This window comes from Alteromonas sp. 38 (assembly GCF_902506055.1).
Lineage (GTDB): Bacteria > Pseudomonadota > Gammaproteobacteria > Enterobacterales > Alteromonadaceae > Alteromonas > Alteromonas lipotrueae.
This window is the reverse complement of sequence record NZ_LR733300.1, coordinates 4151420-4266762: the sequence shown is the minus strand read 5'-3', so window position 1 is coordinate 4266762 and position 115343 is coordinate 4151420. Positions and strand designations below refer to the sequence as shown.

Sequence of the window (115343 nt, the reverse complement as noted above, 5' to 3'; positions counted from 1 at the left end):
AGTCATTATCAGCAACGTTTAGTCAAAGAGATTGCCTTATTAGCGGGTTATCAAACGCAGTTCGATTTACCTGAATCTTCAGTTATCGGTGCAACTACCGATTCAAAAGCCGCTGGTCATTTTGAGGGGCTCATGCCTTCGCCCCGTCTATATGCTGGAGTGCGAAGAACCCCAGAAAATGAGCATCAGTATTACTGGGTGACCGCCATTGCGGCATTTGCATGTGAAAAAGCGGTGTCAGTGTGTAGTAATAATACAGGGGCAGGTAACGGAAACGTTAGTCTAAGCTACGTAGCCTTAAAAAATAGCGAAGAAAATAAAACGTTAGCAGAATCTCTCTCCTTAGCGGCGAGTGAATATAAAGTGTCTGCTGACTATAAAGAACTACAACATAGCGTTGCTGAGAAACTCGGCACATCAAAGCATGTGTTTTCATTCGGTATTTTGAGCTTTGTTGGCGAGTTGAACGTTGATTCCAGCGATTTGTGGATCATTTCAGATTTGGTTCCGCTTTTCAGTGAAGTGGGTGAGCATAATGAGTTAGAAGGTATTGCTGCTGATTTCGTTAGAGATGTATTGGATGATGCGGGTATTGCTTCACCCATACTCTACGCCCCTTGGCAGCGCATCGCGAAAGAAGCGATTTCCAAGCCAAATGTACTGGTTTTTTCTATCGTTCTCACTGCGCAAAGAGAGCCTGTATTTCATTGGATTTCACCTATATCCCGTAATCTGCATGGTTTGTTTGGTATAGATCAACACTCATACCGCAATATCGATGACGTTCCTTCTACAATGCGGGTGGGTACGTTAAAGAATGATTACCGTTTCGAGGTGGCTAGTGCAAGGGGCTTCCACACGGTGGCGTACGGTAGCTGGAAGGAAATAGTGAATGCGCTTTTAAGCAATGAGGTGGATGTCATCTTTGCTTCTCAAGGTGCTATAGATTTCGGGTGTGTTGATAAGACACGGTGTAACGATATAAAACAAGTCGCACCATATAAAGTGTCTTCAGCCTACTTGGCATTATCTAAACTCGATACGTCGCTGGTGTTAGTAGAAATGCTTAAACTCACGTCAGCGAAAATTAAGAAAAGTAAGAAATTTAGGCAAACTTCTCAACAATGGAGTGAAGCCGTTCATAATAATCACAATGTTGCCCATCATATTGAAAATGGTGTTGTGCATCTTTGGAAAAAACAGAAATGACAATTGAAACAATAAAGCAGTTGGAAATAAATCCAGCGATTACAAAAGCGTTAGATGCACAAGGTATTTTTACCTTATCGCCTATTCAAGCACAGTCTTTACCTCATGCATTAGCGGGAAGCGATGTTATTGGGCAAGCGCAAACAGGCAGTGGTAAAACGCTTTGCTTCGTAATACCGGCGCTTGAAAAGATTGACCCTACATTATTTGCCACTCAAGTACTGGTATTGTGCCCCACGCGAGAGTTGGCAGATCAAGTTGCCGTGCAGTATAGAAATGCTGCAAAGCAAATTGGCAATATAAAAGTGATGACCATTTGTGGCGGCCAACCTATGGGTCCTCAAATTCAGTCGCTTAAGCACGGCGCTCATGTTGTAGTGGGCACGCCTGGTCGCGTGATGGAGCACGTAGAGAAGCGCAGGCTGATGCTAAAAGATGTACGTTTACGCGTGCTTGATGAAGCCGACCGCATGCTAGACATGGGCTTTGAAGATGACTTAAAAGTCATTTTTTCACCGATGAAGAAGGGCGTACAAACGTTACTGTTTTCTGCTACTTATACGGAAGAAATTGAGCGTATTGCCGATCAGTATTTAACCGAACCAGTGATTTGTAAGGTTGAAAGTGATGAGTCGAACAAACCGTCGATTACTCAAATTGGTTACAACGTACTTGCGCACACACGAATACAAACGCTCAAAGCAATTCTTACCGATTCTCAGCCTAAAACGGCTATCGTGTTTTGTAACCGTCGGGTACAAGTGACCGAAGTGGTCGCGTCGTTACTTGAAGATGGCTTTAGCGCAGCAGGTTTACAAGGCGAAATGGAGCAGTACGAGCGTACAGCAGTTCTTAATCAGTTCGCTAGTGACGCACTACAAGTGCTGGTTGCTACTGATGTAGCCGCACGTGGGCTTGATATTGATGATATTCCTTGTGTAATTAACTACACAGTGAGCGAAGAGCCGGAAACACATATTCACCGTATTGGGCGTACCGCTCGTGCGGGCGCTGAAGGTACAGCAATAACGTTAGTGGGCGACGAGGAAGAACATTTCTTGCGTAAAATTGAAGTGCTACAAGGTACTGATATTCCGCTAAAAGGTGCACAAGGCTTACGTTTCCATAAAAATCGAATCATCCAACCTGAATTTAGCTGCATTTCATTGAGTGCAGGTAAAAAGCAAAAGCTTCGTCCTGGCGACTTAGTTGGTGCGCTTACTAAAGATGCAGGCATACCAGGCGATGATGTAGGCAAAATTGCGGTGCAAAATAGCCAAAGCTTTATTGCGGTTAAGTTGCGTAGTGTAAAGCGTGCTATGAATCACTTCCGCGAAGGTAAAATTAAAGGCAAACGAGTAAGAGCGCGTAAGTTATAGGTGATATCAACTATAATAGCCTAAGCGTATAGAACAAATGCTATGCAAGTATATTTAACGAGTTCAATAGGCAGAGTAAAGGCGATTTCATGTCAGGCGAAACAGATTTAAATACCTTATTGCAAACACTTCAGCCAGTGTTAAGCATTGAAGCGTTTGTATTTGTAAGCGTGCCTTACGCTGTTTCGCCAACTCAACTGGCCAATGCCTTAATGGTGTATAAAGAAGATGAAGGTACAACCCTTATTCTTGAATCATCTTTTGCAAGTAACGAAGGCTTTGCTGTAGACATTACCTTTAAGCGCATCACGTGCAATGTCCATTCAAGTTTAGATGCGGTAGGTATGACCGCAGCAATGTCGGCTGCTCTTACGCGGGCTAATATTAGCGCGAATGTGGTAGCTGGCTATTATCACGACCATATTTTCGTTCCGGTTGGCCGAGCCGATGAAGCCATTGCAGTATTGCTTGAATTGGCCAATCCTTCATAAGCCATAAGCCTCACGCATTCCCCCTAAAGCGCAAACCCTTAATCCGTCAGATTCAGAACAAAAGCTAGCTAGCGCTCGAACCTTGATAACTAACCGCCCCTTTCACGATAAAAAATTGTGCAAGGTAGTATGTTGTCATTACTAGGAAGCTAGATAAGGGAAAGGGTTCTTTAAATAGGGAATGCGCCAGAATACTGTCAGAGCAAATAAAGCAAAAAGCGCCTAATACGATGGTGTTACTCATGTTAAATACTAGCGCAGTGATCCCCATTAAAGATATAGCCGCTAAGTACACGCACACAGGTACAAATAGCTGCCCAGTACTGGGCAATATATGGCGTCCAATAATGAGAGCAAAGACAATAACCCCGAGCACGCCTACTAAGCGCCATCGGTTTAACGAGTTGTTCATAGTCGACAAGCTCATAGTCCCCTGCGTGCAAAAACTCACGATGTAAATAATGTGGGCAACTAAAAAGCTAATTAGCCCAAATATAAACCCGTTTTCAAGCTGTATTGCTAGGAATACATCGCCACATCCACTGGCAATAATAGCCAACGAAATGAGCTGGCGAAAGCGACCTTGTAGCATCGTTATGCTAGTAACGAGCAATATGCAAATAGGCAATACCTTAGGCAAAAACTGAAAAGGGTAAGAAGCTAACGTGAGGGTGAGGAGATAAAAGCAACTTGTTATTAAAAATAGAAGATAAAGGTTTGCGCCGTTCAAGTAGTGGCGTAAATGCGAGGCAAACTTCATAGTATTAAGCTCCGAAAAACCATAGTAAATCTGCAGCTATCAGGCCAACGTGGCTAGCGAATCAATGCTATCGATTTTCGTACGATTTAGGCACGATTCAAACATTCAATGCAGATATAAAAAAGGCGACAATGAATGAATTGCCGCCTCTTCAATAACACTAACCAATACCTATTACCAAATTTTTACGCGCTCTTCTGGCGGTAAATACAAATCATTTTCCTCGGTAACATCAAACGCCTCGTAAAATTCAGGAACGTTGCGCAATGCACCGTTAGTACGGAATTTTGTTGGTGAGTGGGTGTCGGTTTGAATTTGGTTGCGTAAGGCTTCATCACGATACTTGCTTGCCCATACTTGGCCGTAACCAATAAATACGCGCTGATCGCCAGTGTAACCGTCAATAACAGGGGCTTCTTCACCCTCTAAGGTTAAGTGATAGGCTTTAAGCGCAATACTAATACCGCCCAAGTCGCCAATGTTTTCCCCAAGGGTGTATTCACCGTTAACGAAGAGTTCTGGCAGGGCTTCGAATTCGTTGAATTGCTCGACAAGTTTCGCCGTTCTCGCTTCAAATTCTTGTCGGTCTGTATCAGTCCACCAGTTTCGTAACGCGCCATCGCCATCAAACGTCGAACCTGAATCATCAAAACCATGACCAATTTCATGTCCGATAACGGCACCAATACCACCGTAGTTTACCGCGTCTTCTGCATTCATATCGAAAAATGGCGGCTGAAGTATGGCTGCTGGGAAAACAATTTCATTCGCCGTTGGGTTGTAGTAAGCATTAACGGTTTGAGGCGTCATACCCCACTCATGCTTCCATACTGGGCCGCCTTGTTTCTTGAGCATTTCTTCGTAGGCAACATCAGCCGAGCGCTTTAAGTTACCAAATAAATCACTGCCTTTAACGACCAGCTGAGAATAGTCTTTCCACGTATCCGGGTAACCAATCTTCACGGTAAATTTAGATAGTTTGTCTAACGCCTGCTCACGCGTTTCGTCTGTCATCCAATCTAGTTTTTCAATACTGTCTTTATATGCCAGTAAAAGATTGCTCACCATCTCGGTCATGCGCTCTTTTGCTTCAGGCGGGAAGTATTGTTTCACGTAAACTTTACCGATAACTTCACCTACATGGGCATTAGAAAGGCTAACAGCTCTGCGCCAGCGTGGCTCAGGCTCTTCAACTCCGCGTAATGTCTTGCTGTAAAAATTGAAATTAGCGGTGTCGAAATCTTCACTCAAACGGCTGGCTGAGGCATTAAGTAAGCCCCATTTTAAGAATACCTTCCAATCTTCCAATGAGGTTTCAGTAATGAAAGTATCCATTTGCTTCATGAAATCAGTTTGAAGAAATACAATACTGTCTACATCGTCTAATTCCATTTTTTTAAGAAATAATGACCACGGGAAGTTAGGCATAAGAGTGCTTAGTTCTGACACAGGCACTTTGTTGTAGTTAGCTGCCCAATTACGTACTTCCTCTTTCTTCATATGAAGCTCAGCAATACGGCTTTCCATATCAAACAACATTTGTGCGTTATCTGATGGCGCATCAAATTCAGCGAGGGTAAACATGGTTTCAATATGTTTAACGTAGGCATCGCGGATTTCTTGTGATTTGGTGTCGTCTTTAAAATAGTAATCGCGCTCAGGCAGGCCAAGGCCAGACTGCCATGTATAAATCATATAAGATTCTGGCGATTTGAAATCTGCATTTTGACCAACGTTGAAAGGGGTCACATAGCCGTACCGGATGGCATAGGCAAAGTATGCAGCTAATTCATCGTAATTAGTGATATCTTCAATTTTTTCAATGTCGGCATTAATTGGACTTATACCCAACTCATTAAGCGTATCCGTGTCCATGTAAGCACGGTAGAAGTCGCCCACTTTTTGCTCATCGGTACCATCTGCGAAGTCGCCTTCGGCAGAGCTTTTAATAATTTTCATCACATGGTCTTGAGATTCATCACGCAAAATCGTGAAAGCGCCATAACTTGATTTGTCGGCTGGGATCTCAAGGTTATCCACCCACGTGCCATTCACGTATTGGAAAAAGTCGTTGCCTGGATCGGCCGTTAAATCCATGTTTTCTTTGTTCACGCCAGACTTCAACTCTTGCTGTTGCGATACAGCGGTTGGCGCTTGGCTTTCTGGTTGTGTGTTTTGCGGACTACATGCGGTTAGTGCTAATGCAACACTTAAGCTAACTACGCTTTTCAACATGGATTGTTATTCCTATTTTATAAGCTTGTGTGTGAACCAAGTCGTTATTAATTTATGTCGTTAAGTTCATATCTCGTTGGCTGAATACTGACCCATGGCCTATCGAATAAGACATGAAAGACAGTATTCTCTTACGTTAATATTTATCACGCCCCTTCCATTAGAAAAAGCACTTATAGTGAAAATACATAGCTTGTAACAACTTCTGTGTGTAATTTCGATATATTGACCACATAGGGCAGGCAAATCCACCTTTACACTCCATTTAACGCTGAAGGAATTTACATGATTCAATTCGATACCGTGTCACCTTGCGAGTACGCCGATGCATTGCCACGGGAGCAGTTTATGGATTATAGAATTAAGCCGTTATGGCAGCCTATACCACGTATTGCTGGCCCTGCGTTTACAGTGAAATGTGAGGCAGGAGATCACCTTATGCTTCACGCAGCCATTTATCGCGCTAACGCCGGCGATATCATCGTGGTTGAAGCTGATGATAAATTCGCGGTGGCGGGCGGTAACGTGTGTGCAATTGCGCAGTCTAGAGGCATTAAAGGGTTTGTTATCGACGGTGTTATTAGAGACTTAGCAGAAACTAGAGAAAATCAATTCCCTGTCTTTGCCCGTGGTGTAGTGCCTAAGCCAGGTGCTAAAAAGTGTACATCGCCCCTTAATCAGCCCATTCAATGTGGTGGCGTGACAGTGAATGCCGGTGACATTATTGTGGCTGACGAAGAGGGTATTGCGGTAATTCCACAAGCGCAAGCACAAGAAGCTTTTGATATAGCCTTTGCCCGTGGTGAGAAAGATGCAGCCATGACACTTGAGCAGTGGCAAGCGCAGCATAGTGCAAAGGTAGAGAGCATTCTGACAAACTTAGGCTACAAAGAGGAGTAAGCCGATGTTTTAAACCCGAGCATTGAACATATCGTGTAGAATGATGTAATTAAACGCAGTTGATGTAGAACGACACGAGTTATGTTGCATGTTTTCATTTTTTGAACGATTAACACAGCCTTTCCCTAAAGCCCCACCAGGGCAACCTCCAACAGGTATTGTTGCCTTTTGTAAGTACTACACCCAAGGAATGTGGGGCGTTATCGCAACCGTCTCTATTTTAAGTGCCATTGTTGCGGTACTTGAAGTCGCGCTGTTCGGTTTCTTGGGCCAATTGGTCGATTGGTTTTCAGAACAAAATCGAGAAACTTTTTTAGCCGAGCAAAAATGGACCTTAATTGGCATGGCGGTTACCGTGCTGGTGCTGATTCCAGGCTTTATCCTGTTACGCTCACTGTTTTCACGCCAATCGCTTATGGGAAATTTCCCGATGCGTATTCGCTGGCAAGCCCACCGCTATTTATTAGGCCAAAGCTTAACTTTTTTTCACGATGAGTTTGCGGGTCGCGTGGCCACTAAAGTCATGCAAACCGCGCTATCGGTACGTGAAACCGTAACCAAAGTCCTCGATTTACTGGTATACATTAGCGTTTACTTTATTTCTATGGTGGTACTGGTGTTCAGTACCGATTGGCGCTTAGCGGTGCCGCTTGTGGTGTGGTTCTTTGTGTACATGTTCATCTTGCGCATGCTGGTACCCAAGCTTAAAGAAGTGTCACAAAAACAAGCCGATGCTCGCTCTATGATGACGGGTCGAATTGTTGACAGTTACACCAATATCACGACAGTAAAGTTATTTTCTCATAGCCGCCGCGAAGCTGACTACGCCAGAGAAAGCATGGATGGCTTTTTAAAAACGGTGTATCCACAAATGCGTTTGGTAACGGTATTAGAGTTTTGTGTAGAAATGTCGAATGCCATATTGGTATTTACCATTGGCGCACTGTCTGTGTATTTGTGGATGGAAAACTTGGCTACCCCTGGGGATATTGCCATTGCGATTAGTTTGTCTCTTCGCCTAAATGGTATGTCGCATTGGATCATGTGGGAAGTATCGGGCCTGTTTGAAAATCTAGGCACGGTGCAAGATGGTATGAATACCCTAGCCCAACCTATTGCAGTGAAAGATAATCCTAAAGCCACGGCGCTTAGTGTGCAGGGCGGTGGTATTAAGTTCGATAATGTGGACTTTAACTACGCAGGTGCAGATAACCAACCCATCGATGTATTTTCTAATCTAGAGCTTGCCATTCACCCGGGTGAGAAAGTGGGCTTGGTAGGGCGCTCAGGCTCAGGCAAGTCCACGTTAGTTAATTTGCTGATGCGATTTTACGATACCCAATCGGGGCGCATTGTTATTGATGGGCAAGATATAACCCAAGTTGGCCAAGAAACCTTGCGGGCTAAAATTAGCATGGTGACGCAAGATACGTCGCTTATGCACAGGTCAGTACGTGACAACATTCTTTATGGGCGCACCAATGCCAGCGAAGAAGAAATGATAAACGCCGCCAAGCTATCAGAAGCTCATGAGTTTATTCTTACGCTCACTGACAGCCAAGGAAGAACAGGCTACGACGCCCATGTTGGGGAGCGTGGCGTGAAGCTATCGGGCGGGCAACGACAACGTATTGCGATTGCTCGCGTGCTATTGAAAGACGCACCTGTACTAATCTTAGATGAAGCCACTTCTGCCTTAGACTCAGAAGCTGAAGCCGCTATTCAAGCAAGCCTAGATAAAGTGATGGAAGGTAAAACCGTATTGGCTATCGCGCATAGGCTTTCAACGATTGCGCAAATGGACCGATTATTAGTGTTAGAAAAAGGGCAGATAGTAGAGCAGGGTACACATGCCGAATTAATTGCGCATAATGGTATTTACGCCAAGTTATGGGCACATCAAACAGGCGGCTTTATTGGCGTGGAATAGTTTTTCACTGAGATAACGAGTTAAACGGCACAGTAAGTTGCAGAACAACTTGCACTGAGGGAATTACCACCAACATGGTTAACAAAAACCTTGTGCCGCTTGTTATCTTGAGTATAATACGCCTCCCTCCCTTGCGATACCGCACTTTCCATTGAAATGACGCTGAATTCCCAAGGGTAGTGTAAGTAAAATTTGTGAGTTAAACACCACAGGGGTGTAGTTCGAATTGGTAGAACAGCGGTCTCCAAAACCGATGGTTGGGGGTTCGAGTCCCTCCACCCCTGCCAAATTACAAGTTCGCGTATTAGCGCGAGCAAAACGACGCTGTAGTGCTAGGATCGTGACATGAGCGAAAAGACGGAAAATCAGTCCAATGCATTGGACATGTTTAAATGGGTAGTGGTATTTGCCCTACTTGCTGGATTGGTTACGGCCAACACAGTGTTCGGTGAAATTTCAGTATTATACCGTGCAGTTACCGCAGTAGTGGTAGTGGTTATTGCTGGCTTCATCGCAGCATCAACGGTGAAAGGCAGCACTTTCCTTAGCTTTGCTAAAGAGTCGCGCACTGAAGTTCGCAAAGTAGTATGGCCGACCCGTCAAGAAGCAAACCAAACTACTATCATCGTACTAGCGGCTACGTTGGTAATGGCATTAATCCTTTGGGGATTAGACGGCATTATCGTTCGTGTTGTTGGATACATTACTGGAATAGGAGCATAACGTATGTCTGAAGAAGAAATTAAAAAAAGATGGTACGTAGTACAAGCATATTCTCAGTACGAAGGTCGCGTTCAAAAAACGCTACTTGAATATATCAAGATGCACGGTATGGAAGAGCACTTCGGTCAGATTCTAGTTCCGACTGAAGAAGTTGTTGAAATGCGTGCTGGCCAAAAGCGTAAATCTGAGCGTAAGTTCTACCCAGGTTACGTATTGGTAGAAATGGCAATGAACGAAGAATCTTGGCACTTAGTGAAAAGCGTTCCTCGTGTACTTGGTTTCATCGGTGGTACTTCTGACCGCCCAATGCCAATTACCCAAAAAGAAGCAGACGCCATTCTTAACCGTCTTGAAGAGTCAGTTGATAAGCCTAAGCCGAAGACATTGTTCGAGCCAGGCGAAGTGGTTCGCGTTACAGACGGTCCATTTGCAGACTTCAACGGTGTGGTAGAAGAAGTAGACTACGAAAAGAGCCGCGTAAAAGTGTCGGTACTTATCTTCGGTCGTTCTACACCGGTAGATCTAGAATTCGGACAGGTAGAGAAAGGCTAGGTCTTTTTATCTACCTCCAAATTCATAAAAAAAGCCCCTTAATAGGGGCTTTTTTGTGCGAGGAGCTTTTGTGGGATTCAGATAGTAATGGGTGAAACATCATTACTTCTTTTTTTGTAAAAAATAGACGGTTAATTCACCCACAAAAACACGCTTAAAAAAGCAAAAAATGAAAATAAAAATTGCAGAATTAGGCTCGTGTTTTTGGATATTTGTTTGCTACTACTAAAAGAGTCCCAAAATCCGACATTTAAAGCGCGCTTTAAAATGAAGTTGACTATGATAAGGCAAATCATCCAGACTAGAAATTTAGTGACATGTTCCATTTTTTTTTATTCATCTGTTGTTGCTGCATCTTCGGCGTCTGAAAGTACGTTGACAATTGCACCTGAAGCCACACCCCCTCCAACGGATGTAGCAAGTGAGCGAAAACCTGTTAATGGACTGATTGCACCTACAACCATTCCGGAAATTGTTCCAGCGCATTTCCCCACAACGCTCCAAACACTTCTTCTTTGCTAAAATTAAGGCTTAGTGCAACTTACACAAAGCCGCGTTAATTTTGACAACCCTGAATATTTAATAAAACTGGCCATGAGAACGTTTTTTAGTCATATTTATGCTTGCATACCATTTGAACACCTTATATAATGCGCGCCCTTTTAAACGGAAACGGGAAGCCGATTGAGCAGGTAATCTCTGTACTTGCAAGGCGCTATACCCAAACAAGAGAGCATTTAAAATGGCTAAAAAAGTAAGCGGTATTATTAAGCTTCAGGTTGCAGCAGGCGCTGCTAACCCAAGTCCACCAGTTGGTCCTGCACTAGGTCAACACGGTGTGAACATCATGGAATTCTGTAAAGCGTTTAACGCAAAAACAGATAGCCTTGAGAAAGGTGCTCCGGTACCTGTAGAAATTACGGTTTATGAAGATCGTTCTTTCACATTCGAAACTAAGACTCCTCCTGCGTCTTACCTGCTTAAGAAAGCAGCGGGCATCAAGAGCGGTTCTGGCCGTCCTAACACTGAAAAAGTGGGTACTGTTACTCGCGCTCAGTTGGAAGAAATTGCCAAAAGTAAAGAACCAGACTTAACTGCAGCTGACTTAGATGCAGCGGTTCGTACTATCGCGGGTTCTGCTCGCTCAATGGGCTTGAACGTAGAGGACTAATCGAATGGCTAAATTATCTAAACGCGCTCGCATTATCCGCGAAAAAACAGACGCGACTAAAGAATACGAAATCAACGAAGCAGTTGCTTTGCTTAAAGAATTAGCGACAGCTAAATTCGCTGAAAGCATTGACGTTGCAGTAAACCTTGGTATCGACGCTAAGAAATCTGACCAAAACGTTCGTGGTGCTACTGTACTACCTAACGGTACTGGTAAAGACGTTCGCGTTGCAGTATTTACACAAGGTGCTAACGCTGAAGCCGCTAAAGAAGCTGGTGCTGACATCGTTGGTATGGAAGATCTTGCTGAGCAAGTGAAGAAAGGCGAAATGAACTTTGACGTTGTTGTTGCCAGCCCAGACGCGATGCGTGTTGTTGGTCAACTAGGTCAAATCTTAGGTCCACGTGGCCTAATGCCTAACCCTAAAACGGGTACAGTAACGCCAGACGTTGCTACTGCTGTTAAGAACGCTAAAGCTGGTCAGGTTCGCTACCGTAACGATAAGAACGGTATCATCCATGCTAGCATTGGTAAGATTGCGTTCGAAACAAACCAAATTCAAGAGAACCTTGAAGCATTACTAGAAGCATTGAAGAAAGCTAAGCCTTCTTCTGCTAAAGGTACTTATATCCAGAAGATCAGCCTAAGCACCACTATGGGCGCTGGCGTATCTCTAGATAAAGCTTCAGTAGGTCTTTAATAGCCTGCCGAGGCAACTCGGCTTCTCTGTAAAGGTAATGGGTTGGAGTCGTCAATACAGCAGTGCTGATTGGCAACTCCCGTCCAAGACCGCAGGTGCGATGTGGTGATAGAGGTAAGAGAACTATCACATTAAACATATCGCTTAATACAACAACCTGCGCAGACGGTGGTTTGACTCAGACTCTCTGGGGTAACAAACACCGTAGAGCGGTATCATCAATTATGTTGATATCAATCTGTGAACCCTGATGGCGTAAACAGGTAACTGTATACAAAGTCAGATACAAAGAGGTGAACTCAGTGGCACTAGGTTTAGCAGCAAAAAAAGAGATCGTAGCAGAAGTTTCTGAAGTTGCGTCTCGCGCTCTATCCGTTGCCGTCGCTGAATACCGTGGGATGGAAGTTGCAGAACTGACTGACCTTCGCGTAAAAGCTCGTGAGCAAGGCGTATACCTTAAGGTTATACGTAACACTCTAGCTAAGCGTGCATTGGCAGACAGTAAATTTGCAGACTTAGATAGCGCCCTTACTGGTCCTCTTATCTACGGCTTCTCAGTTGAGGCACCTGGTGGTGCAGCACGTCTTTTCAAAGACTTTGCGAAGCAAAACGATAAGTTGAACGTAACCGCTCTATCTATTGGTAGTGGTCTTCTTGGTCCAGATAAATTGGACGCAGTTGCTTCACTTCCTACTCGCGACGAAGCGCTTGCAAAACTTCTTGCAACCTTCAAAGCACCGGTTGGGAAATTCGTTCGTACTATCAACGAAGTACCTACCAAGTTTGTGCGCGTATTGGCGGCGATCAAAGACGAGAAGTAATTCCCGTTTTTGGCATATTGATTTTTTTAACATTTTAAAAACCCAGGAGTTTAGACCACATGGCTCTAACTAAAGAAGATATCTTAAACGCGATTGCTGAAATGCCAGTTATGGAATTGGTTGAGCTTATCGAAGCAGCTGAAGAAAAATTCGGTGTTGACGCATCTGCAGCAGTAGCTGTAGCTGGTCCAGCAGCGGGCGAAGCAGCAGCAGTTGAAGAAAAGACTGAGTTTGACGTTGTAATGACTTCATTCGGCGCAAACAAAGTTGCAGTAATCAAAGCAGTTCGCGCAGCGACTGGCCTAGGTCTTAAAGAAGCTAAAGAAGTAGTTGAATCTGCTCCTAAAGCTATCAAAGAAGGCGTAAGCAAAGAAGAAGCTGAAGAACTTAAAGCACAGCTAACTGAAGCTGGTGCTGAAGTTGAAGTTAAGTAATCTATTTGTTTAGATTATTTGCCTGAGACGGCAAGGCTGGTGGTTTTTTAAACCACCAGCCTTTTTGCGCTGTACAGTGTGTAGATTCTAACCCTTGACTACACTACTAAATGCGCACCTCGGAAATGACACATAAAAGCATAAAACCAACAAGTTAACTAATAATTGGTTGAATTTTGTTGTATGCTGTGGAATTGCCCCGAAAAAGGGTTGTGGAAGTTTGTTGCTTATGCGCAATTCAACACGAAGCTCATAGCTTGAAGCACTCGTCGCGATGCATAATGCAGCAGGTTGGGTCATAAATCAGCAGGCTGAGGAACCCATGGTTTACTCTTATAGCGAAAAGAAACGTATCCGTAAGGATTTTGGCAAACGCCCACAGGTATTGGAAATTCCATACCTTCTTTCAATTCAGCTTGATTCTTTCAAAAAGTTTATTGAGATCGACGCCGATGCTCAATACGGCTTGGAAGCAGCATTTCGTTCCGTTTTTCCGATAAAAAGCTACTCAGGTAACTCGGAGCTTCAATATGTTAGCTACCGTTTGGGAGAGCCAGTATTCGACGTTAAAGAATGTCAAATTCGTGGCGTCACATTCTCTGCTCCATTAAGAGTAAAACTACGGTTAGTATTGTTTGATAAAGACGCTGCACCAGGTACCGTAAAAGACATTAAAGAACAAGAAGTGTACATGGGCGAAATTCCATTGATGACTCAGAACGGTACGTTCGTTATCAATGGTACAGAGCGTGTTATCGTGTCACAACTACACCGTTCACCTGGTGTGTTCTTCGATCACGATAAAGGCAAAACTCACTCGTCAGGTAAAGTGCTTTATAATGCACGTGTAATTCCTTACCGTGGTTCATGGCTAGACTTCGAGTTCGATCCTAAAGACAACCTGTTTGTTCGTATTGACCGTCGTCGTAAGTTGCCAGCAACTATCATCTTACGCGCGCTTGAAATGACGTCAGAAGAAATCTTGGATACGTTCTTTGAGAAAGTCAGTGTACGTATCGATAAAGACAAGTTAATGATGGAAGTGGTGCCAGATCGTCTTCGTGGCGAAACAGCGGCATTTGATATCATTGATGGCGAAGGTAATGTTGTCGTTGAAACTGGTCGTCGTGTATCTGCACGTCATACTCGTGCGCTTGAAAAAGCGGGTTTAACTGAACTTGAAGTTCCAGCAGATTACCTAATTGGTCGCGTATTCGCGGCAACGTACGTAAATGAAGATACTGGCGAAGTTATCGTTAGCGCTAACGAAGAGTTAACGCTTGAGAACTTAGCGGCACTAAGCCAAGCTGGTATTAAAGAGTTCGAAACGCTGTACATTAATGAATTGGACCACGGCTCATACATTTCTGACACATTGCGTATCGACTCTTCAACAAACCGCCTAGAAGCGCTTGTTGAAATTTACCGCATGATGCGTCCTGGTGAGCCACCAACAAAAGACGCAGCAGAAACCTTATTCCAAAACCTTTTCTTCTCAGATGAGCGTTATGACCTATCTTCTGTAGGTCGTATGAAGTTCAACCGCCGTTTAGGCCGTGAAGAATTGATTGGTTCAGGCACCCTAGATAAAGACGATATTGTTTCAGTAATGAAGCAACTTATCGAGATTCGTGACGGTAAAGACGAAGTGGACGATATCGACCACTTGGGTAACCGCCGTATCCGTTCTGTGGGTGAAATGGCTGAAAACCAATTCCGTGTTGGTTTAGTACGTGTTGAGCGTGCTGTTAAAGAGCGTCTAAGCTTAGGCGACCTTGATAGCATTATGCCGCAAGACCTTATTAACGCTAAGCCTATTTCGGCTGCGGTTAAAGAGTTCTTCGGTTCATCACAGCTTTCTCAGTTCATGGACCAAAACAACCCGTTATCAGAAGTAACGCATAAGCGTCGTATTTCTGCATTAGGCCCGGGTGGTCTTACGCGTGAGCGTGCAGGCTTCGAAGTACGTGACGTACACCCTACGCACTACGGTCGTCTGTGTCCTATCGAGACGCCTGAAGGTCCAAACATCGGTTTGATCAACTCATTGGCAAGCTTCGCGCGTACCAATGACTTTGGTTTCCTTGAAACGCCGTTCCGTCGCATTGTTGATGGTGTGGTAAGTGAAGAAATCGATTACTTGTCTGCAATTGAAGAAGGTCAATTCGCCATTGCACAGGCAAACATTGTTTTAACCGCAAACGGTGAGCTAGTAGACGACCTTATTCCATGTCGTCACCGTGGTGAAACCACCTTGATGCCGAAAGAAGACATCAAGTACATGGACGTTTCTCCACAGCAAATCGTTTCAATCGCTGCGAGTATCATTCCGTTCCTAGAACACGATGATGCTAACCGCGCATTGATGGGTGCGAACATGCAACGTCAGGCTGTACCTACATTACGTGCTGATAAGCCGCTTGTTGGTACCGGTATGGAAAGAACCATTGCTGTTGACTCAGGTGTTACTGTAGTTGCTAAGCGTGGTGGTAGAGTTGACTATGTTGACGCTAGCCGTATCGTTATTAAGGTAGAAGAAGATGAAATGCTTCCAGGTGAAGCAGGTATTGACATCTACAACCTGACTAAATACACACGTTCTAACCAGAACACCTGTATCAATCAACGTCCTACTTGTAGCGTAGGCGACCCGATTGTTGCTGGCGATGTATTGGCTGACGGTCCATCTACTGACTTGGGCGACCTAGCTCTTGGTCAGAACATGCGTATCGCGTTCATGCCTTGGAATGGTTATAACTTCGAGGATTCAATCCTTATCTCTGAGCGTGTAGCTCAGGAAGACCGTTTCACCACTATCCACATTCAAGAACTAAGCTGTATTGCTCGTGATACTAAGCTTGGGCCAGAAGAGATTTCTTCTGATATTCCGAATGTTGGCGAATCTGCACTAAGCAAACTTGATGAATCAGGTGTTGTGTACATTGGTGCGGAAGTGAAAGGCGGCGACATTCTGGTAGGTAAAGTAACACCTAAAGGTGAAACTCAGCTTACGCCAGAAGAAAAACTATTAAGAGCTATTTTCGGTGAAAAAGCGTCTGACGTAAAAGACACGTCACTACGTGTGCCTAACTCTGTTCACGGTACGGTTATCGACGTTCAAGTCTTTACCCGTGACGGCGTAGAGAAAGACAAACGTGCGCTTGAAATTGAAGACATGCAACTTCGTCAGGTTAAGAAAGACCTAACTGACGAATTTGAAATTCTTGCAGACGGTATCTTTGCTCGTGCACAAAACGCATTACTACGCTCTGGTGTTGAACAAGCTAAGCTTGACAGCCTACCGCGTGAGAAGTGGTTTGAAATTGCATTAAACGACGAAGACGTACAGCTTGAGATCGACCAAATTGCTGATCAGCACGCAGAAATCAGAGAAGACTTCGATAAGAAGTTTGAAACTAAGCGTCGCAAGATCACACAAGGCGATGACCTAGCACCTGGTGTCCTTAAGATTGTTAAGGTTTACCTAGCTGTTAAGCGTCACATCCAGCCTGGTGATAAAATGGCCGGTCGTCACGGTAACAAAGGTGTAATTTCAACGATTCAGCCTGTGGAAGATATGCCATATGATGCTAACGGTACGCCGGTAGACATCGTATTGAACCCACTAGGTGTACCATCGCGGATGAACATCGGTCAGATCCTAGAAACACATATGGGTATGGCTGCTCACGGTCTTGGTGTGAAAATCGACCGCATGCTCAAAGAGCATGAAGAGATGCAAAAGCTTCGTAATTTCTTAAAAGAAATTTATGAGCTTGGCGAAAATCACCAAGAAGTGGACATCGATAACTTCACCGACCACGAAATTACACGTCTTGCAAACAACCTACGTAAGGGTGTTCCAATTGCAACACCTGTATTCGACGGTGCACGTGAATCTGAAATTAAGGAAATGTTGAAGTTAGCTGATATTCCTGAAAGCGGTCAGATTTCGTTGTTCGACGGTCGTACTGGTCGCGAGTTTGAGCGTCCTGTTACGGTTGGTTACATGTACATGCTGAAACTGAACCACTTGGTTGACGACAAAATGCACGCTCGTTCAACTGGTTCGTACAGCCTTGTTACACAACAGCCGCTGGGTGGTAAAGCTCAGTTCGGTGGTCAGCGCTTCGGAGAGATGGAAGTGTGGGCCCTTGAAGCTTACGGTGCAGCATATACCCTTCAGGAAATGCTTACTGTTAAGTCGGATGATGTTAACGGCCGTACTAAGATGTACAAGAACATCGTCGATGGTGACCACAGAATGGAACCTGGCATGCCAGAATCATTCAACGTATTACTTAAAGAAATCCGCTCGTTGGGTATTAACATCGAGTTGGAAGAGAAGTAACACGGCAATCGCCACGTTATGACAAGAGATGGCCCGGCGCTTGCGCCGGGTTCTAGAGACTGACTCCGCTGGGAGAGTAATGTGAAAGACTTATTAAAGTTTCTAAAGCAACAAAACAAGACTGAAGAATTCGATAATATTCGAATCGGTCTTGCTTCACCTGACATGATTCGTTCATGGTCTTTTGGTGAAGTTAAGAAGCCAGAAACAATTAACTACCGTACGTTCAAACCAGAACGTGACGGCCTGTTTTGTGCGCGTATTTTCGGACCAGTTAAAGACTACGAATGTCTTTGTGGTAAGTATAAGCGTCTGAAGCACCGTGGTGTTATATGTGAAAAATGTGGTGTTGAAGTAACCCTAACTAAAGTACGTCGTGAGCGTATGGGTCACATTGAACTGGCAAGCCCAGTTGCACACATCTGGTTCCTTAAATCACTTCCGTCTCGTATCGGCTTAATGCTTGATATGACACTTCGTGATATTGAACGTGTACTATATTTTGAATCTTACGTAGTAACCGAGCCGGGTATGACTACTCTTGAGCGCAGCCAACTTCTTAACGAAGAAGATTACTTGGATGCACTTGAAGAGCACGGTGACGAGTTTGACGCAAAAATGGGTGCTGAAGCCGTATTTGACCTTTTAAAAGTGTTAGATGTAGATGCTGACGTAGCTTCCATGCGTGAAGAGTTGCCTTCAATCAACTCTGAAACTAAGCGTAAGAAAATCACCAAGCGTCTTAAGTTGCTTGAATCATTCCAACAGTCTGGCAACAAGCCAGAGTGGATGATCTTGACTGTACTTCCAGTACTTCCGCCGGATCTTCGTCCGTTGGTACCTCTGGATGGTGGTCGATTTGCAACGTCTGACCTGAACGATTTATACCGTCGTGTTATCAACCGTAACAACCGTCTTAAGCGTCTTCTAGACCTTGCGGCGCCTGACATTATCGTACGTAACGAAAAACGTATGCTTCAGGAAGCGGTAGATGCACTACTAGATAACGGTCGTCGTGGCCGCGCTATCACAGGTTCTAACAAACGTCCTCTTAAATCACTTGCCGATATGATTAAAGGTAAGCAAGGTCGTTTCCGTCAGAACTTACTTGGTAAGCGTGTTGACTACTCTGGTCGTTCTGTAATTACCGTTGGTCCTACATTACGTCTTCACCAATGTGGTCTTCCTAAGAAAATGGCACTTGAGTTATTCAAGCCGTTTATCTACGGAAAACTTGAAGGTCGTGGTTTAGCAACAACTATCAAAGCAGCGAAGAAGCTTGTTGAACGTGAAGCACCAGAGGTATGGGACGTACTCGATGACGTTATCCGTGAACACCCTGTTATGCTTAACCGTGCACCAACACTTCACCGTTTGGGTATCCAGGCATTTGAACCAACCCTAATCGAAGGTAAAGCGATTCAGCTTCACCCACTAGTATGTGCGGCCTACAACGCCGATTTCGATGGTGACCAAATGGCTGTACACGTGCCGCTGACTATTGAAGCTCAGCTTGAAGCACGTGCGTTGATGATGTCGACCAACAACATTCTGTCACCTGCAAATGGTGAACCTATCATCGTTCCTTCACAGGACGTTGTATTGGGTCTTTATTACCTAACCCGTGACAAAGTTAACGGTTTGGGCGAGGCAATGGTATTTACCAGCCCGAATGAAGCAGAAAAAGCATACCGCACAGGTAACGCAGAACTTCACTCACGCGTTAAAGTACGTATCACTGAATACGACATTGACGAAGATGGCGTGAAGACTGAGAAAGTAACGCTAACAGATACTACTGTTGGTCGTGCGATTTTCTCACTAATGCTACCTAAAGGTTTGCCGTTTGAAATTATCAACCAGGCAATGGGCAAAAAGCAGATTTCACGTTTGCTAAACGCTTGTTACCGTACACTGGGTCTTAAAGACACAGTAATCGCTGCTGACCAAATCATGTATACCGGTTTCCACTACGCAATGATTGCGGGTGCATCTGTTGGTATCGATGACATGGTAATCCCAGCTGCGAAGAAAGATATTATCGACGCTGCAGAAGCGGAAGTTATCGAGATCCAGGAACAGTTCCAAAATGGTCTTGTAACCGCCGGTGAGCGCTACAACAAAGTTATCGATATCTGGTCAAATGCCAACGAAAAAGTTGCTAAGGCCATGATGGATAACCTTAAGACTGACATCGTAATTAACCGCGATGGCGAAGAAGAAGAGCAAACCTCATTTAACTCTGTTTATATGATGGCCGACTCTGGTGCTCGTGGTAGTGCCGCTCAGATTCGTCAGCTAGCGGGTATGCGTGGTCTGATGGCTAAGCCAGATGGCTCAATCATCGAAACGCCAATCACGGCTAACTTCCGTGAAGGTCTTAACGTACTTCAGTACTTCATCTCTACTCACGGTGCGCGTAAAGGTCTAGCCGATACAGCACTTAAGACTGCGAACTCGGGTTACCTAACTCGTCGTCTAGTAGATGTTGCACAAGATTTGGTTATTACTAACGACGACTGTGGCACCTTCGGTGGTGTTCAGATGACACCGCTAATTGAAGGTGGTGACGTTGTAGAACCACTTCGTGAGCGTGTACTAGGTCGTGTAGTTGCAGAAGATGTTGTTAAACCAGGTACTACAGAGGTATTGGTTGAGCGTAATGTGTTACTAGACGAAGCGCTAGTAGACATGCTTGAAGCTAACTCTGTTGACCAAATTCAAGTACGCTCGGTTATCACATGTGATAACGACTTCGGTGTGTGTGCAAACTGTTATGGTCGTGACCTTGCTCGCGGACATATGGTTGGAAGCGGTGAGTCTGTGGGTGTTATTGCCGCACAGTCAATCGGTGAACCAGGTACACAGCTTACCATGCGTACGTTCCACATCGGTGGTGCGGCATCACGAGCTTCTGCTGAGAACAGCGTTCAGGTTAAAACAGCGGGTAGCCTTAAGCTACACAATGAAAAATCTGTACGTAACTCAGACGGCAAAGTGGTTATTGTTTCTCGTTCAACAGAACTTACTGTTATCGATGAACAAGGTCGTGAGAAAGAGCGCTATAAAGTACCTTACGGTGCTGTACTTAGCGTGGATGACGGTGCAACTATTGCAGCTGGCGACGTTGTTGCTAACTGGGATCCGCATAGTCACCCAATCGTTACTGAACGTGCAGCTAAGATTAGCTTCGCCGACATCGACGACTCTAACACCGAGATGCAACAAGACGAACTAACTGGTCTTACGCGTATCGTAGTTAAAGATCTTGCGAAGAGTAACTCTAAAGAACCTAAACTTATCCTAGAAAGTGATGAGTTCGGTCTTCAAGAGATTCGCTTACCAAGCTTTACCACTATCGAAGCGAAAGAAGGTAAGGTTGCTAACGAAGGTGACGTGTTAGCACGTATACCTCAAGAAAGCTCGAAGACACGTGATATCACGGGTGGTCTACCTCGCGTAGCCGACTTGTTTGAAGCACGTAAGCCTAAAGAGCCAGCTATCCTTGCTGAAGTTTCAGGTACTATTGGTTTCGGTAAAGAAACCAAAGGTAAGAAACGCTTGGTTATCACGCCACCAGAGGGTGATGCATACGAAGAGATGATTCCAAAATGGCGTCAACTTAACGTGTTTGAAGGTGAAAAAGTGGAACGCGGTGAAGTTATTGCAGATGGCCCTGAGTCTCCGCATGACATCTTGCGTCTACGTGGTATCTCTGCTGTAGCAAACTACATCGTGAACGAAGTTCAGGAAGTTTACCGTCTACAGGGTGTAAAAATTAACGATAAGCACATCGAAGTTGTTATTCGTCAGATGTTGCGTAAGTGCGTTATTACCCATTCAGGTGATACTCAGTTCCTTGAAGGCGAACAAGTTGAAGTGTCTAACGTGAAAGTGACCAACCGTGAAGTTGAAAAACACGGTAAGATCCCAGCGCAGTATGAAACACAACTGCTTGGTATCACTAAGGCGTCACTATCTACTGAGTCATTCATCTCAGCTGCATCGTTCCAAGAGACAACACGTGTTCTTACCGAAGCTGCAGTTCAAGGTAAAGAAGATGACCTTCGCGGTCTGAAAGAAAACGTAATCGTGGGTCGATTGATTCCAGCGGGTACAGGTTTCGCTTACCATGAACGTCGTGCACAACGTCGTAAAGAAGAAATCGAAGAAATGTCAGTTTCTGCTGCTGATGCAGAACAGGCATTAACCGAAGCGCTTAACGCCGGTGACGACTCAGCCGAATAAGGCATGATCGTAGGAGTACGTTAACGTACTCCTAACAAATTGGCATGTTAAGCTGACAGATTGCAGTTAAATGGCTGCTTAACCTTTGTACAGCTTGACACGCCGAGCTATGATCATTAATATTCCGCGACCCGATTTTGGATGACCTCTAAAAGGCAGAAGAAAATGGGCGCGGTTTTTTGTATCAGAGCTCAGTTAATGCTGACAAGCACAGTATTAACATCAAATGAGTGACGTTAGAAAAGTCGCTTTAATGGACCCAATCAGAGTGATTGGGTTTTTGTAGTTTTTAATCAGGAGCTAGTTAATGGCAACAGTTAACCAGTTAGTCCGCAAGCCGCGCAAAAAGCCCGTTGAAAAAAGCAACGTAGCTGCATTGCAAGCTTGTCCTCAAAGACGCGGTGTATGTACTCGTGTATATACTACTACGCCTAAGAAACCAAACTCTGCACTACGTAAAGTATGTCGTGTACGTCTAACTAACGGTTTTGAAGTTTCTTCATACATCGGTGGTGAAGGTCACAACTTACAAGAGCACAGTGTAGTACTTATCCGTGGTGGTCGTGTTAAAGATCTACCAGGTGTTCGTTATCACACAGTTCGCGGTACATTAGACTGCGCAGGTGTAAACGATCGTAAGCAAGCCCGTTCTAAGTACGGTGCGAAGAAGCCTAAGTCTTAACGGTTCTCCGTTAGTAAGGCCAAACTGAAGTTTAAGAGTTTTGGGTAATTCCTGAATTCATACGGAGAATAGAAATGCCAAGAAGAAGAGTCGTAGGTCAACGTAAAATCCTACCAGAGCCAAAATTTAGCTCACAACTGCTTGCAAAATTCATGAATGTCGTAATGCTTGACGGCAAGAAGTCAGTCGCTGAAAAAATCGTTTACGGTGCGCTCGATATTGTTGCTGAAAAAACCAGCAAAGCTCACCTAGATGTATTCGAAGAAGCACTTGATAACATCCGTCCTACTGTAGAGGTTAAATCTCGTCGTGTAGGTGGTTCAACTTATCAAGTACCAGTAGAAGTTCGTCCAGTTCGTCGTAATGCCCTAGGTATGCGTTGGTTGGTAGATGCTGCTCGTAAACGTGGCGAGAAGTCAATGGCTCAACGCCTGGCTGCTGAAATGATTGATGCATCAGAAAATAAAGGTTCTGCGGTTAAGAAACGTGAAGACGTTCACCGTATGGCCGAAGCAAACAAAGCGTTTGCTCATTACCGTTGGTAATAAACGTAATATAACTGAGAGAGATGTATGCCTCGTAAGACCTCGATTGAGCGTTACCGCAATATTGGTATTGTGGCTCATGTGGACGCGGGTAAAACCACGACCACAGAGAGAGTCCTGTTTTATACAGGGTTGTCTCATAAAATCGGTGAAGTGCATGATGGTGCTGCAACCATGGACTGGATGGAACAAGAGCAGGAGCGTGGTATTACTATCACGTCTGCTGCAACCACTTGTTTCTGGTCAGGCATGGAAAAGCAGTTCGATCAGCATCGCATAAACATTATAGACACGCCAGGACACGTGGACTTTACCATTGAGGTAGAACGTTCACTACGGGTACTGGATGGGGCTGTAGTGGTTTTTTGCGGGTCTTCTGGGGTTGAACCTCAATCAGAGACAGTCTGGCGACAGGCTGACAAATATGAGGTGCCACGTCTCGTGTTCATCAATAAGATGGACCGAGCTGGCGCCGATTTTGAGCGTGTTGTGGGTCAAATCCGTAAACGCTTAGGCGCAAACTGTGTTCCTATTCAATTGAACATGGGCGCTGAAGAAGAATTCCATGGCGTTATCGATCTTATTAAGATGAAAGCCATAAACTGGAATGCCGCAGACATGGGTATGACGTTTACCTATGAAGATATTCCAGCGCAATATTTAGAAAACGCGGAAAAGTATCGTACAGAGATGATTGAAGCAGCCGCTGAAGCCTCTGACGAGCTAATGGATAAGTATTTAGAAGGCGAAGAGCTAACTGAAGCTGAAATCCGACTTGGTTTACGTACCCGTACACTGAACAACGAAATTGTTCTTGCCACCTGTGGCAGTGCCTTCAAAAACAAAGGTGTTCAGGCAGTACTAGACGCGGTAGTAGAATACTTACCGTCACCAAGTGAAGTAAAAGCTATTACGGGTGTTTTAGACGATAAAGATGAAACTGAAGCTGAGCGTCATGCAGACGACAGCGAGCCATTCTCGGCCCTTGCATTTAAAATCGCTACCGACCCATTCGTAGGAACGCTAACTTTCTTCCGTTGTTACTCTGGCGTTGTTAATACTGGTGATACGGTATACAACCCAGTGAAAGGTAAACGCGAGCGTTTTGGACGTATCGTTCAAATGCACGCTAAAGACCGTGAAGAAATTAAAGAAGTTCGTGCAGGCGATATCGCCGCGGCCATTGGTCTTAAAGATGTGACCACAGGTGATACGCTTTGCGATCCGAATAATGTCATTACACTAGAGCGTATGGAATTTCCTGACCCGGTAATTTCTATCGCAGTTGAGCCTCGCTCTCAGGCTGACCAAGAAAAGATGGGACTCGCGTTAGGTAAACTAGCCGCTGAAGACCCGTCATTCAAGGTTAAGACTGATGAAGAGTCGGGCCAAACGATTATCTCTGGTATGGGTGAGCTTCACCTTGATATCATTGTTGATCGTATGAAACGCGAATTTAAAGTTGAATGTAACGTGGGTAAACCTCAGGTTGCTTATCGTGAGACTATTCGCAAGAAAGTAGAAGTTGAAGGTAAATTCGTACGTCAGTCTGGCGGCCGTGGCCAATTTGGTCATGTTTGGCTTCGTATTGAGCCACAAGCAGAAGAAGGCGCAGGCTACGAATTTGTAAATGACATCGTCGGTGGTGTGGTACCAAAAGAGTTCATACCAGCGGTTGATAAAGGAATTCAGGAGCAGTTGCAAAGTGGTGTTGTAGCAGGGTATCCGGTACTAGATGTAAAGGTAACTTTGTTCGACGGTTCGTACCATGATGTTGACTCTTCTGAAATGGCGTTTAAGATCGCCGGCTCTATGGGTTTCAAAAAAGGTGCCGCAGAAGCAAATCCGGTGTTGCTTGAACCCATGATGAAAGTTGAAGTAACTACTCCAGAAGACTGGATGGGTGATGTGGTTGGTGACCTAAATCGTCGTCGCGGCATGATCGAAGGTATGGAAGAAGGCGTAGCAGGTATTAAAATAATACGTGCTAAGGTGCCGCTTTCAGAAATGTTCGGGTATGCTACCGACTTGCGTTCTCAAACGCAGGGTCGCGCATCATACTCTATGGAGTTCTTCAATTATTCTGAGGCGCCGAACAATGTGGCGCAGGCTATTATTGAATCTAGAATTTAATCTAAATGAAGGTTCGGTCCGGTCTATGTTTGGGTCGGACTTTTAACTTAGGAAACGAGAAAAATGGCAAAAGAAAAGTTTGAACGTACGAAACCCCATGTAAACGTGGGTACAATCGGCCACGTTGACCACGGTAAAACAACCCTTACTGCAGCTATCACTACTGTTCTTTCAAAGACATACGGTGGTTCAGCTCAGGCTTTCGATCAAATCGATAACGCGCCTGAAGAAAAAGCTCGTGGTATTACCATCTCTACATCTCACGTAGAGTATGACACTCCTACTCGTCACTACGCTCACGTAGACTGCCCAGGACACGCTGATTACGTTAAAAACATGATTACCGGTGCTGCTCAGATGGACGGCGCGATCCTAGTAGTAGCTGCGACTGATGGCCCTATGCCTCAGACTCGTGAGCACATCCTACTTGGTCGTCAGGTTGGTGTTCCTTACATCATCGTATTCATGAACAAATGTGACATGGTTGATGATGAAGAGCTTCTAGAGCTAGTAGAAATGGAAGTTCGTGAACTTCTTAGCGAATATGAATTCCCAGGCGATGACCTTCCAGTTATCCAAGGTTCTGCACTTAAAGCCCTTGAAGGCGATGCAGAATGGGAAAAGAAAATCATCGAACTTGGTGAAGCTCTAGATTCATACATCCCAGAGCCAGAGCGTGCTATCGATAAGCCGTTCATTCTTCCAATCGAAGACGTATTCTCAATCTCAGGCCGTGGTACAGTAGTAACGGGTCGTGTAGAGCAAGGTATTGTTAAAGTTGGTGAAGAAGTAGAAATCGTTGGTATCAAAGATACGACTAAGACGACTTGTACTGGTGTTGAAATGTTCCGTAAACTTCTAGACGAAGGTCGCGCTGGTGAGAACGTTGGTGTTCTTCTACGTGGTACTAAGCGTGAAGACGTTGAACGTGGTCAAGTACTAGCTAAGCCTGGTTCAATCAACCCACACACTAAATTCGAAGCTGAAGTATACGTACTAAGCAAAGACGAAGGTGGCCGTCATACTCCATTCTTCAAAGGCTATCGTCCACAGTTCTACTTCCGTACAACTGACGTAACTGGTGCTGTAGAGCTTCCAGAAGGCGTAGAGATGGTAATGCCTGGTGACAACCTTAAGTTCGTAGTAGAACTTATTGCACCAATCGCGATGGACGAAGGTTTACGCTTCGCTATCCGTGAAGGTGGCCGTACTGTAGGTGCTGGTGTTGTAGCTAAGATTCTTTAATCTAAGTAAACCAAAGCATAAAAAGAAGGCGCTCATTTGAGCGCCTTTTTTGTGTCTTGGGATTATGTTTTGAGAGGGAGTAGCCCCCATCAGAAACACGGCGTAAACCCATCCCTGGGGCCTCTGCCACAGCATCCATGCTGTGGAAGGTTTCTGATGGGGGCTACTCCCTCTCTTGTAAACACCAGCAACTACTATTGAAATAGTAGGGTATAAAGCCTGCTGAGGGTTTCACATGGGCTTCTACTGCCGCTTCTGTCAACACAGCAGACTGTTGTTGCTAGGGTAAAGGTAACGGCGTAAACCTATCCATGGGGCCTTCGCTACAGCATCCATGTTGTAGAGAGTTTTCGAGGCGCACAAAGCCCTTCCTTCTAAACGTGCCATCGTACTCAGATAGTGATTAATCCCATCAGAAATGCGGCGTGAATCCATCAAAAGACATACGGTGGTTCAGCTCAGGCTTTCGATCAAATCGATAACGCGCCTGAAGAAAAAGCTCGTGGTATTACCATCTCTACATCTCACGTAGAGTATGACACTCCTACTCGTCACTACGCTCACGTAGACTGCCCAGGACACGCTGATTACGTTAAAAACATGATTACCGGTGCTGCTCAGATGGACGGCGCGATCCTAGTAGTAGCTGCGACTGATGGCCCTATGCCTCAGACTCGTGAGCACATCCTACTTGGTCGTCAGGTTGGTGTTCCTTACATCATCGTATTCATGAACAAATGTGACATGGTTGATGATGAAGAGCTTCTAGAGCTAGTAGAAATGGAAGTTCGTGAACTTCTTAGCGAATATGAATTCCCAGGCGATGACCTTCCAGTTATCCAAGGTTCTGCACTTAAAGCCCTTGAAGGCGATGCAGAATGGGAAAAGAAAATCATCGAACTTGGTGAAGCTCTAGATTCATACATCCCAGAGCCAGAGCGTGCTATCGATAAGCCGTTCATTCTTCCAATCGAAGACGTATTCTCAATCTCAGGCCGTGGTACAGTAGTAACGGGTCGTGTAGAGCAAGGTATTGTTAAAGTTGGTGAAGAAGTAGAAATCGTTGGTATCAAAGATACGACTAAGACGACTTGTACTGGTGTTGAAATGTTCCGTAAACTTCTAGACGAAGGTCGCGCTGGTGAGAACGTTGGTGTTCTTCTACGTGGTACTAAGCGTGAAGACGTTGAACGTGGTCAAGTACTAGCTAAGCCTGGTTCAATCAACCCACACACTAAATTCGAAGCTGAAGTATACGTACTAAGCAAAGACGAAGGTGGCCGTCATACTCCATTCTTCAAAGGCTATCGTCCACAGTTCTACTTCCGTACAACTGACGTAACTGGTGCTGTAGAGCTTCCAGAAGGCGTAGAGATGGTAATGCCTGGTGACAACCTTAAGTTCGTAGTAGAACTTATTGCACCAATCGCGATGGACGAAGGTTTACGCTTCGCTATCCGTGAAGGTGGCCGTACTGTAGGTGCTGGTGTTGTAGCTAAGATTCTTTAATCTAAGTAAACCAAAGCATAAAAAGAAGGCGCTCATTTGAGCGCCTTTTTTGTGNACGTAACTGGTGCTGTAGAGCTTCCAGAAGGCGTAGAGATGGTAATGCCTGGTGACAACCTTAAGTTCGTAGTAGAACTTATTGCACCAATCGCGATGGACGAAGGTTTACGCTTCGCTATCCGTGAAGGTGGCCGTACTGTAGGTGCTGGTGTTGTAGCTAAGATTCTTTAATCTAAGTAAACCAAAGCATAAAAAGAAGGCGCTCATTTGAGCGCCTTTTTTGTGCGTGGAATTTAATGGACATGGTAGGGAAGGGCTTTGTACGCCTCGTAAACCCGGCGTAAACCCATCTATGGGGCCTTCGCTACAGCATCCATGTTGTAGAGAGTTTTCGAGGCGCACAAAGCCCTTCCTTCTAAACGTGCCATCGTACTCAGATAGTGATTAATCCCATCAGAAATGCGGCGTGAATCCATCAATGGAGCCTGTGCAGTCGCATCTATGCTGTGGAAGGTTGTAGATGGGGGATACTCCTTCCTTGTAAACGCTAGCATAAACTATTGGAATAGTAGGGATAACCCATCCATGGGGCCTTCGCTACAGCCCGCATGCTGTAAAGAGTTTCCGAAGTGCACAAAGCCTTCATTCTATGGTGCTACTCACCAGTTAACTCTTCAAGTTTTGTGCGGTTGCGGCGGGACAACGTGAGTGTATCGCCAGAATTTAAAATAACTGAATAATCCCCTTTTTCATTGGGGCGGAGTTCAGAAATAGCGTGGCGTTTAACTATAGTCGAGCGATGGATGCGAATAAAATCGTCTGGATTCAGTTGCTCTTCCAGAATGGTCAGCGTTTCACGGTGCAAAACGATATTACCGTCTTCGAGGTGAAGCTCTGCATAATTTCCGGCTCCATTAATATATAATATGCAGTCAACGTCAACTAGCCGAATTCTACCTGGATCACGAATGACTAATCGTTGCCGGTAGCTATTTTTATTATCAATAATCTCTTTGATTACTTCGCCAATCTGGCTGAAATTACTTCGGCTTCCTTCAAGGAACTTTTGCTTCACTTTACTCAGTGTTTTTTCGAAGCGTTCGTCATCAAAAGGCTTCAAAATATAATCGATGGCATTAAGTTCAAACGCGGTAACTGCATAATCGTTAAAGGCGGTAACAAAGACAATAATGCTATTGCTCGGAAGTTCTCGAGCCACTTCAATGCCGTTTGATATTGGCATTTCGACATCCAGAAACACCAAGTCGGGTGAATGCAGTTTTCCGAGCTCTATAGCTTGTCGGCCGTCACTCGCTTCCCAAATATTTCCCACACCTGGGGCATTAGCTAGCAGCAATTTAATCGTTTCTCTGGCTAGTCTTTCATCATCTGCAACGAGTACATTAAACATCCATTTCTCCCGTCGGTATTGCTAGTTGAGTTTCAAACATGCCATTTTCAAGCGTACGCTGTTCAAGGTTAAAGTTATCAAACATTTTGCTAAGGCGTTCTTTTGTTGTGGTTATGCCTATCCCGTATCCTTGATGCTTGTCTTGCTCACACACCGCATTTAATAGGTTTATTTGCAACATGCCTTTCAATTTCGTTATACGAAGTTGAAGCGGGTTTTTCTTTGTATCGGATTGCGCCCCGTGTTGCACCGCGTTTTCAACTAAAGGGTGTAATAACATGTTTGGAATTTTCAAATTCATACAGTCTTCTGAAACCTGTATGGAAATATCCAATTTATCTTCGAAACGTAGTTTTTGGAGTGCGAGGTAGTTTTCTATGAATACTATCTCGTCTTTAACCTTAATGTTTTTGTCACCTTTGTGTCCAAGTATGGAACGTAACATCACACTCAATGAAGACAGTGCTACGACTGCTTCTTGTTGATGTTGCAATCGCACTAAGCTAGAAATTGTGTTTAATGCGTTAAATAAAAAATGGGGGTTTAGTTGAGTGCGAAGTGACTTAAGTTGCTCCTCTACCAATTCAACTTCAAGTCTTCCAATTTCCATGGTGGCGTTGAGATTTCTTTGATAAAGGCGTGTGCCAAATGCAATGCAAAGAATACTACCGTAAATAAGTAAATCGATGTGCGCACTACCAGATAACACTTTTTGTAGCGAAGTAATATTGTCGTCCCAACTCCTTGATACCAATAATCCGCGTATAAAAGTAGATGCAGTGAAATAAGCGAGCAGGAGCAACGCTCCCCCAATGAGATGTCCGACAATTTGATGTAAGGGTTTTACATCGTCCTTATCTAGTGTTCTTGTCAGAATAAATACAGCAGCCGTCAACCAAATCCAATTTAAGTACCAAGGGCTTAACAGTACCCAAGTTTTGCCCCAACTTAAAGCATACTCTGTTCCCAAAGCACTATTGTACTGCACGTAGGTGACTACGCTTAGTAGCGCAAACCATGTACAAATACAAGCGATCCAAAAATACCTCCCTAATAGGGGAGCCTGGGTATTTTTTTGCATTCCAATTTGGCCTCTACAATTATTTCGCTTAGTAACGTATTTAGCAGAAATACGTTTTTGCTTTAATTGGCGCGAAGAGTAGTCAAGTTGCCCGGTTACGGAGTCAACCGCATCATTTTCTTGTGAGAAATTTGAATGTATTAGCTGTGCATTATAATCACTGCCTTAGGGATTCTTGCAATACGTTTGTTGTTAATTTTCATGTTTTTTGTAAAAGAATGTATCTTAGATAAGTTAGGGTGATGCTATGTAATTGATATATATCGCTTTATTGTCTTTTTAGCTCCTGTTTACAATCTAATTTCCATTTGTCCCTCTGTTTCCGCCTTTTGTCACACGATAGTGGCACTTTACGTATATCACGTAGCGCAAAACAGTATTTCTCCCTAGGTTCACTTCAGATAGCTGTGCTATCGAAAAAACACAAAAAATGAACTACCAAAGGTAGTCTCCCAGGGAGCTAAATATGTACACTAAAACCAAGTTGGCCAATACGATAAAGATGTCCCTAGCTATTGGAACCGCATGCACGTTAGCAATACCTATCAAAGTACTGGCGCAAGACACTGCTGAACAAGAGCAAGCCATCGAAAAAATCGCGGTTACAGGCTCAAGAATTAAGTCAGCGGAACTCGCCTCAGCCTCGCCATTGCAAATACTCGACGCAAGCGATATTCAAGCGTCGGGGGTGGCAAATATTCAAGATTTATTACTCGAAAATCCGGCGTTTGGTACACCTGCTATCAGTCGAACGAACTCGAACTTCTCAACGGCTAGTGCCGGGGTATCAACAATCGATCTACGTGATCTGGATACGGCGAGAACGCTTGTTCTGGTTAATGGTCGCCGCTTTGTATCAGGTGTGCCCGGTAGCTCAGCGGTTGATTTAAATACTATACCTGCCCAGTTTATCGAACGTATCGAAATACTCACTGGGGGGGCATCAGCGGTTTACGGTTCTGATGCTGTTGCAGGGGTTGTTAACCTTGTGATGAAAGATGAATTTGAAGGCTTAGAAATGAATGCCCAGTTTGGTCGTTCTGCAGAAGGTGATGCAGAAGAGCGTCAAATTGCACTGACCACGGGAACCGAGTCCTCGGACGGTCGCGCGAGTATAATGGCGCATATTTCTTATACTGATCAAGGCTCGGTATTCTCAAGAGATAGGGAGCGCTCTGCGATTGACCAATTATCTGGAATCTATTTTGAAGATGATCCTGTTGCTAACCCAGATTCTATTTTTGATGCGGTTCAGCCTTTCTTTTCTTCGTTCCCTCCACAAGGACGATTTGATGCCGGCGGCACCCGCTATACGTTTGATTCTGATAATAATCTTCAAGAAGGTTTTTCAACTAATGGAGATGGTACGATAGGACCAGATGGGTTTAATCGATCTGCGTTTAGAACAATTGCAATCCCAACTGAGCGCTATTTGATGGCAGTAAATGGGAAATACGAGCTCAATGATGAGCATACCTTATTTTTTGAGGGGACTTACTCGAACGGTTCTACCACCACCGAATTAGAACCTTTTCCTTTTGCGTCTGACAACATCTATTCAGATGGGCTTGTGCCTTTAGAGTTTCTGGTGAATGGTCAATTGGTGGCAAATCCATATGTTCCTGACGCCATACTTAATTCGGCTGTTGATGGTAACGGCGATGGTGTTAAGGACTTATTTTTTGCTAAACGTTTACAAGACGTTGGTAACCGTGGAAATACAGCCCAACGAGACACATTTAGAGTACTGGTGGGAATGGATGGCGAGCTTTTCGATGATTGGTACTACGATGTATTCTACTCGTACGGTCAAACGAAAGAAGCGCAAGTTTCGAATGGACTGGTTAATGTTCAAAACTTCCGATATGCATTGGAAGCAATAACAGATGTAGATGATTTTGATGGCGATGGTATTACCGATGAAGCCATTTGCTTAGATGAAACAGCACGGAGTTTTGGCTGTGTGCCGATTAATATCTATGGATTCGATTCTATTTCTGCAGAAGCAGCAGCCTATGTTTCGGCCCCAGCATTATTGTCTACAGAAGTTACGCAAGAAGTCATCGGAGGAAACTTATCTGGTGAAGCGTTCCAGCTTCCCGCAGGCCCCTTGGGAGTGGCGGTTGGTTTTGAGTATCGAGAAGAGTTCTCGCGCAGTGAGTTTGATGCATTGCAACAAGCGGGGCTGAATGCTGGGAATGCAATACCTGCTACTCAGGGTGAATTTGATGTGACAGAGTTTTATGTGGAAACACATATTCCTGTGTTCGAAGGGTTTAACATTAAAGCTGCCGTTCGGGCGTCTGACTATTCTACGGTGGGCAGCACGTCTAGCTGGAATGTAGGCTTCAATTATGCGCCAAACGATCAAATACGCTTTAGGGTTATTCAAGCTCAATCAACGCGAGCGCCTAACATCGACGAGCTTTTCCAACCTGATAGTCAAACATTTCCGACTGGCTTAATCGACCCGTGTGTGTCAAATACGTCATCGCGCTGTTTAGCCGATACGGGTGTGGCTGCTAATATTGCTGAAAATGGCAGTTTTACGTTGAACCAATCTGATATTCAAGGGATCAGTGGTTTCGATCGAGGTAATCAAAGTGTGACCGAAGAGGTTGGCACATCTACCACCGTAGGTGTTGTGTATACGCCCGAAAATATCTCAGTATTAGAAGATTTTGATTTCACAGTCGATTACTTCGATATCGAGATTGAAGACGCTATTGTATCGACACCTAGGCAATTCATTCTTGACCAGTGTTATGGCGGAGGCGATGAATCTTTTTGTGATTTTGTGACGCGTCGTCCAACTGCAGTGGGTAACAATAGTGCTGGATCTATCGAGTTCATAGATAGTGCGGTTTCAAACAGTGGTGGCGTTACCTTAGAAGGTGTGGATGTTACGGTGAACTACAGTACTGATGTGGGTGGCGGTGATTTATCAGCAAGACTCGCCTACACCTACTTAATAGATGGCGCAACCACGCCATTACCTGGCGCGGCAGAAGATCCGTTCGTGGGCGAAATAGGAACCTCAGAGCACAAAGCGTTCTTTAATTTAGGTTATCGTTACGACGATTTGAACGTGGTTGCTAGACTTACCTACATTGGCGCCGCGGATTTTGATGATCAGTTTTTGGCTGGATTTGACATCGCGCCTGGCGGTGTAGGCATCGATGCAGTCACGTACGTTGACCTGCAAGCAAGCTATCAACTGACTGATATTATAGAAATATACGGCGGTGTTGATAACTTATTCGACAAAGAGCCGCCTAAAATTTTATCTGGGGTAACCGGTAGCGATACGGGTACAGAAACCGACGCAGGTACTTACGACCCTATTGGGCAAGAGTTCTATTTAGGTGTGCGTGCTACGTTTTAATACTTTGTTTTAAAGGAAGTTAGTGTTTTTGACTAAGGTTAAATTCACTTTTAAAAGCCAGCACATGTTGCTGGCTTTTATGATTTTTATAAGTCGTAAAAGCAGGTTACCTCGCGAAAAATACCCTTTATCACACTAGATGGTAGGTTTATCACAACACACTGGTTAACTATTGCGATTCTTTTACACTGGTCAGCGTCGAAATGCAGTTTCGGCAAATACATTACCAAGTAGGTATGTATGTTAAACTGGACCTTCGGGCTGAAGTGAAAAACTTCAGCCCATTTTTTTGCCCGCCAATACATTCCCACCTTTGGGCATTTTCTAATGGGTCAGCCCCACTTATCGAATAAGTTTGAGAATAAATCTCATTTGCATTGAGTCGCTGTGTAAAATCTGTATTATCAACCACCTCGAACGATTGAATAGCCATGAATAAGGAATAGTAAAACATCTATGCGCTTCTCATTAGGCAGTATTAGACAATGGCATTGGATAAGTGGAGCGTGGTGTCTTGTCGGCATATTACTGTTTTCCTTAACGGGTATAACACTTAATCACGCTGCAGATATTCCTGCCAATAAAAAAGTGACTGAAATAGGAGCTACGTTGCCTGCATCTGTAATAGATGACTTTGTGGCGTTGCCAGAGGGTGACGCTGTTATTCCTTATGTCTTGGTGGATTTCGTATCTGATAAGTATGGTGTTGCTATCCCTGCTTCGGTGGTGGGTGAATGGGACGGTATTGAATATTATGCGTCGTGGCCCGGTCCGGGTACAGATAGTTGGGTGGCTGTAGATAGTGAACTTAAAATGGTCACTTTTGAGAGTGTGGATAGAGGATGGATTTCGTATTTCAACGATCTGCACAAAGGTAGAAATACAGGAGTAGTGTGGCCTTGGTTTATCGATATTTTTGCTGTTGCCTGCATTATTTTTAGTGTCACGGGTTTGCAGTTACTTATGCGTCATGCACCCAGTAGAGTATCAACTTGGCCTGTAACTGTTCTGGGCGTATTAATTCCATTTGTCATTTTGCTGTTATTTGTACATTAGCGGTTTTGGGACGTGAACTTGAAAAGGAGTGAAAAGATGAAAGTGCGAAATGGTCTTGCGATAGCGTCTGGTGCGCTAGGGCTTATGTTAGCCTCGCCAGTCTCTATGGCTGCGCAGTCAGTAACGCTTGATATAGCCTTACCTCAGCTAGATGTAGCTGAGTATCATAAACCGTACGTGGCTGTATGGATTGAAAACAGTAAGCGTAAATCGACTCAAGTCGCGGTGTGGTATGACGTCGATATGCGTGAGCACGAAGGTAAAGAATGGCTTAAAGATCTTAGGCAATGGTGGCGTCGTGGTGGTAGAAGTTTAGATTTACCTTTCGACGGTTTAACCAGCGCGACGAAAGGTCCTGGTGCGCACGTCATCGATACTCAACTTAATAGCGCCTTAGCGCAGTTGAGTGACGGAGATTATACCCTTCGTGTAGAAGCATCACGTGAAGTGGGTGGCAGAGAAGTATTGTCTATTCCATTTAGTCTCCCTTTATCAGTAGAAATACTCCCCGTTACGGTGGAAGGCAAATCAGAAATTGGGCGCGTTTCATTGCGTCTGGAAGATGAATAAACTCTCAGAGGACATTATGAAAAAATTATCAGTTACTACATCAATCGTGGCAATAACCGCAATATTAGCCGTGTCATTTTCTGCCAGCGCTCACCGCGCATGGATATTGCCAAGTTCAACAGTGCTATCAGGTGAAGATTCTTATGTAACGTTTGACGCCGCTATCTCAAATACTATCTTTCACCCAGATCATTTTGCAATGAATACTGACAACTTAGTCGTGACCGCGCCAAACGGGGAAACGATTGAGACTGAAAATAGAACCCGTGGAAAATATCGCACCACTTTCGACGTAAAGTTGGAAGAGGAAGGGACTTTTAAGATCACGTCTTTCAGTTCGGGTATACGTGCCTTTTGGAAAGATGACGAGGGTAAACGCAAAATGTGGCCTGGTCGTGGTGAGGCTTATGTAGCTGAAGAGTTTGCTTCATCAGTACCGAAAGAGGCATCAGAATTACGTATTACCCAAGGCTCTCGTCGAGTGGAAACCTTTGTAACCCTTGGTGAGCCTTCAGAAAAGGTATTTACACCAACTAACGAAGGCTTAGAACTTATTCCAGTAACTCACCCGAATGATTTGTTTGCTACAGAAGCCGCTACCTTTACTTTGCTTATCGACGGCGAACCTGCAGTGGGTGCAGAAGTTGAAGTTGTTCGTGGTGGTATGCGTTACAGAAATGACCAAGAAACGATTTCGGTAACCTCTAACGACGAAGGTCAGTTTGAAGTTATTTGGCCAAAAGCAGGCATGTATTTTGTCGAGATTGGTTATAAAGATGATAAAGCTGAAAAGCCAGCAACGGTAAGAACGGGAAGTTACTCAGGTACTTTCGAAGTGCTACCGCTATAAGCTTAAGCATTTACTGAGATACTTTAAAAGTACTATGACTGAAACTCACCGTTTACTTATTGCACTATCTAGCATCACGCTTTATGTGTTGTGGGTAGCGGTGATTTTTTATAGTAATAGGAAAAAGCGCTCCGTCACCGATCCCCTAACAGACAATACACATGTAAAGAGCCGCGATAGTAAAAATCAAACCCTTATTGTTTATGCCAGCCAAACCGGCACCGCCGAAAAGATTGCGCGGGCTAAAGCGGCAGCATTGGCTGAGCATGAAATGATTACTTTGGTTTCCATGGCATCGTTAAATCTTGCGATGCTCGGCAACGTATCGAAGGCGCTGTTTGTAGTTAGCACTTATGGTGAGGGTGAGCCGCCGGATGCAGGCACTCGCTTTTATCACGCTTTGCAGCGAGCCAAAAAGAGTGGGGCCACACCTTTATCGAACTTGTCATACGAAGTTATCGGTTTGGGAAGTCGGGAATACAAACAGTTTTGCCGTTTTGCAGTGGCTCTTTATGAGAACGTAAGCTTACTGGGCGGTACGCCATTAACATCACTCACCACATTAGATAGTGGAAAAGGTGAACATTTAGTCCATCTTGATTCTTTAACGACTGAACCATCTGAACAAATGCAACCTTGGGTATTAGAACACCGAAAACAGCTCAATCAAGACGATACCCGTGGCTTATATGCAATAACCTTAAAGCAGCCGCCATCAGCCCGTGAGGCTGGTAAAGTGCCAATAGCTTGGGAAGCGGGGGATATCATTGATATTTACCCTGCCATGGCGCATGGGTACCTTTCTATGAAAGAGCCTTCGAGCCGGAACTTAAAAGAGCCTTCGAGCGAGAACTTAAAAGAGCCCTCGAGCGAGCACTTAAAAGAACCCTCAAGCGGGCACCCAAGAAAACGAGTCGGACGTTCGTACACCATAGCCTCGGCACCGCAAGAAAATGACTTGAAGCTGATAGTAAGAGAAGTACGAAAAGAGCATGGTGAACTAGGCTATGGCTCTGGTTTTTTAACGAGCAAATTGGCGATGAACCAGCCCGTATATGCGCAAATACGTAAAAACACGAATGCGGTTATCACCGATACGCAGTGTCCATTAGTGCTTATAGCGGCCGGAAGCGGTATTGCAGGCGTTAGAGCGCAACTTGCTAAACGAGCCATGCTTAAAGATGGCGGGCCAGTGTGGATTTTTTACGGTGAACGAAGCCCAGAAAAAGATGACATTTTGCCCAAAGCGCTATCTCCTTTTCACAATGCATCGTGTATTCATAAACGCTCGGTGATTTTTTCAAAGCCTTCTTTAGAGCCAAATATTGCACCAAATCAATATGTACAACACTTGATAGTAGAACAAGCTGATGCTTTGAAGGTATTCCTAGGTGTTAATGATAGTAGCGGTGTCAATTCCGAGGCTAGTCGCAACGCGCAAATTTATGTGTGCGGTCATTTTGAAGGAATGGGTAAGGGGGTTGATGCTGCCTTACAGGATGTACTTGGTAAACAGTACTACAGTATGCTTGTCGATAAAGGTCGATATCACAGAGATCTTTATTAAACTAAAAATCCGCTTATCACCGTCAACATCTCCTATGCATTTATAACTATTAAAAGTTTACCTCCGAAATATGCCAGCCAATTGCGTCTTTAACAAACGCATTAGGAAGTTGTAGATAATACTATTGCGGATAGCTATGAGTAAAAATACACAGGGTTGATTGGTATGGAGGCTGAAGGCATAACATAATGAGTTAACATTAAATTAACAAGCAAGTGTTATGGCTAAGATCCCGCGAAGCAAATCCAATGACCAGAACTCCAGCGAGTACAGCACAGAGATGGCGGCAACTCGGCGTCAATTCGTGAAAGATAAGACTGGCGCTGAAATGAATCATGTCGGTACATTTTCAATCGAGCCAGATACTTTGCCGGGCAATATAGAACACTTCACCGGTGTCGCCCAAGTGCCTATTGGGTTAGCAGGCCCATTGGTCATCGAGGGCGTAGATGCTCACGGGGAGTTTTATGTTCCAATGGCAACTACTGAAGGGACGCTAGTTGCCAGTTATAACAGGGGTATGCGGTTAACTGCTGAATCGGGGGGCGTTAAAACTACCGTTATTGATGATGCCATGCAGCGGGCTCCCGTATTTGTGTTTGAAGATGCGCGCGCTGCACTAGCTTTCGGGAAGTGGGTAACTGACAACTTCGAATTAATCAAAGCCAAAGCAGAGGAAACGACTTCGGTTGGTAAGCTGCGTGATATCGAGCAGTATGCCGTATCAAAAATGCGTTGGTTACGTTTTAACTTTACCTGTGGCGATGCGGCAGGGCAGAACATGGTTAGCAAGGCCACGCGACATGCTTGCCAATGGATGCAAGCGCAACACATAGCTGGGCTTGAACACTTTGCCCTATCGGGTAATTTAGATACCGACAAGAAACACTCTTTTGTGAATTCCCTACATACCCGAGGTAAGCGTGTGGTTGCCGAGGCCACTATTCCTGCTGATTTAATGAAATCATTAATGCATTGCTCGCCTGAAGCGCTATTCAAGCAACGCCAGTTGTCTAACATGGGGGCATTTGTGGCAGGCAGCGTGAGCAATGGAGCCCACTTTGCCAATGGGATTACTGCACTGTTTATAGCCTGCGGCCAAGATGTCGCAAATGTAGCCGAATCATCAGCAGGGTATACCTACAGTGAAATTACCCCGAATGGCGATTATTATTTTTCTATTACTATCCCTTCACTCGTCGTAGCATCTTATGGCGGTGGTACTGGGTTAGCTACGCAGCGAGAGTGCTTAGAAACGCTAGGGTGTTATGGCAAAGGTGGCGTGAATAAGTTGGCTGAGATCATTGCTGCTACTGTATTATGCGGCGAGCTATCGTTAGGTGCGGCGGTAGTGGCAGATGAGTGGGTATCCAGTCATGATGAATATGGTCGCAATCGCCCATAGCTTTTTTCGTGCAAGCCACTCGCGTAACTATTAATAATAGTGATTATTGTTGAAAAGTAACAATATACGGGTGAGTCTATCGGTTATAACAATCTTGATAATATAAAAGCGTTTTACGCATGAACCTACTTACCTTTTCCTTCGCCTTTTTCATTTTGGTGGTATCAATGACCTTTTCGTCTTCTACATCTGGGGCTTCTGACCACAACACTGATACGGCCAGTGCGAGTAAACAAAAGGCCGATACAGTCAAAATGTCAAATGAATCTCCATTAACAGTGTCAGCTAAAACGGTACCGCTGCCAAGTGCCGCAAGCGATGAACTTAAAAGCGCTATTTCCCAATACCCGATGCCATCGGTTGATGAAGTCAGTAGGAATACTCCTGAATCTGTAGCGCAGTGGCGTGAAATGATTCAAACAAGAAATGGGGAGCAAAAAAAGAAAATCAAAAAAATGCGCAAGCAGTTTGATGTTGATGTGTCTTTGGAAAAAATTAATGGCGTACCGGTCAGGCGACTTACGCCAAAGACAATTGCCCCTGAATTTAAAAACAAGGTATTTATTGACGTACACGGTGGCGCTTACGTGTTTTTTTCCGGGCTGCCCAGCATAGAAGAAAGCTTGTTAATTGCCCATAGAGTGGGTATTACAGTGATTAGTATCGATTATAGCATGCCACCTCATGCGCCATTTCCAGCAGCACTTAACGATGTAGTGTCGGTTTATAGCAGCGTGGCTGCAGAACATGGCGCACAGAACCTTTTTATAGGTGGCACATCTGCAGGAGCAGGCTTAGTGCTTGCTGCCGTGCAAACGCTTATTGCTGACAAACAACCGTTGCCATCAGCAGTGTATGCCGGCACCCCATGGGCTGATTTGACGAAAACCGGCGATACCCTTTATACCAATGAAGGTGTTGATCGTATTTTGGTGACATACCAAGGATTTTTGGAAGCAGCGGCTAATCTATATGCTGGAAGCGAAAGCTTAACCCACTCCTCTATTTCCCCTCTTTATGGCAATTTTGATGGCTTCCCGCCTACGTTTTTAATATCAGGCACGCGAGATATGTTTCTAAGTGATACGGTGCGGGTGAATCGGAAGTTACGTGATGTGCAAGTACGCACTCAGTTAGAGGTTTTCGAAGGGTTATCCCATGCCGATTACGTTGTTGCTTATGAAACCCCAGAATCTCACTCTGTATACCAAGAGCTTAAGCAATTTCTACTAAGCGTGTGTACTAAAAGTAGCGACTAACCGCCGTTAATGACGGTTAACAACTTAAATGTACGACCTAGCCGGTTATTGAATAAGCATTACCGGTAAGGCGATACAAATACCAATAAGCACAACACACCAAGTAATGAGTGCCGCTATATTGGTTTTAGTGAGTACATCCTGGCGGGTGTTAATAAAGGGCTGTTTAACCTTTTTGTGACTAAGCCAATACACTCCCAGTGAAATACCAAGCGCGGTTGAAAAACCAATCACGTTCCACCAAAACCAAAATACATCTGGTTGGGCTAGCCACAGATAGATGTTTAAAAGCACGCCTGCAATAAGCCCAGTATTAACCTGCTTTGCTGAAAGATGTTTTGTGCACACGCCTAGAAAGAATGTCGCAAGAATAGGCCCGTAACATACAGAGCCAATCTTATTGATGGCCTCAATAATAGTAGGGGCAATATCGTCTACGACGAATGACAAGCTCAATGTGAGCAATCCCCAAAACATGCCTGCATACTTAGCAACCTGAAGGGTACTCTCTGGTGACAGTGTTTTGCCCGCAACTCGGCAATAATCTTCAACAGATACCGCCGCTAAGCTATTAATTGCTGAACTTAAAGAGGACATGGCCGCGGCTAAAATGGCTACTAACAACAAGCCTAAAATACCATTTGGTAGATAGTTAACAATGAAAATAGGCATCAGCCAATCAGGTTGGTCGGCAGGAATTTGTGCTAAAAATTCAGGGGTGGTCAGAGCCAATGTACCAATGATTAAGCCTGCAAAACAGTAAATAAGGGTGATAGGGAAACGTAAAAAGCTGGCGGTCATGATTATTTTCTTTAAATCACCTAGGCTTCTCGCTGACAGCGAACGCTGGGCTTCTGATTGGTCGCAGCCGTAATACGAAGCGTATAACACGATGCCACCAAAAATCATGGGCAGCAGGCCGAAACCTTCGCCATCAAACCCATAAGATGCGGTGTTTAGTGTAGTGAGTCGTTCAGGCTGCACTTGCTCAAGAAAGCTTGTCCACCCGCCTATGTGATATAGCCCAAAACCTAAACATACCAAGGCCCCTGCGACTATTAATACCATTTGCACAGCATCACCATACACTACGGCTTTCATGCCACCTTGAAGGGAATAAATGAGGGTTATAACCCCAATTAACAACACGCTTTGCCAGAACGCTAAGCCCATGGTGCTTTGCAGGATGATAGAAATCGCATAAATCATGACGGCGGTGGCAAAAGAACGGCTTATTTGAAACACCACGCTAATGAGCACCCGAGAAGAGCGGCCAAAGCGTTGCTCTAAAAAATCATAGACGCTGACTACGCCTGAGCGATACAAGGTAGGCAAGATAAAATAGAGTAGGGCTAGCATGGCAAGGGGAAGCGCAAGCTCGTATGACAACCAAATAAGACCGCCACCTTCTCTTAACCCCACAAAAGCAGGGGCCGAAATAAAGCTAACTGCAGATAGCTGCGTGGCCATAATGGAAAGGGAAAGTGGCTTCCAGCCCAGCTGTCGATTAGCAAGAAAGTAATCTTTTTTACTCACTTGCTTTCGAAACACAAACCCCATGATTAACAAACCCACGAGGTAGATAGCCACTACCGTGAAATCGACAAAGTTCATAGACGCTCACCGAGCAGATGCACAGCTATATTTGAAGTGTGTTGTAACTCGAGTAAAGCTGAAGTGAGAGCACCAAATACAAGCGTGCTTACGGTGAAAAGAAGGTTGTACTGGCGCGGCATAAATCTTCCCTGATAGTGAGCGTACGAGTTCGTTACTATTCAGATACGTTACCACAGGGTTCAAGCATGTGCTAAAAAGTGTTCGAACCACACCACGGCGGTTCGAACACGTGAAGTTATGAGCCGAATATCACCACAAGTACAGCCACTACTGCACCTAATCCCGCTATTCTAAGCCCATTTTTATACATAGGCAGCTTAGGCATAAACATCAAAAATGCAGAGATGACGAAAAACAAAAGCGCAACGCCAAAGCTAATGTTCAACCAGAATAATGGGCTGTTATTCGTCGCCTTGTGAAGCTTAACCATTTTTGCCAACACAAGAGGGTAGTCTTTACGAGTAATAGTAGCGACACCATCTGTTTTGTTATAGCTGCCCATATTTAACACAACTTGGCTGGCATTCTCTTCAACCACCTTTAAACCTTTCACCTTAATTTTTGATGCTACTTGTTTTCCGTTCAAGTCTAGAGACAACTGACGGACTTCAGTTTTATCGAATTTCAGGAAATCGGTGGGGCGAAAAATGAGTAACACGCCACTGATAGCATAAATTGCCATTATGCCTGCTAAGAAAAAGCCTAACCATCGGTGATATTTACGGACGGCCATATGAAATTTTGGTGATGCCATAACTGCTTATTAATAGAATTATTTATTGATGAGCCTTTATAAACGAGACTGAGCGGTATTTGAAGGGTGTAGGTAAGATTAACGCTATATTTAGCAGCTATTTTCTTTAAGCCTGCTACTTTTGTTGTAAATGATTGGTAGAAGCCACAAAGCTAGCATGGTACGAGCAGTGTAAAAAAGCTGCTACCACAATAGACTTTGGTCTAATATGGCGACGTCAAAAAGTAAATAATGTTTTAATGTTTAGATAAGCGTTTTTTAACGACAGAAAAGCGTTGTATATGCGTTTAAAAAAGAAATTGAATAATGCGGTGCAACATCGACACAGGACAATAATATGCAGTCAATAGCCATAGTATTACTCGGGATCGTGGGCATGCTCCTCGGGTGGTTCGTTTATTCGAAATTTATTGCCACGAAAATATTTAAACTAGACGATAACTTCACTACGCCTGCTCACGAGCTGCAGGATGGTAAAGATTTTGTACCTACCAATAAAGTGGTGCTCTGGGGGCATCACTTTACGTCAGTTGCTGGGGCTGCGCCAATTGTAGGGCCAGCTATCGCCGTGTACTGGGGCTGGGTGCCTGCCGTACTTTGGGTGATTTTCGGCACCATACTGTTTGCGGGTGTGCATGATATGGGGGCCTTGTGGGCCAGTGCTCGTCACAAGGGTAAATCGATGGGAGCCTTGTCTGAAAGTGTTATAGGCAAGCGTTCTCGTTCATTGTTTATGATTGTTATCTTTCTCGTACTATTAATGGTTAACGCCGTTTTTGGTGTGGTAATAGCAAACTCGTTTGTCTCTCAGCCCAATGCGGTTTTCCCTGCTTGGACGGCAATTGCCGTGGCCCTTGTTATTGGTCAGTTATTGAAACGCAACTTTGGGTTAGTGCCTCTTTGCCTTGTGGGTATCGTGGTGCTTTATGCCTCGGTTTATGCCGGTAGCTACATTCCTATTAGCTTGCCAGAAACCATGTTTGGTTTAGCTGACAAAGCGAACTGGATTATTATCTTATTTATTTACGCTGCCATCGCTTCGTTATTGCCAGTGTGGATGTTACTTCAACCCCGAGACTTTATTAACGGTATGCAGCTGTTGGTTGGCTTATTCCTACTTTATGGTGCGGTCTTCTTTGCTATGCCAGACATTACCGCGCCTGCCTTTAATACACAGACGGCCATGGACTCTCCCAGCTTAATTCCCTTATTGTTCGTTACGATTGCCTGCGGTGCAGTCTCAGGTTTCCACGGTATTGTGGCCTCAGGCACCAGCTCTAAGCAGTTAGATAAAGAAACTGATGCACGCTTTGTCGGTTATTTAGGGGCGATTGGCGAAGGTTCTTTGGCATTGATTACCATTGTTGCGGTTAGTGGTGTGGCATTTGCGGCCTCTCCAGAAGAATGGCATGAAGTCTACAGTCACTTAGGTGCAGGTAGCGTAGGTGCGTTTATTAGCGGCGGCGCGGCGCTTATCCATCAAGGATGGGGGCTGCCCGAAGCCTTTTCATCAACCATACTGGCGGTAATGGTTGTGCTGTTCGCGGGCACAACCATGGACTCTGGTGTTCGTCTTCAGCGTTACATTATTCAAGAGTGGGGCGATATTTATAAATTGTCAGCACTTAAAAATGGTGTGGTAGCCACTTTCTTAGCGGTTGCTTGTTGCTTACTGCTAGCGTTCGGCGCAGGTGGTTCATCAGGCGGTGGCGGTATGATCATTTGGCCGCTGTTTGGCTCTACAAACCAAATACTGGCTAGTCTTACCTTGTTGGTTATTTCAGTCATGCTGATTAAGATGGGAAGACCAGCCCGTTACACATTAATACCCATGGTATTCGTTTTGGTCATGGCTTTCTTTGCTGGGCTAATAAAGCTTAAAGAGTATTATCTTGCTGAAAATTACCTATTAGTTTTCCTAGATGCTGTGGTGCTAGTGGTGTCTGTGTTGGTGATGCTCGAAGCATGGTCTGTTGTGGCTAAACTTCGTAGCGGACATCAAGACGAAGTGGGCGAGAAGGAATAGCAACAGCGGTAAAAATAGTGGCTAGCGGCTATCACAACATTGTTGAGTGCTAGCTTTATACAAAGCCGACGTAGAGCGTTATTCTCTGCGTCGGCTTTTTTGTAGGCAATCGGGTTATTCGATGAGGTGGATTACTTATCGTTCATTCACGGTAGGCGCGTAAATTTGCTATCATACGCATTCGCCTGATTTGGTAAATTTACCGCCAAGTAAATTGGTACATTAAGCTGGAAGCTGGAAGTCGGAAGTCGGAAGTCGGATAGCAAGTCAGCAAAGCAAATCAGCAAGTGAAAAATATAAATGTTCAACGCGGTTCGTTTGGAGTGGTATGACTGACCTAATGCTATTAGTGCAAAATTTTATCAGCCTATTTATGGAGTCTGCTCCGTGGCTGTTACTTGGCCTGCTGGTGGCGGGGATTATGCACGAATTGGTGCCGGTTAGCTTTTTAGAACGTCATATGGGAAGCAGCTCTACAGCCTCTATCACCAAAGCCGCAGTAATAGGTGCTCCATTGCCTTTGTGTTCTTGCGGCGTTATCCCTGCGGCCATAGGGCTGCGTAGAAGTGGCGCGTCTAAACCATCGACAATTTCATTTTTAGTTTCTACGCCTGAAACAGGGGTAGACAGTGTCTCTGTTTCTTACGCATTACTAGGCCCCCTGTTCGCCATTGTTAGACCAATAGCCGCTATTGCTAGCGCAATCTATGCCGGTCTTATGGTGAGATGGTTTGATGACGCTAAGCGTCAGAAAGCAGAGCATTCAGATGCTCACTCTCTTAAGAGCTCTCATCAGTACCCTCATAAACACGCGGGCAGTGTATCTTGCTGTTCAAGTGAAGCCTCTATAGCTCCAGAGCAAGAAGAAGCCGCATCGCTGGATAAAGTACAAACTAGTTGTTGTGCCAGTGAAAAGCCAACCACAAGTTGTTGCGACGACACGCCAGCTATTCAGGGTAAATCAGTAAAACAAGCGAATAAACTCACCCAGGTGCTTCGTTATGCCTCGGGTAAGTTGCTAGAAGATATTGTGGTATGGCTACTTGTGGGCCTAGCTTTAGCCGCGGCCATTAAAACTTGGGTGCCAACGGATTTTCTCACTCAATGGGGCGATGGGGTTATCGCGATGTTAGTCATGGCCGTCATTGGTATTCCAATGTATATTTGTGCTACGGCATCTACGCCGCTCGCGGTGGGCTTTTTAGCTGCCGGATTATCACCCGGTGCGGTGTTGGTATTTCTCATGGCGGGGCCGGCTACTAATGTTTCTACCATGGGCATGATTAAGCAAGAAATGGGTTTTAGAACCCTTTGTTTATATTTGTTTAGCGTTATTTCTGCCAGTATTGGGTTTGGCTATTTGCTTAATTACGGAGTGTCAGCATTGTCGTTAGAAGGCCTAATTCACATGGAAAGCCAACTGCATAGTCATGGCGCTAACATTCAAGCGCTCTATGCGGCGTGCGCCATTCTACTTGCTGCACTAATGGCTCGATTAGGCGTTAAAAAAGTTAGCGCCAGAGTAGCGCAGCGTGAAGATAGCCACCAAGACTGTTGCGGCTAAGATAAAGCTCAAGATTATTGAGTAACTTCCGCTCATATTTACCTATATTTTAAGTAAATTGTTCGGTATTCGTAATTAATTCACTTGTGCCCTTGTAAGTCCCGTTAAGGCTTGCATAATGGTCGTTTGCTTCATACTCCGATTATCGGAAAGGACTCATGTTTTTACTCATCGTTTATGTACTGATTGCCTTGGGCTTTTCTTTTTTATGCTCAATTGCTGAAGCAGTCATTTTAAGTGTGTCCTCAGCCTACATCTCTGTTTTAGAAAAAGAGAATCGTCCTAGCGGTATCTTGCTACGAAAGCAAACCGATAATATTAATACGCCGTTATCGGCAATTTTAACGTTAAATACTATTGCGCATACCATGGGTGCTGCTGGCGCGGGTGCACAAGCGGCTAGTGTATTTGGCGAAGCATACTTAGGCGTGATTTCAGCGGTATTAACACTACTTATCTTAGTTTTTTCTGAAATTATTCCTAAAACCGTCGGTGCAACCTATTGGCGTGGATTGGCGCCAGTAACAGCCTATTTCCTTAAGTATCTTATTATAATTCTTAAACCCTTTGTGGTGATGTCTGAACTGCTCACCCGTGGATTTAAAGATGACAGTCCACTTCGAGGGTTAAGTCGCGGAGAACTTCACGCCATGGCCGAGTTATCAGGTCAAGAAGGGCAGTTGGCCAACCACGAGGCGGTATTTTTACAAAGCTTGTTAAGCTTGCACGAATTAAAAGTAAAAGATGCCATAACACACCGTACAGTGTTGTTTTCAGTGGCAGAGTCGATGACGGTAGAAGTGTTTTTCCACAAACACGCGCATATCGAGTATTCACGAATACCCATTTATGAAGACAAAGACTCGGAAAACATCACCGGTTATGTCATGCGTTCAGATTTATTAGTAGCGCAAGCTCGCGGGAATACTGATAAACCCTTATCTGAATATGCTAAAGACATGGTAACCATATTAGGCTCTATGCCTTTGTCGGTAACCTTCGACCATTTTATCGATAAACATGTTCATATGCTTTTAGTGGTAGATGAGTATGGTGGATTGGAAGGGGTGATTACTCTTGAAGATTTGCTAGAGCGCTTGCTAGGTGTGGATATTATTGATGAAAAAGACACAACGGTAAGTATGCGCAGGCTGGCGAAAATGATGACACGCCGCAAAGAGCGAATGATGGTCAAAAACGTACCCGATGAGTCACTCGATAAGTCTAAATCCAATGGTAACGCTGATTAGTTCTGTTCAGTCGATTCGGTAGGTAACCGCAAGCTGAAGCAGATTTTCGTGGAAGGCCTCGCTAGATACCGATGCAGCGTTTAAAAATCTCAAGTTTTCTTGGCGGCCTCGATTCACTTGCCACTCGGCAGATAATGCTATTTTCGAGCTCATTGCATAAGTGTAATTAACGGTAATGGCTTCCCCTCGGCTGTTATTGGGGTCATTTATGGTGTTGTCGTTATCTATCACTTGATACCAATCTAAACGTGTAGAAAGTTGATGTGCTTCATGGGTATACGTTGCAGCAATGTAGGCCGCGTAAAAGTCATTGTTGACAATATTTTCCCCCATCAAGGTATCACCTATCAGCGCTTGCCCGAAAAAGGTTACATTGCGGTTACGCATATGGCGAAGGGTTAACGCGTGAAATCGCGTGCGCCAAGCATATATCCTGTCAGGGTCGAAAATGAGTGGGTTGGCACGGTTATCGTAATAATAGTAACGTAGCTCTGAACGGCGCTTATGGGCTAAATGCACACCTGCGTAATAACCTATTTTAGTATCAATTTCACGAAAGGGATCTGTCCATGCCCAAGCGCCTATTCCTTCTTCAGATACCACGCCAGGAATGGGAGTGAATTTCACTCTATCATTGTTCAGCGACTGCCTGTCGTGTAGCGCAAAACCACGCCAAGATAACACGGTGCCTGTGGTGTCGTTACCCTTAAATAGGCTTCCTACCACTTTCCATGACCAGTCACGCCTTACTTGCCTGCCGTTTTGTCTTAAGCTTGCCTCTACACCGAACGTACGAAGTTCTTCGCCAAACCAGCTATTAATGGCTGAATTAGATAGAAAGTGTGGTGACAGCCACCCCATGTCGGTGTTTTCGGCAGAAATTGCAGGGTAGAAAAAGCCAAGCTTAACTTCTGGTTTAATCGTAGATGGAGTGAGTGGTCGGTATTGAGTATAGAGTTGGCTAACCCCGAGTTTTTGTTCTCCATCACTATACCCATTGGCCACAGCATGAAACTGCCAATCATCGCTGAGCACTTTATTGTACGCCAGGGCCGCTTGAGATAACGCGACTGCATTATTTTCAAAGCGCTGGTGGGAAGCGCCATTTTTTTGAAATGTACCAGCATTATCTGCTGAAAGAATGCTACCTCTAAGCAACAACCTTGTATCTGAAAAAGCGTGAAAACTGATGAAGCAAAAAATAGCGAGAATACAGCGGCTGAACATTAATAATCACCAAAACCATCGTCGAAATCATCATCGCTTGCTATCACTTTTGTTAAGGTTAGTGTGAAGCTTTTATCGCTGGTTAACTCAACTTCAGATTCAATAAAGGGCTTCTCGTTTGGCGCGTTAGGATGCCAAAACTCAACACTGTACTTGCCAGCGGGAAGTGAGATACCGGCGTTACCGTCATCTGCGGTTTTTACAAAATAAGGGCTATCGGCAATAACGATGTAACCTAGCATCCAATCGTGAATATTACAGCCAATATCCACAATTCCAGCTTGCTCAAAGAACAATGGTTCGGCGGTAAATTCTTTGTAGAGCTTTAGCTCAAACTGCTTAGTGGGTGAAAAAGAATAAACATGATGGAACACGTTATCGGCGTTAGGGAAGGTAACTTCTGTGTTCTTCTGTACTACAAGTACATGAGGGGCAAACTGCTTATTGATTTGATTCATAATTGCAGTTTTAGGTGTTGATTCTGCTTCTGAGTTTTTAGTTTCTGTGCTGGGTAAATCAAACAAAGGGGTGAAGATAACTACGCCGTCTTTTACGGGGGACTGTTCGGCGTCTAATAGGGTTATTGATGCGGTTACATTATCTGCAAGCGCATTAAATGGCGCAAGCATTACAATAAAGGCTAGCACAGCACGCTTATTGAAGTTTTGCGCCACGCGGTTAAACCAGCAAATGTTCGGTGTAAAAAAGCATAATCCACACATTAGTTCATTCATCTAAGAGTAACCCTATCTTTTGCTAAAAGCTGTTTTTTCAGTCATATAGAGACCGGAGGTAAAGCTGGTTTATTTCACAGTATTCTAAGCGTTTATATGAGCATCTATGTAAGTGTTTAAATAAGCGCATTGATTAATAATCTTTCTTTACGCTGCCTAACTTTATGGATGACGTTAGGCCAATCTTTAAGGTGCATTTACACATAAACGAGGAAAATACCTAGCAAGATATAATTATTAATAAAATAAGACTGTCAAAACATACCTACAAGAATAACCTTGCGTGACGGGTAAGGTTTTGTCCAGTTTAAACGATGGAGAATTTTCTAATGAGGTTGTGGTATACGTGATGAAGTTTATCGAGTTCTTCTCTATCGGCTTTACCGCCTTGCACCAAAGACTGAATGCTTTGGTCTAGCTCATATAAGCTTTCACGAATGTCTTGGTCAGCTATCATGCTTTGCATCCATGTAATCGCTGCAATTCTCTCGCCGCGAGTTACTGGTGTAACCTTATGCAAACTTGAGGAAGGGTAGAGTACAGCGCTACCTAGGTTACCTTTGACTTTCTGCTCGCCGAATCCGGTCTGAATAACTAACTCTCCACCTTCGTAATCGCTTGGGCTAGATAGAAACACCGTCATCGACATATCGCTACGCAAAACATCAGGGGTATTAGGAATACGCATAATAGCGGCATCTACATGATAGCCGTAAGTTTGCGATTCGCTGTAACGGTTGAAACAAGGAGGAAAAATGCGCTGAGGTAGCGCAGCAGAGACTACTTGCGGGTGGTTGCCTAGGCTTGCCAACAAGTTGTTGGCAAGCGCTTGAACCGTAGCGTGCTGCGCATCAGCTTGACCATTATTTTTAACCCCTGCTGCCATGCCCATTGCGGTCGCTTTTCCATCGTTAAATGGTACATCGGCTAAAGCAGCCCGATATTGCGCTACTTGGTCGGCGTCTAGTAGGTTATCAATAATGATCATCTTTTTGCGTTTCTCTTTAAACTAACTTAGAACTCGTAGTTTACCGTACCAGTTACGTTACGGCCGTCACCAATGTACATGAAGGCACCAGAGCGATAAGCGGCAGTCCAGTATTCTTCATCAAACAAGTTTCCAATGTTAACACGGAACGTTAGTTTTTCAGATGCGTAGTAGTTTGCAAACAAGTTAAATACTTGATAGTCAGGAACGACAATTGAGTATTCCCCAGTATCTGCGCTGTAACCTGCCGCAGTGTCAGGCTGACCACCGAACATTTCCGACTTGTACGTGTAGTCACCACCAAACGCGAATTTCTCATTGGGTTGATAACGCAACTGCAAGTAGAAACTTTCATCAGCGAAGTTACTTAATGCAAGACCAATATTAGACTCTGTGAATGAGTCTAGTACTTCTGAGTCCATGAAGGCGGCAGAGGCTTGAACACTAAACTTCTCAGTAATATCACCACTAACACCAAACTCAACACCTTCAACGCGGTTTTCACCCGTGTTTAATGTACCAATGGTTGAGTAGTCATCTTCACCGATACTTTCATGTACATCGCTTTTCGTAATGCGGAAGATTGATGCATTTGCCATCAATTTTTCATCAAATAGCATCCATTTTGTGCCAATTTCGATGTTTTCAACATGCTCTGGATCAGCTTGCGCAGCTTGTTCAGGCGTACCACATAGTCCACCGTAACCACAGTTCGCGCCAAGGTCAGACTCGCCGCCATTGATGTTCGTTGCAGTGCTGTAAGAGGCGTAAACATTACCGTGTTCAGTAATGTCATATACTAAACCTAAGTGCCCGTTAAACAACTCATCAGAAAACTCATAAAGGTCGCGACTTGTTTGGTTGCTATAGTCGTAGCTATCCATACGTAGGCCAAAGAACACGTCTAACTTATCGGTTAACGCAAAGGTATCCATGGCGTAAATGGCATAGGTTTCAATATCGAAAAGGGCATCTTCATCACCACGTTCAATGGTTCTGTCCATTAATGACCCGATGTTATCGATAAGGTTTCCATCACCATCAAGGATACAATAGCTTTGTGATACGCCACGACGACCACCAATTGCACAGTTAGTATTTAGGTTTTCAATATCAAAAACACCGTTATCAACCGATTCATCGCTGTACTCAAAACCAAATACTAAACGGTGATCTAAGCCTGCAAATGACGTGTCCCAGAAAAGGTTAAATTGAGTCGTGAAGTAATCTACTTCTTGCCAGCCTTGGTGAGTGCTAAGTCGAAGTGTATCTACACCTGGTGCGGTTTCATCAGAATCATCACGCGTTGTCGCGCTCATACCGGTCGTTACGTATTCGTTTTCAGTGTTACCTGCACGAGTCGCGTTATAAAAACGAACATTGTCGCTAATTTCATATTCGGTACGGAAGGTAAAAGTGGTGACTTCTGAGTTTTGGAAGTCGTCATCTTGTGCATAAACAGGAATATCTTCTAACGGATAACCCGCATCACGGTCGTAGTAACTCCCTAAGTCAGGCTTATCTTCTGCATTAAGGTAATAAACATCACCAATGAAAGACAACCTGTCGTTAGGGTTTAGTACGTAAGAAAGCTGAACACCATCACGTCCACGTTCAATGCCTTCGCGACCCGGCTTGTCTTCTTGAGACGTGAGTGCATTAACACGAATTGCACTGTTTTCCGTTAAGGTCTTGTTCAAATCTACCGTTAAGCGCGTGTGCTCATCGGTACCAACGGCAGCATCAACACGACCAAAGTTATAGCTAGTAGAGGCTTTTTTCGTAATGCTGTTTACCGCACCGCCTGAAGAGCCACGGCCAGCAAATGTTGAACTTGGGCCTTTAGTAATTTCAACACGCTCGGTGGCGAAACTTTCACGGGTAGTCATACCTGGGTCACGCAAACCATCAACAAACACATCGCTGCGTGCTTCGTGGCCACGTATTACATAGCGATCACCAAAAGCATTACCATTCTCACCTGTGCCAAGAGTTACACCGGCTTGCGCAGCAAGAATATCTTTAAGGTCAGTTTTACCACTTTCTTGAATTTGGTCTTGTGTAAGAACACTAATGGTTTGTGGTGTATCAACAAGGTCGGCTAAACGACGAGGATCGCCAGACTTGTCATAGCGATAGATAGACTGCTGAACACCATGGATGCGAATTAGCTCAATTTCGTCTTGTTGCGCTTTACATTCCGCTTCGGTTTTATCTTTACAGATTTCAGTTTCTTGAGTTTGTGCAATTGCAGCGCCGTGTCCGAAAGCTAAGGCCGCAGCAATGGTTTGTGCACCCATCGTTAACGTTTTATTTATCATTGTGTGTGTTTTCCCTATGTGTGTTGAGGCACAGAAGTGTATTCAAGTAGTAAATGAATGTAAATACTAATGAGAATAATTCTCATGCGTTATTTATTGGAGGGTTTTTAGAAAAACTTAAAGGGCTGCTTTAAAGGGGATATAACAGAAAATGGAAGGTGGTTTGCAAACCACCTCAAATAGCGTAGCGCATCATATCTTTGGGAAGTTAACGGAGACAATCACTCCGCGTTTGTCATCTCGATTGGCCAGGGCGAGCGTACCTTGATGAAAAGCGACAATAATGTCAGCGATATAGAGCCCCAAACCTAGATGCGGTGAACCTGCTGATTGCGCCGCCTCAGAATCAGGGCGAACCGATACCATTGATTGTACGAGTTGTTTTTTCATGCCTTCGGGCAATAGGGGGCCAGGGTTGTTCACAGTGAGGATAATTCTTTTATCTTTGGTATAAACTGCCACATCTATGATGTCGTCGGGTTGACTAAAATCGACCGCGTTAGAAATAATTTTATCAAACATTTGCGCGATAAGGTCGGGGGCGCCCTCGAGAACGGCAGCGTCTGATGCACAAGACAGTGCAAATTGCCTATCGGTGTAAGCATGTTGATACCCACCCACGCAGCCTTTAATTACGTCAATCAGGTTGAATGTAGTCACATCTTCCTGCGCAATGGCTTGCTCTAGTCGGGTGGCTTCACTCATGGCATTTAAAATAGAACTTAACCGACTTATACCGGACTGGGCACGTTGAACGAATACATCTTGTTGTGTACTGCTTTGCACGACCGCGTTTGCTTGGTCTTCTTGAGAAGTATTAGGCTGCTGAGTTTTGGCTTGAGTACTGTCTTGGGCACTCACTTGAGACAACGCGTCAAGAGACGACTTCACCACGGCTATTGGGGTTCTAAGTTCATGGGAAAGCCGAGAAGCCATGTTCTCTAAATAGGAGTTATATTGCTGTAATCGCGTTAAAACATCGGAAAACGCTCGCGACAGATCGCCAATTTCATCACCCTCTTTGGCAACCGGTAATTTACCGACAATCTTACCGTTGGCATCAATGATTGCCTCGGTGTTATCTCGAAGCCGCCTAATACGATTGGATATTCTGCTGGCAAAAAGTAATAAACCTAAAGTACCCAGTAACATGACTGCCAAAATCACGTGAAATAATTGCTCTAAAGCGCGGTTTCTCAATGTGCGGATACCGTTCGTGGTTTGCTCTACCACCACAGCACCCATTACTGCGCCCTCAATAAAAATAGGGTAAGCGGCAGACACCACCACGGCTTTGTTATCGGGTGTTAACCGCCATAATGAATCCGGTTGACCGTTAAGGGCTAAGCCTATATCTCGGCCAGCCAACGCGTACGCATCTTCCAGTTCATCCACAAAGTCGGCGGGTGGCTTTGTGAGAATATGGTAATACAAGGGCAGTAGCCAATGGGTTTCCACCCATTGCCATACCGGGTTTTCGCTTGCCTCTCGCTTGGCAGTATTTAGCCCTGAAGCCGTTTGTATATCGCCTGCTCGCGCCAATACCCGCTTATGGTTGTCTATCACCCACACTCTGGAATCAGCATATTTTAGCCCTGCCAATATGCGCTCAATTTCTGGTGACGGTGTTACCACAGTCCCTAGCTCATCAATATTATTGGTGTTGGCGGTGCCTATGGCATAGCGTTTCTGCCTTGTTACTGGGTCGTCAACATCAACAATGGCAAAGGCGAGTGCACCTGATGTCATTGAAAGGGGAAAGCGAAGTTCAATATTATAGCCAGTAGCGGTTTCTTGCCAGCGACCTTGAATGCTAAGCGCATTTTCTACAGCGCGATATGCTGAGCCAGATTCTGCTAGTTTAAACGCATTTACCCAGCCACTTTCATAGGGGGCTACTACGTATCGTGCTAAATTACCTGCTGGGGTTTGCATACCAATAAGTAAATGGTCACCCCGCTCCACACTTAAACTATTTGCCTGTCGCCACAACAAGGCATCGTCGGTAACGTTGAACATGGCATACAGAAACTGATCATATCGGCCTACCATATGCTCGAATGAGAGGCTAATCGCTTTATCTACACTAGCGGTGCCTCTATTCTCGCTAGCGGCGCCCTTGTTTTCGTCGTTAGTGTGAAGGTTAGTAAAGCGCTCAACAATTTCACTTGCGCCATAGTGGGTAAGCAAGTCGTCAACTTGTTGCCAATCGTTTAGTTCACCGTCAAGCTGAATAGGATAAGGAATGGGCGGGGCGTATAAGTCAGTGCCAGGGCGTACGTCTTTTAAATAGGCCGATTCGCTGTCGAATAACGCAGGGCGCTCATGTAGGGCGGTTGCTACCGCCCGCGCCGTACCTATCATAGTTTGTTCTTGGCCTGTGCGAAGGTATTGCTCTAGCTCCCATACGTAATTATACCCAAGGTAGGGAATGGCAAAAAAGAACAGCGACAACACAAGCAGCTGTAAGCGTATGGAAAACCTTAACCGCATATTAGCAATACCTTACAACTGCCATCTGTACCCCATACCGTAAACGGTATCTATGTGGTCGAACTGCGGGTCTAATTGAATGAATTTTTTGCGCATACGTTTTATATGAGAAGTAATGGTGGTGTCATCTACTACCATGCGCGACTCATCCATTAATTGTTGCCTACTTTTAACATGGCCTGGGTGTTTAATCAGCGCGTGTAACATCCAAAATTCTGTCACTGTCAGGGCGACAGGCTCGTCGCTCCAACTTACTGTCATACGAGAGGCATCCACTTTTAATTCGCCTATACGAAGCTCGTCCTTTTGCTCGACAGGGGCTGACATTAAATCGCTTCGTCTGAAAAGCGCGGCGATACGGGCAAGTAGGTGAGCCATGCTGATATCTTTAGTTAAGTAGTCGTCGGCACCCATGCGAAGCCCGCTGATGGTGTCTACGTCGTTGTCTCTAGCGGTAAAAAAGATAATAGGCAAAGTGGGCGACAAACCTCGCAACTGCTGACATAGCAAAAAACCGCCTTCCATTTCTTCTTTTAAACCAATATCAATGATGGCTAAATCTGGCAATGCTTCGTTAAACGCCTGAGTTGCCGAGGGGCGATCTTCAAACGCATTCACCTTGTAGCCTTGTGCTCTTAGGGCAACAAGGTAGTTTTCTCTGATAGCAGCATCATCTTCTACTAGCGCAATTGTTTTAGGCATGGGATCTACTCTCAATCATTATTGGCACTACTATACCTTGGCAAAAGCGCGCGTGCCTGAGTTCGGCGCAAATTCCATAAAGTCGCCCGCTTTTGGCCATATTTGCCATTAAACAAAATAGCTTTTCCATTATTGTGCCCTGATATTGCCTTGTCTGCTTGGTTAACTATATCTGTGCTTGGGAAGACAGATTGACTCAAGTATGACTCACTTTGGTACGCCAACCCCTTGCACTGTGCCTAACCCCCAACTAGGTGCAGTGCTTTTTTATACCTGCCACCGTTGGTTAAGCCTCCTTTATCTCGTTCTCTTCCTATTTTTGTTTGCTTGCGATAATCGTTAATCACCCTGAATAGTCTGTAACCCAGTCAGTAAACGAAAGGGCAAAAATGCTCAATATCGATAAAGGAATACATTGAGGCTTCGATAAAAAATCGATAAAAATAGCAAAATAATCGGCTAGCTCAGGGGAGTTGCAGACAGATGGGATAATAAGTGTGACATAATTACCCCCTTTTTTATTTCGTCTTTGAATTAGTGATAGCATGAGTGGAATGGGTATTGAATATCCCTATTACGGCAAGGGTTGAATTACTAACATTTGCCAGCACTATGCTTAAAACACGCTTACGGTAGGTATACCGTCATATTATCACTGTTGTCGGTGTATTATGGCAGATTGGTAATCACTTCAACTTGCGTCAAACTGAATTTATAGAGCATTTGATTTACAGGGCTCTCGATTTACAGAGCACTCCATTTCTGGAGGCCTCAAATTACGAGCAACTTACGAGCAACTTACGGGCAGCACATGAAAGCGTTGGATATATCAGGCTTAACCAAAACGTATAAAGGTGGCGTACAGGCACTTAAAGGCGTAGATCTCACTGTCGATAAAGGTGACTTTTTCGCTTTACTTGGGCCTAATGGCGCGGGTAAATCTACCACTATCGGGATTATCAGTTCTTTGGTTAATCAAACCGATGGCAAGGTATCGATTTTTGGCTACGACCTTCATACCCAAAAAGAGCAAGCCAAAGCATGTATTGGTTTAGTGCCACAGGAATTCAACTTCAATCAGTTCGAAACCGTGATGCAAATTGTGCTCAATCAAGCGGGTTATTACGGCGTGCCCCGAAGCATAGCGAAAGAACGGGCTCAGAAGTATTTAGCTCAGCTCGATTTATGGGAAAAACGCGATGCCAGAGCCCGCGAACTATCAGGCGGCATGAAACGCAGGCTAATGATTGCCCGCGCGCTTATGCATGAGCCTCGTTTATTAATACTTGATGAGCCTACCGCCGGTGTAGATATAGAAATTCGCCGTTCAATGTGGGGCTTCTTAGAGGAGATTAACCGCCAAGGTATTACCATTATCTTAACGACGCATTACCTTGAAGAAGCAGAAATGCTGTGCCGCAACATTGCCATTATTAACAAAGGCGCCATTGTGGAAAACACCAGCATGAAGGCCTTATTGTCGAAGTTGAACACAGAAACGTTCGTGCTGGACATTAACCTTGGTCAACAAAAGCCGTCCCTGATGGGTTACGAAAGTCGTTTACTTGACGACCATACTTTGGAAGTCGATGTGGAAAAGGCAGAAGGGTTAAACCCTGTTTTTGCTCAATTGACCGAACAAGGCATTCAAGTATTGAGTATGCGTAATAAATCAAACCGATTAGAAGAGCTGTTTGTGCGTTTGGTTGAAACGGCAAAGGCAGAGGGTTAAACATGAATTCACAGGCAAACACACAGTCTGAAGAAAAGATTGGCTGGTTCAAGCAAAACTACGTGGCGCTAACCACTATTTGGATAAAAGAGTGCACTCGCTTTTTACGCATTTGGATCCAAACCTTAGTTCCACCCGCTATTACCATGAGTTTGTATTTCGTGATTTTCGGTAGCCTTATCGGTAACCGAATAGGCGAAATGGGCGGCTTTTCTTACATGGAGTTTATTGTTCCAGGCTTGATCATGATGTCGGTTATCACCAACTCATACGCAAATGTATCGTCGTCTTTTTTCAGTGCGAAATTTCAGCGAAATATTGAAGAGTTATTGGTTTCTCCGGTGCCCACTTCGGTGATCATTCTAGGCTTTGTAGGGGGCGGTGTAGCAAGGGCAGTGCTAATTGGCATTATTGTTACTTTGGTATCGCTGTTCTTTGTTGATGTGCAGATACACCATATCGGTATCATTATTCTTACCGTACTACTGACCTCATCATTGTTTTCAACGGCAGGGCTAATTAACGCCATTTTTGCAAAAACTTTCGATGATATTAGTGTTGTACCTACCTTCGTATTAACCCCGTTAACCTACCTTGGCGGCGTATTTTATTCCCTTACTCTTTTGCCTGAGTTTTGGCAGTGGGTAAGTAAAGCCAACCCTGTTGTGTATATGGTGAATGGGTTCCGCTACGGGTTCTTAGGGGTTTCAGATGTTGACGTTACCTTATCGTTAGCATTATTAGTGGGCTTTAATATTGTGCTGTTCGCTGTTGCTTATTACCTGCTTAAAACAGGTAAAGGAATACGTAGCTAATGGCTAGCGGGAACTCCAGAGGGATTACAACAAATCAAGAAGGTGTGCACGAAAAGCTCGATGAACTAGTAAAGCGTTACAAGTCATCTGAAAACCAGCGCCCCATTGGCGAGCATACGCAGCTCGCCTTCAATGAAGCAACCGAATGGCTTGACGGGTTTACCGGCTATATTATTTTAGACTCTTGCTGTGGCGTGGGTGAAAGCACAGCAAATATTGCTAAAGCGAACCCTGATTGCCGCGTTATTGGCTTAGATAAATCGGCGCTGCGGGTGGACAAGCATCAGCATTATTCAGCTGGGCAAGATAATTATCGAGTTATTCGCGCCGATGTGAATGATTTTTGGCGATTGGTTCACCGGGCAAATTGGAAGGTGAGCCAGCATTGCTTGTATTATCCAAATCCGTACCCGAAGAAAACCCAGGTGCAAAAACGCTGGCACGGTAGTGCTGCCATGGCAGACTTGATGGCCATCACCCCGAATATTGAAGTGCGTAGTAATTGGTTGGTTTATTTAATGGAATTTGCTCAAGCTGCTACGCATTACGGCTTGGTATCGAATGTAGCTGAAATTACATCTGCTAACGCCATGACCCCTTTTGAACGAAAATATCGCGCTAGCGGCCAACACTGCTGGTCACTTAATTGCTATTCAGAAGAGGCCGATTGCGGCGCGTAGAATAAAGGCGAGAACAGCTACCGGCGCCTAGTGATGGGGTGTATTTGGTTGTGGAGGGCTAAAGACATAGCCTTGGGCATACTGAATGGGCAGTTTGTTCACGCTTTCCAGCAGTAAATCTGTTTCAATATGTTCTGCTACCACGCTAATAGCACGCGCTTGGCAGAGAGCGAGCAAATTGTCGACGTAATCTTGTACGGCGTCATCTTTTTCATAGTGGCTAATCAAACCTCCGGCTAATTTAATGCCGTTAATCGGCATATTCAGTATTGCATTAATATTGCCGGGGTTTTCACCCACGTTATCTAAGAAAACCCCGAGTCCTGCCTCAGTGCTTCTCTCAACAAACGCTTGCATTAACGCTGGGTGGGTTAATGCACTGGCGGCGCTTATCTCAACACTGACTCTTTCCGGGTTGGGGTAGTCTATTAAATGGGATAGAAGCGTATTGGTCAGGCTTTCGTTTAGTAAATCTCGCGCACTAATATTAATGCTCCAAGGCACTTGTACATGGCGAAAATAACGGGCACTTTGGCAAAACATGGCTTCAGTAAGGGCTTTAACGTGTTGCTCACGTTCAATCAGGTAGAGAAATTCGCTAGGTAAAAAGGTTTTGTCTTCGGCGGTAATTAAACGAGCTAAGCACTCGTAACGCCACACACGCTTCGACCTTAAATCTATGATAGGTTGGAAGTAGGGCACGATATTATTGATAGAAACGGTTTCACTTACGGCTCTTATTGGCACACTGCAGCCTTTATTTTTATTCGTATGTATAGCCAAAATATAGCATTACCCGTCATCATTTGAGAAGTTTAGGTTACTTCACAGTAATGATAGCGAATTATCACCACAGAATATCTTGCGCTGATACACGGTCAAATCATCGGGATACGCTTGGCGTAGTGGGCAATCTGAGGTAAAGTTCGTGACCCTGAAAGTATTATGATCGCTTTCAGCGTAGGCAACGAAGTTGGGTTGTGTTTTCTTGATAAAGAGTCATTTCAAAGTGAGGTTGGTTGAGTGGGTGAAGCGCAAGTTAGTCTAGAGCACCTGTTTAGGGTCTTTACCAAGCCTGAACACAAAGACTCAAAGATGGCTCAAATTGAACAGCATTTATCTGACAATATCTTAGATTTTTTGTCGCAGCACGTTGTTACCAAAAAAACCTCACTGGAAGAGATTGAGAAAGACTTCTCGGACTCAAAAGTACCTGAATCGCCAGAGTTTGTTTCAACCCACGCTGAAAGCTTACTAGATAAACTGGTTGCCCATTCGGTAAATACTTATTCACCCACGTTTATCGGTCATATGACCTCTGCATTACCGTATTTTCATTTGCCCCTGTCTAAGTTGATGGTGGGACTTAATCAGAACTTGGTAAAAATAGAAACCTCGAAAGCCTTCACGCCCCTTGAGCGTCAAGTGCTAGGTATGATGCATAACCTCGTTTATGACGAATCAAAAAACTTCTACGATAGTCACTTACACAGTGCTAAGCGTTCTTTAGGCGCTTTTTGTTCCGGTGGTACCATTGCCAATATTACCGCCTTGTGGGTAGCTAGAAATAAAATTTTGGGCCCGCAAGAGGGGTTTGCTGGTGTAGCAAAAGCAGGGCTTGCTGCGGCTTATCGCTTCCACGATATTAATCATCTTGGTGTCATGTGCAGTAAGCGTGGGCACTACTCCCTATCAAAAGCAGTCGATGCATTGGGGTTAGGTCGTGAGCAATTACTATCCCTACCTGCCCCGAATCAAACCCTCGACCCTGAAAAAGCACTCGCCGCAGGTAAACGTTATCAGGAAGAAGGCAACAAGTTGCTGGCCATTGTTGGCGTTGGTGGTACTACTGAAACAGGGCATGTCGATCCGCTTAACGAATTGGCTGATGTAGCTAAAGAATTAGGATGTTGGTTCCATGTTGATGCCGCATGGGGTGGGGCAACCTTGTTCTCATCGCAATATAAACACCGCTTAAAAGGCATTGAGCGTGCCGACTCAGTTACTATTGATGCCCATAAACAAATGTATGTGCCCATGGGGGCAGGTATGGCGTTGTTCAAAAACCCTGAAGATGCCAATGCAGTGCGCCACCATGCCCAATACATACTGCGTGCAGGATCTAAAGATTTAGGCGCGACTACCCTTGAAGGTTCGCGTAACGGTATGGCCATGATGGTGTACTCTGCCATGCATATTTTTGGTCGTAGGGGCTATGAGTTGTTAATCGACAGAAGCATCGAAAAAGCGGTCACCTTTGCCGATATGATTGCCAAGCACCCTGACTTTGAGTTGACCACGTCACCTACACTGTCATTGCTGACTTATCGAGTCTGTCCTGCTGGCCTTCAAGAAAAGGTTAAACATGCGGATGAGGCCACTAAGCATAAGATTAACGAGAAGCTTGATAGGCTGACTGTAATTGTACAGAAGCAGCAACGTGAGGCAGGGAAGTCTTTTGTCTCTCGTACACGCTTAGAAGCGCCAGAATACCCCACTAACTGTATTACTGTATTCAGGGTGGTGTTAGCGAACCCGCTTACCAGTACTCAGGACTTACGCAATATACTTAACGAGCAGCACGTTATTGCTACCGGTACTAAACTTTATAAAGAGTTAGTGAAGATGATAGAGACAATACCTGTTGTCTGATAAATCGCGCTGACTATTCGGGTTATTAGGATGACTCATTACTAGCAAATGAAAGCAGATACAAAAAAGCCCCCGCATTCGTACGGGGGCTTTTTTTTAATGCGTCATTAACAACGTAAGCTTTAAAGCGCGGTATTAATACCGGAGCCTATACGTGGGTTTGTACCTAAACTTGGATTTGGAGGTTGTCGATAAGACGGGTGTTACCCAGAAACGCCGCCACCAAAATAACCAAGTGTGTATCGGTTTGTTTGGCAGGCTTTAAACTTTGAGCATTAACAATATGCACATAGTCATTGTTGAAGCCTGAATCGGTGAGGCTATCTGCAAGGTCGGCTGCCAAGGCGACATAATTTCTTTCGCCCGCTTCTATACGCGCTTTCAATGCCGTCATTTCACTGTAAATAGTGGCGGCAGTATGGCGTTGCTCGTCGGTCAAATAACCGTTGCGTGAGCTTAAGGCTAAGCCAGAAACGTCTCGCTGTGTGGGAATACCATGAATGGTCACACCCATAGAAAGGTCGCGCACCATGGTGCGAATAACCTGCAACTGCTGAAAGTCTTTCTCGCCGAAAAAGGCATCATCAGGGTGAACCATATTAAATAATTTGCTCACCACGGTGGCTACGCCACGAAAATGCCCTGGGCGACTTGCTCCGCACAAGATATCTGAAATGTCAGGTACTTCTACGACGGTTTGATGTTCAACGCCGCCGGGATACATATCAGACACGCTCGGTAAGAAGACGGCGTCAACACCGGCTTCAATAAGCTTGGCTTTGTCTTCTTCAATGGTACGTGGGTATGCATCTAAATCTTCATTAGCACCAAATTGCATAGGGTTAACAAAAATGCTCACCACCACCCGGGCATTATGTGCCTTGGCGCGCTTAACCAGTTTTAAGTGCCCATTGTGGAGATTCCCCATGGTAGGGACGAATCCTACGGTGTTGCCACTGCGTTTCCATTCGCCAGTAAGTTTTCGTAATGACGCAATGTCGTCAACAACCTTCATATTTAAACCTCGTTACTCAAAGCTGTGCTCAGGGGACGGGAAGGCACCACTTTGTACTTCTGCGATATACTGCTGAACGGCCTTGCGCATATCGCCCGTCTCGGCAAGGTAGTTTTTTGAAAACTTCGGCATGTAATTGGCGCTTATACCAAACATGTCATGCATCACCAGAATCTGGCCATCAGTATCATTTCCGGCACCAATACCGATAACGGGTACGCTCAACGCTTCGCTTACGGCTTTGCCTAACGAAGACGGTACGCACTCAAGCACTAGTAGCTGAATGCCTGCCGCTTCAAGCGCTTTCGCTTCAGCTAGCAGTTTTTCTGCTTTGTCGGCTTCACGGCCCTGTATTTTAAATCCACCAAAAACGTGAACCGACTGCGGCGTGAGCCCTAAATGACCACATACAGGCACGCCACGCAAATTCAAACCCTGAATGGTTTCACATAACCAGCTCCCGCCTTCCATTTTAATCATGCTTGCACCCGCTGCCATAAGCTTGGCTGCATTCGCATAAGTTTGTTCTGGCGTCGCGTAGGACATAAACGGCATGTCAGCTAATACGAAGGCACGTTCGGTGCCTTTCCTTACGCTGCGCGTATGGTATTCAATATCTTCAATGGTCACCGGTAAGGTGTCGCTTTCTCCCTGAAGCACCATACCCAGCGAATCGCCAATTAGTAAGGCATCAATACCTTGCTCATCAAACATTTTAGCAAAGCTGGCATCGTAAGCTGTTAGTGAGGTAATTTTTTCGCCGGCTTGCTTCTTTTTGAGCAAGCCAGAAACAGTAATTTTCTTCATAGCAACCTTCCAGGGAAAGAGTAATGTGGCGAACTATACGGATTTTGAAGCTAAATGGAAGGGCGCAGGCGTTTAAGGCCATCAAGTGAGCACTTAGCAACCCAGTGAGAAATAGGTTTTCCGTCGGGCATGACCATAGATTGGGCTATTTCAAAGAGAGGAACTAACACAAATTCCCGCTCAGACATGCCAATATGTGGCACAGTAAGATCAGGCGTAGAAATAGTTTGGCTACCGTAAAGTAATATGTCCAAATCTAGGGTTCTTGCGCCCCAGCGTTGGCCCTTACGTTCACGGCCAAAATCGTGTTCGGTACGCTGGAGTGCACTTAACAACTTATCCGGTGCTAGCATTGTTTCAATTAGGCATACCGCGTTAATGTAATCCGGTTGGTCTTGCGGGCCCATAGGTTTACTTGCATACAGCGACGAGCATGTCAGCACCCGAGTACCTTCAAGTAAACCCAGCGCAATAAAGGCATCTTCAACGTGTTGAACTGGGTCACCTAGGTTACTGCCTATAGCAATATAAACGTGCTCTTTATGCATCAGTATTTCTCGATGCTGGGCGGCGTTTACGCTTTCTTGGTTTTGGGCCATCACCTTCTTGGCGTCGTAAGTCGTTTAACATTTTCTTTTGCTTACCGGGTTCGCCGTGTTGAAAATGCGTCCACCACTGAGCTAGCTCCAATAGGGCTCCGCCTTCAACTTGCCCGCGAACGAGTAGAAAATCGTAGCCAGCACGAAATTTAGGGTGGGTTAACAGCTGAAAGGCACGACGGCCGAAACGCTTAGGAAGGCGTTGCTGCAAAATCCAAATGTCTCGAATAACCGTGGAAAAACGCTTAGGGATCATAATGCGTTGTGTTTGCTTCGCAATCACTTCTGTTGATGCGAGATTAAAAGCATCGTGTGCGTTTAAGCCAGACTCCGCTTGCAAGATTTGCGCGCGCTCCTCTAATGGGTACCAAAGCAGTGCAGCATACAAAAATGCAGGTGTTACCCGTTGATCGTTATTAATTCTTTCATCGGTGTTTTGCAGTACTTTCAAAACAAACTGCATTTCACGACTGTTTTCGTCTTCGATAAGTGGCGCAAGTTGCGGGAATAACGGTGCAATTAAGCCGTACTCACGCAGCATCATAAAGGTTTTTTCACCTTTTCCAGATAAGAATAGTTTTAACGTTTCTTCGAACAAACGGGCGGCAGGAATATTATTTAATAACCCAGCCAGCTTTTTGATTGGTGTAGCAGTGTCGTCGCTTATACGCATTGAAAGCTTAGTCGCGAAACGCACGGCGCGAAGCATTCGAACCGGATCTTCACGGTAGCGAACTTCAGGGTCGCCAATTAAACGTACTTCACGCTTCTCAATGGCTTCTAGGCCATTCGCAAAGTCTTTTACCGTGAAATCAGCCACACTGTAGTACATGGCATTAAACGTAAAGTCTCGGCGTTCGGCATCTTCTTCAATACTGCCAAAAACATTATCTCTAACCAGCTGCCCATGGGCATCTCGTTTCGACACTGCTTTGTTCTTCGGTACTTCTTTAGCCTCAGGCTCTTCGTTGTGATGGCCACGAAAAGTTGCTACTTCTATTACTTCACGGCCAAATACAATGTGAGCGAGTCTGAAACGACGGCCAATTAAACGGCAATTTCTAAACAGCCCCTTAATTTGTTCCGGTGTGGCATTGGTGGCCACATCAAAATCCTTTGGCTCATGCCCCATCAAAATATCGCGAACACAACCTCCGACCAAATAGGACTCGAAGCCTGCTCCGTTAAGGCGATACATGACTTTCAACGCATTAGGGCTCACGTCTTCGCGAGAGATGCCGTGCTCCCCACGAGTCATAACACGAGGCTCTAGTACATTGTCAGCGGTATGTTCCTTAGTAAAGGCTCGCTTAACAGAATTGAAAACACGATGAATGATGGTGAAGTCTCCGAAGGTTATAAAGGATGGCTATAATAAGTGGATTCGTGCTCGCCCACAATAATTTCGGCTATTTTAGGTACTAATTTCCTATCCCAGCGTGATATTGCCATAGTAAGCAGTTGTGTGACATTTTCAAATTCGTTCGAGTGATAGTTACCTTGGCCTAAAAAAGACAGGCCGTGAACGATATTTTCCAACGCATTTTTGTTGTTAATGGGTGCAGCATGGTTTTGTTTGCTCAGTTTTCGCCCTTGGGACACAGCTGCAACCGGAATATGCCCATATCGTGGCACACTGCAGCCTAACGAACGATAAATAGCGTATTGAAGCGGGGTGACATCTAAAAGGTCACTGCCCCGAATAATGTCCGTTACACCCTGATATTCATCGTCTAATGCTACTACAAAGTTATAAGCGAAAAGACCATCACTGCGCTTAATTACAACATCTTCTGGTACTGTACTTAATGGTGTTGCTTCGCTAGCGCTTATTGAGCCATCGTCGCTATTGCTATTGCTATTGCTTTTGACTCTGTGTTGTCCCGCTTCGGCAAAGCTAGATGAAGTTAAATCAGGCGAGATTGAATGGGCTGCAGATATTGCCCCTGTTTTATCAACCCTGCCCATAATACCGTCATCAAAGGCACTTAAGTGGCAATCAAGTTTTAATCGTATTGCTAAGCCACGGGTATTTGGCGCTGATTCGGACACTGCCTGAGCGGTTAGGCCTAGTTCTCGACAATAGTGATTGTCGTGCCCGCCATTTGCTTTTATTTGCTTGCGAGTACAGGCACAAAAATAGGCTGACTTTTCTGCTAATAAATTATCAAGTTTTGCCTGATACCTTGCATGCTGTTGTTGTTGATATAAAACGGTACCATCCCAGTGAAGGTCGTGGCATTCAAGGGTATGCAAAATATCGCTATCGACACCAGGTAAACATCGAGTTGCGTCAATGTCTTCCATTCGAACTAACCATTGCCCATTGTGATGACGTGCATCTAGGTAGCTAGCGAGCGCGGTAACTAAAGAGCCGAAATGAAGTTGACCTGACGGCGAAGGCGCAAAGCGGCCGACATATAGAGGCGAGGAGTCGATTTTAGTTGGCATTAATAGAAATACTGTTACACACCTCTATAGTAAATACTATGAGGCGTGTAACTTACTACGAAGGTTTATTAACCCTGTAGTTGCTTTTCTTTGATTTCTGCCATGGTCTTACAGTCGATACATAGATCGGCGGTAGGACGAGCCTCTAAGCGACGAATACCGATTTCAATGCCACATTGGTCACAAAAACCAAAGTCATCTTCTTCAATACGCTTAAGGGTCTTCTCAATCTTCTTGATTAATTTACGTTCGCGGTCACGAGTACGTAATTCAAGGCTGAACTCTTCTTCTTGCGCAGCGCGGTCTACCGGGTCTGGAAAGTTTGCTGCTTCGTCTTTCATGTGCGTAACGGTACGGTCAACTTCTTCACGAAGTTGATTGCGCCATGCTTTAAGCAGTAAACGGAAGTGCTCCATTTGCGGCTCGCCCATGTACTCTTCGTCAGCGGTAGCCTGGTACGGCTGCAATCCTGCTAGTGCTAATAGCCCTAGGGATTTTGTTTCTTTTCCTGTTGGCATCTGCCACATCTCCTACACTACGACATCCATCTTGTCCTGAATGAATCGATTAACTAAATCAAAGCCGTTCATTACAAGCAATTGCTCGTGTCTATGTAATTATTATGCTGATGATATTGATTATAAGTCAGCACTGTTACTAGTCTACGTGTTTCACGTACTTCCAGTAAAACAAGGCGCAAATATGAAGGCGAAATGAAAAAAATCAACCTCTTTTTCACACGTTTACTGGTAGTGTTTGATTTATAACTATTTTTTGTTCATCAATTGAACAGCTGGCAGCGAGGATCTTCACTCCGGATGCAACCGCGGTGTTTACGGCGTCGGCGTAAACAGGATCAATATCTCGCGCTACTTGTACAGAATGCACGGCCGTATGCTGAACACAAAATAATAAGCAGGTACTTATACCTTGTTGAGAAAGTTCTGCAAGTTCTAAACAGTGTTTTGCACCTCTAGCGGTTACCGCATCAGGAAAATATCCTTGGTTGCCTCGCGCCAGTGTGACAGATTTCACTTCAACATACTCACGGGTGTCACCTTGACCACAGGCAAAGTCAAAACGACTATTACCACCAGGCGGTGTTACTTCAGCTTTCCAATGACTAATGTTAGAAAATGCGGACAAGACCTTGTTATTTAGTGCCTCTGCCACCAATTTATTAGCATTGTGAGTATTAATGCCAATGAAGTCGCCTTCGAAGGTTTGGGCAAGCTCCCAGGTATATTTTAATTTTCGCTTAGGATTGTCAGACTCGCTCAAATAAACGGTGTAGCCAGGTTCGGCACACCCTGTCATTGCCCCTGTATTAGGGCAATGTGCAGTCACTATTGAGCCGTCCTCAAGTTCTACGTCGGCAAGAAACCGTTTATAGCGTTTAATTAAAGTGCCACGTAGTAGTGATGGCGAAAAAAGCATAATAATAGACCTGTAACGACATACATTTACATGCATTGCTAGAACTAAATATCTACCCCAGCAATGAAACGCAAAAATATATAAGGATTAAAACGTAATGGCAGAATTTACCGTAAGCTTATCCTCAGATAAAGCCAATAGTGCGTGGGGAGAAAATACTAAGCTCTCTTTTAGTGAAAACGGCGCAGTAATCCACTTGCCAAACTTCGACAACAGCAACAGTGACGCGCTTGAGCGCACAATTCAACAAGTGGCGCGTAAACTTGATGGATTAAACATTCCTGAAGTGGCCTTAATGGGCAAGTGGACCAAAGAACAACAATGGGCTTTCGCGTTAAGTTTTACCCGAGCCCGCAACCCTTCAACTATCAAGTGGGCCGACAACGACGATAAGCAGTGGCTAGAACAGAACTACGCAGCGTTGCTATTTACCCGGCAGTTGGTGAACGACACACCAGAAGATTTAAGTCCTGAAACCCTAGCGCAGCGTGCTGCAGTTTGGCTATCTGAATTAGGTAAAGAACATGTGTCTTATACCATGACAGTGGGTGAAGAATTAAGAGATGCGGGTTGGACAGGCATTTATAACGTGGGTAGAGGCAGTGAACGCCCGCCTGTGATGTTAGAGCTTGATTACAACCCAACCGGTGATCCTGATGCGCCTGTTGAAGCGGTTCTGGTAGGGAAAGGGATTACTTTCGACAGTGGTGGTTACAGCATTAAATCAAGTGAAGGTATGCTTGATATGAAATGTGATATGGGCGGCGCAGCTACCGTAACCGGCGCACTAGGCCTTGCCATTAGCCAAGGTATTAGTAAGCGTTTAAAACTCATTTTATGCTGTGCGGAAAACTTAATTAGCGGTCATGCTTATAAATTAGGTGATGTACTTACCTACAAAAATGGCGTGACCGTTGAAGTCGTTAATACCGATGCAGAAGGGCGTTTGGTATTAGCTGATGGGTTAATGGCAGCAACGGAAACGGGCGCGCCACTCATTATTGATGCGGCTACCTTAACGGGGGCAGCAGTGGTGGCGCTAGGCGCTGATTATCACGCAGTATTTTCAATGGATGATAGCGCGCGTTCACAAATGCTTGCGGCGGCAAGCGCTGAAAACGAACGTTTTTGGCCATTACCGATTGAATCATTTCATGCAGAGCGATGCCCATCTGCCTTTGCAGATACAGCAAACAGCCGACCTATGAAAGGCGGTGGCGGTGGCGGTGCTTCTAATGCGGCAGGCTTTTTATCACGGTTTGTAAACCCTGAAGGGAAAGGTTGGGTGCACTTAGATTTAGCGGCAGCTTATCATGGTGGAGCAACGGCAGAAATGCCAGTAGGTGCAACGGCCAAAGGAATTCGAAGCATTGCAAGAATGCTTCAAGACTTTAAATAAGTCATAAACGGATGTCGCCACCCTAAGGTGGCGACATCACTTAATTCAGTTTATCTGTACAGATAAATGTTTGCGGGCAGTTAAATACCGCCTAAGCGCTCAGCAAGCACTTTGTAACGCTCTACATCCGCGCTATCAAACAGGGCATTGCCGTCTGTGTCTTTTTCTTTTGCTACTAATAAGCTTTCTCTTTCTAAGCGTTCAACTCTCACTTCTTGAACACCTAAATAGGCCGCTACTTCTTTTACAGTCATCAAACTCATTCTGCTGGTTCCCAACGTTATTTTGTTTTTAAATTCATTCTCGTTGTAAGCGCAGCTACCGCTGCAATACCTCGGTGCGCTCAATTATTGAGGTACATATTATTAATAAAATGACTCAATACAGAAATACGAGAATAGCTCAATTGTGCAGCTTTGCACTAGATGTATTTTGGCCCGCCACGATTTCAACGCGTTATATTTAATATTTAAGCCTAAAATTGACAAATTACGAATGCTTTTTTGTACAATGCTGAAAATTGTTTTATAAAAAATATTCTTGCTGCCAATGATACCCAGCAAGCTATTGGAGAATAAGAAAAAATGGATACTTGGTCAGCAGCCGTCATGTTATTCTTGATCATGGATCCTCTTGGCAATTTGCCTGTGTTCATGTCGGTTTTGAAGTCAATAGAACCCCGAAGACGGCAAATGATTCTTATTAGAGAATTACTGTTTGCATTAGGAATTTTGTTTTTATTCCTATTTAGTGGTCAGTCGGTGTTAAATTTTCTCAATGTTGAACAAGAAACGGTTAGCATTGCTGGTGGTATCATCCTATTTTTGATTGCACTTAAAATGATTTTTCCGTCAGCAGGCAACCCTAGCGGGCTTGCCGTAGGTGAAGAGCCGTTCTTGGTGCCGCTTGCTATTCCAATGATTGCAGGGCCCTCAACATTAGCGGCTCTCATTCTTCTGGCAAACCAAAACCCAGAACGTATGTCTGACTGGGCACTCGCGCTTGGCGCCTCTTGGTTGATAAGTGCAGTAATTTTGATGTTTTCAAATGTGTTTCATAAGCTATTAGGCGAACGTGGTCTTATTGCGATGGAACGACTAATGGGGATGATCCTCGTCATGATAGCCATTCAAATGCTTCTTGATGGTGCTACTCAATACTTTATGCATGCCACCGGAGCTAATTAATGGCAAAGCAAAAACTTAATACATTTGGGCGCGTGCGCGCGCTTGAAGGATTTAAAGCAGTTGCGTTTAGTGCAGCCTTGCTTGAGCGAATGATCCCTAACTACGAGCTGTTCTGTGACCTTACCGAATTTGGTGATAAAGAAGGTATTCGCAACTGTCTCAATCTTGTATGGGAGTCGGTGAAAGCACCTAAAAGTAAATTTAACCTTGCAGTACAGCTTGAAAAAGTGGAAGTGGCGACGCCCGATACTAGCGATTTTGATACCTACGGTGTTTACCCCGCGATTGATGCCGCAATTGGGTTAGCCGCTGTGCTTAATCTTATCGCAGGCGACGATCCGCAAGGTGCGGTGGTCGTTAGCAAGCTTTCTCAAGGGAGTGTAGAAGCTTACTTGTTAGAAAGCGGCGAAGCCGACGATGAAACGGTAAAAGAACACCCACTAATGGTGTTTGAAGTAGCAGTGCAAGAAGCGTTGCTTGATTGTGTTGAAGCTGGAAAGTCTCCTGCTAGCACTGCTGATGCGCTTAAAGTGATTGCGCTAGAAGAGGGTATTTCGAATATAGGGCTCGATTTGGCTTAACGCTTTCACCGCGAGACAAAAAGCTTACTACACAGCCTTTATCAAATAATAGCAAAGCGCCGATGTGCGCTTTTCTTTTATAATTTGCCAGTGGCTCGGCAAGGCAATAGGCGCAAGGTTCGCTTCGTGTTCTACGTATAGTACCCCATCGTTAGACAATAAGTTATTACTTGCAATAGCCGATAAGGTTGGTTCAACCAGTCCTTTGTTAAAAGGCGGGTCGACAAACATAATGTCGAAATTTTTACCTGAAAAGGTAGGCAGTATTGCTAAGGCATCGCCCTGATGGACACTAGCATTTTGAGCATCATTAGGTGATAGCAACGCCAAATTCTTCTTTAACTGCGCACTTGCCGATTTATCCAATTCAATAAAGTCACAAGAAAGGGCATAGCGCGATAGGGCTTCTAACCCTAAACCTCCAGAGCCTGCGAATACATCTAAGCACGTTGCGTCATTCAAATAAGGCATAAGCCAATTGAACAAGGTTTCTTTATTTCGGTCGGTGGTGGGGCGTAAACCTTCGGCGTCGAGAACCGGTAGCTTTCTTCCACGCCATTGACCGCTAATAATGCGAATATGCCCGCCTTTCGCTTTTGAGTGGGTAGAATGGGTTTTTTTTGTAGTTGAAGGTGCCCTGAGTGGGCGAGAAACTCGCTTCATAGTCGCTGACAATGGTATCATGGGGTTATTCAATATTCGGCAAGTGTAGCCGAAATTGCCCAGTATTTATAAGGATTTGTCTTAACAATGTCGAAACTTTTTGGCTGGTTCGGTAAGAACAAAAAAGCAAATAAGCAAAAAGCACAGGAAAACCAAGATCAAAAATCAGTTGATCAAAGCACCGTTTTGCCTGATGAATCACAAACTTCAGATGCTGAGCAGTCACATAGCACTGCCAAGAGCGATCTACCTGAAACTGCCAAGAGCGTTTCAACAGATACACCCCAGAGCGATTCAGTAGAAAGCGTTGCACCAGTGGCTGACGAGCCAGTGCCAGTACCTGTAGAGAAAGAAGACGCTACGCCATTGAGTGTGGTACCAGATAAGTTAGATGCTGTAGAAATAGCCGATGAAGCTAGCCCGTCAGCGCCAGCAAAAGATGGCGACAATGCCGAGGAGTTACTTTCAACGCCTGTTCAAGATCTTGAACCACAGCAAGAAAGCGAAGTATTTGTTGTTGAATCTTCTACTCAAACGGCTAGCGTTTTAGAAGCAGAAGCAGAAGCAGAAGCAGAAGCAGAAGCAGAAGCAGAAGCAGAAGCAGAAGCAGAAGCAGAAGCAGAAGTTACTGAAGTCGTCAGCGAGCCTGTTGTTGAGGAAGCGCCAGCTCCGAAAGAGAAAAAATCACTCTTTTCGCGCCTTAAAGAAAGTTTGTCTCGCACTAAAGCAAACTTAGGTAGCGGGCTAGTTAGCCTTTTCAAAGGCAAGGCGATAGATGATGAATTATACGAAGATTTAGAAACCCAGCTATTGGTTGCTGATGTGGGAATGGATACCACGCAAAAAATCATTACTCACTTAACAGACAGCGCGAGTCGTAAAGATCTTAAAGACGCAGAAGCCTTGCTGGATATCTTGAAACAGCAAATGGCGGGTATGCTCTCAAAGGTAAATGAACCGTTGAGTGATGCCATTAATGCTCATAACAGCGATGAAGGACCCTTCGTTATTCTAATGGTTGGCGTGAATGGGGTAGGTAAAACTACCACCATCGGTAAATTAGCTAAACAGTTCCAGCAGCAAGGCAAAAAGGTCATGCTGGCAGCGGGTGATACCTTTAGGGCTGCTGCAGTAGAGCAATTGCAAGTATGGGGTGAGCGAAATAGTATTCCTGTTATTGCGCAGCATACGGGAGCGGATAGTGCGTCAGTACTTTACGATGCGCTAGAAGCCGCGAAATCGCGCAAAACAGATATTCTTATCGCCGATACCGCAGGTCGTTTGCAGAATAAAGACAACTTGATGGAAGAGCTCAAGAAAGTGGTTCGCGTGATGAAAAAGTTGAACCCTAACGCGCCTCACGAAGTTATGCTTACCCTTGATGCGGGAACGGGGCAAAATGCCATTAGCCAAGCGAAGTTATTCAATCAGGCTGTTGGTTTAACCGGTATTACCCTTACCAAACTAGACGGTACTGCAAAAGGTGGCGTTATCTTCTCAATTGCTGATAAGTTTGGTATACCTATCAGATATATAGGGGTTGGCGAAGGTATTGATGACTTACGCCAGTTCGACGGCCAAGAATTTATTGATGCGCTATTTAGTGAAATTGAGAGCGGCGAGTAGACAGCATTAATAGCTAATTACGGGAATAGGGTAGTAGGAAACATGCATGATAAAGTTTGAGCAAGTAAGCAAAACCTACCCCGGCGGACAACGTGCGCTGAGTAAGGTCGACTTTCACATCGCCCCTGGAGAAATGGCTTTTCTTACTGGCCATTCTGGCGCTGGGAAAAGTACGCTGCTTAAACTTATCAGTATTATGGAACGCCCAACCGTAGGTCGTGTACTGATTAATGGTCATGATCTAAATGCTATTACCCGAAGAGATATTGCCTACATTCGTCGCGATATCGGCATGATCTTCCAAAGCCATCAATTGTTGATGGACAAGTCAGTTTTCGACAATGTGGCGCTACCACTTGTGATAGAAGGTTACACCCATAAGGAAATTGGCAAGCGTGTCGATGCTGCATTAGAAATGGTAGGCCTGCGAGATAAAAGCCGTAACTTACCCATTATGTTATCGGGCGGCGAACAGCAGCGTGTTGGTATAGCCCGCGCCGTGGTAAACAAGCCACCATTACTTCTTGCTGATGAACCTACCGGAAACCTCGACCCGAAACTGTCTATGGAAATTATTCGCTTGTTTGAAGATTTCAACCAAGCCGGCGTGTCGGTGTTCATCGCTACTCATGATTTAGGGCTAATTGCTCGAATGAAATATCGCACACTGACGTTGAAAGATGGCCAAATGATTACCGACGGCTTAACCGATGATTTAAATGGGAATTGGCAATGAGTATTCTATTTAAAGGTAGGAGCCAAGGCGCGTCGTCTAGAAAAGTAGGGCTAGTACAATCTATTGTAATGTTCTTCGTAAGCCATGTCAGGCAAGCCCTTTCAAGCTTGGGCGAACTATGGCGTCAGCCTGCTGCATCACTAATGACCATAGGGGTGTTGGGGTTAAGTATTACCCTTCCCAGCACCCTTTATATCATGGTTAAAAATACCGAAAAAATTACCGCAGGGTGGGAGCAAGCATCAGAGATATCTTTGTTTTTGAAACCTGATATTTCAGCCGCCAGTTCACAGCAATTGGTCGCTAGGTTAAACACATGGGAAGAAATCGATTCTGTGGTGTTTATACCTGCTGATGATGCCTTAAAAGAGTTTCAGCATTTATCAGGGCTAGGCGACGCTATTGCGTATTTGCAAAGCAACCCACTGCCTGATGTTGTTTTAGTGACACCCATTGATAAACATGCCACGCCGAATGCGGCTAAAACACTGCTTGATAAGCTTAAGCAGCAGCGTGAGGTTGATATAGGTAAGTTAGATATAGAATGGCTGGAGCGCTTGTATGCCGTTATTGATATCGCAAGCGACCTTGTCACCTTTATTGGAATTTTGTTGTTCTTCGCTGTGGTGCTGATCATTGGCAACACTATTCGACTGAACATTCTTAATAAGCACGATGAAATAGTAGTAATGAAGCTAGTGGGTGCAACCGATGCCTTTATTCATCGGCCATTTTTATATACTGGTTTTTGGTATGGTTTGCTTGGCGGGCTGATGGCATGGTTTGCTGTCATTATCATTTTATGGTGGATGGATAGCAGTATTGAGACCTTTGCCGCCATGTATCAAAAAGATTTCAATATCACTGGCCTGACCGGTACAGCGCTATTAACGATGTTGGGGCTATCTATTGCATTAGGGTTGCTTGGGTCGCTTATTTCAGTGCAACGCCATGTAAGACAAATCGAACCAAAGTAAGCATTAGTTTACTGGCTAGCTTTGAACGGCAGCACGTGGGAAGTGCGCAGAAATGGCGCTTCTCACACCGTTACCCCAAACAATGGCTTGGTTATAAAGAATATGCAGCTGCTTTTGGTCAATATCTAATACTTTCGCCTGCTTAATCACATTCATCCAAAGCGCTCCTTCAAAAGCGCGTACTAGGCTCATGTAGCTATTGAATTCAGGCGTCTTTCCTAAAATAGCGTCATTTAGGTCTTCAGATAGCGGAAGTTGTTTAAGCACAGCTTCTATGGATTGATCTAATAGCGCATCGAGTAACGAAAATAACCCAACTAAAAAGCCGATAGGTGGGTTAGCTTTTAAGCCACGCTTTGCTGACAATAAGTCGAAAAATTTGGCCCTAACTAACGACATGTGAATAATCTCTAACGGCTTATCATCACCTAAATTAGTTAGGCTGAGCAGAGCGATAAACTTCTTCACCTCCACTTCACCCATATAATTAAGGGCATGTTTGAGCGAGGTTATCTTGTGGCGCTTGTTTATCATTGGGTTATTGATAAATTTAAGCAATACGTAGCTCAGCGCGGCATCACGCTCAACAATTTGGCTAACTCTATTAATATCAAATTTATCATTTGAACATTCGCCAATAAGGTCGACAATATTCATCTTTGACGCAGGTAATTGGCGCAGGATGCGGGCTTCCGGTTGGGCAAAGAAATACCCTTGGAAGAAATCAAAACCTAAATCCATGCTGGTCGCAAATTGGTCTTGGGTATCAACTTGTTCGGCCACTAGTTTAACGTTTGCATCAAGGTATCGTGGGATATTCTTCTCTATATTTTCGAAACGAATTTGCGAGACATCCACTTTTACAATATCAACAAGGGGCAGAATTTCATGCTTGGCACTTAGCATCATAGGGTCGTCAATAGCAATACGAAACCCAAGATGCTTAATGTGTTGGCACGCTTCTAACAACCCGATTTGAGCGAAAGGATTGTCAGCTAATTCAACCACAACTGACTCTGGGTTCAGTGTGGTAGGAAAGCGAGAAATAATGGTTTCAGATGAAAAGTTGATAAACGAGGTCTTTTCACCGCTAATGTCGTCTAGCCCTAAAGGATGAAAGTGCTCAGAAATATATTGCGCTTTTTCAGGAGAGTGTTCGGGGTACGCGCCAGCCTTGCCATCTCGAAACAAAAGTTCGTAAGCAAATACATCCTTTGTTTTATCCAAAATTGGTTGGCGAGCGATAAACGCGAACATACGAGTTCCCTACTGGCACGTTGAACAATCATCAACGAATATTATTGCAATTTACACCACCATAACATGCATTTACGGAAATCGCGTTAATTTGCGCATTACATTTCGTAACTTATATTAATGAATGGATATTCCTCAGTGTTATTTCTCTACCTGAGCTGAAACATGTACGTGATGAGCCCATTTCATCGCTTCATTATAGTAGCCGTGAAGCAGAGTCTGCTGAATTTTATATTTACCTGAAAATTTCTTGATGCCTGCCCAGTTTGCCCTTTCAAAGTACTTAGCCAGAGTAAGACAGTCTTTCAACACGCCAGGCTCACCACAAAGCGCATCTTTTACATTATCGCTAATGGGTACTTTGCTAACCAACTCGTCGATATGCTGTTCCATCATGGCATCAAGCATAGATAATAGACCGGTTAGAAAGCCGGTGAGCGGATTTTCTCTTTCTTTAAAAGAGATAAACACAAGCTCACAGAATTTTGCCCGCACAAGGGCCATCTGCATCAACTCTTGAGGTTGACCGTCATTAAGGTTGGCCAGAGCAAGCAGCGCGATAAATTTTTTAACTTCAACTTCACCCATAAAGTTAAGCGCATGCTTAAGGGATGTAATCTTATTTCGCTTATTAATAAGCGGGTTATTGATGAAGCGTAATAGCAAATAGGTAAGGGAAGGATCGCGCTCAATGATTCGATTTACTTCATCAAAATTTAGCTTGGATTGGCTACTTAATGTGAGTAGCTCCATCATGGTAAGCGCACTTGGACCTAATTTGCGATGACGTACTATTTCGGGTTTAGCTAGAAAGTAACCTTGAAAATAGTCGAAGCCCATTTCTTTGAACTTGTGAAACTCTTCGTAGGTTTCAATTTTTTCGGCCACAAGTTTGATGTTATGCGATTTGAAGCGTTTAACCAACGAAGGTATGGTTTCGTGAGCAATTTCCGTAATGTCGATTTTAACAATACTGGTGAACGGGACAAAGGCATCCCATTTATCCTTCATATCGTAATCATCAAGTGCAATGGGGTAGCCGAGCCCTCGAATGTGCTTGCATGCGGCAATAAGGGCATCATCTACATCAACGGTTTCAACAATCTCAATAACCACTTTGCTTGCATCTAACGAGGTAGGAAATCGGTACATTAAGGTATCGCGGTGGAAATTAATAAATGCTTTTTTATCACCTGTTATTTCTTCAATACCCAAGCTTAAATGGGTAGACGTTAGAATTTTAGAGGTCGCCTCATCGGGCGGAATATCTGGAAAGCAATTATCTTCCCCTACCCGAAAAAGTAATTCGTAAGCGTAAACGTTCCTGTTTACGTCGAATATGGGTTGTCTTGCTACGTATGCGAACATCGAGTGCCTCTTTGCTCTCGCCGCGTAAAAACGCGATTGAAGTCGTTAAAAAGAAAATGAAAATCTTATTATTGTTATTATGCCGAGCGATTCTAAAACATAAAATTTATATCTCATTGTAAGTAAAAAAGCGATGCTAGCAATCGAAACTTTGTAATAGTCTTCGTATCTGAGAGTGGGTAATATAGATTTGTTGATACAGGAAAAGAATACGACCGAATTTAAGGTTGATATAACTTTTTGAAAGATGAATGGCATGTTTTATATACATTTTGAATGTATAATGGTGGCGTATCGTGAATATCTGCTTCGATAAGCTGTTTCCTCTGGGGAAGCGCTTATTCTTCTGTGAAGCGTTCGGCGATATTTATTGAGCGTTGTAGCGTAATAATGAATTCGATATACAACGTATGAGTGATTTGGAAAGAGATAGACGCTAATTGAACTGTTTTTTGGGTTTGTGGTCTTGATCTTTAGAAGATGGGTACTACATACCAATAACTGGTTTAGTTTCTCATCGCAATTAAGTCTCGCGCGGCTGATGTTACTTTGCTAATATCGAGTTGCAACGAATGAGGTGAATAATGAGCAATAAATTGCAATCCCTAGCACTATCAGTTCCTCACAGCGGTAGCATTGAAGGCTACGTACAAGCTGTAAGTCGTATTGATATGCTAACTGCAGAAGAAGAGCGCGCATTAGCGGTGCGTCTTCGTGAAGATGAAGATTTAGAAGCAGCACGTAAGCTGGTTATGTCTCATCTACGCTTTGTTGTGCATATAGCAAAATCTTATTCAGGATATGGTTTGCCACAAGCCGACCTTATTCAAGAAGGTAATATTGGTTTGATGAAGGCGGTTAAGCGTTTCGACCCAACAGTGGGCGTTCGTTTGGTTTCTTTTGCCGTACATTGGATCAAAGCTGAAATTCATGAATTCGTACTTAAAAACTGGCGCATTGTTAAAGTTGCTACTACGAAAGCGCAACGTAAATTGTTCTTCAATTTACGTAAAGCGAAAAAACGTCTTGGTTGGTTTACCCACGAAGAGGTGCAAACGGTAGCTAGCGAGCTGGGTGTGAGTACGAAGGAAGTGCTTCAAATGGAAGCGCGAATGAGCAGTCAAGATCAAGCATTCGATCTTTCTGCTGACGAAGACGAAACGGGCAATTTTGCGCCGGTTCAATTTCTTGAAGATAAATCAACTGATGTTGAAATGGACGTTATCAATAACGATTGGGATACTAATGCGAGCAAGCGTTTGTATTCAGCCATTAAAACGTTAGATGACAGAAGCCAAGATATTATTGAGACTCGTTGGTTGGCTGACAGCAAAATTACACTTCAAGATCTTGCTGATAAGTACGAAGTATCTGCTGAACGTGTTCGTCAAATTGAAAAGAACGCGATGAAAAAACTTCAGGCTGCCATGGTGGCTTAAGTAAGAGCTGCTTAAAAAAGGCTGCCCTAGTTAAACTTAATTGAAAAAAGCGCCTATTGGCGCTTTTTTTGTACGTGTCAATTATGAAAGCAAGAAGCGGTTAATAATATACCTTTGCACGTTACGCCTCAGTTTGCTCTGGAAGCACCCAAAACACCCCTTCAAACTCTGCCACGGCATTATCGCCATCTAAGATATCTACGTTCAAAGCGAATCGCGCCTTTTCCCCTTTTTCCAAAGGCTTAAATTTGCCCGATAAGGTTTCTATATTACAGATTGCACGAGGCTTCATGGTAATAGGCTTATGATAGTGGATATCGCCGTCTCCCAATACAATATCACCGGTTAGCCCACGCTCTTTTAGCTGTAAGTAAATCATTCCCCAGCCAGTTAAGGTGGCTAACGAAAAAATACTGCCGGCAAACATAGTGCCGTGAACATTAATATTCTTATTAAGTGACGCGCGGGTTTCTAATGTCCTGCCTGTATATTGATATAATTTAATGCCCATATGTTCTGTAATGGGAATGGTATCAGTCCAGGTTTGCTGTAATGATTTACACCATTTAGGATGCAGCACTAAGGTGTTATTTTCAGTTAGCTTTTTCACCATTTGCTGGCGTCTTAGCATGCCTAATTCGTTAGGCGCTTCACGTTCAACAACGAAGCCGCAGGAACTGAAAAAGTCGATAGAAACTTCTCGGCTGTTTGTCACCGCACGTATAGCACCCAATTCTTTCGCCACGTTCTCTAAAGCATCCATTATCATCTGTCCAAGCCCTTTACGCAGATGGTCAGGGTGTACGGCGATATGACGAATTTGTGCTTCTTCAGCGGTATTTAAATGGACACGGCCACAGGCAACAATGTCGCCTTTACCATTCACTATGGTGCGGTGCTCTGCCACCTGTTCATATTCATCTTTCTCTGAACCAGGAGGAAAATTCCATGGCTGGCGAAGGTAAGCCCAGCGAAAATGAAAATAGGCTTCGAATTCAGTATCGCTTTTAGGAGTTACAACCTTATACACAATAGAGAGGCCTTGTATGAAAGAGTGAAAAAACTATTTAACCTTACGCATGAAAACTGCACAAGATTAATTCTGGTATGTTCATTATACCTGAAACTGGAAGGTAGCGGGTCCGTCATTCACTAAGGCCACTTTCATTTCAGCGCCGAATTGACCTGTTTCCACGGGAATGCCTTTCTGTTTAAGAGATTCCACAAATTGCAGATATATAGCATTACCATGTTCAGGTGTCGCGCCCCTAGAAAAGCCAGGACGATTTCCTTTTTGCGTGTCGGCCACAAGGGTAAATTGCGATACTACAAGAATTTCTCCCCCAATTTGCGCGACGTTTAAATTCATTTTTCCATCGCTGTCGGAAAAAATACGGTAGCGGCATAACTTATTAGCTAGTTTTTCTATTTCTTCAGGGCCGTCATCTTTCTCAACACCAAGCAGCACTAGCATACCTTGCGCAATTTCTCCGATGATTTCATTGTTCACTGACACGCTCGCTTCAGACACCCGTTGAACTAACCCAATCATTGCTTTTGCTCCTTTAAAAACTTTGCCATATCTTTGGTTGCGCGGCACAGCGCATAAGCAATGCCCGGCTCAGACGTGCTGTGGCCAGCATCAGGAATGATTTGAAGTTGGCTTCCTGACCACGACTTATGTAATGATTCTGCCGCTTCAGTTTTGCATATCATGTCGTATCGACCATGGATAATAGTGCCAGGAATATCGCGTATTTTTTCTATATTATCAAGTATGTAGCCTTCGTCTATGAAGCACTTGTTCGTTAAAAAATGGCATTCGAGAGTGGCTAAGCTGGTGACAAGGGATAGGGGGTATTGGCTGGTGGAATCGCCAGTGCCAGGAGGTAAGGATATCCGAGAAAGCCTCTCCTCCCACTGATACCAGCGCTTTAACGCTGCATGACGCTGTACTTCGTTATCGGCTTTCAATGTAGTGAGGTAGTGCGCACAAATAGTGGAAGTACTTAGTGGGGCGTCTACCCCTTTAACAAACTGGCGATAGTATTCTGGAAAAAGCTGAGCAGCGCCACCTTGCGGTGACAAGAACCAGTCTCTGTCTTGCTGGCGGGCTAAGAATACGCCACGAAGAATAAGGCCGCTGACATGAGCAGCATACCTAAAAGCATAAAGGAGCGCTAACGTTGAACCCCATGACCCCCCAAACACTAACCAACTCGGTACGTTGAGCTGGCGCCTTAGTATTTCAATATCTTCTACATTTAGCCATGTATCGTTGTCTTTTGTACTCGCTAACGGCGTTGAACGCCCACATCCTCTTTGTTCGAATCCAATAATACGGTATCGGTTACTGTCGAAGAAACATTTATAATTCGGCGGTAAACCAGCACCTGGACCACCATGAATAAATAGTACTGGAATACCCTCAGGGGTGCCGCTCTGCTCGTAATATAGAGAGTGCCCACATCCCACCTCGATAAATCCATTTTGATAGCAGGTAACATCTGGGTAAAGTCGTTTCATTTTATTTCCGCGCGTTGTGCGGGTGCCTGTTTTAGTTTAGTTTATTCTTATGAAATACTACATAATCATATTCTGATAACAATTGCGAGGAAGTTTATATGTCAGGGCAAGGATCTGGCGGCAATGTAATTGCTGCAATTTGTAACTTTTTTATCCCAGGGTTAGGGCATTTAGTACAAGGGCGAATACTTGGCGCGCTATTTTATTTTATTGTGGTGGGAGTGAGCTATGCGCTTGCCGCAACCGTAGTATTAGCAATTGTATTTTGGCCACTTGGCGTTATTTTGCACATTATTTGTATTATTAGCGCGGCCCGCTATCGAGGGAGAGAGATGTTATGAGGCTAATAGCAACCGCTATTATTGCTATGTTGGTATTAACTGGCTGCCAATCTGCGTATTACGCAGCGTGGGAGAAAGTAGGCGTTGAGAAACGGGATATCCTTGTTGACCGTGTTGAAAACGCAAAAGAGTCGCAAGAAGACGCTCAGGAAGAGTTTAGCTCTGCGCTGGAAGCTTTTAGTGCTGTGGTGGCATTTGAAGGTGGTGAGTTAGAAGATGTTTATAACAAGCTTAACAGCGAGTATGAAAACAGTCTTTCTGCTGCTAATGACGTAACTGATCGTATCGATAAAGTAGAAAGCGTGGCTGAAGCGTTATTTGATGAATGGGAAGACGAGCTTGATAAGTATCAAAATGCATCGTTAAAACGAGAAAGTACTGCGAAATTGCGTGATACTGAGCGCAGATACAGCGCACTCATTAAAACCATGCGTAAAGCAGAAAGTAGAATGGCCCCAGTATTAAGTGCGTTTCAAGACAACGTTTTATACTTAAAACATAACTTGAACGCTAGCGCGATTGGCGCGTTGCAAGGTGAACTTTCAACTATTCAAAATGATGTTGACCAACTTATCGAACAAATGAATTCAGCGATTGCTGAATCTGATGCGTTTATTGCCGCTATGTCTAACTAATGAGTGTCTAATTAAAGCGTGTCCGACTACAGAGTGACAGGCTCGCTATTACCGATAACACGCCAGTACCCTACTAAAAAGGCGTTGTATTTCCTACAACGCCTTTTCTTATTCCTCTGGTATTTGCCTTGGCTCGTCTTCCGCTTTTCGGTTTTCAAACGCTTGGCCTAAGCTACACGTAAACTCGGCGCCTAATAGCACCAATATCCATGAAATATAGACCCACAAAAACAAGATAGGCACCACGGCTAGCGCTCCGTAGATCAACTCATAGGAAGGGAAGTTGGTAATATATAGGGCAAAGCCAGACTTCGTTAACTCGAACGCGACAGTGGCCAATATGGCTCCTGAAATAGCGTGGCGGGCAAAAACGCGTCGGTTGGGTACTATCATGTATAAAATAAAGAAAGCCAGCATGGCTGCGAAGCTAGGTACAAGAGTAAGTAAAAATGTGCCTAACCCTGGCGTATACTCTTCCGCAAAAGCAGCAAGGCCTGCTAAATAAGAACTGATAATAACGCTAGAGCCAATCAGCATGGGGCCTAAGGTAATTACCATCCAATAAATGGCAAACGTATAAATGATAGGTCGATCGCTTTGCGTACGCCAAATCCGGTTGAGGGTTTTATCAACGTTGGATATCAACATTAGTGCCACTACCAGTAGCGATAGAATACCAATTGCGCCCATTTCAGAAGCATTGCCAACAAAGTCAGACATATACTCATGAACCGTATCGCTAGCGGTAGGCACAAAGTTATTAAAGATAAAGTATTCTAATTTACCTCGCACAGAAGCAAACGCAGGAAACGCTGACATGATGGTGAAAGTCACCATGATAAAAGGAACGAGAGAAAGTAGCGTAACGTAGGCTAAGTGGCCTGCGGAAATGGTAATATTGTCTTCACGGCAACGCTTGATGAAGATAGTGAAAAGATCGACAACTTGTGGTGCGAGCTTATGATAGATGGCTTTTACCCGATCCCAATTCACACTTTACTCCTAGTTATAACTCGCCTTGGTCATTAGCTACTCACCTTGGCATTTAAGCAGCGCAGGAAGGTGACAACGAGGCAAACGAGTCGTTCAAATACCCAATAATAGGTAAATGGTATACTGGTCTGCCCTATAGGAGCAAAGGTTTAATCGAAATTAACCTGCTCGAACACCTAGCATGTGGCAAATAGCGTAGCTTAATTCACTTCGGTTAAGGGTGTAAAAGTGAAAATGCTTCACGCCTTCTTTGGCGAGTACCTTAACCTGATCCATTGCGATGTTAGCACCAATGAGGTTCCGAGTAGCTTGATCGTCATCGTCAAGGCCATCGAACATTTTGTGCAAAAAACCAGGTACGTGCACATTGGTGAAACCAGCGAATTTTACCAAGGTTTGGTAGTTAGTTACTGGCAGTATGCCAGGTACTAAGTCTAGGTCGATACCCGCTGCTGCCGCACGGTCACGAAAACGCAAGAATACACTGGTGTCGAAGAAAAACTGTGAAATTGCTTCGCTCGCACCGGCTTCTGCTTTGCGCTTAAGGTTCAGTAAGTCGAATTGGGCATTAGGGGCTTCAGGGTGCTTTTCAGGGTAGGCGGCCACTGATATATCGAAATCAGCCACGTCTTTTAGTAGTGCTACCAAATCAGAGGCATACATTTCGGTATCTTTCACGCCAGGCGGTAAATCACCGCGCAAGGCAACAATACGACGAATGCCAGAATCCCAGTAGTCTTTTGCAATCTGCTTAAGTTCGTCTCGGCTAGCATCAACACATGTAAGGTGAGGCACGGCTGCAACACCAGTTTGTTGTTGGATACGTTTTACCACGTCATGGGTGCGATCACGCTCACCACTGTTTGCACCATAGGTAACCGACATGTAACTCGGCTTTAATGGTGCTAAACGTTCAACTGACTTCCACAAGGTTTGTTCCATTTTCTCTGATTTTGGCGGAAAAAACTCAAATGACACATCAATGTCACGCAGTTCCGAAAGGGACTGATTGAGTGCATCAACACCTTGTGCGTAAGAAACCATGGTAAATTACTCTTTTATAGACGTTTAGACGTCTAAATTAAAGAATTTACGTCTAGACGTCAAGAGGTTTACACTGCTCAATTGACCTTTTCGTCAACTTGTTTAGAATTTCTCTTCATAACATAAATAAGATCAGACAGAGTTAGCATTATGGCAGAGTGGAACGGTAAGTATATACACCCCTACGCAGAGCACGGTAAAAAGAGTGAACAGGTTAAGAAAGTTACCGTTTCTATTCCTATTAACGTGCTAAAAGCATTAACCGATGAGCGTACCCGTCGGCAGATAAACAATTTACGTCATGCGACGAATTCAGAATTATTATGTGAAGCATTTCTTCATGCATTCACAGGTCAGCCTCTACCGGATGACGAAGATTTGCGAAAAGACAACCCTAACCGTGTACCAGCTGAAGCTAGACGTATAATGGAAGACATGGGTATAGACGTTTCTATCGAGAACGAACAAGAAGATTAAAAAAAACGGCAATGAAAATTGCCGTTTTTTATAATATTTGAATACTAAGCTGCGCGCTAAATTCTACTTCTATATTGCCTTTACTCTGTGCGGCTAGGTACTTCTGGAAGCCTTGCAACGCCAGATTCAATCGCCGCTTTCGACACGGCAGTAGCAATGCGTTCACAAAGGCGGGAGTCCATTGGCTTAGGGATAATGTATTCTTTGCCGAAGGTCAGGCTTTTACTATTGCTAGCCGCTAACACAGATTCAGGTACGGGCTCTTTGGTAATAGCGCGAAGTGCTTCTACCGCTGCCACTTTCATCTCGTCATTAATGGCCGTTGCGCGAACATCTAATGCGCCACGGAAAATGAACGGAAAGCACAGAACATTGTTTACCTGGTTGGGGTAATCAGAACGCCCTGTTGCCATAATTAAGTCACTTCGAACCTCATGTGCTAGTTCAGGTTTAATTTCAGGGTCGGGGTTAGAGCAGGCAAAAACAATCGGATTAGGCCCCATTAAAGCTAGGGTTTCTGGGGGTAATACATCAGGTCCAGATACACCAACAAAAATATCCGCGCCTTCCATCACATCTTCTAGCGTACGTTTATCAGTATTATTGGCAAACATGCGTTTGTGTTCAGTAAGGTCTTCACGGCGGGTATGAATAACCCCTTTTCTGTCTAGCATGTAAATGCGCTCTCGTTGTGCGCCACACTTAATTAGCAATTCCATACATGCTACTGCTGCTGCGCCAGCACCCATACAAACTATTTTCGCGCTCTCGATATTCTTGCCTTGAATTTCAATAGCGTTCAACATGCCTGCAGCCGTAACAATAGCAGTACCATGTTGATCATCATGGAATACAGGAATATTGCAGCGCTTAATGAGTTCTTGCTCTATTTCAAAGCACTCTGGGGCTTTAATATCTTCAAGATTGATACCCCCAAAGGTGTCCGCAATGTTCGCAACAGTATTAATAAACTCTTCTGTTGTACGATGTTTTACTTCAATGTCGATAGCATCAAGCCCTGCAAAGCGCTTAAACAGCAGTGCCTTACCTTCCATAACTGGTTTAGAAGCTAACGGCCCTAAATTACCCAAACCTAAGATAGCGGTACCATTACTGATCACCGCTACCATGTTGCCTTTTGCGGTATATTTATAAGCATTATCAGGATCTTCAGCAATTTCTCGTACCGGTTCAGCTACCCCTGGACTGTAAGCCAGAGCAAGATCATCCACACTATCTGCTGGTTTCGATAGCTCCACGCTAATTTTACCTGGCGTGGGTTTGGCATGATAATCTAGCGCACGTTGTCTGAAATCTGACATTAGTAAACATATCCTTCGATGTAGGGGTTAGGCAATCTTCGTTACCGTAGGGGCAATCTGCGTTACCGCAGTAGAATGACTTCGACTTTATCACAGGGTCATTTAAGTACATATCTGATCTGCCCTTAATACCTTTCAATCTAGGACAGTCTTGCTTGTATGACCAGTGACATCGTCGAATATTTGCCATTCACCACATTAATGACACTTTTGAATTTAATACATTATTTCTATTTTATAGACATATGTATAGTGGGTATCGAATAGGTCTTTGCAAAAAGGCACTAAGTCGACGGTTCAAGACGCTGGTGAGCGGAATAGGTATAATAATAAACATGAAGAAGAAGGCGTAACTTACCATGTCTGAAAAGAAACTGATTGAAGCGTTAACTGCGGTGTGTGAGTGGGCAAAATCTGAGTCGGTTGGCTTTGAATGGCTTACGCATGAGGGTCACTGGCGCAGGCCAGAAATTATTGCGGTGTTTAAAACCGAAAAGCAAAAAAGCGAAGCACTTTCAACAAACTGGAACCAAGCATTCGAACATAAACTTGATAATGTATGCCCCGAATTGAAGGTGCACATCAAAGGAGTTCGCTACGACAGCGAGCAAGCATGCACTTTGCAAAGTAACGGCAACTGGGAACGACATCTAAAACGCCGGGATTTTCATTAACAGAGCTTTTCAATAATAGAGCATTGCATTAGCCGAGCATTCCACTTCGCTGCTCTATACTGGGCGAGCACGGTATTGGTTGAATACAGAATGAAGTGCAGATGTAAATCGCGGACACAAAAAAAGCGCCGATAGGCGCTTTTTTTAAAGAAACATAGTGTTTCTGAGTACTGAGCTTATTTAGCGCCCAAAGCACCGAAACGTTTCTTGAAGCGGTCAACACGACCACCGGTATCAACGTTACGTTGCTTACCAGTGTAGAATGGGTGACATGCTGAACATACGTCTAGGTTAATATCTTTACCTAGAGTAGAACGGATTTTCATTACGTTGCCGCAAGAACATGTTGCTGTCATTTCAGCGTATTCTGGGTGGATACCATTTTTCATTTTGGATTACCTTCAATATGAGGCCGTATCGCTATTTGGCCCGAAGCCAAACACCATACGCAACTTTAAATTCAATGACCGACCGCAGAAATTGCAGTCAGCCGCAAAAGAGCGGCGCATAATAAAGGAAGCAACTAAAGTGATCAAGCACTTTTTGTATGCGAAGTAAACAGGGGCAGCGTTAATTAAGCCCACTGGCGAAAATAAATTCCCTTCCCTTATTTGACATTATGTTTAAATGCCAGATCATTAGCGATTCTGAATTTACGTTTACTCACTTTAGGTTCATCAATTTTGGGGTATCAATTTTAATGGTATTCATTCAGGTGGCTGTACCTGTGCCACTTCGCCAGCTATTTACCTATTCTCATACCGATACGCTACAACCGGGTGTGCGGGTAAAAGTGCCTTTCGGGCCACGTCAACTGGTAGGCATTGTGGTTGAATCCGGTGTAGACATAGATGATACCAGTAAGATAAAAGCCATTATTGAGGTGGTAGATAGCGCACCTGTTATCGACGAATCGCTAAGAAAAATGGCGCATTGGTTATGGCAGTATTATCACCATGCGCCAGGGGAAGTGATACATGCCATGCTTCCTGTGCCTCTTCGTAAAGGTGAGACAGCCACGCCATCACCCGCACAATATATTCAAGTCACGCCAGAAGGTGCTGATACCGATATTAAGAGTTTAAGCCGAGCTCCGAAGCAGATGAGCTGCTTAGAAGCGGTTCAAACCACATCACTTATTGCTAGCGAAGCGCGTAAGACCTTTTCACCCGCAGTAGTGAAAGCGTTATTAGATAAAGCACTTATTGAGCTCGTAGAAATTACGCCTGAACTCACTGCACAAGCGTGGTTAGATACCTTCGAAATTGGTGAAAAACCCGTGCCTGATAAAGAGCAAGGGGTAGCGATAGCGGCATTAAACCAGCAACATGGCACCTTTGCGATCAGCTTGCTTGAAGGGGTGACAGGTAGCGGTAAAACCGAAGTGTATCTGCAATCTATTGAACCTTTGCTTAAAGCCGGTAAACAAGTGCTTATATTAGTGCCTGAAATTGGTTTAACGCCGCAAACCGTTTCGCGCTTCGAAAAGCGCTTCAATATTCCTGTAGGCGTATTGCACTCTCAATTGACGGACGCAGCGCGATTATCGGTATGGCAGCGGGCAAGGGCAGGCGAACTAGGTATTATTATAGGTACTCGCTCAGCGATTTTTACGCCCCTTAAAAAACCCGGCATGATCATTGTAGACGAAGAGCATGATGAATCGTTTAAACAACAAGACGGGCTTAGGTATCACGCGCGCGATTTAGCGGCCATGCGAGCCAAAGAGCACAGTATTCCTTTGTTGCTCGGCAGTGCTACCCCAGCGCTTGAAACGCTTAATAACGCGTTAAACGGCCGCTTTGCGCATTTGCAACTAACACGGCGCGCAGCAGGGGCGCAGAGTACCAAGCAGTATTTACTAGATGCAAGAGACCAACCTATTCATTACGGCATTTCAGAAGGCTTGCTGACAATTATGCGTCAGCATGTAAATGCAGGGAACCAGATTTTGGTTTTTGTGAATAGACGAGGTTATGCCCCCGCGCTTTTATGTCATCACTGTGGTACTACGGCAATGTGTAAGCGTTGCGACAGACCCTATACCGTGCATAAAGGGCAAAACAGACTGCAATGCCACCACTGTGGCGCTACCCGTTCAATGCCCAAAGAGTGTGAAGCTTGTCACAGTCATGAAATGGTAACGGCGGGAACGGGCACCGAGCAGGTAGAAGAAGGCTTAATGAAGCTCTTCCCCGATGCCAAACACGTGCGCATAGACAGTGATACGGTAAGAGGAAAAGACAAGCTACATCAAACCCTCGATGCGATTAACCGCCAAGAACACCAAATACTGGTAGGTACCCAAATTCTATCGAAAGGGCATCATTTTCCTCACGTTACATTGGTGGTGGTGTTAGATTGCGATGGGGCGCTATTTAGTGCTGACTTTCGAGCTCCTGAAAAGCTAGCGCAGCTCGTTACGCAGCTTGCAGGGCGAGCAGGGCGTGCAAGCAAACCCGGAGAAATGTGGCTGCAAACCCACAATCCTCACCACCCTTTATTACAAGATTTAGTGAACAACGGCTATGCCCACTTTGCTCGTCATGCATTGATGGAGCGAAAAGCATCTGCATTGCCTCCTTATATTAGTCAATTTGTGATTCGGGCTGAGGCAACCGAGAGCTCATCGGCCTATGCATTCCTGCAACAGGCTAGGGGTGTACTTTCAAACTCAAATACTGCAAATGCAAATTCTAAGGGCTTAGTTCCGCAGATGAGTGGGCCATTTCCCTGTTTAATTGAAAAACGACAAGGGCGTTTTCGCTTTATGCTGGTGTGCAGTCATGAAAAAAGAGCGCCGTTACATAACGCATTGCGGCTAGCTCTGCCGTATTTACAAGGGCTACCGCAGGCGGCAAAAGTACGTTGGTCGGTAGATATCGACCCCACCGATTTCAGTTAGCGCACAGGTTGGGAATACGGTAAAATCTCAACACTAATGTATACAAGTGTTTCAGGGTTGTGCACTATGTCCTCGTCTGGTGGCACCACCTGTTTAAAATAACGATAAGTAGTAGGAAAACTGCCGAATATGGCTCAACGCGATTATGTATCTCGTGGTAAAGCACCACAAAAAAAGAAGCCGGAAAACAAAAAGCGCGGTAAATCACAGGTGAAGAGTGGCGCCACTGCCTCATTCCCTATTGTTCGCCTTGTCATTGTGGTGATATTGCTTATAGGCTTTGCGGTTTTCTTATGGTCTATTAAAGATAACGCCAGTTCTGAGGTAGATACCGAAGTTGTACGCCCTGTTGCGCCTACCCAAGAAGCGTTGCCTGAATTGCCTAAAGAAGAGTGGGAATATATTCGTACTCTGCCGGGGTATGAAGTGGAAGTAGATGTTGCTGAGCAGGAAAAGTCGGACAAACGTTATCTTATGCAATGCGCGTCGTTCAGAACCCGCGCTCAAGCTGAAGAAATGAAAGCGAAAATTGCCTTTCAAGGTTTAGAAGCACTTATTCGCCAGAGTTCTGGCAGCAACGGCGAATGGTTCAGGGTTATTTTAGGGCCATTCGAATCGAAACGAGATGCCGAGAAAGCCAAGCACAGCCTTCGTAAAGTGAATATTGCGACCTGCCAAATTTGGTACTGGAATTTATAAGCGTAAACGTTTTTCATTCACTCATCTATTGATTGGGCATTCACCGCATGATGTGGTGGATGCCTTATAATCATCTCATAATAGCCACCACATACTACTTTGCAGCGCTTAACGCTTTAATACGTACCCGTTTACTATATGTCTTCACTGCTTTTTCTTTTAACAGCCCCTTTTAGCTGCCCGTTTTAACTGCTCCCCTTGAAAACCAAAACCCTTCCCCCATTTCATAACAAAGTCTTTTTTCAGTTATCGCCCGAGTCTGCGATAGCGCCCACCTTAAATGGGGATTAAACGTGACAACGATTGTATCTGTAAGACGTGGAAATCAAGTTGTGATGGCTGGCGATGGTCAGGTGTCACTCGGCAATACCGTAATGAAAGGTAATGCACGTAAAGTGCGCCGCTTGTACCACGATAAAGTATTAGCTGGGTTTGCAGGCGGCACTGCCGATGCCTTCACCTTGTTTGAACGCTTTGAAGCAAAACTTGAAGCTCACCAAGGCCACTTGACCAAGGCGGCGGTTGAACTTGCCAAAGATTGGCGAACCGATCGCATGCTGCGCAAATTAGAAGCGCTATTGGCCGTAGCCGATGAAACCGCGTCATTCATCATTACCGGTAACGGCGATGTCGTACAGCCAGAAAATGACTTAATTGCTATTGGTTCAGGCGGCAACTATGCCCAAGCTTCTGCTACTGCGTTGCTAGAAAACACCGAACTTACCGCGAAAGAAATTGCGGAGAAAAGTTTGACCATAGCTGGTGATATCTGCGTATTCACTAACCATAGTCAAACGGTAGACGTACTCGATTACTAAGTGGCTGTTTAATTAACAATTAACAGCCACTTGTGCCTGCTATTAATGCAGTGGCACCAAAACAGATAAGGGTTTATGCATGTCTGAAATGACACCTAGAGAAATTGTTCATGAGCTAGATCGACACATTATTGGTCAGCAAGATGCTAAACGTGCGGTATCAATTGCACTTCGAAACCGCTGGCGCCGTATGCAGCTTGAGCCTGATTTGCGCCAAGAAGTGACGCCTAAAAATATTCTTATGATTGGGCCAACCGGTGTGGGTAAAACTGAAATTGCCCGCCGTTTAGCAAAATTAGCGAATGCACCTTTCATAAAGGTTGAAGCGACAAAGTTCACCGAAGTCGGTTATGTGGGTAAAGAAGTAGAAACCATTATTCGCGACCTTGCTGACATTGCCGTGAAGATGACCAAAGAAACGGAAATGAAAAAGGTGAAATTCCGCGCTGAAGAAGCGGCGGAAGAACGTATTCTTGATGTGCTTATTCCACCCCCTGAAGATGCATGGGGCAAGAAAGAAGACGTTGAAGATAGAGGCACTCGCCAAGCGTTCCGTAAAAAGCTTCGTCAAGGCGACTTAGACGACAAAGAAATTGAAATTGATGTGGCACTTCCACAAGTAGGCGTTGAAATTATGGCACCTCCTGGGATGGAAGAAATGACCAATCAGCTTCAAGGCATGTTTCAAAACTTGTCGGGTTCGCAAAAGAAAAAGAAGAAGCTAAAAATTAAAGATGCAATGAAAATGCTGGTGGAAGAAGAAGCCGCACGTTTGGTGAATCAGGAAGACTTAAAAGAAAAAGCGATTGAGTCGGTTGAGCAACACGGCATTGTGTTTGTTGATGAAATTGACAAAATTTGTAAGCGTGAAGGCAATACGTCAGGCGATGTATCGCGTGAAGGTGTGCAGCGTGACTTACTACCCTTGGTAGAAGGGTCAACGGTATCGACCAAGCACGGCATGGTGAAAACAGACCATATTTTGTTTATCGCCTCTGGTGCGTTCCAAATGAGCAAGCCGTCAGATCTTATTCCTGAGCTTCAAGGTCGTTTGCCTATTCGCGTTGAATTATCAGCCTTAGAAGTAGGTGACTTCAAACGTATTCTTACCGAGCCCAATGCGTCGCTTACCGAGCAATACAAAGCCCTTATGCTGACCGAGGGCGTAAATATCGATTTCGTAGAATCGGGAATTCAGCGTATTGCTGAAGCTGCATGGCGTGTGAACGAACGCACTGAGAACATTGGTGCGCGCCGTTTGCACACGGTACTTGAACGTTTAATGGAAGATATTTCGTTTGATGCGTCTGAAAAAAGCGGTGAGTCTTTCGTGATTGACGAAGACTACGTAAACAGCCACTTAGAGTCGCTTGTAGAAAACGAAGACCTATCGCGCTTCATTCTATAAAGCCCTAAGGCTAGTAACACAAAAGAGCGCATTTATTTAAATGCGCTCTTTTTTTATGTGGTTAATAATTTCACTAAACGGCCGGTAATATCAACACCAGTCTCGTTTTCAACAAACAAGAAGAACGGGCAAGGGTTGGCTTCTAAGAAATAATATTCACCCTTGGTGTTTTTACGCCAATCGATAGCGCACCAATGCATGCCTAAGCCGGTACATATCTTTCGTGATAAATCCTGCATTGGTTTAGGAAGAGGGGTTAGCAAAGGACGTGCGTTTATATCTTCTCTGAAATCGAGATTGTGAGAGTCTATTTGTACACTGACTACTTCATCGCCAAGTACGTAACTTCGAATATTCGTCCCTTCAACAAATGCCTGAAAGGTGACAGGGCGCTCTTTTAACAAAGCCTGCACTAAGCCGCGAGTATCGTCCCCCTGTTGCACAAATTTCGCTGTTTCGCCGCCTTTAACGGGTTTATAGACCACCTCGCCTATGTTCGCACAAAACTGTAAAGCTACATCACAAGCGTTACCTATGTAGGTATATGGCACCTTAGCGCCTAGCTTTTTTGCCATCCGCAGTTGAATTGGTTTGCAGTGATGGGCGCGGATGGCGTCAATACCATTAACCCACTTAGTTTCACTGAATAAAAACCAGCATAACAAGGTGCTGGCATATTCCTGATCTAACCATTGTGAAGACACACTATCAGAGGCTTTCACAGAGGGGGGAATATATTGATGCCAATAGGCAGATGTGATGTCTGATAGAGGAATTCGAAACAGTCCGTTGCGGATAGGCTGGTTAAAATGTAACAGGCCATCATTAAAATCTGGGTCGTAGCTGAGTTGCCAGTGCTCACCAAAGTAGTTGGTATTAATAATATAGGGGTCGTTTTTATCGGCAATTAAGGCTTCAGCCACATGTACAATTTGCGGGTCGGCCTCGCTCCCTATTAATGCAATCTGCATTGAAATATCCTTTTTAAATGGTAAAAGGAGGACTGCTTAACCTCCTTAATCTGCTATGACAATAAATCGGGTAATTGTCCGCCGTCCTCACCAATGGCTAAGGTGATATAGACAGGTGGTTTAACAAAGCGAATGGGGTCTTTGTCTGCGCCTGCAGATACCCCAGACTTCCCGCCCGTCACTTGCAGCAACTCTTGGGTCTCAAGGTGAAGGCCAGAGCCGTTCTGTGTATTTTCTTGTGTATAGCTATGCGTGTTATGTTGCATTTTTCGCTCCTTATATAAGCGTTTTAGTGTAGTTAAAAAGGCTAGCGGTTAGACCAACCTTAGGGGGTGGTAAATGGATCGAAAGCAACTCGCGATGAGCGCAGTGCGGCTGCTTATTTTCAGTTTCTTGTAGATGTTGGCGCAGTGGAACTTAACGGTGCGTTCGCTAATAAATAGCTCTGCTGCTATCGCTTTATTCGACAAGCCTTCCATGATCTTTCGCGCAACCTGAAGCTCGCGTTTAGACAGGGTGTCGATAGGAAGGGCATTACTATTTAAGTTATCTACATGCTTAACGATTTGTTGACGCTCAATATCGGTGAGCAAGGGTGTAGATTCTCTAACTTCGGGCGTTATCATTATGAATCTCCTAGTGGGGTATTATCATTTTCTTCTACTATTTCAGAAGCTGGGCAGTGCTGCAGAATGCCGTCTACCAACTGATAGACAGTATCTGCAAGGGCAATCGTTTGAGGGCGATGGGCCACCATGATGCGGGTAATATTGAGCGCCTTTAGATGTGTATTGATAACGTGCTCATTTTGAATGTCTAAATGGCTACTCGCCTCATCAAGAAACAAGATATCTGGCTCTCTGTATAGCGCTCGCGCGAGAAGTAGCCGTTGTTTTTGACCACCACTTAAGCTACTTCCCATATCACCGACCAACGAGTGATATTGCATAGGCATGGCACAAATTTCGTCATGGATACAGGCCAATTGGGCGGCACGTATGACCTTTTCTTGATTTGGTATCTCATCAAAACAACTGATGTTTTCAGCCATAGAGCCACAAAGGCACATGTCTTCTTGCAATACAGAAGCAATGACTGGGGAATGATTTGATGAAATAGTATTGTGACTAACCGTTCCTTCAAAAGGTGCATATAGGCCCATCAGACATTTAAGTAGGGTGCTCTTTCCACTGCCGCTTGCACCAACGATGGCAATTATCTCCCCTGCGGTAACTGATAAGTTGAGGTTTTCGAAAATACATTTACATCCCTCACCATAGCGATAACTGAGGTTGTGGGCCTTTAAGTGAATGACTGGAGTATTTGAAGCGATGGCATGAGAAGAACCCACTGCTGATACTGATGCTACGCTTGAATAAGGGCTAGATTGTTTTGACAGCACCGTGGTTTCAGCAGGCTCCGTTAGAACAATATCGCTCAGGCGAGAAAAGTGTACGGCCAGCATTCGCAATTCGATAAATTTGGAAACTAACCCGTCTACTGCGGCAGTGAATTTTGTTTTGTAAGCGATGAAGGCAAGCATCATTCCTACCGTCAGCATATTATCCATCACCAAAGATGCCGCAATAAAGATCACAATGATGTTTTCAATACCAAATAAAACTTGGTTTACCGCGTCGCTTCCAATATTGAGTTTTCCCAGACTAATATCTTTATTCAAAGTGGCGACTAACTTGTTTTGCCACTGACTATGGCGTTGGGATTCTTGATGGTATACACGAATAGGCAGCATACCCCGAACGCTTTCCATAAAGTGACTTTGTTCAGTAGCGGCCAGTGCAATTTTCTCTGTTGTAAGCCGCTTAGTGACAGGTATTAACGCGATGCGGAAAAGTAAATATATTGCCACCACTAGCACCACACACAAGGTAAGTTTAACGGAGTAAAGGCCCATCACGACAAGCGTGATAATGGCCAATACGCCATCGAGAAATGCAGTCACAAGGCCCGTAGTGAGGAACTCACGAATATGTGCAAGGGAACCAAAGCGAGACACCACATCGCCCACGTGCCTTTTGGCGAAAAAATCCAGCGGTAGCGAGAGTAAATGTTGAAAGACGGAAGCCGACATTTGAAGTTGAAGCCGGCTCGATACAGCCAGGATAAGAAAGCGACGCAACACACTAGTGAAGATGCTTATTACTAGCAAAAAAGTAAACCCAATGGCAAGCGCGGTTAACAATGCTTGATTCCCTTGCAACAACACATCATCAACCACGGTTTGCACGTAATAAGGAGACGCTAAAGCAAAAAGTTGAAGTAGTGCAGATAGCGCCAGCAAGGTGGCTAAATTACGTTTAAACCCTATCGTTCGAGTGAAGAAGTTTCTTAGCTTTAATAAAGGCTTTGCGGGGGGCGGCGAAAAATTGTCTTTAGGCGTAATTTCTAACGCTATTCCCGTTAGGTGTTTACTCGCCTCATCAAAGGTGAAGGTGCGTTTGCCAATACTAGGGTCGTGTATGGTTAATCGCTCTTGCTTTACCTTAGTCAGTACAACGAAATGACGCATATCCCAATGTAGAATTGCTGGTAGGGTTAGTTGAGATAAATCCTGAGGCTCAATTTTTAGTGCACGACATTGAAATGCCATTTGCTGCGCAATATCCATAATATCTTTAAGTGTGATACCACGAAGTGAAACGCTAATGTGCTGGCGAAGGTGGGTCATATCCCGTTTGTCGCCATAATACTGAGCCACCATGCTGACGCAGGCCAAACCACATTCAGCGGCTTCAGTTTGAAGCACAACCGGCACTTTGTTTTTAGGTGATAAGGCGCTAAGTGCAGGTGAAGCAAACCCGTGAGTAATAGTCATAATTACAACCTTTTCGTGACGCTTAACAGCGGCTCTAAGATCCATTCCAGTAAGCTACGCTGGCTAAGTGCTACGTCTGCAGAAAACGTCATTCCAGCTTTAAGCATTACCGGGTTTCCATAGGCAATAATGGCGTCGCTATTTACTCGAGCGGTAACCAAATAAGCGGGTTCGCTCACGGTTAAAGGCGCGTTCGCCCATTCACCAGGCAGTAAAATGGTTTCGGAAATGCTAATTATCTGTCCCTGTTGCAAACCAAACTTCTGATAAGGAAAGGCATCGTAGCGAATAGCGAGTTGTTGCCCTTTGGCGATGAACCCAGCGGCGCGCACAGGCACTAACAATCGTGCTTCTATAGGGGAATTTTCTGGAAGTAAGCTGAGTAGCGGTCTGTTTTGATCGACCATCAACCCAGCACTCGCCTGCAGACTTGAAACCACACCGTTCTGCGATGCATATAGAATGCGCTGCCGATCGCGATTTAATGTCAGCAACTGCTGATTGATATCACTTAGTTGGTTTTCGTGTACGGTGCGCTCATTGGCTTGAATCTCGGGTAAACTGGCAATTTCATGTGTCAGCCGGCTTACTTCAGCTTCGCTTTTCAGGTTATTTCGCTCAGCTTGTTTCCATTGTTGCTGGCTACTTAAAAGCTCAAGCTTATAATTATCGAAATCTGCGTTACTTACATGGCCAGCATTGCGTAGCACCTCAAATGAGGTAAATTGACTGAACGCTAACTGCCACTGTTGATAAGATATCGCTAAAATATGGCGTATTGATTCAGCGTCTTTTTGCGCGTGCTGAAGTTGTTTTAAAAGCTGCGTTTTGTCATTTTGGTGAATACCAATGCTGCGTGCCAACGCGTCGCTTATCCGCTGTTTTTTAGCAAGAAGCTCTTGTTGCAGTTTTAGCTCTACGGTTTCGCCTTGTGGCTGCTGAACCCCGTATTCAATCGACAATAATGGTTCGCCTCTTTTAACTTTTTGCCCCTCGTTTACATACACTTGTGATATGCGGCCTTTTCGGGCGTCGGCGTACAGTCTTAATACGCCGCGGGAGGGCTCTAGCCACCCTTCAACAGTGGCTTTACGAGCATAGCTACCCTGTGTGAGATATATCCCCACACCCACTATCCATAAAATTAGTATTGCCGTTATCCCCATATGGGATGGTCGAGGCGTCATCAATAGATCGCCTTGAAATGGCGAGGTAGGCTGCATTGCCTGATGACGGAATAGTCCTTTTCTCATAACAGTTCATCCCATGAAATTAAAAAAATGGTATTCAGTTGCCATTTCCCTATGGACATAGCGCTTAATCAGCAATCGATGCTTTTTAAGCAGCGAAAACCTGAATACCGACAAGTGGTCTTGGGTAAAGCCTTGACGCTGTAAACGTTAGATGAAGGAGGCTCGGTATATCGAATAAGGCGAAGTCAGGGCGTTCGCCGCCCTTTATTCATAAGGTGTTGGCGCAAAATTTAATGAAGTTTTGATGAAATGGCTCAAATTTAAATGTGGTTAAAAATTGATGGAAATGCAAAAGGTTAGTGATACTGTACAAAGGATGTACTATAAAAAAGTAGTGTACTTAATTCACGCAGTGGCTTAACCAAAACGGAATAGGAACTCACATGTTTGTACCAAGTATTTTACTCAAGCAGCTATATACTCACGGAAGCCTAACCAAAACTGACAACGGCATTTCCTTTGCACTAAAAAACCGTTTAAAAGATGCCACACTAAAGGAGCTTAAATGGATTTCATTTGATGGTGAGAAAGTTCCAAGCCATAAAATTTCTATTCAAAGCAGCAACGACAGTGGCATTAGTTTTGATGCGCTTAATAATAACGGCGGCATGCCGTTTTCATTACGGCAAGTCATTACCGTACACCTAGAACTGAATGAAGAAGTCAGCCCTGAAAAACGCAAAATAGGTATTTGTTTTTCAGCGTCTCCTTTTGGAAAGCTTAAGTTCGAAGTAGAAGATAATGTAACGTCACCAGCGAGTCGCAAGTTGCATATTCCCCGCGACGATCACGACGATTATGGCGATAAAATCATTAAGCAGCGTCAGTCATACTTTGAAAGTTTTACTGGCGCCAAAATTGATCATGTGGGCAAGTACTCAGTCGATCCAGACAAATTAAAAGGGAATATTGAGCACTTTATTGGGGTGGCTCAGGTACCCATTGGCATTGCAGGGCCATTAACTATAAATGGCGAGCACGCTAAGGGTGAATTTGTTGTGCCATTGGCAACAACAGAAGGCACCTTGGTGGCGTCGTATAATAGGGGGATGAAGCTGCTTAATATGAGTGGTGGGGTAAAGGCTACGGTGGTAGATGATGCCATGCAGCGAGCTCCGGTTTTTATTTTTAGCGATGCCCGTGGTGCAAGAGATTTTGTTACTTGGGTAAACCAAAACATCAGCAAAATTCGCGAAGAGGCTGAAGCAACCTCGAGTATTGCCAAACTCACTTATATTGACCACTTCTTATCAAACAAATTTGCGTTTTTGCGTTTCAACTATTTAACCGGTGATGCGGCAGGGCAAAACATGGTGGGGCGGGCTACTTTTGCGGCGTGCGGGTGGATTTTAGATAATTATGAAGGTGTTGAAAACTTCTACTTAGAGTCTAACTTTGCTACCGATAAAAAAGCCTCGCAAATAAATATTATGCGTACACGTGGTAAACGGGTAACCGCAGAGGCCACGATAAAGCGTGAGCATTTACTGCAAATTATGCGGGTAGAGCCTAAGCAAATTGACTATCACGGCAGGGTAGCAGGAGTAGGCTCGTTTCTATCTGGGGTGAACAATACGGGTTTACACTCGCCTAATGGTATTACCGCCATGTTTATTGCTACGGGGCAAGATGTTGCGAACGTAGCGGAATCATCGGCTGCTATTATGTATTCAGAGCTTACTGATGAGGGCGATTTGTATGTGTCTATCACCATTCCTTCGTTAATAGTGGCCACCTATGGTGGTGGCACTGGAATGGGCACTCAGCGTGAGTGCTTAGAACTTATCGATTGCTATGGCAAAAACAAGGTGTATAAATTCGCCGAAATCGTTGCCTCGGTAGCCTTAGCGGGGGAAATATCGTTAGCCTCAGCCATTAGCTCATCAGATTGGGTGTCGTCTCACGAACAATATGGACGCAACCGCTGACGGGGACAATACGAAGTGTGGGCACACAAACACAGGCACGCCGTAAATCCATCCCTGGAGGCTCCGCCCCGGCATCCCTGCCGGGGAGGGCCTGCTTATTGTGTGCCCCACACTTCTAATACAGACCTAGCTCCCAACAAACCTATCCATGGGGCTCTGCCACCGCATCCATGCGGTGGAAGGTCTATCATGGTGCTTCCTACCCTCTTGGATAAATCTGCTGATGGCTTGAGGGAAATGTGGGACATAAGGTGAATCAGTAAGCATAAAAAAGCCGGCGATTTACGCCGGCTTGATAAGTGCTAGTAACTTACTAGATTATTAGTGTTTCCAATGGAAGTGATGTGCTTTCGCGTCAATCGCTTCCGCGGTAGTTCTTGGCATAAAGGTGGCGTTGTTTTCTTCAAAGAAGAAAGGGGAGCGCTTGGTTTTACTGCCTACTTCGTTCATGGTGGCGGCTTCGTATACACGGCCGTTAAGTACGGTAAATTCTACATATTCACTGCGGCGTAAGTCTGCTAATACATCGCCGTCAATCACGACTAAGTCAGCCAATTTACCTTTTTCAATACTGCCGATGTCGTTACCCATACCTAGGTGTTTTGCGCCATCGATAGTACCGCCGCGTAATGCTTCCCATGCGGTGAAACCGCCTTGTTGCATTATCCACAGTTCCCAGTGGGCGGCTAAGCCTTCACGTTGGCCATGAGCGCCAATATGTACACTAACCCCATTATCTCGAAGCTCTTTGGCGTAGCTGGCAACGTTTTGGTGGTTGTACTGGTTATCGGGCGCGGTAGGGCGTCTTATAGAGCGGCTATGCAACATGGTGGCAGGTGTGTAGCGAAGTAAGCGTGGGTTCTTCCATACTTCTGTACGGTCGTACCAATACTCTTCACCCATCATGCCGCCGTAAGAAACCACAAATGTAGGTGTGTAACCAAACTCGGTGGCTTTCCATAGCTGGGTTACATCACTATAACCGCGCTCAATAGGCAAGCTGTGTTCTAGCCCTGTATGGCCATCGACCAACATGGTTAGGTTTTGCTGAAACTTACCGCCACCCTCGGGGACTACCATCATGTCTTGATTTTTCGACGCCCATAACACTTGTTGGCGTTGATCCCGACGTGGTTGGTTGTAGCTTTTCACCGAAATTGCGCCGCTTTCTTTTAAGCGTTCTACGTGGAAGTACGCATCTTCATAGTTATTGATGATGGCTTTGTAGCCTAGGCCTTCTGCGCCGTACAAAATAGTACCGGTAGAGTAAATACGCGGTGCCACTATGTCGCCTTTACGCTGAAGCTCAGAGGCGGCAAAAATCTCTGTGGTATCGTTTGATGGGTCATGAATGGTGGTAACACCAAAGGCCACATTCGAGTATTGGCTCCAGTTTTTATCTGGAATAATCTCATTCCTGCCTTGTGCACCATGAGCATGAGTATCAACCAACCCAGGTATAATGGTTTTGCCACTGGCATCTATTTGCATAGCACCTTCAGGAATAGCAATATCTCCGCGCTTGCCCACAGCTTCAATACGATTATCTTTAATGATAATAACGCCGTCTTCAATCACTTCTTGGGTGTTGTCGGCATCACGCATGGTCACGACCTTTCCACCAATTAAGGCTTTGTAACCGCTTGGTTTATCGGCTTCGGTAGTGAACGATAAATTAATACCATCGGCTACAGGGTCGGGCAGGGTTTCTGGCGCGCCATCTACAAACGCAAAAGCTTCTTTAAGCGAGCGACTGTAGAAAGTGGGGCCATTAAACCAGCTCACCGTTTCGTTATCCGGCGACCATGTTAAGTACTCACCAGCTTTAGATGAAAGCTGAGTAACCGGAAGTGAAGTCATGTTGGGGCCAATGGTCACTTTCTTACCATTTTCCACAAACGGGGTAACGAAGGTTTTGAATTGGTAAACAAACGCCACCCATTTTTTGTCATGTGAAAGTTTGTACTCACTTACGTCATCAGCTCCGTATAAATGAGTTCGTTTGTCATTGCCTTGCAAGTTAACACTTGAAAGTTGTGTTTCTCGATACGGCGTGCCGCCTACCGATTCAGTGAAATACACTCGTGAATTGTCGCCTGCAAAGTGTGGGTTAATACCCCCATCAGACACTTTCTTTTCGGTTTTTCTATCAAGGTCTGCTACATAAATACCAGGGTCCACTGAGTATTTAGGGTCGAGTAAATAGCCGCCAGTAAACTTGCGGTACACCACCTTTTCACGATCACTTGAGAACGATGGTTCTATATAATGGCCAGGTTGCTTAGTAATCACTTTACCTTTACCGCCGCGGGCCGAAACAATGCGTACTGATCCTAATTCATCATCATTCCACGTGGTGTAAACAATGGCTTTGCCGTCGTTAGAAAAACGCGGGTAATATTCGCCATGGGCATTTTGCTTAGTCAGGCGTTTCATCTTGCCCGACTTTACGTCTTTAACGTAAAGCTTACCTAATGCTTGAAACAAGAGTGTCTTACCGTCAGGTGACATTTGCGACCAGCGAATCATGTTTACATCAAATTCATCCGGTGCCACATTTACATCAAAGCGCAGTGCATCCGCATATTGAAGGGTAGCTTCTACGTTAATGTTAATATCAGAGATAGTCTTATCGTCAATATTGATGCTATGGAAAGTACCACCAGTCCAATACACAATGGCTGATGAATCTGGCATCCAGTCGAAGTAGGCGAAGTAACCTTCAGAACCAAAGCCTTCTTGCATGTCACGTTCAAGTTCTGTGGTAAGCGGTGTTTCTTCACCGGTTCTAATGTCTTTTAAAAACAGAGCGGTTTTTTCTTTTACCCGGCGAACAAACGCAACGTATTTACCATCCGGTGATGGCGTAGGTACCACTGCACCGCCGGTGCCACTAATATAACGGCTTTCGTCGCCGTTCTCACGGTCAAAGCGGGTGATGGCGAATATGCCACCTAATGGGTCGCGGTTATAGTCGAAACGACTCCCAGGCACTGTGTTCTCTGTGAAGTAAATATATTTACCGTCGTGAGAAAAAACAGGGTCAGCTATGTTTTGCTGGTCCTTTTTACCATGATTACGGGCTTTAATTTGCAAGCCGTCACCACCGGTATTGTGGTACATCCAAATTTCACCTGCAGGTATACTGCGGCTAGACATAATGCCTTTCGATACCAGCAAGTATTCACCATCTGGGCTCCATTTAGGAGAGTGAATAAGGTTGTTCTTTTCTTTGGTCACTTGGCGCAGATTTTCGCCATTGCTGTCCATTATCCAAAGATTATTAATGCCATCGCGGTCAGAAATAAACGCAATCTTTGAACCGTCCGGTGAAATACTTGGGTGTATGTTCCATGCGAAATCTTGCGTGATAGGTGTGGCATCGCCGCCATCAATATTCACTTTATAAATATCACCTAGCATATCGAACACCATATACTTGCCATTCGGGGCTATATCCAAGCTAGACCAAGTGGTTTCGGTGGTATTGATAGTGACTTCATTAAGTGCAAATGGCGGGTTACTTACATCCCACTTTTCTTCATTAATCGTTGCTTCTTTTTTGATGTCGTCAGCTGCATGCGCAGAGTACGCGGTACTTAAGCCTAAGGCGCTGACAAGTGTGGCGGCTAAAAAGCTTTTTGTTGTTTTTATCATAATGTGTTTCCAATTGCTTGAAATGCGTTTTCTGTCTATTGATGAGTATGCCCGTGAGCGTCTCATCTATTTGTAAATTTGTCGTTAACCTTAACCTAAAATGGTGGGGTGCTACCTAACTTATGAGATTTTACGCATAAATCTAACGACCAAATTACAGTTTTACCACCCACCCGTCTATTTATCCATCACTCACGATGATGCTTGTCTATTAAGTGGATAAACGCTAATTTTGCAACAAGCTGTTAACAATGTTTGATGTAGGTGCTATTCGTGGTTAATTCAAAGCAAGATGTGGTCATTTCAGAGCAGAAACTCCATTATTCAACCTGTACGCTGTGCGAAGCTATGTGCGGCATTGAAGTTGCCACACAGGGTAAACGCATACTATCCATTAAGGGAGATAAAGATAATCCTTTTAGTGCAGGCCACGTATGCCCCAAAGCCAGTGCGCTGAAAGATTTATATGATGATCCTGACAGGTTAAAACGACCGGTAAAAAAGGTAGGCGACGAGTGGCAAGAAATACCGTGGAGTGAGGCCTTTGGCTACGTTGCTGAAAAACTACACCATATTCAGTCCCAACATGGCAAAGATGCGGTTGGTGTCTATCTAGGTAATCCGAATGCCCACAACATGGGGGCTATTTTGTTCGGCCCTTATTTTTATCGCGCCCTTGAGTCACACAATAGATACTCTGCCACCTCGGTGGATCAGCTCCCTCATCATATTGTTAGCCGAAGGCTGTTTGGGCATATGTCACAAATTCCTATTCCAGATATCGATCACACCCAACACTTTGTGATTATCGGTGGAAATCCACTTGCTTCCAATGGCAGCATCATGACTGTGCCCAACGTTAAAAATCGCTTAAAAGGCGTGCAAAAACGGGGTGGTAAAATAGTGGTCATCGACCCTAAACGAACAGACACTGCTGATTTAAGCTGCGAGCATCACTTTATTCGCCCCGGCAGCGACGTATTGCTATTACTTGCTATGTTACATGTAGTATTTGAAAAGCAATTTCACAATGCCGAGGCGCTCTTACCTTACGCCGAAGAATTGCTTGAAGTTGAAGGTTATGTAAAAGACTTTTCTCCCGACACTGTAAGCGAATTAACGGGCATTGAAGCGTCACAGGTAATCAAATTGGTTACCGATTTTTGCGAAGCTGAATCGGCTGTATGTTACGGACGCATGGGCGCGAGTGTGCAAGCATTTGGCACACTCACTCAATATCTCATCATGCTGTTTAACATGTTGACCGGAAACTTAGATAGGCAAGGGGGGATGATGTTTACCCAGCCTGCAGCCGATATTTTACCGGTATCAAGCAGGGGCAGCATATCAGGCTATAGTTCACGGGTAAGGGGTCTACCCGCTTTTGCAGGGGAATACCCTGTGGCGTGTTTAGCAGAAGAAATATTAACGCCTGGTGAAGGCCAAATTAAAGCCATGGTCATAGGTGCTGGAAATCCAGTGGTGACTACGCCTAATACCGAGCAGCTGGAACGTGCGTTTTCACAACTCGATTTTATCGTGTCTGTGGACTTCTACATTTCTGAAACTTCTCGGCATGCAGATATTATATTACCTCCCGTTACACCGTTAGAGCGGGACCACTATGATGTGGTTTTTCATAATTTCGCAGTAAGAAACTACGCCACCTATTCTGAGGCAGTGGTCGATATAGATGATGATCAATTAACAGATTGGCAGATATACCTATCGCTGGCAGAGCGTCTAGATAAATTAAATGGCAAAAGTACCGCGCACTATCAAACACTATGGCAAAAACAGCCCAAAGGTGTGATAGACGATTTATTAAAAAGTGGCCAATACGGTGCACATGCTCGCGTAAACTCCAGTGCCAGTGATAACGCGAACGGCAATAAAAACGCTAACGCTCAGGGACAAACAGACGGCATTGGCAAGGAAGGCTATAACTTGTCGCTAGATAAGCTGAAAGCGCATCCACATGGCATTGACCTTGGGCCATTGCAGAGTGCACTACCTGACGCCATTTTTCATGAAGATAAAAAAATCAATTTAGATTTTGATTACTTTATGCCAGATATTGCCCGAGTAAAGACGCATTTCTTTGACCAGAAGCGTAAGGAAAATCAAATGGTACTCATTGGCAGGCGTCATATTAAAACGAACAACTCTTGGTTACACAATAGCCCTAGAATGGTGAAGGGAAATAATCGATGTACCCTACAATTGCACCCTGAAGATGCTGCTAAATACCAAGTCCAAGAGGGTGATAGCGTTAAGGTCACTTCAAGAGTGGGGGAATTATTCGTAGAGGTTGAAATTACCAATTCTATTATGCCAGGCGTGGTCTCTATACCGCATGGTTGGGGCCATAATAAGAAGGGAATAAAGCTGGGTGTTGCTAGCCAGTACCCTGGCGTGAATACGAATATTCTGACAGACGAAATGCAGGTAGATACCTTGTCGGGCAATGGTGTATTAAATGGTGTGCCGGTTTCGTTAGAGAGGATGTAAAAGAAAGGCGATAATCAACATATTGATTATCGCCTTACATTTTATAAGTACGCTATCGTTTTTACTAAGCTTGGTTAACCTGAGCTCAGTTAGTCGACCTAGGTCATGGTAACGTATTCTTCAGCACTAGTAGGGTGAATGGCCACACATGCATCAAAATCGGCTTTGGTCGCGCCCATTTTTATGGCGACGGCAAAGCCTTGTAGAATTTCATCCATACCGTGGCCTATACCGTGAAGGCCAACCACTTTTTCATCATCACCTGCACACACCAATTTCATTTTGGTCATTTGGCGGTGACGGGTTACTGCGGTGTACATAGACGCAAAGCTCGACGAATACACTTTAATATTGTCTTCACCGTACTGTTCTACCGCTTCTGGTTCGGTTAAGCCCATGGTGCCAATAGGCGGGTGGCTAAACACCACGGTGGGGATCATGGAGTAATCCATGTGCGCGTCTTCTTGGCCGTTGAATAAACGTTCGCTGAGTAAGCGACCTGCTTTTACTGCCACAGGCGTCAATTCGGCTTCACCAGCAATGTCACCCACAGCATAGATGTTCTTAGCTGTCGTGTTTTGGTATTTATCTACTTTCACGGTGCCGTTTTCGGCAAGCTCTACACCGGTGTTTTCAATCGCTATCACATCGGTTGATGGTTCGCGGCCAATGGCCCAAATTAGGCAGTCTGCTTCAAGGACTTCACCATTAGTTAGATGAATTGAAATGTGCTTACCTTCACCGCGCTCTACTTTTTCAACGCTGGCGTGGTTGTGTAATGTGCAGCCTTCAGCGTGGATCATATCAACTAGGGTTTCATGGATGATAGGGTCGAAGTGACGTAGTGGAGCATGTTTACGCACCACTAAATGGGTCTCTGTCCCCAAACTATGCAATACGCCAGCGAGTTCAACACCAATGTAACCTGCACCCACTACAACGGCTTTTTTAGGTTGTTCTTTTAGCGCAAAGAAGCCATCAGAGTTAATACCGTGCTGTGCACCTGGAATATCAGGTATGACAGGGCGACCACCAGTGGCAATAGTAATGTGATCAGCGGTATAGGTTTCGCCATCGACTTCAATAGTATTGTTATCAACAAACTTAGCGAAACCACGAATAAGGGTGACGTCGTTAGCACTGAGCGAGCGGTCATACGATGCATGAATACGTTCGATATAGGCTTGGCGGCTGGCAATTAGGCTATCCCAACTGAAGTGGTTTACTGTTATATCAAAACCATATTCTGGTGCGTAGCGGTGAATAGCTTCGGCAACTTGTGCGCCGTACCACATGGCTTTTTTAGGCACACAGCCTACGTTAACGCATGTGCCGCCAATGTCTTTAGCTTCAATAATAGCTGCTTTTTTGCCATGCTTGGCGGCGCGGTTTGCAGACGCAATGCCGCCACTACCGCCGCCTATGCAGATATAATCAAAATGTTTCATGTTAACCGCCTTATTATCCGTTAGGCCTAAAATTGTCATTTATTGTGACACGAAATTGAAGGAATACACACTGTATACGCGTTTAAGGGACCGAGGCACAAGGTAGAAGATTTCATTATCGTAGGCATCATTTGTAAAAAAAAAGAAGCACTAATTGCATTAGTGCTTCTTTGTTCCAGTGTTATGGGTACTGCCACAGATACACTTAAGATCACGCGTCTTGAGGTGTAGCACCTTCTTCGCTTTCATTTAACGGCGTATCTGGCTCAATCAAAATGCTGAACTCTCGTCGACGTTCTTGTTCAAATTGAGTCAGCTTTTGAATAGTGGCGTCAGTGAAGATATGCCCTTCAGGCAGTATAAGAATATGGCTATCATTGTATAAATTCTTGGCTAACACCATGCCTGCTTTTAGCTGTGATGCTTTCATGGTGTTGTAAATGTATTTTGACGTGCTCACATTTTCATCTGCAAGTAAGAACGACAAAATTTCACCATCATACCGTGTGTTGGTATGCTTTTTCATTTCCGCTTTTGCATCTCGTGGTGTCATCTCTTCACCACTCATTCGGCCGGTGACTAAACGCCAGTAGTCTCTGGCTATTGAGACTATACGGGCACCTATGGGAATTTCTTTCGCCACCACATTACGTGGGCCAGCACCGTTATAATGCTCGAATTGAAATTCAATCATGTCTGATACAGGTTGTAACTCCATTGCGGGAGCAAGCATTAGTGCAGCTTTTTTGGTTTGATCCAAGTAGTTCTGTTGCTGCTGATACTTCAGCTTCGCAAACGGCGCTTGAAAATCATCTGTACTTAGCCCCAACAGGCCCAGCTCACAGATTAAACCCGCATAGCTAACGCGTTTAACTTCTTCAGGAGAAAGTTGAAGGTACTTCGCTAATTTAGCGGCAAGTTCGCTCACTTCAATGGCAAATTTTCCATCTATGTTCGGGTTTATACTGATAACGTTGAACAGTACTTGTTCCATTGCAAGATTATGTTTTTCAATCTTGTTCAGGGCAGCTTTAATTTGGCGAGTACGCTTATGTACCATTTGCTCAAGCGACGTATTAACTTCTTTTAATTTACGGTTTTGTAACCGTGTTAATTTTTGCAAACGGGCATTTTCATTTTTTAATTTTACCCGCTCTAACCCGTCTTCAATGGCAGATATAAGCTCTTTGTTGTCCCAAGGTTTTTGCAAGTAACGATGAATTTTTCCTTCGTTAACCGCTTTGATGGTAGATTCGATATCGGCATAACCGGTTAGCACCAACCGATAACTTTCAGGGTACAACTCTGCAACTTGTTGAAGTAATTCAGCACCAGACATCTGTGGCATTTTCATATCTGAAATGATCACGTGAACATCATTTTCTTTCATGATCTCCAATGCTTTTGCGCCACTGTCAGCCAGCAATAAATTGACTTTTAAAGAAAAAAGCGCGCGCTTAATGGCGCGAAGAATATTAGGTTCATCGTCGACAAATAAAACAGTGTACACGTCTGCGTTTTGGTCAGTGGTATCATTCATAGTGAATCGTCCTGAAAAGAATCTTCGGCGTTGTCGTCTAACGGGTTATGTATTGGTAGGCATAGTGTGAAACAGCTTCCTTCCCCATCTTTACTTGAAGCATGAAGGGTGCCGCCGTGCTCTTGAGCAATGCCGAAAGAAATAGAAAGCCCAAGCCCGGTACCTTGCCCTTCTGGTTTGGTAGTGAAAAACGGGTTAAACAATTTATCTAAGTGACTCGATTGAATACCGCAGCCAGTGTCTTGAATGCTAAGCTCAATGTAGCCATCTACTTCTCGCGTCGTAATCGTAATCGCACCCTGCACACCAGTGCTTTCGATAGCTTGCCCAGCGTTTATAAGAAGGTTGGTCACCACTTGGGAAATTTTACCCATGTTCATCATGGTATGGGGAATCGACCCTAAATGGGTTTCTACGCTACATATGTATTTCAGCTGGTTGTTCACCATCGCTAGGGTGGTTCGAACGCAATCATTTAGGTTGTAAGATTGCATTTCATCACTGTCTACGCGAGAGAACAGTTTTAGCCCTTTAACTATTTCGGCCACCCGAATCAAACCATCTTTCGAATCGGTGATGAGTTCAGAGATATCGCTGTTGATAAACTCCATGTCTTGCTGCTGTATAATGTTGCGCAGCTGTTTAATCGCTTCATCCTGATGGATAGCGGTATCTTTTGAGAGCACATCATTAAGCTGTTGGAATATCATTTGATAGGTGGATACATATTCGCTGAGGGTATGCATATTACTATTTACAAACCCGATTGGGTTATTGATTTCGTGCGCTACACCCGCAGCCAACTGGCCAACCGATGCCATTTTCTCTGCTTGTAACAATTGAACCTGTGCTTCTTTTAAGTCTTTATTTGCCTCTTCAAGTTGGAAGTTTTTCTGGTTTAACAACGAGGTACGTTGTTTAACTTTTACCTCCAATAAGCTATTGAGTTCTTTAAGTTCACCTTCAACGCGCTCGCGATGCGTATTTTCTTCTTTTAAAAGCTCAACCAATTGATTAAAGGCTTCAGCAAGCTCACTGAGTTCATCTTTGCCGCGCACTTTTACAGAGATATTCTGGTAATTTTTATCTTTAACTGCCGCCCCTAAATGCCTAGTACCTGCACGTAGCAGCTTTAACTGCGACATTAAGTACGAGCCAAGCAAATATGAGCACAATGCAATGAGGCCTAGTTCTATGGCGGCAAGTGTTAATGTCCAAGTACGTACCCGTTTTACCGACTGATTAATAGAATCAACATCAAGGCCTATTTCTACTCTGCCAAATAAGGTTTCGCCAACTTTAATATCAGCTGCGGTATCGTAAATACCATCCACTGCACTCATTACATCGCTGTCTTGCTGAAAGGGGTGACTGAGAGCTTCAGGCTCACCTTTTTCGACATATACATTGTTGTTGTTATCGAGAACCCGAACATAACTGATATTTGGGTTTGAAAGCATTTCAGTTGCATCTGCCTCTAGCGAAGCGAGGTCGTAGCTTAAAAAAGCATTTTTCGCTGTGGACACAAATAGGTTTGTAGTGGTTTGGGCTGACGTATCAACACTGGTGTCGACTAAGTCATTTAGCAGTTTAAATACGGTTGTGATAAGAATTAAAAACAAAATGGCAGCAATAAGCGCCACCCCAACAATGGTTTTTGTTCGTAGCGATAGCGTAAGCAACGCATCCCTTTTCACAATTGTGGCCTAGCCAATGAGGTGATGCCAAGTGCCCGTACGTCGTCCCAATCTTCATCTGCTGACGACATAAATCCTTTAAAGCCAATATTTTTCAATAGCTGATGATTGTCTTTGTCCTTCGACAGGGTAAGCAATGCATTTAATAGTGCGTCTCTTTGCGCCTCGGTAACCCGAGGGTGGGTGGCTACAGCATGAGGGGTGTACCCATCACTTTCCCATAAAATACGAAGGGCATTTTGAGTACTGTCATCAGTGTTATTGAAGGTTCTTATTATGCCGCCGCCGGCGTCAAAAAAGCCTCGTTGCACATTGAGGTACACCGAGTCATGAGAATGCACATAGCGCGGTGTAAAGAGAATATCTTGTTGTCTCAAATATGCACTAGGGATAATGGTGGCAGCGAATGCAGCAGGAGAGGGAAAGGCTATGTCCTTACTGTCCAGATCATCAAGTGACATAATATCGCTGTTCGCATTCACAACAATAATGCCTTTAATTCGCTTATCTTTTTGACGAGCCAACGCGCGATAGCCAACCGTGTCATGAAATACCACAAAGTGGTATGGGTTCATGTAAGCAACGTCATATTCACCCTCAGCCAGTCTTTGTTCGAAGGTAGGAATATCTTTGGCTGTTTTAAACACCACATTAATGTCTGAGTGCGCAGAGATATAGTTAATAAGTGGCTGCCACGTTTCAGCGAGCTTCTTCGCAGACTGTTGAGGCACTATGCCAAGCGTTAACGTATTGCATGCACCATGAGCAGCGAACAATGCGAGCGCTAAAAAAACAAACATATGTCGTGCAGCTTGAAAAACTGATTTTTCCACCATGATTCACCTCAAACCGACCCAGTTAAAAAGACCATATTAAAAACATTGGCCACAGCTACTTACTATGAACTTACTCAAACATAAACTTTTCGATAGTTTCAATAAGTTCGCCATTCGCGAATGGTTTGGAAAGCGCTGCATTTGCGCCAAGGTCTATTGCCCGCTCAAGACTAATGTCGTCAAGAGCAGAAATGACAAGAATTTTTAAGTTTTTGTATTTAGGTTGCTCTCGAACAAACTGGATAACGCTGTAGCCATCCATGCCAGGCATACTCAAATCGAGAGTCATCAACTTTGAATTATACTGGCTCAACATAATGCCAGCTTGAAAACCACCCGTAGCAATATGGCTTTCGAATCCCCCCCGGCGTGCCACGCGTTGAATCGACTTTGCCACCGGCATTTCATCATCGACAATGAGAATGGAAGGTGAAATCTCACTTTGGAGGTCATCAGGAATAGGAATGTTATGATGTTCAAGAAAGGAAACGAAGTCTGATACTAGCACGCGATTATTGCCACGACCTGGCAGCTTAAACCCTTTAAGTTTTCCGCTTTCTATCCAGCGGATCACAGTTCGAAGGTTTACATCACAATAAGTTGCGATTTCGCCCGATGTTAATGTCTTCATTGTTCAATTCCTATTGCCAACTTGTAACGTTATAGCACTGAATAGGATTGTTCACAATTTAGACAAAAGTAGTGAATGTGACATTTGTGACACTCTTTTTTCTCGTTTTTAGTCGCCAAATTAATGAGTTACATGATTCACACCACGCGGTTAAAAAGAAAGAATTAGTCAAAATTTGATCTGCACGCTTACCGTTTACAGTAATCCTAGTATAGAACCTAGAAAAATCACTGTTGTGTTGAACAATTACAGCGCTTGTTTTTATTGCAATCAACCCCAACATAACTTGCTATACGAACTGAAAAGAGTAGACGGATTATGACGACCCCAGCAATTGAATTGGTAGATGGTTTGCCTTTGTTTTCATCCATTAAGCCCGCACAGATAAAGCCCGCCATCGAAAAAGCGATAGCTAAATGCAAGCTTGAAATTGATGAGGTGGTTGCATCTAAAGATTACTCTTATGCGAACTTAGTACTGCGCTTAGAAGAGGTAGACGACAATTTAAGTAAGATGTGGTCACCGGTTTCTCACATGAATTCAGTGGTGAGTAGCGACGAACTGAGAGAAGCGCATGATGCTTGCTTACCTTTGCTTTCAGAATATGGCACTTGGGTAGGTCAGCACGAAGGCCTATATAACGCTTATGTGGCGATTAAAGCGTCAGACGAATATGCCAACCTTGATGAGCAGCGTCAAAAAGTTATTGATAATGCTATTCGCGATTTCACTTTAAGTGGGGTGGCACTGCCTAGCGGGAAAAAGAAACGCTATGCAGACATTCAAGCGAAGCTAAGCGAGTTATCATCCACATTTTCAAACAATGTGATGGACGCGACTATGGGGTGGAGCAAACATGTCACTGACGAAGCCATCCTCTCTGGTATGCCAGAATCAGCCCGCGATGCAGCTGCACAAGCGGCACATCAAAAAGACTTACAAGGCTGGCTATTTACATTAGATATTCCTTCTTACTTACCTGTTATGCTGTATGCAGACAATGCAGCGTTACGAGAAGAAATGTATCGCGCTTATGCCACGAAGGCGTCAGATCAAGGCCCCAATGCGGGTAAGTGGGACAACACCGGCATTATTCAACAAACACTGGCTCTTCGCAGTGAAATTGCACAATTACTCGGTTTTAGCAGTTATTCTGAACGTTCTCTTGCCACCAAAATGGCTGAGTCGACTGGTCAAGTTACCGGCTTTTTACGTGATTTAGCTGCTAAATCGAAGCCACAGGCTGAAAAAGAGTTAGAAGAAGTGCGTGCCTATGCGAAAGATACCCACGGGGTAACAGAGCTTAACGCGTGGGACTTACCTTTCTACAGCGAGAAGCTGAAACAGGAAAAGTACACCATTTCAGATGAAATGCTGCGTCCGTATTTCCCTGAAGACAAAGTATTGTCGGGTTTGTTCGAAGTGGTGCATAGATTGTATGGCCTTAAAATCATTGAACAGCCAGGTATTGATACATGGCATAAAGATGTACGCTACTTCACTATTACCGATAGTGCAGATGCCCTGCGTGGTAGCTTTTACCTAGACTTATACGCTCGCGCTAAAAAGCGAGGTGGTGCGTGGATGGACGAGTGCCGTGTTCGCCGCGAAAAGTTAGACGGCGAATTACAGTTACCTGTGGCGTATCTCACTTGTAACTTTAACGCACCAGTAGGGGATAAGCCTGCCTTATTCACGCACGATGAAGTGGTTACTCTTTTCCATGAATTCGGACACGGCATACACCACATGCTAACTAAAATGTCGGTGGCTGGTGTATCTGGAATTAACGGTGTGCCGTGGGATGCCGTAGAGCTACCAAGTCAGTTTTTAGAAAACTGGTGCTGGGAAGAAGACGCACTCAACTTTATCTCGGGTCACTTCGAGACGGGGGCCCCCTTACCCGCTGATTTACTTGACAGAATGTTAGCGGCCAGAGATTACCAAGCCGCTATGCAAATGGTGCGTCAGCTGGAATTCAGTTTGTTTGATTTCTTATTGCATAGCGAGTCTGGCGACAAGGTTGATGTTCAAGCCATTCTTAATAGCGTGCGCGATGAAGTTGCCGTTAATACACCTCCAGCATTTAACCGTTTTCAGCATAGCTTTGGGCACATTTTTGCTGGTGGTTATGCAGCAGGGTATTACAGCTACAAATGGGCAGAAGTGTTATCTGCCGATGCTTACAGTAAATTTGAAGAAGATGGTATTTTTAACCGAGATACGGGTAAAGCATTTTTGGAAAATATACTTGAAATGGGCGGAAGCCGTGCGCCTATGGACTTATTCGTTGCCTTCAGAGGCAGGGAGCCAAACGTAGATGCCTTACTTCGCCATAGCGGCATTCGTGGCTAATTAGTATTAGGGTAATAATCATGGGAATAGAATCTTTCTCCACCATTTACCAGCGGGCATGCAAGCGAAAAGGTGGTGAAAAGGCGCTTGAAAGCATGCTTTCAGCGCCGCTTTCCTCTGAGCACGTTGCCAAAATACCGGA

General features: G+C 44.6%; 93 protein-coding genes, 1 tRNA gene and 2 pseudogenes (2 of these 96 running past the window's edge). 53 read left to right on the top strand and 43 right to left on the bottom strand.

The genetic code is table 11. The features are described 5' to 3' along the window. From FLAVO9R_RS18380 to FLAVO9R_RS18370, 3 genes are all read left to right on the top strand, one after another. Window positions 1-1209 carry the 3' portion of a substrate-binding periplasmic protein gene (locus FLAVO9R_RS18380; RefSeq protein ID WP_159533673.1) on the top strand. It extends 165 nt beyond the left edge of the window, so the window shows 1209 of its 1374 coding nt (coding positions 166-1374); its start codon lies beyond the left edge, outside the window; the stop codon is at window positions 1207-1209. Further along, complete coding sequence (dbpA, locus tag FLAVO9R_RS18375; RefSeq protein WP_159533671.1) at window positions 1206-2588, top strand: ATP-dependent RNA helicase DbpA; 1383 nt, start codon at window positions 1206-1208, stop codon at window positions 2586-2588. Before FLAVO9R_RS18380 ends, dbpA begins: the two co-directional genes overlap by 4 nt. A gap of 89 nt (window positions 2589-2677) precedes the next feature. Then, window positions 2678-3079, top strand: a complete 402-nt coding sequence (locus tag FLAVO9R_RS18370; protein WP_159533669.1) for an ACT domain-containing protein — start codon at window positions 2678-2680, stop codon at window positions 3077-3079. Between the two features lie 64 nt (window positions 3080-3143). Here FLAVO9R_RS18370 and FLAVO9R_RS18365 read toward each other — a convergent pair whose 3' ends face one another. Further along, entirely contained in the window at window positions 3144-3839 is a 696-nt protein-coding gene (locus FLAVO9R_RS18365; protein WP_159533667.1) for a lysoplasmalogenase, read from the bottom strand. Between the two features lie 174 nt (window positions 3840-4013). After that, window positions 4014-6074 (bottom strand): M13 family metallopeptidase, encoded by a 2061-nt coding sequence (locus tag FLAVO9R_RS18360; RefSeq protein ID WP_159533665.1) that lies wholly within the window; start codon window positions 6072-6074, stop codon window positions 4014-4016. Window positions 6075-6359: 285 nt separating this feature from the next. On the opposite strand from FLAVO9R_RS18360, the gene FLAVO9R_RS18355 reads away from it, so the two are divergent. From FLAVO9R_RS18355 to nusG, 5 genes are all read left to right on the top strand, one after another. Further along, complete coding sequence (locus FLAVO9R_RS18355; RefSeq protein ID WP_159533663.1) at window positions 6360-6974, top strand: RraA family protein; 615 nt, start codon at window positions 6360-6362, stop codon at window positions 6972-6974. Window positions 6975-7062: 88 nt separating this feature from the next. Continuing rightward, complete coding sequence (locus FLAVO9R_RS18350) at window positions 7063-8904, top strand: ABC transporter ATP-binding protein (RefSeq protein WP_159533661.1); 1842 nt, start codon at window positions 7063-7065, stop codon at window positions 8902-8904. Window positions 8905-9114: 210 nt separating this feature from the next. Next, window positions 9115-9191: transfer RNA gene (locus FLAVO9R_RS18345), tRNA-Trp, on the top strand. A gap of 58 nt (window positions 9192-9249) precedes the next feature. Beyond that, window positions 9250-9627 (top strand): preprotein translocase subunit SecE, encoded by a 378-nt coding sequence (gene secE, locus FLAVO9R_RS18340; RefSeq protein ID WP_057795659.1) that lies wholly within the window; start codon window positions 9250-9252, stop codon window positions 9625-9627. A 3-nt stretch (window positions 9628-9630) separates the two neighbouring features. Then, window positions 9631-10179 carry a transcription termination/antitermination protein NusG gene (gene nusG / locus FLAVO9R_RS18335; RefSeq protein ID WP_013786334.1) on the top strand — a complete coding sequence of 183 codons (549 nt, stop codon included), beginning with the start codon at window positions 9631-9633 and terminating at the stop codon, window positions 10177-10179. Between the two features lie 332 nt (window positions 10180-10511). Here the strand turns inward: nusG and FLAVO9R_RS20545 are convergent, their stop codons facing one another. Continuing rightward, window positions 10512-10643: a hypothetical protein gene (locus FLAVO9R_RS20545; protein WP_269748496.1), complete on the bottom strand. Its 132-nt coding sequence runs from the start codon at window positions 10641-10643 to the stop codon at window positions 10512-10514. A gap of 278 nt (window positions 10644-10921) precedes the next feature. Between FLAVO9R_RS20545 and rplK the strand changes: the two genes are divergently transcribed. From rplK to tuf (FLAVO9R_RS18275), 12 genes and pseudogenes are all read left to right on the top strand, one after another. Continuing rightward, window positions 10922-11350 carry a 50S ribosomal protein L11 gene (gene rplK, locus FLAVO9R_RS18330; protein WP_159533659.1) on the top strand — a complete coding sequence of 143 codons (429 nt, stop codon included), beginning with the start codon at window positions 10922-10924 and terminating at the stop codon, window positions 11348-11350. A 4-nt stretch (window positions 11351-11354) separates the two neighbouring features. Next, window positions 11355-12050 (top strand): 50S ribosomal protein L1, encoded by a 696-nt coding sequence (gene rplA / locus FLAVO9R_RS18325; protein ID WP_159533657.1) that lies wholly within the window; start codon window positions 11355-11357, stop codon window positions 12048-12050. Window positions 12051-12352: 302 nt separating this feature from the next. After that, window positions 12353-12871, top strand: a complete 519-nt coding sequence (gene rplJ, locus FLAVO9R_RS18320) for a 50S ribosomal protein L10 (protein WP_013786330.1) — start codon at window positions 12353-12355, stop codon at window positions 12869-12871. Between the two features lie 59 nt (window positions 12872-12930). Continuing rightward, a complete protein-coding gene (rplL, locus tag FLAVO9R_RS18315; protein ID WP_013786329.1) occupies window positions 12931-13305 on the top strand; it encodes a 50S ribosomal protein L7/L12 in 375 nt (124 codons plus the stop codon). A 322-nt stretch (window positions 13306-13627) separates the two neighbouring features. Beyond that, window positions 13628-17656 carry a DNA-directed RNA polymerase subunit beta gene (rpoB, locus tag FLAVO9R_RS18310; RefSeq protein WP_159533655.1) on the top strand — a complete coding sequence of 1343 codons (4029 nt, stop codon included), beginning with the start codon at window positions 13628-13630 and terminating at the stop codon, window positions 17654-17656. A gap of 81 nt (window positions 17657-17737) precedes the next feature. After that, complete coding sequence (rpoC, locus tag FLAVO9R_RS18305) at window positions 17738-21904, top strand: DNA-directed RNA polymerase subunit beta' (protein WP_013786327.1); 4167 nt, start codon at window positions 17738-17740, stop codon at window positions 21902-21904. 307 nt (window positions 21905-22211) lie between these two features. Then, window positions 22212-22586 (top strand): 30S ribosomal protein S12, encoded by a 375-nt coding sequence (gene rpsL, locus FLAVO9R_RS18300; RefSeq protein WP_013786326.1) that lies wholly within the window; start codon window positions 22212-22214, stop codon window positions 22584-22586. A 74-nt stretch (window positions 22587-22660) separates the two neighbouring features. Further along, window positions 22661-23131: a 30S ribosomal protein S7 gene (gene rpsG / locus FLAVO9R_RS18295; protein WP_013786325.1), complete on the top strand. Its 471-nt coding sequence runs from the start codon at window positions 22661-22663 to the stop codon at window positions 23129-23131. A 27-nt stretch (window positions 23132-23158) separates the two neighbouring features. After that, window positions 23159-25264, top strand: coding sequence for an elongation factor G (gene fusA, locus FLAVO9R_RS18290; protein WP_159533653.1), 2106 nt, complete (start codon window positions 23159-23161; stop codon window positions 25262-25264). Window positions 25265-25327: 63 nt separating this feature from the next. Further along, on the top strand, window positions 25328-26509 hold the full coding sequence (tuf, locus tag FLAVO9R_RS18285; protein WP_013782545.1) for an elongation factor Tu: 1182 nt from the start codon (window positions 25328-25330) through the stop codon (window positions 26507-26509). A gap of 438 nt (window positions 26510-26947) precedes the next feature. Beyond that, window positions 26948-28018 (top strand): annotated as a pseudogene (tuf, locus tag FLAVO9R_RS18280) (elongation factor Tu); the annotation flags it as partial. Window positions 28019-28073: 55 nt separating this feature from the next. Beyond that, window positions 28074-28246: pseudogene (gene tuf, locus FLAVO9R_RS18275) on the top strand (elongation factor Tu); the annotation flags it as partial. 424 nt (window positions 28247-28670) lie between these two features. On the opposite strand, the gene FLAVO9R_RS18270 reads toward tuf (FLAVO9R_RS18275), so the two are convergent. Together FLAVO9R_RS18270 and FLAVO9R_RS18265 are read right to left on the bottom strand one after the other, a co-directional pair. Further along, entirely contained in the window at window positions 28671-29426 is a 756-nt protein-coding gene (locus tag FLAVO9R_RS18270) for a LytR/AlgR family response regulator transcription factor (protein ID WP_159533651.1), read from the bottom strand. After that, window positions 29419-30507, bottom strand: coding sequence for a sensor histidine kinase (locus FLAVO9R_RS18265; protein WP_159533649.1), 1089 nt, complete (start codon window positions 30505-30507; stop codon window positions 29419-29421). Before FLAVO9R_RS18265 ends, FLAVO9R_RS18270 begins: the two co-directional genes overlap by 8 nt. 466 nt (window positions 30508-30973) lie before the next feature. Here FLAVO9R_RS18265 and FLAVO9R_RS18260 point away from each other — a divergent pair, with 466 nt between their 5' ends. From FLAVO9R_RS18260 to FLAVO9R_RS18230, 7 genes are all read left to right on the top strand, one after another. After that, window positions 30974-33892, top strand: coding sequence for a TonB-dependent receptor domain-containing protein (locus tag FLAVO9R_RS18260; protein ID WP_159533647.1), 2919 nt, complete (start codon window positions 30974-30976; stop codon window positions 33890-33892). Between the two features lie 456 nt (window positions 33893-34348). After that, the gene (locus FLAVO9R_RS18255) at window positions 34349-34948 is read left to right on the top strand and encodes a PepSY-associated TM helix domain-containing protein (protein ID WP_159533645.1); all 600 of its coding nucleotides are present in this window, start codon (window positions 34349-34351) and stop codon (window positions 34946-34948) included. Between the two features lie 36 nt (window positions 34949-34984). After that, the gene (locus tag FLAVO9R_RS18250; protein ID WP_159533643.1) at window positions 34985-35518 is read left to right on the top strand and encodes a DUF2271 domain-containing protein; all 534 of its coding nucleotides are present in this window, start codon (window positions 34985-34987) and stop codon (window positions 35516-35518) included. Between the two features lie 16 nt (window positions 35519-35534). Further along, entirely contained in the window at window positions 35535-36368 is an 834-nt protein-coding gene (locus FLAVO9R_RS18245; protein WP_159533641.1) for a DUF4198 domain-containing protein, read from the top strand. Window positions 36369-36402: 34 nt separating this feature from the next. Next, on the top strand, window positions 36403-37935 hold the full coding sequence (locus FLAVO9R_RS18240) for an NADPH cytochrome P450 oxidoreductase family protein (protein ID WP_159533639.1): 1533 nt from the start codon (window positions 36403-36405) through the stop codon (window positions 37933-37935). A gap of 220 nt (window positions 37936-38155) precedes the next feature. Further along, window positions 38156-39340 carry a hydroxymethylglutaryl-CoA reductase gene (locus FLAVO9R_RS18235; protein WP_159533637.1) on the top strand — a complete coding sequence of 395 codons (1185 nt, stop codon included), beginning with the start codon at window positions 38156-38158 and terminating at the stop codon, window positions 39338-39340. Between the two features lie 119 nt (window positions 39341-39459). Then, window positions 39460-40599 (top strand): alpha/beta hydrolase fold domain-containing protein, encoded by a 1140-nt coding sequence (locus FLAVO9R_RS18230; protein WP_159533634.1) that lies wholly within the window; start codon window positions 39460-39462, stop codon window positions 40597-40599. 45 nt (window positions 40600-40644) lie between these two features. Here the strand turns inward: FLAVO9R_RS18230 and FLAVO9R_RS18225 are convergent, their stop codons facing one another. Then, window positions 40645-42213 (bottom strand): sodium:solute symporter, encoded by a 1569-nt coding sequence (locus FLAVO9R_RS18225; protein ID WP_159533632.1) that lies wholly within the window; start codon window positions 42211-42213, stop codon window positions 40645-40647. 238 nt (window positions 42214-42451) lie between these two features. Beyond that, entirely contained in the window at window positions 42452-42970 is a 519-nt protein-coding gene (locus FLAVO9R_RS18220) for a hypothetical protein (protein WP_159533630.1), read from the bottom strand. A 337-nt stretch (window positions 42971-43307) separates the two neighbouring features. Here FLAVO9R_RS18220 and FLAVO9R_RS18215 point away from each other — a divergent pair, with 337 nt between their 5' ends. From FLAVO9R_RS18215 to FLAVO9R_RS18205, 3 genes are all read left to right on the top strand, one after another. Continuing rightward, complete coding sequence (locus FLAVO9R_RS18215; RefSeq protein WP_159533628.1) at window positions 43308-44996, top strand: carbon starvation CstA family protein; 1689 nt, start codon at window positions 43308-43310, stop codon at window positions 44994-44996. Between the two features lie 328 nt (window positions 44997-45324). Further along, window positions 45325-46560 carry an SO_0444 family Cu/Zn efflux transporter gene (locus FLAVO9R_RS18210; RefSeq protein WP_159533626.1) on the top strand — a complete coding sequence of 412 codons (1236 nt, stop codon included), beginning with the start codon at window positions 45325-45327 and terminating at the stop codon, window positions 46558-46560. Window positions 46561-46718: 158 nt separating this feature from the next. Beyond that, window positions 46719-47810, top strand: a complete 1092-nt coding sequence (locus tag FLAVO9R_RS18205) for a CNNM domain-containing protein (RefSeq protein ID WP_159533624.1) — start codon at window positions 46719-46721, stop codon at window positions 47808-47810. Window positions 47811-47816: 6 nt separating this feature from the next. Here the strand turns inward: FLAVO9R_RS18205 and FLAVO9R_RS18200 are convergent, their stop codons facing one another. From FLAVO9R_RS18200 to pdsR, 6 genes are all read right to left on the bottom strand, one after another. Then, complete coding sequence (locus FLAVO9R_RS18200; protein ID WP_159533622.1) at window positions 47817-49037, bottom strand: hypothetical protein; 1221 nt, start codon at window positions 49035-49037, stop codon at window positions 47817-47819. Further along, entirely contained in the window at window positions 49037-49771 is a 735-nt protein-coding gene (locus FLAVO9R_RS18195; protein ID WP_159533620.1) for a methylamine utilization protein, read from the bottom strand. The genes FLAVO9R_RS18200 and FLAVO9R_RS18195 overlap by 1 nt, the downstream gene beginning before the upstream one ends. Before the next feature lie 307 nt (window positions 49772-50078). After that, window positions 50079-50759, bottom strand: a complete 681-nt coding sequence (locus tag FLAVO9R_RS18190; RefSeq protein WP_159533618.1) for a Fe2+-dependent dioxygenase — start codon at window positions 50757-50759, stop codon at window positions 50079-50081. Window positions 50760-50785: 26 nt separating this feature from the next. Then, window positions 50786-53080, bottom strand: coding sequence for a TonB-dependent receptor (locus FLAVO9R_RS18185; RefSeq protein ID WP_159533616.1), 2295 nt, complete (start codon window positions 53078-53080; stop codon window positions 50786-50788). 192 nt (window positions 53081-53272) lie between these two features. Continuing rightward, window positions 53273-55573, bottom strand: a complete 2301-nt coding sequence (pdsS, locus tag FLAVO9R_RS18180; protein WP_159533614.1) for a proteobacterial dedicated sortase system histidine kinase — start codon at window positions 55571-55573, stop codon at window positions 53273-53275. 12 nt (window positions 55574-55585) lie between these two features. Continuing rightward, complete coding sequence (gene pdsR / locus FLAVO9R_RS18175) at window positions 55586-56275, bottom strand: proteobacterial dedicated sortase system response regulator (protein ID WP_159533612.1); 690 nt, start codon at window positions 56273-56275, stop codon at window positions 55586-55588. 811 nt (window positions 56276-57086) lie between these two features. Between pdsR and FLAVO9R_RS18170 the strand changes: the two genes are divergently transcribed. The 3 genes from FLAVO9R_RS18170 to trmB are packed head-to-tail and all read left to right on the top strand — an operon-like array spanning window position 57087 to window position 59502. Continuing rightward, window positions 57087-58007, top strand: coding sequence for an ABC transporter ATP-binding protein (locus tag FLAVO9R_RS18170; protein WP_159533610.1), 921 nt, complete (start codon window positions 57087-57089; stop codon window positions 58005-58007). A gap of 2 nt (window positions 58008-58009) precedes the next feature. Continuing rightward, window positions 58010-58822, top strand: coding sequence for an ABC transporter permease (locus FLAVO9R_RS18165; RefSeq protein ID WP_159533608.1), 813 nt, complete (start codon window positions 58010-58012; stop codon window positions 58820-58822). After that, on the top strand, window positions 58822-59502 hold the full coding sequence (gene trmB / locus FLAVO9R_RS18160; protein ID WP_159533606.1) for a tRNA (guanine(46)-N(7))-methyltransferase TrmB: 681 nt from the start codon (window positions 58822-58824) through the stop codon (window positions 59500-59502). Before FLAVO9R_RS18165 ends, trmB begins: the two co-directional genes overlap by 1 nt. 27 nt (window positions 59503-59529) lie before the next feature. On the opposite strand, the gene FLAVO9R_RS18155 is transcribed toward trmB, so the two are convergent. Next, a complete protein-coding gene (locus tag FLAVO9R_RS18155) occupies window positions 59530-60249 on the bottom strand; it encodes an EAL domain-containing protein (protein ID WP_159533604.1) in 720 nt (239 codons plus the stop codon). Window positions 60250-60525: 276 nt separating this feature from the next. Between FLAVO9R_RS18155 and panP the strand changes: the two genes are divergently transcribed. After that, window positions 60526-62154, top strand: coding sequence for a pyridoxal-dependent aspartate 1-decarboxylase PanP (gene panP / locus FLAVO9R_RS18150; RefSeq protein ID WP_159533602.1), 1629 nt, complete (start codon window positions 60526-60528; stop codon window positions 62152-62154). A 166-nt stretch (window positions 62155-62320) separates the two neighbouring features. On the opposite strand, the gene panC is transcribed toward panP, so the two are convergent. The 7 genes from panC to sfsA all read right to left on the bottom strand — a co-directional run bounded on the left by panC (window position 62321) and on the right by sfsA (window position 68463). After that, on the bottom strand, window positions 62321-63169 hold the full coding sequence (gene panC, locus FLAVO9R_RS18145; protein WP_159533600.1) for a pantoate--beta-alanine ligase: 849 nt from the start codon (window positions 63167-63169) through the stop codon (window positions 62321-62323). A 12-nt stretch (window positions 63170-63181) separates the two neighbouring features. Continuing rightward, the gene (gene panB / locus FLAVO9R_RS18140) at window positions 63182-63976 is read right to left on the bottom strand and encodes a 3-methyl-2-oxobutanoate hydroxymethyltransferase (RefSeq protein WP_159533598.1); all 795 of its coding nucleotides are present in this window, start codon (window positions 63974-63976) and stop codon (window positions 63182-63184) included. Between the two features lie 50 nt (window positions 63977-64026). Continuing rightward, complete coding sequence (folK, locus tag FLAVO9R_RS18135) at window positions 64027-64524, bottom strand: 2-amino-4-hydroxy-6-hydroxymethyldihydropteridine diphosphokinase (protein WP_159533596.1); 498 nt, start codon at window positions 64522-64524, stop codon at window positions 64027-64029. Continuing rightward, window positions 64517-65833, bottom strand: a complete 1317-nt coding sequence (gene pcnB / locus FLAVO9R_RS18130; protein ID WP_159533594.1) for a polynucleotide adenylyltransferase PcnB — start codon at window positions 65831-65833, stop codon at window positions 64517-64519. Before pcnB ends, folK begins: the two co-directional genes overlap by 8 nt. Before the next feature lie 98 nt (window positions 65834-65931). Continuing rightward, window positions 65932-67026, bottom strand: a complete 1095-nt coding sequence (locus FLAVO9R_RS18125) for a glutamate--tRNA ligase family protein (protein WP_159533592.1) — start codon at window positions 67024-67026, stop codon at window positions 65932-65934. Window positions 67027-67094: 68 nt separating this feature from the next. Beyond that, window positions 67095-67544 (bottom strand): RNA polymerase-binding protein DksA, encoded by a 450-nt coding sequence (gene dksA / locus FLAVO9R_RS18120; protein ID WP_013786299.1) that lies wholly within the window; start codon window positions 67542-67544, stop codon window positions 67095-67097. A 217-nt stretch (window positions 67545-67761) separates the two neighbouring features. Further along, window positions 67762-68463, bottom strand: a complete 702-nt coding sequence (sfsA, locus tag FLAVO9R_RS18115; protein ID WP_159533591.1) for a DNA/RNA nuclease SfsA — start codon at window positions 68461-68463, stop codon at window positions 67762-67764. A gap of 97 nt (window positions 68464-68560) precedes the next feature. Here sfsA and pepB point away from each other — a divergent pair, with 97 nt between their 5' ends. Then, window positions 68561-69862 carry an aminopeptidase PepB gene (gene pepB, locus FLAVO9R_RS18110; protein ID WP_159533589.1) on the top strand — a complete coding sequence of 434 codons (1302 nt, stop codon included), beginning with the start codon at window positions 68561-68563 and terminating at the stop codon, window positions 69860-69862. A gap of 80 nt (window positions 69863-69942) precedes the next feature. On the opposite strand, the gene FLAVO9R_RS18105 is transcribed toward pepB, so the two are convergent. Continuing rightward, window positions 69943-70125, bottom strand: a complete 183-nt coding sequence (locus tag FLAVO9R_RS18105; RefSeq protein WP_013786295.1) for a MerR family transcriptional regulator — start codon at window positions 70123-70125, stop codon at window positions 69943-69945. A 321-nt stretch (window positions 70126-70446) separates the two neighbouring features. Here FLAVO9R_RS18105 and FLAVO9R_RS18100 point away from each other — a divergent pair, with 321 nt between their 5' ends. Together FLAVO9R_RS18100 and FLAVO9R_RS18095 are read left to right on the top strand one after the other, a co-directional pair. Further along, window positions 70447-71049: a YhgN family NAAT transporter gene (locus FLAVO9R_RS18100; protein WP_159533587.1), complete on the top strand. Its 603-nt coding sequence runs from the start codon at window positions 70447-70449 to the stop codon at window positions 71047-71049. Next, window positions 71049-71630, top strand: coding sequence for a YjaG family protein (locus FLAVO9R_RS18095; RefSeq protein ID WP_159533585.1), 582 nt, complete (start codon window positions 71049-71051; stop codon window positions 71628-71630). The genes FLAVO9R_RS18100 and FLAVO9R_RS18095 overlap by 1 nt, the downstream gene beginning before the upstream one ends. A gap of 27 nt (window positions 71631-71657) precedes the next feature. Here FLAVO9R_RS18095 and rsmD read toward each other — a convergent pair whose 3' ends face one another. Beyond that, window positions 71658-72314 carry a 16S rRNA (guanine(966)-N(2))-methyltransferase RsmD gene (gene rsmD / locus FLAVO9R_RS18090; RefSeq protein ID WP_159533583.1) on the bottom strand — a complete coding sequence of 219 codons (657 nt, stop codon included), beginning with the start codon at window positions 72312-72314 and terminating at the stop codon, window positions 71658-71660. A gap of 66 nt (window positions 72315-72380) precedes the next feature. Between rsmD and ftsY the strand changes: the two genes are divergently transcribed. From ftsY to ftsX, 3 genes are read left to right on the top strand one after another with little or no spacing between them, the layout of a single operon-like run. After that, complete coding sequence (gene ftsY / locus FLAVO9R_RS18085) at window positions 72381-73919, top strand: signal recognition particle-docking protein FtsY (protein WP_159533581.1); 1539 nt, start codon at window positions 72381-72383, stop codon at window positions 73917-73919. Window positions 73920-73965: 46 nt separating this feature from the next. Then, on the top strand, window positions 73966-74655 hold the full coding sequence (ftsE, locus tag FLAVO9R_RS18080; protein WP_129740240.1) for a cell division ATP-binding protein FtsE: 690 nt from the start codon (window positions 73966-73968) through the stop codon (window positions 74653-74655). After that, a complete protein-coding gene (gene ftsX, locus FLAVO9R_RS18075; protein ID WP_159533579.1) occupies window positions 74652-75632 on the top strand; it encodes a permease-like cell division protein FtsX in 981 nt (326 codons plus the stop codon). The genes ftsE and ftsX overlap by 4 nt, the downstream gene beginning before the upstream one ends. 15 nt (window positions 75633-75647) lie before the next feature. On the opposite strand, the gene FLAVO9R_RS18070 is transcribed toward ftsX, so the two are convergent. Together FLAVO9R_RS18070 and FLAVO9R_RS18065 are read right to left on the bottom strand one after the other, a co-directional pair. Continuing rightward, a complete protein-coding gene (locus FLAVO9R_RS18070) occupies window positions 75648-76889 on the bottom strand; it encodes an EAL and HDOD domain-containing protein (protein ID WP_159533577.1) in 1242 nt (413 codons plus the stop codon). A gap of 141 nt (window positions 76890-77030) precedes the next feature. After that, entirely contained in the window at window positions 77031-78257 is a 1227-nt protein-coding gene (locus tag FLAVO9R_RS18065; protein ID WP_159533575.1) for an EAL and HDOD domain-containing protein, read from the bottom strand. A gap of 584 nt (window positions 78258-78841) precedes the next feature. On the opposite strand from FLAVO9R_RS18065, the gene rpoH reads away from it, so the two are divergent. Beyond that, window positions 78842-79696: an RNA polymerase sigma factor RpoH gene (rpoH, locus tag FLAVO9R_RS18060; protein ID WP_013786286.1), complete on the top strand. Its 855-nt coding sequence runs from the start codon at window positions 78842-78844 to the stop codon at window positions 79694-79696. A 121-nt stretch (window positions 79697-79817) separates the two neighbouring features. On the opposite strand, the gene FLAVO9R_RS18055 is transcribed toward rpoH, so the two are convergent. The 3 genes from FLAVO9R_RS18055 to pip form a co-directional block, all read right to left on the bottom strand. Further along, window positions 79818-80726: a bifunctional GNAT family N-acetyltransferase/hotdog fold thioesterase gene (locus FLAVO9R_RS18055; protein WP_159533573.1), complete on the bottom strand. Its 909-nt coding sequence runs from the start codon at window positions 80724-80726 to the stop codon at window positions 79818-79820. An 84-nt stretch (window positions 80727-80810) separates the two neighbouring features. Continuing rightward, window positions 80811-81248: a D-aminoacyl-tRNA deacylase gene (dtd, locus tag FLAVO9R_RS18050; RefSeq protein ID WP_159533571.1), complete on the bottom strand. Its 438-nt coding sequence runs from the start codon at window positions 81246-81248 to the stop codon at window positions 80811-80813. Then, complete coding sequence (pip, locus tag FLAVO9R_RS18045; protein WP_159533569.1) at window positions 81245-82222, bottom strand: prolyl aminopeptidase; 978 nt, start codon at window positions 82220-82222, stop codon at window positions 81245-81247. The genes dtd and pip overlap by 4 nt, the downstream gene beginning before the upstream one ends. 98 nt (window positions 82223-82320) lie before the next feature. Between pip and FLAVO9R_RS18040 the strand changes: the two genes are divergently transcribed. Together FLAVO9R_RS18040 and FLAVO9R_RS18035 are read left to right on the top strand one after the other, a co-directional pair. Beyond that, window positions 82321-82563: a hypothetical protein gene (locus tag FLAVO9R_RS18040; protein ID WP_013786282.1), complete on the top strand. Its 243-nt coding sequence runs from the start codon at window positions 82321-82323 to the stop codon at window positions 82561-82563. Beyond that, window positions 82560-83198 carry a DUF2959 domain-containing protein gene (locus FLAVO9R_RS18035; RefSeq protein ID WP_159533567.1) on the top strand — a complete coding sequence of 213 codons (639 nt, stop codon included), beginning with the start codon at window positions 82560-82562 and terminating at the stop codon, window positions 83196-83198. Before FLAVO9R_RS18040 ends, FLAVO9R_RS18035 begins: the two co-directional genes overlap by 4 nt. A gap of 108 nt (window positions 83199-83306) precedes the next feature. Here FLAVO9R_RS18035 and FLAVO9R_RS18030 read toward each other — a convergent pair whose 3' ends face one another. Together FLAVO9R_RS18030 and metF are read right to left on the bottom strand one after the other, a co-directional pair. Then, window positions 83307-84191 carry a virulence factor BrkB family protein gene (locus FLAVO9R_RS18030; RefSeq protein ID WP_159533565.1) on the bottom strand — a complete coding sequence of 295 codons (885 nt, stop codon included), beginning with the start codon at window positions 84189-84191 and terminating at the stop codon, window positions 83307-83309. Window positions 84192-84350: 159 nt separating this feature from the next. After that, the gene (metF, locus tag FLAVO9R_RS18025; protein ID WP_159533563.1) at window positions 84351-85235 is read right to left on the bottom strand and encodes a methylenetetrahydrofolate reductase; all 885 of its coding nucleotides are present in this window, start codon (window positions 85233-85235) and stop codon (window positions 84351-84353) included. Window positions 85236-85385: 150 nt separating this feature from the next. Here metF and metJ point away from each other — a divergent pair, with 150 nt between their 5' ends. Next, window positions 85386-85712, top strand: coding sequence for a met regulon transcriptional regulator MetJ (metJ, locus tag FLAVO9R_RS18020; RefSeq protein ID WP_013786278.1), 327 nt, complete (start codon window positions 85386-85388; stop codon window positions 85710-85712). Window positions 85713-85792: 80 nt separating this feature from the next. On the opposite strand, the gene FLAVO9R_RS18015 is transcribed toward metJ, so the two are convergent. Next, the gene (locus FLAVO9R_RS18015; protein WP_159533561.1) at window positions 85793-87034 is read right to left on the bottom strand and encodes a malic enzyme-like NAD(P)-binding protein; all 1242 of its coding nucleotides are present in this window, start codon (window positions 87032-87034) and stop codon (window positions 85793-85795) included. Window positions 87035-87393: 359 nt separating this feature from the next. On the opposite strand from FLAVO9R_RS18015, the gene FLAVO9R_RS18010 reads away from it, so the two are divergent. Next, window positions 87394-87708: a hypothetical protein gene (locus tag FLAVO9R_RS18010; RefSeq protein WP_159533559.1), complete on the top strand. Its 315-nt coding sequence runs from the start codon at window positions 87394-87396 to the stop codon at window positions 87706-87708. Window positions 87709-87884: 176 nt separating this feature from the next. Here FLAVO9R_RS18010 and rpmE read toward each other — a convergent pair whose 3' ends face one another. Continuing rightward, window positions 87885-88097: a 50S ribosomal protein L31 gene (gene rpmE / locus FLAVO9R_RS18005; protein ID WP_159533557.1), complete on the bottom strand. Its 213-nt coding sequence runs from the start codon at window positions 88095-88097 to the stop codon at window positions 87885-87887. A 311-nt stretch (window positions 88098-88408) separates the two neighbouring features. Between rpmE and priA the strand changes: the two genes are divergently transcribed. The 4 genes from priA to hslU all read left to right on the top strand — a co-directional run bounded on the left by priA (window position 88409) and on the right by hslU (window position 93538). After that, the gene (gene priA / locus FLAVO9R_RS18000; RefSeq protein WP_159533555.1) at window positions 88409-90613 is read left to right on the top strand and encodes a primosomal protein N'; all 2205 of its coding nucleotides are present in this window, start codon (window positions 88409-88411) and stop codon (window positions 90611-90613) included. A 129-nt stretch (window positions 90614-90742) separates the two neighbouring features. Further along, a complete protein-coding gene (locus FLAVO9R_RS17995; protein ID WP_159533553.1) occupies window positions 90743-91312 on the top strand; it encodes an SPOR domain-containing protein in 570 nt (189 codons plus the stop codon). Between the two features lie 293 nt (window positions 91313-91605). Then, entirely contained in the window at window positions 91606-92130 is a 525-nt protein-coding gene (gene hslV, locus FLAVO9R_RS17990) for an ATP-dependent protease subunit HslV (protein ID WP_159533551.1), read from the top strand. A 79-nt stretch (window positions 92131-92209) separates the two neighbouring features. Beyond that, entirely contained in the window at window positions 92210-93538 is a 1329-nt protein-coding gene (gene hslU / locus FLAVO9R_RS17985) for an HslU--HslV peptidase ATPase subunit (RefSeq protein ID WP_159533549.1), read from the top strand. A 53-nt stretch (window positions 93539-93591) separates the two neighbouring features. Here the strand turns inward: hslU and FLAVO9R_RS17980 are convergent, their stop codons facing one another. From FLAVO9R_RS17980 to FLAVO9R_RS17960, 5 genes are read right to left on the bottom strand one after another with little or no spacing between them, the layout of a single operon-like run. Further along, window positions 93592-94509, bottom strand: a complete 918-nt coding sequence (locus FLAVO9R_RS17980; RefSeq protein ID WP_159533547.1) for an ATP-grasp domain-containing protein — start codon at window positions 94507-94509, stop codon at window positions 93592-93594. 53 nt (window positions 94510-94562) lie between these two features. Further along, window positions 94563-94775 carry a hypothetical protein gene (locus FLAVO9R_RS17975; protein ID WP_159533545.1) on the bottom strand — a complete coding sequence of 71 codons (213 nt, stop codon included), beginning with the start codon at window positions 94773-94775 and terminating at the stop codon, window positions 94563-94565. 48 nt (window positions 94776-94823) lie between these two features. After that, window positions 94824-95135 carry a helix-turn-helix domain-containing protein gene (locus FLAVO9R_RS17970; RefSeq protein WP_159533543.1) on the bottom strand — a complete coding sequence of 104 codons (312 nt, stop codon included), beginning with the start codon at window positions 95133-95135 and terminating at the stop codon, window positions 94824-94826. Beyond that, a complete protein-coding gene (locus FLAVO9R_RS17965) occupies window positions 95135-97345 on the bottom strand; it encodes a peptidase domain-containing ABC transporter (protein WP_159533541.1) in 2211 nt (736 codons plus the stop codon). Before FLAVO9R_RS17965 ends, FLAVO9R_RS17970 begins: the two co-directional genes overlap by 1 nt. A gap of 2 nt (window positions 97346-97347) precedes the next feature. Then, window positions 97348-98598, bottom strand: a complete 1251-nt coding sequence (locus tag FLAVO9R_RS17960) for an HlyD family secretion protein (RefSeq protein WP_232370699.1) — start codon at window positions 98596-98598, stop codon at window positions 97348-97350. Window positions 98599-98981: 383 nt separating this feature from the next. Between FLAVO9R_RS17960 and FLAVO9R_RS17955 the strand changes: the two genes are divergently transcribed. Continuing rightward, the gene (locus FLAVO9R_RS17955) at window positions 98982-100526 is read left to right on the top strand and encodes a hydroxymethylglutaryl-CoA reductase (RefSeq protein ID WP_159533539.1); all 1545 of its coding nucleotides are present in this window, start codon (window positions 98982-98984) and stop codon (window positions 100524-100526) included. Window positions 100527-100847: 321 nt separating this feature from the next. Here the strand turns inward: FLAVO9R_RS17955 and FLAVO9R_RS17950 are convergent, their stop codons facing one another. Then, a complete protein-coding gene (locus tag FLAVO9R_RS17950) occupies window positions 100848-104183 on the bottom strand; it encodes an amidohydrolase family protein (RefSeq protein ID WP_159533537.1) in 3336 nt (1111 codons plus the stop codon). Between the two features lie 348 nt (window positions 104184-104531). Between FLAVO9R_RS17950 and FLAVO9R_RS17945 the strand changes: the two genes are divergently transcribed. After that, window positions 104532-106694, top strand: coding sequence for a molybdopterin oxidoreductase family protein (locus FLAVO9R_RS17945; protein ID WP_246604465.1), 2163 nt, complete (start codon window positions 104532-104534; stop codon window positions 106692-106694). A gap of 98 nt (window positions 106695-106792) precedes the next feature. On the opposite strand, the gene gorA is transcribed toward FLAVO9R_RS17945, so the two are convergent. The 5 genes from gorA to FLAVO9R_RS17920 form a co-directional block, all read right to left on the bottom strand. Beyond that, window positions 106793-108142, bottom strand: a complete 1350-nt coding sequence (gene gorA / locus FLAVO9R_RS17940; RefSeq protein ID WP_159533535.1) for a glutathione-disulfide reductase — start codon at window positions 108140-108142, stop codon at window positions 106793-106795. A 211-nt stretch (window positions 108143-108353) separates the two neighbouring features. Beyond that, window positions 108354-109682, bottom strand: a complete 1329-nt coding sequence (locus tag FLAVO9R_RS17935) for a response regulator (RefSeq protein ID WP_159533533.1) — start codon at window positions 109680-109682, stop codon at window positions 108354-108356. After that, window positions 109679-111379, bottom strand: a complete 1701-nt coding sequence (locus FLAVO9R_RS17930; protein WP_159533531.1) for a HAMP domain-containing sensor histidine kinase — start codon at window positions 111377-111379, stop codon at window positions 109679-109681. Before FLAVO9R_RS17930 ends, FLAVO9R_RS17935 begins: the two co-directional genes overlap by 4 nt. After that, on the bottom strand, window positions 111376-112215 hold the full coding sequence (locus FLAVO9R_RS17925; RefSeq protein WP_232370698.1) for a phosphate/phosphite/phosphonate ABC transporter substrate-binding protein: 840 nt from the start codon (window positions 112213-112215) through the stop codon (window positions 111376-111378). Before FLAVO9R_RS17925 ends, FLAVO9R_RS17930 begins: the two co-directional genes overlap by 4 nt. Window positions 112216-112285: 70 nt before the next feature. Beyond that, the gene (locus tag FLAVO9R_RS17920) at window positions 112286-112846 is read right to left on the bottom strand and encodes a response regulator (protein WP_159533529.1); all 561 of its coding nucleotides are present in this window, start codon (window positions 112844-112846) and stop codon (window positions 112286-112288) included. 318 nt (window positions 112847-113164) lie between these two features. Here FLAVO9R_RS17920 and prlC point away from each other — a divergent pair, with 318 nt between their 5' ends. Then, complete coding sequence (gene prlC, locus FLAVO9R_RS17915) at window positions 113165-115201, top strand: oligopeptidase A (RefSeq protein ID WP_159533527.1); 2037 nt, start codon at window positions 113165-113167, stop codon at window positions 115199-115201. Window positions 115202-115221: 20 nt separating this feature from the next. After that, a protein-coding gene (locus tag FLAVO9R_RS17910; protein ID WP_159533525.1) for a DNA-3-methyladenine glycosylase I crosses the window boundary here: on the top strand, window positions 115222-115343 show its 5' end (the start). Its footprint extends 571 nt past the window's final position; 122 of the gene's 693 nt are visible here — the first part of the coding sequence; the start codon lies at window positions 115222-115224; its stop codon lies beyond the right edge, outside the window.

Coding starts and splice junctions, on each gene's coding strand:
- FLAVO9R_RS17950 (WP_159533537.1), bottom strand. CDS start 104,183: ATGATAAAAACAACAAAAAGCTTTTTAGCCGCCACACTTGTCAGCGCC.
- FLAVO9R_RS18125 (WP_159533592.1), bottom strand. CDS start 67,026: ATGCCAACTAAAATCGACTCCTCGCCTCTATATGTCGGCCGCTTTGCG.
- folK (WP_159533596.1), bottom strand. CDS start 64,524: ATGCATAAAGAGCACGTTTATATTGCTATAGGCAGTAACCTAGGTGAC.
- FLAVO9R_RS18350 (WP_159533661.1), top strand. CDS start 7,063: ATGTTTTCATTTTTTGAACGATTAACACAGCCTTTCCCTAAAGCCCCA.
- FLAVO9R_RS20545 (WP_269748496.1), bottom strand. CDS start 10,643: ATGGTTGTAGGTGCAATCAGTCCATTAACAGGTTTTCGCTCACTTGCT.
- FLAVO9R_RS18245 (WP_159533641.1), top strand. CDS start 35,535: ATGAAAAAATTATCAGTTACTACATCAATCGTGGCAATAACCGCAATA.
- FLAVO9R_RS17975 (WP_159533545.1), bottom strand. CDS start 94,775: ATGCAACATAACACGCATAGCTATACACAAGAAAATACACAGAACGGC.
- FLAVO9R_RS18010 (WP_159533559.1), top strand. CDS start 87,394: ATGTCTGAAAAGAAACTGATTGAAGCGTTAACTGCGGTGTGTGAGTGG.
- FLAVO9R_RS18100 (WP_159533587.1), top strand. CDS start 70,447: ATGGATACTTGGTCAGCAGCCGTCATGTTATTCTTGATCATGGATCCT.
- FLAVO9R_RS18270 (WP_159533651.1), bottom strand. CDS start 29,426: ATGTTTAATGTACTCGTTGCAGATGATGAAAGACTAGCCAGAGAAACG.
- panC (WP_159533600.1), bottom strand. CDS start 63,169: ATGAAGGTTGTTGACGACATTGCGTCATTACGAAAACTTACTGGCGAA.
- FLAVO9R_RS17955 (WP_159533539.1), top strand. CDS start 98,982: ATGTTTGTACCAAGTATTTTACTCAAGCAGCTATATACTCACGGAAGC.
- panB (WP_159533598.1), bottom strand. CDS start 63,976: ATGAAGAAAATTACTGTTTCTGGCTTGCTCAAAAAGAAGCAAGCCGGC.
- FLAVO9R_RS18250 (WP_159533643.1), top strand. CDS start 34,985: ATGAAAGTGCGAAATGGTCTTGCGATAGCGTCTGGTGCGCTAGGGCTT.
- prlC (WP_159533527.1), top strand. CDS start 113,165: ATGACGACCCCAGCAATTGAATTGGTAGATGGTTTGCCTTTGTTTTCA.
- FLAVO9R_RS18215 (WP_159533628.1), top strand. CDS start 43,308: ATGCAGTCAATAGCCATAGTATTACTCGGGATCGTGGGCATGCTCCTC.
- FLAVO9R_RS17995 (WP_159533553.1), top strand. CDS start 90,743: ATGGCTCAACGCGATTATGTATCTCGTGGTAAAGCACCACAAAAAAAG.
- FLAVO9R_RS18240 (WP_159533639.1), top strand. CDS start 36,403: ATGACTGAAACTCACCGTTTACTTATTGCACTATCTAGCATCACGCTT.
- FLAVO9R_RS17965 (WP_159533541.1), bottom strand. CDS start 97,345: ATGACTATTACTCACGGGTTTGCTTCACCTGCACTTAGCGCCTTATCA.
- FLAVO9R_RS18260 (WP_159533647.1), top strand. CDS start 30,974: ATGTACACTAAAACCAAGTTGGCCAATACGATAAAGATGTCCCTAGCT.
- FLAVO9R_RS18095 (WP_159533585.1), top strand. CDS start 71,049: ATGGCAAAGCAAAAACTTAATACATTTGGGCGCGTGCGCGCGCTTGAA.
- ftsY (WP_159533581.1), top strand. CDS start 72,381: ATGTCGAAACTTTTTGGCTGGTTCGGTAAGAACAAAAAAGCAAATAAG.
- FLAVO9R_RS18070 (WP_159533577.1), bottom strand. CDS start 76,889: ATGTTCGCGTTTATCGCTCGCCAACCAATTTTGGATAAAACAAAGGAT.
- rplK (WP_159533659.1), top strand. CDS start 10,922: ATGGCTAAAAAAGTAAGCGGTATTATTAAGCTTCAGGTTGCAGCAGGC.
- FLAVO9R_RS17980 (WP_159533547.1), bottom strand. CDS start 94,509: ATGCAGATTGCATTAATAGGGAGCGAGGCCGACCCGCAAATTGTACAT.
- FLAVO9R_RS18265 (WP_159533649.1), bottom strand. CDS start 30,507: ATGCAAAAAAATACCCAGGCTCCCCTATTAGGGAGGTATTTTTGGATC.
- FLAVO9R_RS18235 (WP_159533637.1), top strand. CDS start 38,156: ATGGCTAAGATCCCGCGAAGCAAATCCAATGACCAGAACTCCAGCGAG.
- priA (WP_159533555.1), top strand. CDS start 88,409: ATGGTATTCATTCAGGTGGCTGTACCTGTGCCACTTCGCCAGCTATTT.
- FLAVO9R_RS18355 (WP_159533663.1), top strand. CDS start 6,360: ATGATTCAATTCGATACCGTGTCACCTTGCGAGTACGCCGATGCATTG.
- trmB (WP_159533606.1), top strand. CDS start 58,822: ATGGCTAGCGGGAACTCCAGAGGGATTACAACAAATCAAGAAGGTGTG.
- FLAVO9R_RS18165 (WP_159533608.1), top strand. CDS start 58,010: ATGAATTCACAGGCAAACACACAGTCTGAAGAAAAGATTGGCTGGTTC.
- FLAVO9R_RS18040 (WP_013786282.1), top strand. CDS start 82,321: ATGTCAGGGCAAGGATCTGGCGGCAATGTAATTGCTGCAATTTGTAAC.
- FLAVO9R_RS17920 (WP_159533529.1), bottom strand. CDS start 112,846: ATGAAGACATTAACATCGGGCGAAATCGCAACTTATTGTGATGTAAAC.
- FLAVO9R_RS18225 (WP_159533632.1), bottom strand. CDS start 42,213: ATGAACTTTGTCGATTTCACGGTAGTGGCTATCTACCTCGTGGGTTTG.
- dksA (WP_013786299.1), bottom strand. CDS start 67,544: ATGCCAACAGGAAAAGAAACAAAATCCCTAGGGCTATTAGCACTAGCA.
- FLAVO9R_RS18205 (WP_159533624.1), top strand. CDS start 46,719: ATGTTTTTACTCATCGTTTATGTACTGATTGCCTTGGGCTTTTCTTTT.
- hslU (WP_159533549.1), top strand. CDS start 92,210: ATGTCTGAAATGACACCTAGAGAAATTGTTCATGAGCTAGATCGACAC.
- FLAVO9R_RS17935 (WP_159533533.1), bottom strand. CDS start 109,682: ATGAATGATACCACTGACCAAAACGCAGACGTGTACACTGTTTTATTT.
- pip (WP_159533569.1), bottom strand. CDS start 82,222: ATGAAACGACTTTACCCAGATGTTACCTGCTATCAAAATGGATTTATC.
- gorA (WP_159533535.1), bottom strand. CDS start 108,142: ATGAAACATTTTGATTATATCTGCATAGGCGGCGGTAGTGGCGGCATT.
- tuf (WP_013782545.1), top strand. CDS start 25,328: ATGGCAAAAGAAAAGTTTGAACGTACGAAACCCCATGTAAACGTGGGT.
- rplL (WP_013786329.1), top strand. CDS start 12,931: ATGGCTCTAACTAAAGAAGATATCTTAAACGCGATTGCTGAAATGCCA.
- FLAVO9R_RS18185 (WP_159533616.1), bottom strand. CDS start 53,080: ATGATAAATAAAACGTTAACGATGGGTGCACAAACCATTGCTGCGGCC.
- dbpA (WP_159533671.1), top strand. CDS start 1,206: ATGACAATTGAAACAATAAAGCAGTTGGAAATAAATCCAGCGATTACA.
- pdsS (WP_159533614.1), bottom strand. CDS start 55,573: ATGCGGTTAAGGTTTTCCATACGCTTACAGCTGCTTGTGTTGTCGCTG.
- FLAVO9R_RS18370 (WP_159533669.1), top strand. CDS start 2,678: ATGTCAGGCGAAACAGATTTAAATACCTTATTGCAAACACTTCAGCCA.
- pcnB (WP_159533594.1), bottom strand. CDS start 65,833: ATGACTCGTGGGGAGCACGGCATCTCTCGCGAAGACGTGAGCCCTAAT.
- FLAVO9R_RS18200 (WP_159533622.1), bottom strand. CDS start 49,037: ATGTTCAGCCGCTGTATTCTCGCTATTTTTTGCTTCATCAGTTTTCAC.
- secE (WP_057795659.1), top strand. CDS start 9,250: ATGAGCGAAAAGACGGAAAATCAGTCCAATGCATTGGACATGTTTAAA.
- rpoB (WP_159533655.1), top strand. CDS start 13,628: ATGGTTTACTCTTATAGCGAAAAGAAACGTATCCGTAAGGATTTTGGC.
- dtd (WP_159533571.1), bottom strand. CDS start 81,248: ATGATTGGGTTAGTTCAACGGGTGTCTGAAGCGAGCGTGTCAGTGAAC.
- rpsG (WP_013786325.1), top strand. CDS start 22,661: ATGCCAAGAAGAAGAGTCGTAGGTCAACGTAAAATCCTACCAGAGCCA.
- rpmE (WP_159533557.1), bottom strand. CDS start 88,097: ATGAAAAATGGTATCCACCCAGAATACGCTGAAATGACAGCAACATGT.
- FLAVO9R_RS18360 (WP_159533665.1), bottom strand. CDS start 6,074: ATGTTGAAAAGCGTAGTTAGCTTAAGTGTTGCATTAGCACTAACCGCA.
- metJ (WP_013786278.1), top strand. CDS start 85,386: ATGGCAGAGTGGAACGGTAAGTATATACACCCCTACGCAGAGCACGGT.
- nusG (WP_013786334.1), top strand. CDS start 9,631: ATGTCTGAAGAAGAAATTAAAAAAAGATGGTACGTAGTACAAGCATAT.
- FLAVO9R_RS17970 (WP_159533543.1), bottom strand. CDS start 95,135: ATGATAACGCCCGAAGTTAGAGAATCTACACCCTTGCTCACCGATATT.
- rplA (WP_159533657.1), top strand. CDS start 11,355: ATGGCTAAATTATCTAAACGCGCTCGCATTATCCGCGAAAAAACAGAC.
- FLAVO9R_RS18220 (WP_159533630.1), bottom strand. CDS start 42,970: ATGGCATCACCAAAATTTCATATGGCCGTCCGTAAATATCACCGATGG.
- FLAVO9R_RS18195 (WP_159533620.1), bottom strand. CDS start 49,771: ATGAATGAACTAATGTGTGGATTATGCTTTTTTACACCGAACATTTGC.
- FLAVO9R_RS18230 (WP_159533634.1), top strand. CDS start 39,460: ATGAACCTACTTACCTTTTCCTTCGCCTTTTTCATTTTGGTGGTATCA.
- metF (WP_159533563.1), bottom strand. CDS start 85,235: ATGGTTTCTTACGCACAAGGTGTTGATGCACTCAATCAGTCCCTTTCG.
- sfsA (WP_159533591.1), bottom strand. CDS start 68,463: ATGCTTTTTTCGCCATCACTACTACGTGGCACTTTAATTAAACGCTAT.
- rpsL (WP_013786326.1), top strand. CDS start 22,212: ATGGCAACAGTTAACCAGTTAGTCCGCAAGCCGCGCAAAAAGCCCGTT.
- pepB (WP_159533589.1), top strand. CDS start 68,561: ATGGCAGAATTTACCGTAAGCTTATCCTCAGATAAAGCCAATAGTGCG.
- FLAVO9R_RS17925 (WP_232370698.1), bottom strand. CDS start 112,215: ATGGTGGAAAAATCAGTTTTTCAAGCTGCACGACATATGTTTGTTTTT.
- FLAVO9R_RS18190 (WP_159533618.1), bottom strand. CDS start 50,759: ATGATCATTATTGATAACCTACTAGACGCCGACCAAGTAGCGCAATAT.
- ftsX (WP_159533579.1), top strand. CDS start 74,652: ATGAGTATTCTATTTAAAGGTAGGAGCCAAGGCGCGTCGTCTAGAAAA.
- FLAVO9R_RS18065 (WP_159533575.1), bottom strand. CDS start 78,257: ATGTTCGCATACGTAGCAAGACAACCCATATTCGACGTAAACAGGAAC.
- FLAVO9R_RS18365 (WP_159533667.1), bottom strand. CDS start 3,839: ATGAAGTTTGCCTCGCATTTACGCCACTACTTGAACGGCGCAAACCTT.
- FLAVO9R_RS18210 (WP_159533626.1), top strand. CDS start 45,325: ATGACTGACCTAATGCTATTAGTGCAAAATTTTATCAGCCTATTTATG.
- pdsR (WP_159533612.1), bottom strand. CDS start 56,275: ATGCCTAAAACAATTGCGCTAGTAGAAGATGATGCTGCTATCAGAGAA.
- FLAVO9R_RS18255 (WP_159533645.1), top strand. CDS start 34,349: ATGCGCTTCTCATTAGGCAGTATTAGACAATGGCATTGGATAAGTGGA.
- rsmD (WP_159533583.1), bottom strand. CDS start 72,314: ATGATACCATTGTCAGCGACTATGAAGCGAGTTTCTCGCCCACTCAGG.
- FLAVO9R_RS17960 (WP_232370699.1), bottom strand. CDS start 98,598: ATGAGAAAAGGACTATTCCGTCATCAGGCAATGCAGCCTACCTCGCCA.
- FLAVO9R_RS18035 (WP_159533567.1), top strand. CDS start 82,560: ATGAGGCTAATAGCAACCGCTATTATTGCTATGTTGGTATTAACTGGC.
- rpoH (WP_013786286.1), top strand. CDS start 78,842: ATGAGCAATAAATTGCAATCCCTAGCACTATCAGTTCCTCACAGCGGT.
- FLAVO9R_RS18105 (WP_013786295.1), bottom strand. CDS start 70,125: ATGAGTTTGATGACTGTAAAAGAAGTAGCGGCCTATTTAGGTGTTCAA.
- FLAVO9R_RS17945 (WP_246604465.1), top strand. CDS start 104,532: ATGTGCGGCATTGAAGTTGCCACACAGGGTAAACGCATACTATCCATT.
- ftsE (WP_129740240.1), top strand. CDS start 73,966: ATGATAAAGTTTGAGCAAGTAAGCAAAACCTACCCCGGCGGACAACGT.
- FLAVO9R_RS18170 (WP_159533610.1), top strand. CDS start 57,087: ATGAAAGCGTTGGATATATCAGGCTTAACCAAAACGTATAAAGGTGGC.
- fusA (WP_159533653.1), top strand. CDS start 23,159: ATGCCTCGTAAGACCTCGATTGAGCGTTACCGCAATATTGGTATTGTG.
- FLAVO9R_RS18015 (WP_159533561.1), bottom strand. CDS start 87,034: ATGTCAGATTTCAGACAACGTGCGCTAGATTATCATGCCAAACCCACG.